The organism is Microbacterium sp. 1S1, from assembly GCF_008271365.1.
Taxonomy (GTDB): domain Bacteria; phylum Actinomycetota; class Actinomycetes; order Actinomycetales; family Microbacteriaceae; genus Microbacterium.
Window position 1 is genome coordinate 1,798,534 of the sequence record NZ_CP043430.1, and the last position, 113,417, is coordinate 1,911,950.

At 71.2% G+C, this 113,417-nt stretch carries 103 protein-coding genes, 1 tRNA gene, 4 pseudogenes and 1 riboswitch (2 of these 109 only partly in view); of the genes and pseudogenes, 56 read left to right on the top strand and 52 right to left on the bottom strand.

What is annotated here, in order from left to right; genetic code table 11:
• Window positions 1-131, top strand: a pseudogene (locus tag FY549_RS08755) (DEAD/DEAH box helicase) (it extends 1,995 nt beyond the left edge of the window).
• 30 nt (window positions 132-161) lie between these two features.
• Here the strand turns inward: FY549_RS08755 and FY549_RS08760 are convergent.
• Window positions 162-929 carry an IclR family transcriptional regulator gene (locus FY549_RS08760; protein WP_149084697.1) on the bottom strand — a complete coding sequence of 256 codons (768 nt, stop codon included), beginning with the start codon at window positions 927-929 and terminating at the stop codon, window positions 162-164.
• Window positions 930-1,078: 149 nt separating this feature from the next.
• On the opposite strand from FY549_RS08760, the gene dhaK reads away from it, so the two are divergent.
• From dhaK to FY549_RS08795, 7 genes are all read left to right on the top strand, one after another.
• A complete protein-coding gene (gene dhaK, locus FY549_RS08765) occupies window positions 1,079-2,071 on the top strand; it encodes a dihydroxyacetone kinase subunit DhaK (protein WP_149084698.1) in 993 nt (330 codons plus the stop codon).
• Complete coding sequence (dhaL, locus tag FY549_RS08770; protein ID WP_149084699.1) at window positions 2,071-2,712, top strand: dihydroxyacetone kinase subunit DhaL; 642 nt, start codon at window positions 2,071-2,073, stop codon at window positions 2,710-2,712. The genes dhaK and dhaL overlap by 1 nt, the downstream gene beginning before the upstream one ends.
• On the top strand, window positions 2,709-5,255 hold the full coding sequence (gene ptsP, locus FY549_RS08775; protein WP_149084700.1) for a phosphoenolpyruvate--protein phosphotransferase: 2,547 nt from the start codon (window positions 2,709-2,711) through the stop codon (window positions 5,253-5,255). The genes dhaL and ptsP overlap by 4 nt, the downstream gene beginning before the upstream one ends.
• Window positions 5,256-5,437: 182 nt before the next feature.
• Window positions 5,438-6,709, top strand: a complete 1,272-nt coding sequence (locus tag FY549_RS08780; protein WP_149084701.1) for a sensor domain-containing protein — start codon at window positions 5,438-5,440, stop codon at window positions 6,707-6,709.
• 102 nt (window positions 6,710-6,811) lie between these two features.
• Entirely contained in the window at window positions 6,812-7,240 is a 429-nt protein-coding gene (paaI, locus tag FY549_RS08785) for a hydroxyphenylacetyl-CoA thioesterase PaaI (RefSeq protein ID WP_259614043.1), read from the top strand.
• Between the two features lie 37 nt (window positions 7,241-7,277).
• Window positions 7,278-8,594 carry a phenylacetate--CoA ligase PaaK gene (gene paaK / locus FY549_RS08790; RefSeq protein WP_149086054.1) on the top strand — a complete coding sequence of 439 codons (1,317 nt, stop codon included), beginning with the start codon at window positions 7,278-7,280 and terminating at the stop codon, window positions 8,592-8,594.
• A 63-nt stretch (window positions 8,595-8,657) separates the two neighbouring features.
• Complete coding sequence (locus FY549_RS08795) at window positions 8,658-9,266, top strand: TetR/AcrR family transcriptional regulator (protein ID WP_149084702.1); 609 nt, start codon at window positions 8,658-8,660, stop codon at window positions 9,264-9,266.
• An 84-nt stretch (window positions 9,267-9,350) separates the two neighbouring features.
• Here FY549_RS08795 and paaZ read toward each other — a convergent pair whose 3' ends face one another.
• The 6 genes from paaZ to FY549_RS16855 form a co-directional block, all read right to left on the bottom strand.
• On the bottom strand, window positions 9,351-11,435 hold the full coding sequence (gene paaZ / locus FY549_RS08800; protein ID WP_149084703.1) for a phenylacetic acid degradation bifunctional protein PaaZ: 2,085 nt from the start codon (window positions 11,433-11,435) through the stop codon (window positions 9,351-9,353).
• Window positions 11,436-11,449: 14 nt separating this feature from the next.
• Window positions 11,450-12,277 (bottom strand): 3-hydroxyacyl-CoA dehydrogenase family protein, encoded by an 828-nt coding sequence (locus tag FY549_RS08805; protein ID WP_149084704.1) that lies wholly within the window; start codon window positions 12,275-12,277, stop codon window positions 11,450-11,452.
• Window positions 12,278-12,326: 49 nt separating this feature from the next.
• A complete protein-coding gene (locus tag FY549_RS08810) occupies window positions 12,327-13,073 on the bottom strand; it encodes an enoyl-CoA hydratase/isomerase family protein (protein ID WP_200838977.1) in 747 nt (248 codons plus the stop codon).
• Window positions 13,070-14,260 (bottom strand): acetyl-CoA C-acyltransferase, encoded by a 1,191-nt coding sequence (locus FY549_RS08815; RefSeq protein ID WP_149084705.1) that lies wholly within the window; start codon window positions 14,258-14,260, stop codon window positions 13,070-13,072. Before FY549_RS08815 ends, FY549_RS08810 begins: the two co-directional genes overlap by 4 nt.
• A gap of 118 nt (window positions 14,261-14,378) precedes the next feature.
• Entirely contained in the window at window positions 14,379-15,698 is a 1,320-nt protein-coding gene (locus FY549_RS08820; RefSeq protein WP_149084706.1) for an MFS transporter, read from the bottom strand.
• 132 nt (window positions 15,699-15,830) lie between these two features.
• A complete protein-coding gene (locus FY549_RS16855; RefSeq protein WP_316247070.1) occupies window positions 15,831-16,715 on the bottom strand; it encodes a dihydrolipoamide acetyltransferase family protein in 885 nt (294 codons plus the stop codon).
• A gap of 50 nt (window positions 16,716-16,765) precedes the next feature.
• Here FY549_RS16855 and FY549_RS16860 point away from each other — a divergent pair, with 50 nt between their 5' ends.
• Window positions 16,766-17,173, top strand: a complete 408-nt coding sequence (locus FY549_RS16860; RefSeq protein ID WP_316247071.1) for a hypothetical protein — start codon at window positions 16,766-16,768, stop codon at window positions 17,171-17,173.
• Here FY549_RS16860 and FY549_RS16865 read toward each other — a convergent pair.
• The 3 genes and pseudogenes from FY549_RS16865 to FY549_RS08835 form a co-directional block, all read right to left on the bottom strand.
• Window positions 17,107-17,292: pseudogene (locus tag FY549_RS16865) on the bottom strand (biotin/lipoyl-containing protein); the annotation flags it as partial. The gene FY549_RS16860 and the pseudogene FY549_RS16865 sit on opposite strands and share 67 nt — an antisense overlap.
• Window positions 17,289-18,320 (bottom strand): alpha-ketoacid dehydrogenase subunit beta, encoded by a 1,032-nt coding sequence (locus FY549_RS08830; protein ID WP_149084707.1) that lies wholly within the window; start codon window positions 18,318-18,320, stop codon window positions 17,289-17,291. The gene FY549_RS08830 and the pseudogene FY549_RS16865, both read right to left, overlap by 4 nt.
• Window positions 18,317-19,426 carry a thiamine pyrophosphate-dependent enzyme gene (locus tag FY549_RS08835; protein ID WP_149084708.1) on the bottom strand — a complete coding sequence of 370 codons (1,110 nt, stop codon included), beginning with the start codon at window positions 19,424-19,426 and terminating at the stop codon, window positions 18,317-18,319. Before FY549_RS08835 ends, FY549_RS08830 begins: the two co-directional genes overlap by 4 nt.
• 150 nt (window positions 19,427-19,576) lie before the next feature.
• Between FY549_RS08835 and FY549_RS08840 the strand changes: the two genes are divergently transcribed.
• The 7 genes from FY549_RS08840 (at window position 19,577) to FY549_RS08870 (ending at window position 27,962) form a co-directional block, all read left to right on the top strand.
• Window positions 19,577-20,014 (top strand): Lrp/AsnC family transcriptional regulator, encoded by a 438-nt coding sequence (locus FY549_RS08840; protein WP_187614837.1) that lies wholly within the window; start codon window positions 19,577-19,579, stop codon window positions 20,012-20,014.
• Between the two features lie 211 nt (window positions 20,015-20,225).
• Window positions 20,226-20,675: a peptidase inhibitor family I36 protein gene (locus tag FY549_RS08845; RefSeq protein ID WP_149084709.1), complete on the top strand. Its 450-nt coding sequence runs from the start codon at window positions 20,226-20,228 to the stop codon at window positions 20,673-20,675.
• Window positions 20,666-21,568: a hypothetical protein gene (locus FY549_RS08850; protein ID WP_149084710.1), complete on the top strand. Its 903-nt coding sequence runs from the start codon at window positions 20,666-20,668 to the stop codon at window positions 21,566-21,568. The genes FY549_RS08845 and FY549_RS08850 overlap by 10 nt, the downstream gene beginning before the upstream one ends.
• Window positions 21,569-21,927: 359 nt before the next feature.
• A complete protein-coding gene (locus tag FY549_RS08855) occupies window positions 21,928-22,878 on the top strand; it encodes a peptidoglycan-binding domain-containing protein (protein WP_259614213.1) in 951 nt (316 codons plus the stop codon).
• The gene (locus FY549_RS08860) at window positions 22,875-24,776 is read left to right on the top strand and encodes an ABC transporter ATP-binding protein/permease (protein WP_149084712.1); all 1,902 of its coding nucleotides are present in this window, start codon (window positions 22,875-22,877) and stop codon (window positions 24,774-24,776) included. The genes FY549_RS08855 and FY549_RS08860 overlap by 4 nt, the downstream gene beginning before the upstream one ends.
• Window positions 24,777-24,990: 214 nt before the next feature.
• Window positions 24,991-26,469 (top strand): aldehyde dehydrogenase family protein, encoded by a 1,479-nt coding sequence (locus tag FY549_RS08865; RefSeq protein WP_200838976.1) that lies wholly within the window; start codon window positions 24,991-24,993, stop codon window positions 26,467-26,469.
• A 2-nt stretch (window positions 26,470-26,471) separates the two neighbouring features.
• Window positions 26,472-27,962, top strand: coding sequence for a GMC family oxidoreductase (locus tag FY549_RS08870; protein ID WP_149084713.1), 1,491 nt, complete (start codon window positions 26,472-26,474; stop codon window positions 27,960-27,962).
• Window positions 27,963-28,026: 64 nt separating this feature from the next.
• On the opposite strand, the gene FY549_RS08875 is transcribed toward FY549_RS08870, so the two are convergent.
• From FY549_RS08875 to FY549_RS08895, 5 genes are read right to left on the bottom strand one after another with little or no spacing between them, the layout of a single operon-like run.
• Window positions 28,027-28,398 carry a DUF202 domain-containing protein gene (locus FY549_RS08875; protein WP_200838975.1) on the bottom strand — a complete coding sequence of 124 codons (372 nt, stop codon included), beginning with the start codon at window positions 28,396-28,398 and terminating at the stop codon, window positions 28,027-28,029.
• Between the two features lie 13 nt (window positions 28,399-28,411).
• Window positions 28,412-28,768 carry a YidH family protein gene (locus FY549_RS08880; protein ID WP_149084714.1) on the bottom strand — a complete coding sequence of 119 codons (357 nt, stop codon included), beginning with the start codon at window positions 28,766-28,768 and terminating at the stop codon, window positions 28,412-28,414.
• Window positions 28,769-28,793: 25 nt separating this feature from the next.
• A complete protein-coding gene (locus tag FY549_RS08885) occupies window positions 28,794-30,437 on the bottom strand; it encodes an amidohydrolase (RefSeq protein WP_149084715.1) in 1,644 nt (547 codons plus the stop codon).
• A 1-nt stretch (window position 30,438) separates the two neighbouring features.
• Complete coding sequence (locus tag FY549_RS08890; RefSeq protein WP_149084716.1) at window positions 30,439-31,278, bottom strand: molybdenum cofactor biosynthesis F family protein; 840 nt, start codon at window positions 31,276-31,278, stop codon at window positions 30,439-30,441.
• 35 nt (window positions 31,279-31,313) lie between these two features.
• Complete coding sequence (locus FY549_RS08895; RefSeq protein WP_149084717.1) at window positions 31,314-32,768, bottom strand: APC family permease; 1,455 nt, start codon at window positions 32,766-32,768, stop codon at window positions 31,314-31,316.
• 150 nt (window positions 32,769-32,918) lie between these two features.
• Here FY549_RS08895 and FY549_RS08900 point away from each other — a divergent pair, with 150 nt between their 5' ends.
• A complete protein-coding gene (locus FY549_RS08900) occupies window positions 32,919-33,761 on the top strand; it encodes an SDR family NAD(P)-dependent oxidoreductase (RefSeq protein WP_200838974.1) in 843 nt (280 codons plus the stop codon).
• Between the two features lie 53 nt (window positions 33,762-33,814).
• Window positions 33,815-34,630: an SDR family NAD(P)-dependent oxidoreductase gene (locus FY549_RS08905; RefSeq protein WP_102208183.1), complete on the top strand. Its 816-nt coding sequence runs from the start codon at window positions 33,815-33,817 to the stop codon at window positions 34,628-34,630.
• A 39-nt stretch (window positions 34,631-34,669) separates the two neighbouring features.
• Here the strand turns inward: FY549_RS08905 and FY549_RS08910 are convergent, their stop codons facing one another.
• The 9 genes and pseudogenes from FY549_RS08910 to FY549_RS08945 all read right to left on the bottom strand — a co-directional run bounded on the left by FY549_RS08910 (window position 34,670) and on the right by FY549_RS08945 (window position 43,259).
• Complete coding sequence (locus tag FY549_RS08910) at window positions 34,670-35,320, bottom strand: HAD-IA family hydrolase (protein ID WP_149084718.1); 651 nt, start codon at window positions 35,318-35,320, stop codon at window positions 34,670-34,672.
• Window positions 35,321-35,431: 111 nt separating this feature from the next.
• Window positions 35,432-36,124, bottom strand: coding sequence for an ABC transporter ATP-binding protein (locus FY549_RS08915; protein WP_149084719.1), 693 nt, complete (start codon window positions 36,122-36,124; stop codon window positions 35,432-35,434).
• The gene (locus FY549_RS16750; RefSeq protein WP_262380892.1) at window positions 36,121-36,549 is read right to left on the bottom strand and encodes a hypothetical protein; all 429 of its coding nucleotides are present in this window, start codon (window positions 36,547-36,549) and stop codon (window positions 36,121-36,123) included. Before FY549_RS16750 ends, FY549_RS08915 begins: the two co-directional genes overlap by 4 nt.
• 2 nt (window positions 36,550-36,551) lie before the next feature.
• Window positions 36,552-37,892 carry an ABC transporter permease subunit gene (locus FY549_RS08920; protein ID WP_262380893.1) on the bottom strand — a complete coding sequence of 447 codons (1,341 nt, stop codon included), beginning with the start codon at window positions 37,890-37,892 and terminating at the stop codon, window positions 36,552-36,554.
• Window positions 37,879-38,739, bottom strand: coding sequence for a branched-chain amino acid ABC transporter permease (locus FY549_RS08925; protein ID WP_149084720.1), 861 nt, complete (start codon window positions 38,737-38,739; stop codon window positions 37,879-37,881). The genes FY549_RS08920 and FY549_RS08925 overlap by 14 nt, the downstream gene beginning before the upstream one ends.
• Window positions 38,740-38,820: 81 nt before the next feature.
• Window positions 38,821-39,987 carry an ABC transporter substrate-binding protein gene (locus FY549_RS08930; protein WP_149084721.1) on the bottom strand — a complete coding sequence of 389 codons (1,167 nt, stop codon included), beginning with the start codon at window positions 39,985-39,987 and terminating at the stop codon, window positions 38,821-38,823.
• 33 nt (window positions 39,988-40,020) lie between these two features.
• A complete protein-coding gene (locus FY549_RS08935; RefSeq protein ID WP_149084722.1) occupies window positions 40,021-40,443 on the bottom strand; it encodes a nuclear transport factor 2 family protein in 423 nt (140 codons plus the stop codon).
• 77 nt (window positions 40,444-40,520) lie between these two features.
• The gene (locus FY549_RS08940) at window positions 40,521-41,309 is read right to left on the bottom strand and encodes a MoaF C-terminal domain-containing protein (RefSeq protein ID WP_149084723.1); all 789 of its coding nucleotides are present in this window, start codon (window positions 41,307-41,309) and stop codon (window positions 40,521-40,523) included.
• Window positions 41,310-42,303: 994 nt separating this feature from the next.
• Window positions 42,304-43,259, bottom strand: a pseudogene (locus FY549_RS08945) (helix-turn-helix domain-containing protein).
• A 105-nt stretch (window positions 43,260-43,364) separates the two neighbouring features.
• Between FY549_RS08945 and FY549_RS08950 the strand changes: the two are divergent.
• Entirely contained in the window at window positions 43,365-44,507 is a 1,143-nt protein-coding gene (locus FY549_RS08950; protein ID WP_200839071.1) for a DUF998 domain-containing protein, read from the top strand.
• A 21-nt stretch (window positions 44,508-44,528) separates the two neighbouring features.
• Here the strand turns inward: FY549_RS08950 and FY549_RS08955 are convergent, their stop codons facing one another.
• The gene (locus FY549_RS08955) at window positions 44,529-45,386 is read right to left on the bottom strand and encodes a MurR/RpiR family transcriptional regulator (RefSeq protein ID WP_149084725.1); all 858 of its coding nucleotides are present in this window, start codon (window positions 45,384-45,386) and stop codon (window positions 44,529-44,531) included.
• A 102-nt stretch (window positions 45,387-45,488) separates the two neighbouring features.
• Between FY549_RS08955 and FY549_RS08960 the strand changes: the two genes are divergently transcribed.
• The 3 genes from FY549_RS08960 to FY549_RS08970 all read left to right on the top strand — a co-directional run bounded on the left by FY549_RS08960 (window position 45,489) and on the right by FY549_RS08970 (window position 48,063).
• Window positions 45,489-46,379: a BadF/BadG/BcrA/BcrD ATPase family protein gene (locus tag FY549_RS08960; RefSeq protein WP_149084726.1), complete on the top strand. Its 891-nt coding sequence runs from the start codon at window positions 45,489-45,491 to the stop codon at window positions 46,377-46,379.
• Window positions 46,351-47,301, top strand: a complete 951-nt coding sequence (gene murQ, locus FY549_RS08965; RefSeq protein ID WP_262380894.1) for an N-acetylmuramic acid 6-phosphate etherase — start codon at window positions 46,351-46,353, stop codon at window positions 47,299-47,301. The genes FY549_RS08960 and murQ overlap by 29 nt, the downstream gene beginning before the upstream one ends.
• Before the next feature lie 99 nt (window positions 47,302-47,400).
• A complete protein-coding gene (locus FY549_RS08970) occupies window positions 47,401-48,063 on the top strand; it encodes an SDR family oxidoreductase (RefSeq protein ID WP_149084727.1) in 663 nt (220 codons plus the stop codon).
• 27 nt (window positions 48,064-48,090) lie between these two features.
• On the opposite strand, the gene FY549_RS08975 is transcribed toward FY549_RS08970, so the two are convergent.
• Both FY549_RS08975 and FY549_RS08980 read right to left on the bottom strand, forming a co-directional pair.
• On the bottom strand, window positions 48,091-50,082 hold the full coding sequence (locus FY549_RS08975; RefSeq protein ID WP_187614839.1) for a primary-amine oxidase: 1,992 nt from the start codon (window positions 50,080-50,082) through the stop codon (window positions 48,091-48,093).
• A 100-nt stretch (window positions 50,083-50,182) separates the two neighbouring features.
• Window positions 50,183-50,767 (bottom strand): TetR/AcrR family transcriptional regulator, encoded by a 585-nt coding sequence (locus FY549_RS08980; protein WP_149084728.1) that lies wholly within the window; start codon window positions 50,765-50,767, stop codon window positions 50,183-50,185.
• A gap of 66 nt (window positions 50,768-50,833) precedes the next feature.
• Between FY549_RS08980 and FY549_RS08985 the strand changes: the two genes are divergently transcribed.
• Entirely contained in the window at window positions 50,834-51,364 is a 531-nt protein-coding gene (locus FY549_RS08985; RefSeq protein ID WP_149084729.1) for a hypothetical protein, read from the top strand.
• A gap of 21 nt (window positions 51,365-51,385) precedes the next feature.
• On the opposite strand, the gene FY549_RS08990 is transcribed toward FY549_RS08985, so the two are convergent.
• From FY549_RS08990 to FY549_RS09015, 7 genes and pseudogenes are all read right to left on the bottom strand, one after another.
• Window positions 51,386-52,564 carry a multidrug effflux MFS transporter gene (locus FY549_RS08990; RefSeq protein WP_149084730.1) on the bottom strand — a complete coding sequence of 393 codons (1,179 nt, stop codon included), beginning with the start codon at window positions 52,562-52,564 and terminating at the stop codon, window positions 51,386-51,388.
• A 29-nt stretch (window positions 52,565-52,593) separates the two neighbouring features.
• Window positions 52,594-53,577 (bottom strand): alpha/beta hydrolase, encoded by a 984-nt coding sequence (locus FY549_RS08995; protein WP_149084731.1) that lies wholly within the window; start codon window positions 53,575-53,577, stop codon window positions 52,594-52,596.
• The gene (locus FY549_RS16755; protein WP_262381154.1) at window positions 53,574-54,107 is read right to left on the bottom strand and encodes an alpha/beta hydrolase; all 534 of its coding nucleotides are present in this window, start codon (window positions 54,105-54,107) and stop codon (window positions 53,574-53,576) included. The genes FY549_RS08995 and FY549_RS16755 overlap by 4 nt, the downstream gene beginning before the upstream one ends.
• A 10-nt stretch (window positions 54,108-54,117) precedes the next feature.
• A pseudogene (locus FY549_RS16760) lies at window positions 54,118-54,546 on the bottom strand (alpha/beta hydrolase); the annotation flags it as partial.
• 24 nt (window positions 54,547-54,570) lie between these two features.
• The gene (locus FY549_RS09005) at window positions 54,571-55,530 is read right to left on the bottom strand and encodes an aldo/keto reductase (RefSeq protein ID WP_149084732.1); all 960 of its coding nucleotides are present in this window, start codon (window positions 55,528-55,530) and stop codon (window positions 54,571-54,573) included.
• Between the two features lie 9 nt (window positions 55,531-55,539).
• A complete protein-coding gene (locus tag FY549_RS09010) occupies window positions 55,540-56,640 on the bottom strand; it encodes a zinc-binding dehydrogenase (protein ID WP_149084733.1) in 1,101 nt (366 codons plus the stop codon).
• 102 nt (window positions 56,641-56,742) lie between these two features.
• A complete protein-coding gene (locus FY549_RS09015) occupies window positions 56,743-57,477 on the bottom strand; it encodes an SDR family NAD(P)-dependent oxidoreductase (RefSeq protein ID WP_149084734.1) in 735 nt (244 codons plus the stop codon).
• A gap of 100 nt (window positions 57,478-57,577) precedes the next feature.
• Between FY549_RS09015 and FY549_RS09020 the strand changes: the two genes are divergently transcribed.
• From FY549_RS09020 to FY549_RS09055, 8 genes are all read left to right on the top strand, one after another.
• Window positions 57,578-58,540, top strand: coding sequence for an aldo/keto reductase (locus FY549_RS09020; protein ID WP_149084735.1), 963 nt, complete (start codon window positions 57,578-57,580; stop codon window positions 58,538-58,540).
• A gap of 834 nt (window positions 58,541-59,374) precedes the next feature.
• Window positions 59,375-60,901 carry an ABC transporter substrate-binding protein gene (locus FY549_RS09025; RefSeq protein ID WP_200839061.1) on the top strand — a complete coding sequence of 509 codons (1,527 nt, stop codon included), beginning with the start codon at window positions 59,375-59,377 and terminating at the stop codon, window positions 60,899-60,901.
• Between the two features lie 73 nt (window positions 60,902-60,974).
• On the top strand, window positions 60,975-61,916 hold the full coding sequence (locus FY549_RS09030) for an ABC transporter permease (protein WP_149084736.1): 942 nt from the start codon (window positions 60,975-60,977) through the stop codon (window positions 61,914-61,916).
• Window positions 61,913-63,709 carry a dipeptide/oligopeptide/nickel ABC transporter permease/ATP-binding protein gene (locus FY549_RS09035; RefSeq protein ID WP_149084737.1) on the top strand — a complete coding sequence of 599 codons (1,797 nt, stop codon included), beginning with the start codon at window positions 61,913-61,915 and terminating at the stop codon, window positions 63,707-63,709. Before FY549_RS09030 ends, FY549_RS09035 begins: the two co-directional genes overlap by 4 nt.
• Window positions 63,706-64,551 (top strand): ATP-binding cassette domain-containing protein, encoded by an 846-nt coding sequence (locus FY549_RS09040; RefSeq protein WP_149084738.1) that lies wholly within the window; start codon window positions 63,706-63,708, stop codon window positions 64,549-64,551. Before FY549_RS09035 ends, FY549_RS09040 begins: the two co-directional genes overlap by 4 nt.
• A gap of 47 nt (window positions 64,552-64,598) precedes the next feature.
• Window positions 64,599-65,186, top strand: coding sequence for a TetR/AcrR family transcriptional regulator (locus FY549_RS09045; RefSeq protein ID WP_149084739.1), 588 nt, complete (start codon window positions 64,599-64,601; stop codon window positions 65,184-65,186).
• Between the two features lie 34 nt (window positions 65,187-65,220).
• Window positions 65,221-65,895 carry an alpha/beta fold hydrolase gene (locus FY549_RS09050; RefSeq protein ID WP_149084740.1) on the top strand — a complete coding sequence of 225 codons (675 nt, stop codon included), beginning with the start codon at window positions 65,221-65,223 and terminating at the stop codon, window positions 65,893-65,895.
• A gap of 73 nt (window positions 65,896-65,968) precedes the next feature.
• Window positions 65,969-66,958 (top strand): methyltransferase dimerization domain-containing protein, encoded by a 990-nt coding sequence (locus FY549_RS09055; RefSeq protein WP_149084741.1) that lies wholly within the window; start codon window positions 65,969-65,971, stop codon window positions 66,956-66,958.
• An 87-nt stretch (window positions 66,959-67,045) separates the two neighbouring features.
• Here the strand turns inward: FY549_RS09055 and FY549_RS09060 are convergent, their stop codons facing one another.
• Window positions 67,046-68,386 carry an amidohydrolase gene (locus FY549_RS09060; protein WP_149084742.1) on the bottom strand — a complete coding sequence of 447 codons (1,341 nt, stop codon included), beginning with the start codon at window positions 68,384-68,386 and terminating at the stop codon, window positions 67,046-67,048.
• 163 nt (window positions 68,387-68,549) lie between these two features.
• On the opposite strand from FY549_RS09060, the gene FY549_RS09065 reads away from it, so the two are divergent.
• A complete protein-coding gene (locus tag FY549_RS09065; protein ID WP_149084743.1) occupies window positions 68,550-69,992 on the top strand; it encodes a glyceraldehyde-3-phosphate dehydrogenase in 1,443 nt (480 codons plus the stop codon).
• Between the two features lie 103 nt (window positions 69,993-70,095).
• Window positions 70,096-71,139, top strand: coding sequence for a winged helix DNA-binding domain-containing protein (locus tag FY549_RS09070; protein WP_149084744.1), 1,044 nt, complete (start codon window positions 70,096-70,098; stop codon window positions 71,137-71,139).
• 93 nt (window positions 71,140-71,232) lie between these two features.
• Here FY549_RS09070 and FY549_RS09075 read toward each other — a convergent pair whose 3' ends face one another.
• Entirely contained in the window at window positions 71,233-72,675 is a 1,443-nt protein-coding gene (locus tag FY549_RS09075; protein WP_149084745.1) for an XRE family transcriptional regulator, read from the bottom strand.
• Between the two features lie 109 nt (window positions 72,676-72,784).
• On the opposite strand from FY549_RS09075, the gene FY549_RS09080 reads away from it, so the two are divergent.
• Window positions 72,785-74,647 carry a phosphoenolpyruvate carboxykinase (GTP) gene (locus tag FY549_RS09080; protein WP_187614840.1) on the top strand — a complete coding sequence of 621 codons (1,863 nt, stop codon included), beginning with the start codon at window positions 72,785-72,787 and terminating at the stop codon, window positions 74,645-74,647.
• Window positions 74,648-74,787: 140 nt separating this feature from the next.
• Here FY549_RS09080 and FY549_RS09085 read toward each other — a convergent pair whose 3' ends face one another.
• Entirely contained in the window at window positions 74,788-76,674 is a 1,887-nt protein-coding gene (locus FY549_RS09085; protein ID WP_149084746.1) for an ABC transporter ATP-binding protein, read from the bottom strand.
• Window positions 76,675-76,749: 75 nt separating this feature from the next.
• Window positions 76,750-76,956 carry a transcriptional regulator gene (locus FY549_RS09090; RefSeq protein WP_101846886.1) on the bottom strand — a complete coding sequence of 69 codons (207 nt, stop codon included), beginning with the start codon at window positions 76,954-76,956 and terminating at the stop codon, window positions 76,750-76,752.
• Window positions 76,957-77,059: 103 nt separating this feature from the next.
• Here FY549_RS09090 and FY549_RS09095 point away from each other — a divergent pair, with 103 nt between their 5' ends.
• Window positions 77,060-77,239 (top strand): type II toxin-antitoxin system VapC family toxin, encoded by a 180-nt coding sequence (locus FY549_RS09095; protein WP_149084747.1) that lies wholly within the window; start codon window positions 77,060-77,062, stop codon window positions 77,237-77,239.
• Window positions 77,240-77,308: 69 nt separating this feature from the next.
• Here the strand turns inward: FY549_RS09095 and FY549_RS09100 are convergent, their stop codons facing one another.
• Complete coding sequence (locus FY549_RS09100; protein ID WP_149084748.1) at window positions 77,309-78,769, bottom strand: MFS transporter; 1,461 nt, start codon at window positions 78,767-78,769, stop codon at window positions 77,309-77,311.
• A 143-nt stretch (window positions 78,770-78,912) separates the two neighbouring features.
• Between FY549_RS09100 and FY549_RS09105 the strand changes: the two genes are divergently transcribed.
• Window positions 78,913-79,410, top strand: coding sequence for a metallophosphoesterase family protein (locus FY549_RS09105; protein WP_149084749.1), 498 nt, complete (start codon window positions 78,913-78,915; stop codon window positions 79,408-79,410).
• A 41-nt stretch (window positions 79,411-79,451) separates the two neighbouring features.
• On the top strand, window positions 79,452-79,913 hold the full coding sequence (locus tag FY549_RS09110; protein WP_200839049.1) for a hypothetical protein: 462 nt from the start codon (window positions 79,452-79,454) through the stop codon (window positions 79,911-79,913).
• A gap of 18 nt (window positions 79,914-79,931) precedes the next feature.
• Here FY549_RS09110 and FY549_RS09115 read toward each other — a convergent pair whose 3' ends face one another.
• The 7 genes from FY549_RS09115 to FY549_RS09145 form a co-directional block, all read right to left on the bottom strand.
• Complete coding sequence (locus tag FY549_RS09115; protein WP_149084751.1) at window positions 79,932-80,285, bottom strand: Fe-S protein; 354 nt, start codon at window positions 80,283-80,285, stop codon at window positions 79,932-79,934.
• Between the two features lie 85 nt (window positions 80,286-80,370).
• Window positions 80,371-80,844, bottom strand: a complete 474-nt coding sequence (gene ribH / locus FY549_RS09120) for a 6,7-dimethyl-8-ribityllumazine synthase (RefSeq protein ID WP_149084752.1) — start codon at window positions 80,842-80,844, stop codon at window positions 80,371-80,373.
• Window positions 80,841-82,109 (bottom strand): GTP cyclohydrolase II, encoded by a 1,269-nt coding sequence (gene ribA, locus FY549_RS09125; protein ID WP_149084753.1) that lies wholly within the window; start codon window positions 82,107-82,109, stop codon window positions 80,841-80,843. Before ribA ends, ribH begins: the two co-directional genes overlap by 4 nt.
• Window positions 82,106-82,756 (bottom strand): riboflavin synthase, encoded by a 651-nt coding sequence (locus FY549_RS09130; protein WP_149084754.1) that lies wholly within the window; start codon window positions 82,754-82,756, stop codon window positions 82,106-82,108. The genes ribA and FY549_RS09130 overlap by 4 nt, the downstream gene beginning before the upstream one ends.
• On the bottom strand, window positions 82,756-83,814 hold the full coding sequence (gene ribD, locus FY549_RS09135; protein WP_149084755.1) for a bifunctional diaminohydroxyphosphoribosylaminopyrimidine deaminase/5-amino-6-(5-phosphoribosylamino)uracil reductase RibD: 1,059 nt from the start codon (window positions 83,812-83,814) through the stop codon (window positions 82,756-82,758). Before ribD ends, FY549_RS09130 begins: the two co-directional genes overlap by 1 nt.
• 64 nt (window positions 83,815-83,878) lie before the next feature.
• Window positions 83,879-84,023: riboswitch (FMN riboswitch) on the bottom strand.
• A gap of 67 nt (window positions 84,024-84,090) precedes the next feature.
• A complete protein-coding gene (locus FY549_RS09140) occupies window positions 84,091-84,954 on the bottom strand; it encodes an Fpg/Nei family DNA glycosylase (RefSeq protein WP_149084756.1) in 864 nt (287 codons plus the stop codon).
• Between the two features lie 50 nt (window positions 84,955-85,004).
• Complete coding sequence (locus FY549_RS09145) at window positions 85,005-85,568, bottom strand: GNAT family N-acetyltransferase (RefSeq protein ID WP_149084757.1); 564 nt, start codon at window positions 85,566-85,568, stop codon at window positions 85,005-85,007.
• A 143-nt stretch (window positions 85,569-85,711) separates the two neighbouring features.
• Here FY549_RS09145 and mfd point away from each other — a divergent pair, with 143 nt between their 5' ends.
• Window positions 85,712-89,278, top strand: coding sequence for a transcription-repair coupling factor (gene mfd, locus FY549_RS09150; RefSeq protein WP_149084758.1), 3,567 nt, complete (start codon window positions 85,712-85,714; stop codon window positions 89,276-89,278).
• A 61-nt stretch (window positions 89,279-89,339) separates the two neighbouring features.
• Entirely contained in the window at window positions 89,340-89,936 is a 597-nt protein-coding gene (locus FY549_RS09155; protein ID WP_149084759.1) for a gamma carbonic anhydrase family protein, read from the top strand.
• Window positions 89,937-90,009: 73 nt separating this feature from the next.
• Here the strand turns inward: FY549_RS09155 and gdhA are convergent, their stop codons facing one another.
• Window positions 90,010-91,380: an NADP-specific glutamate dehydrogenase gene (gene gdhA, locus FY549_RS09160; protein WP_149084760.1), complete on the bottom strand. Its 1,371-nt coding sequence runs from the start codon at window positions 91,378-91,380 to the stop codon at window positions 90,010-90,012.
• 131 nt (window positions 91,381-91,511) lie between these two features.
• Window positions 91,512-94,142: a phosphoenolpyruvate carboxylase gene (locus FY549_RS09165; RefSeq protein ID WP_410428261.1), complete on the bottom strand. Its 2,631-nt coding sequence runs from the start codon at window positions 94,140-94,142 to the stop codon at window positions 91,512-91,514.
• A 174-nt stretch (window positions 94,143-94,316) separates the two neighbouring features.
• Between FY549_RS09165 and nhaA the strand changes: the two genes are divergently transcribed.
• From nhaA to FY549_RS09185, 4 genes are all read left to right on the top strand, one after another.
• On the top strand, window positions 94,317-95,483 hold the full coding sequence (nhaA, locus tag FY549_RS09170; RefSeq protein ID WP_149084762.1) for a Na+/H+ antiporter NhaA: 1,167 nt from the start codon (window positions 94,317-94,319) through the stop codon (window positions 95,481-95,483).
• 19 nt (window positions 95,484-95,502) lie between these two features.
• Window positions 95,503-96,165 carry a MazG nucleotide pyrophosphohydrolase domain-containing protein gene (locus tag FY549_RS09175; RefSeq protein WP_149084763.1) on the top strand — a complete coding sequence of 221 codons (663 nt, stop codon included), beginning with the start codon at window positions 95,503-95,505 and terminating at the stop codon, window positions 96,163-96,165.
• A gap of 67 nt (window positions 96,166-96,232) precedes the next feature.
• Window positions 96,233-97,483 carry a histidine--tRNA ligase gene (gene hisS / locus FY549_RS09180; protein WP_222930633.1) on the top strand — a complete coding sequence of 417 codons (1,251 nt, stop codon included), beginning with the start codon at window positions 96,233-96,235 and terminating at the stop codon, window positions 97,481-97,483.
• A 63-nt stretch (window positions 97,484-97,546) separates the two neighbouring features.
• Window positions 97,547-98,353, top strand: coding sequence for an SGNH/GDSL hydrolase family protein (locus tag FY549_RS09185; protein WP_149084764.1), 807 nt, complete (start codon window positions 97,547-97,549; stop codon window positions 98,351-98,353).
• Here the strand turns inward: FY549_RS09185 and FY549_RS09190 are convergent.
• Window positions 98,322-98,849 carry a VOC family protein gene (locus tag FY549_RS09190; protein ID WP_149084765.1) on the bottom strand — a complete coding sequence of 176 codons (528 nt, stop codon included), beginning with the start codon at window positions 98,847-98,849 and terminating at the stop codon, window positions 98,322-98,324. The genes FY549_RS09185 and FY549_RS09190 overlap by 32 nt on opposite strands.
• A gap of 85 nt (window positions 98,850-98,934) precedes the next feature.
• Here FY549_RS09190 and FY549_RS09195 point away from each other — a divergent pair, with 85 nt between their 5' ends.
• Window positions 98,935-99,735 (top strand): helix-turn-helix domain-containing protein, encoded by an 801-nt coding sequence (locus tag FY549_RS09195; RefSeq protein WP_149084766.1) that lies wholly within the window; start codon window positions 98,935-98,937, stop codon window positions 99,733-99,735.
• Here FY549_RS09195 and FY549_RS09200 read toward each other — a convergent pair.
• Both FY549_RS09200 and FY549_RS09205 read right to left on the bottom strand, forming a co-directional pair.
• A complete protein-coding gene (locus FY549_RS09200; RefSeq protein WP_149084767.1) occupies window positions 99,721-100,950 on the bottom strand; it encodes an APC family permease in 1,230 nt (409 codons plus the stop codon). The genes FY549_RS09195 and FY549_RS09200 overlap by 15 nt on opposite strands.
• 41 nt (window positions 100,951-100,991) lie before the next feature.
• Complete coding sequence (locus FY549_RS09205; protein WP_149084768.1) at window positions 100,992-101,462, bottom strand: PaaI family thioesterase; 471 nt, start codon at window positions 101,460-101,462, stop codon at window positions 100,992-100,994.
• 98 nt (window positions 101,463-101,560) lie between these two features.
• Between FY549_RS09205 and FY549_RS09210 the strand changes: the two genes are divergently transcribed.
• From FY549_RS09210 to FY549_RS09260, 11 genes are all read left to right on the top strand, one after another.
• A complete protein-coding gene (locus FY549_RS09210; protein WP_149084769.1) occupies window positions 101,561-101,968 on the top strand; it encodes a GntR family transcriptional regulator in 408 nt (135 codons plus the stop codon).
• A complete protein-coding gene (locus FY549_RS09215; RefSeq protein ID WP_149084770.1) occupies window positions 101,955-103,010 on the top strand; it encodes a DUF1648 domain-containing protein in 1,056 nt (351 codons plus the stop codon). Before FY549_RS09210 ends, FY549_RS09215 begins: the two co-directional genes overlap by 14 nt.
• Entirely contained in the window at window positions 103,007-103,951 is a 945-nt protein-coding gene (locus FY549_RS09220) for a CPBP family intramembrane glutamic endopeptidase (protein ID WP_149084771.1), read from the top strand. The genes FY549_RS09215 and FY549_RS09220 overlap by 4 nt, the downstream gene beginning before the upstream one ends.
• 32 nt (window positions 103,952-103,983) lie before the next feature.
• Entirely contained in the window at window positions 103,984-104,643 is a 660-nt protein-coding gene (locus FY549_RS09225) for an O-methyltransferase (protein WP_149084772.1), read from the top strand.
• A gap of 111 nt (window positions 104,644-104,754) precedes the next feature.
• Window positions 104,755-106,035, top strand: coding sequence for a phosphopyruvate hydratase (gene eno, locus FY549_RS09230; protein ID WP_149084773.1), 1,281 nt, complete (start codon window positions 104,755-104,757; stop codon window positions 106,033-106,035).
• Between the two features lie 220 nt (window positions 106,036-106,255).
• Window positions 106,256-106,657, top strand: a complete 402-nt coding sequence (locus tag FY549_RS09235; protein WP_149084774.1) for an FtsB family cell division protein — start codon at window positions 106,256-106,258, stop codon at window positions 106,655-106,657.
• Window positions 106,658-106,704: 47 nt separating this feature from the next.
• Complete coding sequence (locus FY549_RS09240; protein ID WP_187614842.1) at window positions 106,705-107,247, top strand: DUF501 domain-containing protein; 543 nt, start codon at window positions 106,705-106,707, stop codon at window positions 107,245-107,247.
• Window positions 107,244-108,563, top strand: a complete 1,320-nt coding sequence (locus FY549_RS09245) for a S8 family serine peptidase (RefSeq protein WP_149084775.1) — start codon at window positions 107,244-107,246, stop codon at window positions 108,561-108,563. The genes FY549_RS09240 and FY549_RS09245 overlap by 4 nt, the downstream gene beginning before the upstream one ends.
• 25 nt (window positions 108,564-108,588) lie before the next feature.
• Entirely contained in the window at window positions 108,589-110,085 is a 1,497-nt protein-coding gene (locus FY549_RS09250; RefSeq protein WP_149084776.1) for an NAD(P)/FAD-dependent oxidoreductase, read from the top strand.
• Window positions 110,086-110,249: 164 nt separating this feature from the next.
• On the top strand, window positions 110,250-111,335 hold the full coding sequence (locus tag FY549_RS09255; RefSeq protein ID WP_149084777.1) for a hypothetical protein: 1,086 nt from the start codon (window positions 110,250-110,252) through the stop codon (window positions 111,333-111,335).
• A 192-nt stretch (window positions 111,336-111,527) separates the two neighbouring features.
• Entirely contained in the window at window positions 111,528-112,409 is an 882-nt protein-coding gene (locus tag FY549_RS09260) for a cation-transporting ATPase (RefSeq protein WP_149084778.1), read from the top strand.
• A 2-nt stretch (window positions 112,410-112,411) separates the two neighbouring features.
• On the opposite strand, the gene FY549_RS09265 is transcribed toward FY549_RS09260, so the two are convergent.
• Window positions 112,412-112,484 (bottom strand) — tRNA-Leu (locus FY549_RS09265).
• 97 nt (window positions 112,485-112,581) lie between these two features.
• Between FY549_RS09265 and FY549_RS09270 the strand changes: the two genes are divergently transcribed.
• A protein-coding gene (locus FY549_RS09270; RefSeq protein WP_149084779.1) for an alanine racemase crosses the window boundary here: on the top strand, window positions 112,582-113,417 show its 5' portion. 409 nt of this gene lie beyond the right edge of the window; the window shows 836 of its 1,245 coding nt (coding positions 1-836); the start codon lies at window positions 112,582-112,584; its stop codon lies beyond the right edge, outside the window.

Sequence of the window (113,417 nt, forward strand, 5' to 3'; positions counted from 1 at the left end):
TTCCCGGCGGTCCGCTGCTGCTCGTTGACGATCTCATCGACAGCCGTTGGACCATGACGGTCGCAGCCCGTGCGCTGCGGCAGGCCGGAGCCACCGCGGTGTTGCCCTTCGCCCTCGGCGTGCGCGGCTGAGCGTCGGACCGTCGGGCCTGCGGCGGGCTCTCAGTCCTCCGCCGGGGCCACGGGCGGCGGCCAGGTCGTCGCGCCGAGTTCGCGGGAGATGTTCCGCGCCGTTTCCCGGAGCGCGTTCACGACCGCCTCGGAGGCCGGTGCCTCTGACGTCGGCAGCACGACGGCCACGGCGGCGACGATCGTGTTCGAGGCGTCGGCGATCGGGGCGGCGAGGGACGACTCGCCGAGAACGGCCTCGTCGGCCTCACCCGCCATACCGCGCTCCGCGATGACGGGCAGTTCGAGAGTCAGGCGGGCGACGTCGGTGACGGTATCGCCGGTGAGGCTGCGCAGCGGCTCGGCCAGCACGCTCCGCTGGAAACCCTGGTCGTACGCGAGGAGGACCTTCCCCATCGCGGAGGCGTGCGCGGGGACCGCCATCCCGGTCTCCAGCATCTGCGGGCTGTCGTCGGGCCGGAGGTTGTGATGGATGACGAGGACATCCGTGAGGTGGGGGGCGCCCAGGCGCACGGACAGTCCGGTGCGTCGCGCCAGCTCCTGAGTCCAGCGCATGGCGCGCGCCCGCACGTCCAGGGTGTCGAGGTACACGTTGCTGAGCCGCAGCAGGGTGGGGCCGAGCATGTAGCGCTGTCCGCCGCGTTCCTTCGCCACGAGACCGTGCGCGCGTAGGGACTTCACCAGGCCGTGCACCGTCGACGGGGGAAGGCTGAGGGCTTCGGAGAGGTCGGTGATGCCGAGGTGGCGGGCGCCCTGGAGCAGGTCGAGGATCTTCGCCGCGCGGTCGATCGCCTGGATCATGCGCGTCCTCCTTCCGGTCGTCGTCGAGCCGGGTGGTCCGGTCGCCGGATCGATCTTGACAACCCGGCAGGCCCCGAGCATATTCGACATTGACGAATCCTTTTCGGATTTTCGCTCGAGACTCACGCCGCATCAAAGGAGATCGCAGGATGAAGAAGCTCATCAACGCCCCGGAGGACGTCCTCGTCGAGTCCCTGAAGGGCGTCGCCGCCGCACACCCCGAACTCTCCGTCGACCTGGAGAACCACGTCATCACCCGGGCGACGCCCAAGGAGCAGGGCAAGGTGGCGGTCGTGTCGGGCGGCGGATCCGGCCATGAGCCGCTGCACGGCGGCTATGTCGGCACCGGCATGCTCGACGCGGCCGTCGCCGGCGAGGTCTTCACCTCACCCACCCCCGACCGCGTCCAAGTGGCCACACAGGCGGTCGACCGCGGCGCCGGCGTGCTGCACATCGTGAAGAACTACACGGGCGACGTGCTGAACTTCGAGATGGCGGCCGAGCTCGCCGCCATGGAGGGGATCGAAGTGGGCACGGTCGTCGTCGACGACGATGTGGCGGTCCAGGACTCGCTCTACACGGCGGGGCGCCGGGGCGTCGGTCTCACCGTGCTGCTGGAGAAGCTCGTGGGAGCGGCGGCGGAGGAAGGCCGCGACCTCGCCTCCGTCGTCGACCTCGCCACGCGCATCAACGGCCAGGGACGCTCCATGGGTATGGCGCTGACGAGCTGCACGGTCCCCGCCGCGGGCAAGCCCACCTTCGACCTCCCGGACGATCAGATGGAGATCGGCATCGGCATCCACGGTGAGCCGGGCCGGCACCGCGAACCCCTCGCCCCGGCCGCCGAGATCGCCTCGCAGCTCGTCGAGCCGATCCTCGCCGACCTCGACGCCGCGGGCCCCGCGATCGTCATGCTGAACGGGATGGGCGCCACGCCCCTGATCGAGCTCTACCTCATGTACGGCGAGGTCGCGTCGATCCTGGAGAAGTCCGGCGTGCAGATCGCGCGGAACCTGGTCGGCAACTACATCACCTCGCTCGACATGGCCGGGTGCTCGGTCACGGTGCTGAAGGCCGATGACGAGCTGCTCCGGCTGTGGGATGCCCCCGTGAACACCCCCGGTCTGCGGTGGGGCGCGTGATGGCGGCCGTCAGCACCGACGTCCTCGTCGATTGGGTCTCCCGGTACCGCGACGCAGTGACGGCGCAGCGGGAGTGGCTCACGGAACTGGACTCCGCGATCGGTGACGCCGACCACGGTGCGAACATGGCCCGAGGGTTCGCGGCCGTGGGGGAGAAGCTCTCCACCGCGACACCGACGACCGTCGACGAGCTCCTCAAGAGCGTGGGCATGACGCTCGTGAGCTCGGTCGGCGGCGCGAGCGGGCCCCTCTACGGAACGTTCTTCCTGCGCATGGGCATGTCCGCCGGCGCGGTGACGACGCTCGACGGCCCTGCGCTCGCAGCGTCCCTCCGGGCGGGACTCGAGGGCATCGTCGCGCGAGGCAAGCCCGAGGCGGGAGACAAGACGATGTTCGACGCGATGGCTCCCGGCGGTCGACGCGTTCGACGCGGCCCTCGCCGGGGAGCGGACCCGGCGGAGGCCGCACGAGCAGCCGCGGACGCGGCTGCGACGGGACGGGACGCCACGGTGCCGCTCGTCGCCCGCAAGGGACGGGCCAGCTACCTCGGCGAGCGCAGCGCGGGCCATCTCGACCCAGGGGCGGCGTCCACCGCGATCCTCTTCGAGACGCTCGCCGCGGCCCTCGCGGACGCCGGATGATCGGGATCGTCGCCGTCTCCCACAGCGCGCGACTCGGGGAGGCCGCCCTCGAACTCGCTCTGCAGATGGTGCCGGGTGGCGGCGTGCAGGTCCGCGTGGCGGCAGGGGCGGGGGAGGACGCGGAGGGCACGCCGATCCTCGGCACGGATGCTGTCGCGGTGGCCGCGGCGATCGATGCTCTCGCCGCGGACGTCGACGGCGTGCTCGTGCTCATGGACCTCGGATCCGCCGTGCTCAGCGCCGAACTGGCCGTGGAGCTGCGCAGCAGCGACGTGGCCGTGCGACTCGCACCTGCACCGTTCGTCGAGGGTCTGCTCGCGGCGGTCGTGGCCGCTGCGGCGGGAGCCGACCTCGACACGGTCGCCGCGGAAGCGACGTCGGCTCTTGCAGCGAAAGCCGGACAACTTCCCCCGCCCCACGCGCAGGTCGCCACGGGAGCATCGGCGCCGGTGTCCGCGGGGGACGCCCCCTCGGTCGCGCCGGACGGGGCCGAGGAGACCGTGTCCCGTCGCGTGCGGGTGCGCAACCCTCTCGGCATCCATGCCCGCCCCGCCGCGCTGATCGCGGAGTCGGCGGCGGGAGCGGATGTGCGTCTGCGGCGCCTGCCGGACGGGCCGGAAGCCGCGGCCGGAAGCCTCACCCGGCTGCTCGCGCTCGGGGCGCGCCAGGGGGTCGAGATCGAACTCACCGGTCGGGGCGTCGATGCGGAGGCCGCGATCGGTCGCCTGGCCGCGCTGTTCCACGGTGGCTTCGGGGAGGGCGTCGCGGCGGGCGAGGACACCGTCGAGAGCGCCACCGGGCCGGTGCCGGCGTCAGCGTCCCCTGTCGCCGCTGACGAAGCGGCCGGAGCGGCACCCGAGCCGACTCCCGCGGTCGTCCCGGGGGCGGTGCTGCAGGGGCGCGGCGTGAGTCCAGGGCGGGTCGCGGCGACGGCCGTGTCGCTCGCGCCCGCACTCCCGGAACCCGACGCCGAGACCGTCGTTCCCCCGGACGGGCGAGAGGCCGAGGCCTCCACGATCGAGTGGGCGGCGGTCGCCGTCGCCGATCAGTTGCGATCGCGTGCCGAACGGACGCACGGAGAGGCGAGGGCGATCCTGGACGCGTCCCGGCTCCTGGCCTCCGACCCGGAGCTCGTCGCCGAGGCCACCGCGCTCGTGCGCTCGCAGGGTCGCACGGCGGCGCGGGCGGTCTGGGAGACGTCCGCCACGCACGAGGCGGCGCTCGCAGCTCTCGGCGGGCGGATGGCGGAACGCGCCGCCGACATCCGTGACGTCCGCGACCGGATGATCGCCGAGATCCTCCGGGTGGACCTGCCGGGGATCCCCGAGCGCGACGAGCCGTTCGTGCTCGTCGCGGTCGACCTGGCTCCCGCCGACACGGTGGCGCTGGAAGGCGGAACCTGCGTCGCCCTGGTGACGGAGCACGGCGGGCCGACCTCGCACACCGCGATCATCGCGCGCTCGCTGGGGCTTCCCGCCGTCGTCGGCGTGGCCGGAGCCACCGGCATCCCGGAGGGGGCCGTGCTCCTCGTCGACGGTGACCACGGCACGATCCACGTCGACCCGGACGAGACCGAGATCGCCGAGGCGAGGGCCGCGGCCGCCGTCATCACCTTCGACGGGCGCGGGCGGCTCGCCGACGGGACGCGGGTGCCGCTCCTGGCCAACGTCGGAGGGCCCTCCGACGCCGAGAGCGCCGCCGCGGCGCACGCCGAGGGAATCGGGCTCTTCCGCACCGAGTTCTGCTTCCTCGACCGCGCGGAAGCGCCGGGCATCGACGAGCAGGTCGACGCGTACCGCGGGGTGCTCCGCGCGTTCCCCGGGCGGAAGGTGGTCGTCCGCACGCTGGACGCGGGGAGCGACAAGCCCCTGCCGTTCGCGAACGACGCGCACGAGGACAACCCGGCGCTCGGTGTCCGCGGCCTGCGACTCTCCCGTCGCCGGCCCGCACTGCTCGACGACCAGCTCCGCGCGCTCGCCAGGGCCGCCGATGCGGAGTCCGCCGACGTGGAGGTCATGGCGCCGATGGTCGCCACCGTCGACGAGGCCGCGGATTTCGCCGTGAGATGCCGTGCCGCGGGGCTCGACAGAGCGGGGGTCATGATCGAGACTCCGGCAGCGGCGCTCCTGGCGGCCGAGCTGTTCGAGGTCGTGGACTTCGTGAGCCTCGGAACCAACGATCTCGCGCAGTACACGCTGGCCGCCGACCGGCTGTCGAGTGCTCTCGCCGACCTCAACGACGCCTGGCAGCCGGCGGTCCTGAGACTGATCGGGGCGGTCGGCGCAGCGGGCAGGGCGGCGGGCAAGCCCGTCGGGATCTGCGGGGAGGCGGCCGGTGACCCCGCGCTGGCTCCGGTGCTCGTCGGACTCGGGGCGACCTCGTTGTCGATGACTCCGCGCGCTTTGGGGCGGGTCGCGGCCGCTCTCGACGCCGTGGAATCCGACGTCTGTCAGCGCGCTGCCGAGGCGGCAAGCGGTGCGGCGACCGCGGCGGAGGCACGGCGCAGTGCGGCTCTCGTGCTCGACGACGGAGCCGCGCGCTGAGCCGGGGAGGCACCGCACATGCCGTCAGCGGCATGGGTTCGGTCTCGTTCAGGTATCGACGTCGGCGGCGGCCGGTCCGCCGCTGCAGCTGACCGCTACTCTTCCGCTTGGGGGGCGCCTCGTTCGGGGCGCACACGACCACGGGAGGGTGCATGTCGGCGACGGTGCGGGACAGAAGAGGGATGCGAGGAGCGGGACTCCTCGCCGCGGTGATGGCGGGAGTGCTGGTTGTGCTCCCGGGATGCGCGGCGACGCCGGAGGCGACACCGACGGCCACCGCGACTCCGGCACCCGAGACGCCGACGCCGGAGCCCTACGCCGGGCCCCTCACCTTCGTCGGCGACGAACTCGACGCGTTCGCGCTCACCCCCGCCGAGGTCGCTGACCTTCTTCCCTCCGCGCCTCCGGCGACGGAGGTCGAGGATACGCTGCTGCAGTACTCCGACGGCGGCGGACCGGAGTTCACCCCGGCGGTCTGCGTGCTGCTGATCATGGAAGCCTCGATGGGCAGCATCGGCGCACGGACGGTGCCGTGGCTGGACGAGGACGACACGAGCGCGAGCGGGAAGCAGGAGATCCTGCAGTTCCCGTCTGAGGATATCGCCGCTGCACGCATGGACGAACTCCTCGCCACGGTCGAGCAGTGCGTGCAGTTCGACGCGCAGGGTGCGGGGACCTTCGACGCCGTCGCCGCGCCGGAGGCGGACGGCGTCCGGGCGTTCGCCGGAACCCTGGAGATGGGCTCGGGGCAGAGCGTCTGGCGCGCGCACCACGGCTTTGCCGCGGTCGGGAATGTCATCGTGCACCTGTGGCAGCCGGCCAGGGACGGGTCGGAGTTCGATGCCGAGCGGGCCGCGCTGCTCCTGAGCGATCGCGCGCGGGAAGCGAAGATCGCGTTCGTGGAGAAGCTGACCGCCACCCCGCCCGCGACGCCGACGCCGGAGACTGCAGACCCCGCCGCCCCGTGGAACGAATGGGAGATGACCGCGACGGGCGTCGGTCCGCTCCGACTGGGCATGACCCGCGAGGAGGCTCTGGCGGCGATCCCTGGGGCGACCGGACAGGCTGCCGGCGGCATGGACACCCTGGTGCGCCTCACGAGCGGGGACGACGCGAGCACGCTCCTGCTGCAGTTCACGGACGATGGCGCGACGCTCGCAGCGGTCACCGCCGGGATCGCGAACGTGCAGGGTGACGTCGAGCCCGACGGTGGCGTCCTCCCCGCGACGGGCGGTGTCCGCATCGGTGCACCGGTGACGGAGGCGACTGCCGCCTTCCCGGAGGGCACGTTCATTCGCATCGTCTCGTCGGGGGAGTACTTCTACCAGTCGGCGACGCGCGACGGGGGCGTCATCCGCTTCCGCGGCGATCGTGATGCGGCGGACCCCGCGGCCGTCATCACCGGGGTCACCGTGGAGGATGCGACCCTCTGGCCGCCGCTCGCGATCGAGTGAGTCGCCCGTCGTCCCGCCACCTTGCGTTACTGACCGATCGTTCAGTTACTATGGGCGGACGGGACGAGGTGGTCCCGTCCCTGCGCGACGAGGAGGTCGGCGATGACGGACACGACGATGGGCACGGCCGACGCCATGAGGCCGAACCGGGCCATGATGGCGCGCGACCAGGCATCGGCGATGCTCGGACTCGTTGTGGAGCGTGACGACCCCGGGCATGCGGTCGTGTCGATGCGCGTCCGTGAGGACATGACCAACGGCTTCCGCATCACGCACGGCGGCCTCGTGTTCGCGCTCGCCGACACGGCCTTCGCCATCGCCTGCAACGAAGACGACCGGGTGACCGTGGCCGCCGGCGCCGACATCTCGTTCCTCAAGTCCACCGTCGCGGGGCAGACCCTCACGGCGACCGCCGTTCGCCGCACCCGCAGCGGTCGCTCGGGCCTGTACGACGTGACGGTCGTAGACGACCAGGGCGACACCGTCGCCGAGTTCCGCGGGCGTTCCCGCATCACCTCCCGCACCTTCTGACCCCCACCACCCGCCCCGAGGAGTCCCCGTGTCGACGATGACCGCCCCCGCCTCCGCCCTCCGCCCGCCGACGGCCGACGAACTCGACCCCGAGGAGCGGATGAGCCGTGCCGAGATCGAGCGGCTCCAGCTCGAACGCCTCCGCTGGACCGTGGAGCACGCCTATCGGAACGTCCCTCTCTACACACGCAAGTTCGATGAGGCCGGGGTCCACCCGGACGACATCCGCACGCTCGACGACGTGCACCGGCTGCCGTTCACCACCAAGGACGACCTCCGCGAGACGTACCCGTTCGGGATGTTCGCGGTGCCGATGGCGGACGTCGCCCGCATTCACGCGTCCAGCGGCACGACCGGTCGCCCCACCGTCGTCGGGTACACGCGCGGCGACCTCGACCGCTGGGGCACTCTCGTCGCGCGCTCGCTCCGAGCGAGCGGCATCCGCCGCGGCATGAAGGTGCACAATGCCTACGGTTACGGCCTGTTCACGGGCGGCCTGGGTGCCCATGCCGGGATCGAGGCGCTGGGGGCGACCGTGATCCCCATGTCGGGCGGGCAGACCGCGCGGCAGGTGCAGCTCATCCGCGACTTCGAGCCGGACGCGATCCTGTGCACGCCGAGCTATCTGCTGACCATCGCGGACGCGATGGCGGCACAGGGCATCGACCCGCGGTCGACCTCGCTCAAGGTCGCGGTGCTGGGGGCGGAGCCGTGGACCAACGAGATGCGGCACGAGCTGGAACAGCGGCTCGCCCTCGACGCCCTCGACATCTTCGGGCTCAGCGAGGTCATGGGGCCGGGTGTCGGCAACGAGTGCCTGGAGACCAAGGACGGTCCGCATGTGTGGGAGGACCACTTCCTGCCGGAGGTCATCGACGGCGACACCCTGCAGGCGCTCCCGGATGGCGAGCGGGGGGAGCTCGTCTTCACCTCGCTCACCAAAGAGGCCTTCCCCGTCATCCGGTATCGCACGCGGGACATCACGCGTCTGCTCCCTGGCACCGCGCGTCCCGGGATGCGGCGGATGGAGAAGGTGACCGGCCGCAACGACGACATGATCATCCTGCGCGGCGTCAACCTCTTCCCGACGCAGATCGAGGAGCTGGTCCTCGGCATCGAGCAGCTCACGCCGCACTTCATCCTGGAGCTGACGAAGGAGGGCCGGATGGACGCGCTGACCGTGCGCATCGAGCGCCACCCCGACCTCTCCGTGGAGACCTGCGAGGCGGCGGCCCAGGTGCTGGTGCAGCGGATCAAGGTGTTCATCGGCTCGTCGGTCGCCGTGCGGCTGGAGGAACCGGGCACCTTGCCGCGCAGCGAGGGTAAGTACAAGCGCGTCTACGACCTCCGCTGACACGCGGGGATCTCGGCGGCGACCTCCGCGACGAGCGCGGCGGGCGGTGCGAGACTGAGGGGGATGTCCGAGATGCAGACCACGCGGCGCGGCCGCCCCGGGTACGACCAGCAGGGGATCCTCGCCGTCGCGGTGGCCGCCTTCAACGAGCACGGCTACGACGCGACCTCGATCGGGATGCTCGCCGAGCGTCTCGGGCTGTCGAAGTCGGCGATCTACCATCACTTCGGGTCCAAGGACGAGATCCTCGACCGGGCCCTCGACAGCGCCCTCAGCGGGCTGGAGGCCGTGGTCGACGCGCCCCTCCCGGACAGCGAAGGACCCGCCGACGCCGTCGCCCGCCTGGAGCACGTGCTCCGCGGTGCCGTGCACGTGCTGGTGGAGCAGCTCCCCGCCGTGACACTGCTGCTGCGCGTGCGCGGGAACACCGACGTGGAGCGCCGTGCCCTCACACGGCGGCGGGCGTTCGACCGTCGCATCACGGCCCTGGTCGCCGAGGCTCAGGCCGAGGGCGCCCTGCGCTCCGACATCGACGCGGCCGTCGTCGCCCGCCTGACGTTCGGCATGATCAACTCCATCGTCGAGTGGTACCGCCCCGGCGGTCGCGAGGGTGCCGATCGTCTCGCGGACGACGTCGTCGCGATCGCTCTCGACGGCCTCCGCCACCCCTGACCCGCGTCCCCGTCTTCGCGTCGAGGCCCCGCCGTATCCGCGTGGGAAGGGCGGGGCCTGGACGATAACCGGGGGCTCGGGGAACTAGGCGGCGGGAGTGAGCTCCTTCGCGACGAGGGTCAGCACGTCGTACGTCGCGACGAGCTCGTCGTCCTGGTTCTTCAGGACCGCGTCCCAGCGCACCTCGCCGTACTCGTCGGTCTCCCGCGGTGTGATCTGCTTGGCGGTGAGTTCGACGCGGATCTCGTCGCCGGGGGAGACCGGGGTCACGAAGCGCAGGTTCTCCAGCCCGGAGTTCGCGAGCACCGGACCGGGAGCTGGATCGACGAAGAGGCCGGCCGCCCACGACACGAGCAGGTAGCCGTGGGCCACGCGCCCGGGGAAGAACGGGTTCGCCGCCGCCGACGTCTCATCCATGTGCGCGTAGAAGGTGTCACCGGTGAACGCCGCGAACGTCTCGATATCGTCGAGGGTGACGGTGCGCGAGGGGCTGACGACCTGATCGCCGATCCGCAGCTCCGCCAGCGACTTGCGGAAGGGGTGCACGCCGTCGCCCGTGTCGAACGGACGGGCCGAGGCTCCCTGGTGCCAGACGCCCGTGAGTGCGGTCATCATCTCCGGGGAGCCCTGCACCGCCGTGCGCTGCATGTGATGCAGCACCGCGCGGATGCCGCCGAGCTCCTCGCCGCCGCCCGCGCGGCCGGGACCGCCGTGCACGAGGTTCGGGAGCGGGGAGCCGTGGCCTGTCGAGCTGCGGGCGTCGTCGCGGTCGAGGAAGAGCACGCGACCGTTGTACGCGGCGATCCCCGCGGCGAGCGTGGTCGCGACCTCCGGGTCGTGCGTCGCGACGCTCGTCACGAGGGAGCCGCCGCCGCGGGCCACGAGTGCCGCCGCCTCGTCGAGCGTGCGATAGCCGAGGATGCTGGACACGGGGCCGAACGCCTCGATCTCGTTCACGGCCGGGCTCGTCGCATCGGCGAAGCGCAGGAGCATCGGCGCCACGAACGCGCCGTCCTCCGCCGGGCCCTCGCTGCCGTCCGCACGGCGGACCGTCGGGGTCTCGGGGGAGCCGATCACGAGCTCGCCTCCGCCCTCCCGCAGACGTGCCACCTGCCGGAGCACCTCGTCGCGCTGGGCCATCGAGGCGAGCGGTCCCATCGTCACGCCCTCGGCGCGCGGGTCGCCCACGACGATCCGCGAGGCGAGCCGCTCGCGCACGGCGGCGATCACGTCGTCGACCGCCTCCTCCGGCACGATCGCCCGCCGGATCGCGGTGCACTTCTGACCGGCCTTCGATGTCATCTCCGCGACGAGCTGCTTCACGTAGGCGTCGAACTCCGGCGTGCCGGCGGCCGCATCCGTGCCGAGGACCGAGGCGTTGATCGAGTCGGTCTCGCTCGTGAACCGGACGCCGCCGGTCTGCACCGCGTCGTGCGCCCGCAGCCGCTCCGCGGTCGACGCGGACCCGGTGAACGCCACGAGGTCGCCGAGGCGGAGGTGCTCGAAGAGGTCGGGCACGCTGCCGGACACGAGTTGCAGCGACCCCTCGGGCAGCAGCCCCGACTCGACCATCACCCGCACCATGGCCTCGGTGAGGTAGCCGGTGGGGGTGGCGGGCTTCACGATCGTCGGGACGCCCGCGAGGAAGGCCGGCGCGAACTTCTCCAGCGACCCCCAGACGGGGAAGTTGAAGGCGTTGATCTGCACCGCCACGCCGGGCAGTCGCGTGTAGATGTGCCGGCCGAGGAAGGAGCCGTCGCGCGACAGGTTCTCCACGGCGCCGTCGACGTAGACCTTCGCGTTCGGCAGCTCCCGGCGGCCCTTGCTGGAGTAGGCGAAGAGCACGCCGATGCCGCCGTCGATGTCGACCCAGGAGTCCTGCGCCGTGGCGCCGGTGCGGCTGGAGAGCGCGTACAGCTCCTCCTTGCGGGCGGTGAGGGCGAGGGCGAGCTGCTTGAGCAGCACCGCGCGCTGATGGAACGTGAGCTCCCCGAGCGCCGCCTGGCCGGTGGTGCGGGCGTAGTCGAGCGCCGCGCCGAGGTCGAGGCCGGAGGTGGAGACGCGGGCGACCGTCTCCCCGGTCGAGGCGTCGCGCACCTCGGTGGCATCCGCGTCGGCGGTGGGCGTCCACCAGGAGCCCCGCACGTAGCTGGGGAGGATCTCGGTCATCGGGGTTCCCTTCATCAGTCGTCCCATTCGTAGAAGCCGCGCCCGCTCTTGCGTCCGAGGTGTCCCTCGGCGACGAGGCGGCGCAGCAATGCCGGAGGTTCGAAGCGCGGGCCGAGGTGCGCCGCGAGGTACTCGGCGATGCCGAGCCGGACGTCCAGCCCGACGATGTCGGTGAGCCGGAGCGGCCCGACCGGGTGCTTGTAGCCGAGAGTCATGGCCGCGTCGATGTCGTCGGCATCGGCCACGCCGTCCTCGAGCATCCGGATCGCCTCGAGTCCCAGGGCGACGCCCAGGCGTGACGACGCGAACCCGGGGGCGTCGGCGACGACGATGGGCGTCTTCCCCAGCGTGCGGACCCAGGAGGCAGCGTCCGCGACGAGGGGCTCTGCGGTTGCGGCGCCGCGCACGACCTCCACGAGGGTGGAGGCGGGCACGGGGTTGAAGAAGTGCATCCCGAGGAAGCGGGCGGGGCGGTCGAGCACGGCCGCGAGGTCGTCGATCGAGATGGACGAGGTGTTGGACGCCAGGGCGGCGTCCGGCGCGAGATGCCGCTCGACGCGGGTGAGCGCATCGATCTTCAGGGAGAGTTCCTCGGGCACGGCCTCGACGACGAGGGCGCAGTCGGCGAAGAGCGCGGCATCCGTCCCGGTCGCGAACCGTTCGCGGTACGCGTCGGCCGTCTCGGACGCCGTGCCCCGGGAGACCGATGCGTCGACCGACCGGTTCACGCGTCCCGCGGCTGCCGCGGCAGCGTCGTCGTCGCGCTCGACCACGGTGACATGGGAGCCGGCGAGGAGGAACGCGTGCGCGATGCCCGCGCCCATGCGACCGCCGCCGAGCACGCCGACGTGCGCGGGGGCGGAGGGATCGGGGGAGGGGAGGAGGGCGTGCTCATCGGTCTCTCCGTTCCAGGAAGGCGGTCATGCGCCGGTGCTTCTCCGGGCTCTCGAAGAGCGTGGCCTGCTCCTCGAGGTCGACCGCAGGGTGCTGGTCGCGCGGCGCCCGGAAGACCCGCTTGGTCGCGATGGTCGCTGCCGTGTCATTGCGGGCGATGCGGTCGGCGACGGCGTGCGCAGCGTCGAGGAGGTCGGCGACCTCGTGCAGCGACGAGACGAGTCCGATGCGGAGGGCTTCCTCGGCGTCCACGGTCCGGCCCGTGAGCAGCAGCTCAATGGCGCGAGCGTCGCCCACGATCTCCTTGAGCCGCCAGCTCGCTCCGGCGGCGGCGAGGATGCCGAGGCCGGTCTCCGGGTTGCCGATCTTCAGCGCCGGCGTCGCGAGGCGGATGTCGGCCGCGTAGGCGAGCTCCGCCCCGCCGCCGAGGGCGTAGCCGTCGATCGCGGCGATCACCGGCATCGGCAGCTCCGCGACGCGGACGAAGGCATGGGCGTTGATGCCGCGACGCGCGTCGTCGGCGCGACGGTCCCGCAGCTGGGCGATGTCGGCGCCCGCCGCGAACACGCCGTCGGCGCCGGTGAGGATGAGGGTGCGCGGCGTCTCCTCCAGCTCGGCGCACAGCGCGTGCAGGGCGTCGACGGTGGCCTGGTCGATCGCGTTGCGCTTGTGGGGGCGGTTCAGGGTCGCGACGACGCGATCCGCGGTGCGGGTGACGAGCAGCGGCTCGTCCGCCCCGCTCACACCTTCTCCAGGATCACGGCCGCGCCCTGGCCGACGCCGACGCACATGGTGGCGAGGCCGTAGCGGGAGTCCTCGCGCTCCATGCGTCCCATCAGCGTCACGAGCAGGCGGGAGCCGGACGAGCCGAGCGGGTGGCCGAGGGCGATGGCCCCGCCGTCGGCGTTCACGCGGGCCTCGTCGAGCCCGAGTCGCCGGATGCAGGCGAGCGACTGCGAGGCGAAGGCCTCGTTCAGCTCGATGGCACCGATGTCGTCCAGGGAGAGCCCCGAACGTCGCAGCGCCTTCTCCGTCGCCGGGACCGGCCCGAGCCCCATGATCTCGGGGGCCAGAGCGACGGAGGTGCCGACGACGATCCGGGCGCGGGGCGTCAGGCCGTGGCGCTCGACGGCTTCGGCGCTCGCCACGACCACCGCCGAGGCGCCGTCGTTGAGCGCGCTGGAGTTGCCGGCGGTGACGACCTCGCCTCCGGCGACGACGGGCCGCAGGCGTGCGAGGACCTCGAGGGTCGTGTCGGGACGCGGGCCCTCGTCGACGAGCATCTCGCCGTCGCGGACCGCCACGCCGACGATCTCAGCGGCGAAGCGGCCCGCGGCGATCGCGGCGGCGGCGCGCTGCTGTGAGCGCACGGCGAAGGCGTCGGCGTCGGCGCGCGTGATGCCGTCGACGCGGGCGACCTCCTCCGCGGTCTCGGGCATCGTGAAGGTGGCTTTGTCGCGGGCCGCCAGGCGCGGGTTCGGGAAGCGCCAGCCGATGGAGGTGTCATAGGCGGCGCCGGGCTTCGCCCACGCCTTCTCCGGCTTCGCCTGCACCCAGGGGGCGCGGGTCATGGACTCGACGCCTCCGGCGACGAGGAGATCGGCGTCGCCCGCACGGATCGCCTGTGCGGCCATCGTGACCGCCGACATCCCGGACGCGCAGAGGCGGTTGACCGTGATGCCGGGCACGGTGTCGGGGAGGCCGGCGAGGAGCACGGCCATCCGGGCGACGTTCCGATTGTCCTCACCCGCCTGGTTGGCGGCGCCGAGGATGACCTCGTCCAGCTCCGTACGCGCCGGGTCGAGGCCGGCGCGGCGCACAGCCTCGCCGACGACGAGAGCCGCGAGGTCGTCAGGACGGACGGCGGAGAGCGCGCCGCCGTAGCGGCCGACCGGGGTGCGGACCCCTCCGACGAGGTAGGCCTCTGGCATGCGGATCTCCTGACTTCGTCGTCCTGGTGTGGTCCGGGAGCGGCCGGTCGTGAATTACTGACCGATCGTAAGGTAATTATGGCACAGGCACACGGCCGGCCGCGATCCCGGAGACGCCTCAGACGCTGAGATCCACGCCCTTCGTCTCCTTCACCAGCGAGACGCCGATGAGCGAGATGATCGACGCGACCGCGATGTAGACGCCGATCGTCCACGCGGCGTGGAACTGGTTCAGCAGCGCCTCCGCGATCATCGGCGCGAAGGCCCCGCCGAGGATGGCGCCGAGCGCATAGCCGATCGAGACGCCCGAGTAGCGCACGTTCGCGGGGAACATCTCGGCATACAGCGCCGCCTGCGGGCCGTAGGACAGCCCGAGCGCGAAGGTCATGACGAACAGGGCGACGAAGTACCAGACGATGTTCGCGGTGTCGATGAGGAACCACATCGGGATCGCCCAGACCGCCAGGGCGACGTAGCCGATCTGGAACGTGCGGATGCGGCCGAGGCGATCGGACAGTGCTCCGCCCCACAGGGTGAAGATCAGCCAGCCGAACGAGGCGAGCGTGGTCGCGAGCAGCACGGGCGGGCGCTCCATTCCGAGGGCCGTCACCGCGTAGGTCGCGAAGAAGGCGATCAGGAGGTAGCCCGCGGCGTTGTTGGCGATGAAGATCACCGCCGTGAGCACGACCTGCTTGGTGTGGGAGCGGAAGAGCTGTCCGAGCGGGGCCGAGGCCTCCTTGCGGCGGCGACGGAGGTCCTCGAACACGGGGCTCTCGTCGACGGCGCGGCGGATGACGTAACCGACGGCGATCAGCACGATGGAGAGCAGGAAGGGGATGCGCCAGCCCCACTCCAGGAAGGCCTCGGGTGACATCGAGCTGGTGAGGGCCCAGAGCGTGAACGTGGCGAGGATCATGCCGACCGGCACGCCGATCTGCGGGAACGCGCCGAACAGTCCGCGGCGCGCCGACGGGGCGTGCTCGACGGCCATCAGGGCGGCACCGCCCCACTCGCCGCCGGCCGAGAAGCCCTGCAGGATGCGCAGGAGGATGAGCAGGATGGGCGCGGCGACGCCGATGGCGGCGTACGTCGGCAGCACGCCGATGAGGGAGGTGGACAGCCCCATCATCACGAGAGTGAAGACGAGCATCTTCTTCCGGCCGAGCTTGTCACCGAGGTGGCCGGCGATGATCGCCCCGAGCGGGCGGAACAGGAACGAGATGCCGATGGTCGCGAAGGAGAGCACCTGAGCGAGCCCGGGGCTCGACTCCGCGATGGGGGCGAGGAAGAGCGGGGCGAGCACGAGGCCCGCCGCCTGGGCGTAGATGAAGAAGTCGTACCATTCGATCGACGTCCCCACGAGGGTGCCGGCGAGGACGCGCCGCTCCTCGGCGGGCATCCTTCCGGTCGACGATGCGGCTGCGGTGGCTGAGGTCATGCGAACTCCGTTGTTCTGCGAGGGGGCGTCGACGCGGGTACGTCGGCGATGACTTACCGAATGATCGGTCAGTAATCGCCGAGCGTAGCGCATCGACGCCCCGCTCACGAGGGTTCGCCGCGCACGTGGTGCTCAGACCCGCCCGAAGGCGCGCAGTGGGTGCTCGATGAGCTCCACCACGCGGCGCAGGAATCCCGCCGCGTATCCGCCGTCGCAGACACGGTGGTCGAACACGAGCGAGAGCTGGACGATGCGCCGCGGCACGATCGCTCCCTCCACGACCCACGGCCGCTCGATGATCCGGCCGATGCCGAGGATCGCGACATCCGGGTGGTTGATGATCGCCGCAGAGCCGTCGACCCCGAGCCCGCCGTAGTTGTTGAGGGTGAAGGTCGATCCCCGGAGCCGCTCGGGCGGCAGTGTGCCGGCGCGCGCAGTGCCGGCGAGCTCGCGCAGGGTCGCGTCGAGGTCGTTGACCGTGAGTCGGTGCGCGTGCGCGACGACCGGGACGAGGAGGCCGCGTTCGGTGTCGGTCGCGACGCCGAGGTTGACGCCGTCGAACGAGATCAGCTCGGAGCCGTCGTCGCTGAGCCGCGACGCGAGCACGGGGTAGTCCTCGAGCGCGAGGAGAACGAACCGCGCGAGCAGCGCGGTGATCGACGGGGCCGTCCCGCCGTCGGGAGCCATCCGACCGCGGAGGTTCCAGAGGTCGGTGGCGTCGACGTCGACCCACACCGTGGCCTCCGGGATCTCTGATCGGCTGCGGGCGAGACGGGCACTCACCGTGCGGCGCAGGGGGGACAGGCGCTCCCTGCTGCGGACCGGGAGGCCGTCGATGTCGGTGCCTGGGGTCGGGTCCGGCACCGGAGCGGCCGTCGCGGACGGATGCGCGCTGACGCCGTCGACGGCGTGGTCCACGGCGGCGCGGAGCACGTCGGCACGGGTGATCGCGCCGTCCGCGCCGCTCGGGGTGATGGCGTGCACGTCGAGGCCGAGGTCGCGGGCGAGGCGGCGCACGAGCGGGGAGCGGACGGCGACCGGAGCGGGCTTCGCTCCGTCGGCGCGGGGTGTCGAAGGCTGGAGCGCCGGTGCCGGTGCCGGTGGAGTTGCGGGGCCGCGAGACGCGAGCGCGGCCGAAGAAGCGGGCGCCGGGACGGAAGGCGCCGCCGCAGTGGGGGCGCGCCGCCGGACGACGGCGGCGCCCGGTCGAGGCTGATGCGGAGGTGCCGTACCCGATGAGGACGTTGCCCGATCCCGCGCGTTCCTCCTGCCGGTACGCCTCGTGCTCGGCCTGCGCGCCGGGGGTCTGCGGCGCGGACGCGGTCTCCTCGCCGCCCGGGTCGGCGACCTCGAGCACCGGGGCGCCGACGTCGATGGTGTCGCCGGGCGTGCCGTGCAGCGCGGTCACGACCCCCGCGAACGGCGAGGGCAGTTCGACGACGCTCTTCGCGGTCTCGACCTCGGCGATCGCCTGATCGGTCGTGATCGTGTCGCCGACGGCCACCAGCCACTGCACGAGGCCCGCCTCGGTCAGCCCCTCACCGAGATCGGGAAGGTGGAACACGCGGGTCGCGGTCTTCACAGGCGTGCTCATGCGTCGTCCTCCCAGTGCAGCGTGTCGATCGCGTCGAGCACGCGGTCGACGTCGGGCAAGTACCAGTGCTCGAACTTCGGGGGCGCGTAGGGGGTGTCGAATCCGGTCACGCGTCGCACCGGTGCCTCCAGGTACTCGAAGCAGCGCTCGAACACCCGGGCCTGGATCTCGGACGCGACGCTGGCGAAGCCGGGCGCCTCGGCGATCACGACGGCCCGGCCCGTGGAACGCACGGCTGCGGTCACGGTCTCGTCGTCGAAGGGGGACAGGGAGCGCACGTCGACCACCTGCACGCTGCGGCCTTCGCCCGCGGCGACCTCCGCCGCCTCGAGGGCGAGCGGAACGGAGGCGCCGTAGGCGAGGAGGGTCACGTCGGTGCCGTCCCTGGCGATGCGCGCGGAGCCGATCTCCGCCGTCACCGCGGTATCGACCTCGCCCTTCGACCAGTAGAGCTTCTTGGGCTCCAGGAAGACCACCGGATCGGGGGAGTCGATGGCCGCGCGGAGCAGGGAGTATGCGTCCTGGGGCGTGGACGGGCTCACGACCGTGAGTCCGGGGGTGTGCGCGTAGTACGCCTCGGAGGAGTCGCAGTGGTGCTCGACTCCGCCGATGCCGCCGCCGAAGGGAATGCGGATCACGAGCGGCATGCGCATGCCGCCGCGGGTGCGGTTGCCGAGCTTGGCGACGTGGCTGACGATCTGCTCGAACGCGGGGAGGGCGAAGGCGTCGAACTGCATCTCGACCACGGGGCGCATCCCGTTCATCGCCATGCCGACAGCGGTGCCGATGATGCCGGACTCCGCGAGCGGGGTGTCGAAACAGCGGTCCTCGCCGAAGCGGGCGGTGAGCCCGTCGGTGATCCGGAAGACCCCGCCCAGGGCCCCGACATCCTCTCCGAACACGACCACGTCGGCGTCGGCCGCGAGGGCGTCGGCGAGGGCCCGATTGAGGGCCGCGGCCATGGTCATGGTCGTCGCGGTGTCGGCGCCCGTGGCAGCGACGGGGGTCTCGTGCTCGGCGATGGTCATCGGGGGCCTCCGGTCGTCGTCTCCGCGGGGAGAGAGCGGGCGAGCTCGTCGCGGAGGAGATGCCACTGCTGCTCACGCTGCGGTGAGGGGGTCGCTGTCACGAAGCGGAACAGGTCTTCCGGGTCGAGCTGCGCGTCGGTGTTGAGAGCGGTGCGCATGGCGGCGGCGATCTCCTCCGCGCCGGTCGCGAAACGCTTCTCGGCCTCGTCGTCCAGAGCGCCGGTCGCGGTGAGGTGCGCGCGCAGGCGGAGCAGCGGATCGCGGGCGAGCCAGGCCTGCACCTCTTCGCGTTCGCGGTATCTGGTGTCATCGTCGGCGTTGGTGTGCGCCTGCATGCGGTACGTGTGCGCCTCGACGAGGGAGGGGCCGCCCCCGGCGCGGGCCCGGTCGACGGCCTCCGTGAGCACCGCGAGGACCGCGGCGACGTCGTTCCCGTCCACACGCTGGCCCGGCATGCCGTAGCCGATCGCCTTGTGGGCCAGGGAAGGGGCGGCGGTCTGGCGGGAGAGGGGGACGGAGATCGCGAACTCGTTGTTCTGCACGAAGAACACGACGGGGACGTGGAAGACGGCGGCGAAGTTCATCGCCTCGTGGAAGTCGCCCTCGCTCGTCGCGCCGTCGCCGCAGAGCGCGAGCACGACGGTGTCCTCCCCGCGATGTTTAGCCGCCTGCGCGAAGCCGACCGCGTGCAGGAGCTGGGTCGCGAGCGGAGTGGCCTGCGGGGCGACACGGTGCGCGCGGACGTCGTAGCCGGAGTGCCAGTCGCCCTTGAGGAGCACCATCGCCTCCGCGGGCGCGACACCGCGGGCGATCACGGCGACCGAATCGCGGTAGGTGGGGAAGAGCCAGTCGGCGTCGCCGAGCACCATCGCCGCGGCGACCTGACAGGCCTCCTGCCCGTGCGACGACGGGTACACCGCGAGACGGCCCTGGCGCACGAGGGCGCCAGCCTGATCGTTGATGCGGCGGCCTTCGACGAGGCCGCGGTAAGCCGCGAGCAGCACGTCCTCCGCGGGGAGCGAGTAGGTGTCGTCGGGGAGGGTGGTCCCGTCCTCGGCGATCAGTCGTACCGCGGTGTCCCGCGGGAGCATGTCGTGGGGGAGCATCCGTCCGCCTTCCTTGCCGAACTCGATGAGGACAGCATGCCGCTCGTGCGACAGTCATCCAAGATCCCTCATGCAATCGTGGACGATTGCTCTTTGCATGCCACAATTGCCTCCGAAGTGTCAGGATTTCCCGGAAGCGAGAGGGGTGCCATGGCAGCGCTGGACGAAACGGATCGCGCAATACTCACGGAGCTGCGGCGGGATGCGCGCGCGTCCATGACCGCGATCGCCGAGGCGGTGCACATCTCCCGTGCCGGAGCGCACGCGCGCATCAAGCGGCTCACCGATACCGGGGTGATCACGGGGTACACGGTGCGCACCGACCCCGTGCTGCTCGGGCATCACGCGAGTGCCTACGTCACGCTCGCGATCGAGCAGGCCACGTGGCAAGAGGTGAGCGCGAGGCTTCGCGCGATCCCGGAGATCGAGCACATGGCTCTCGTCGGCGGCGACTTCGACGTGCTGCTGCTCGTGCGCGCCAACGACGCCCGCGACCTGCGCCGGATCGTGCTGGAGGACATCCAGGCGATTCCGTCGATCCGCTCGACCCGGACGATTCTGATCTTCGAGGACTACGACCGGGCGTGACGGTGCCGCAGGCCAGTCTGGGCTGGTGGGCGGTGGCCTGTCGGCGAAGGACATCGACGGATATCTGGCCCACAAAGCTCGCCAATATGTTGCACAGCGATCTGACCAATATATTCCGTACGGCCTGTTTGAAGAAGTGCGAGATCCTCGCCTAGCCTGATGCTCGCGGCCTATTCGTAGGCCGCGAGCATCGACAATTGGGGGGAATCGCATGGTTCGGAAAAGCGGCCGAAAGAATTGTCCGTTCAGAAACGCCATTGTCGGCATCGCTGCCGCTCTGCTCGCGGTGACCGGCGCTCTCGCGCCCGCTCCGCCGGCTCGTGCCTCCCTCGGTGAATGCGGCGCCGGGAGCACCTGTGTGTGGTCCGGCGCCAACTACGCGACCGACTGGGGAACGGTCGGTGGTTTCATCAATTTCACGTGGTGTATCGACGACCTCGGGAATTACTTCAATATCAACAACAAGGCGACCTCTGTGTTCAACAGAGGAAACACGGACACCGCTTATCTCTACGACTATCCGAATAAAGCCGGTTCGCGCATTACCATTCTCCGCGGCACCGGAAAGTCGGACCTGAGAGCCGTCGGCTTCAATGATCGTGCGTCCTCGGGATACTTCACTTCCGGCTTGACCAAGGCGGGGACCGCCACGTGCAACTGAGCAGAGGAGAGGGCCGCGGCCGGGCGGTCAGTTCGGTGGCGGCGCTTGCCTGTGTCGTGGTCTTGACGACGGGCTGTCAGGCGCCCGAGCCCGAGCGGAAGGTCGTGCCGAGTCAATCGATGTGGACGATGCCCCTGGACGAATTCAAGGTCTTCAACCCGTCACTGAGCAACTACGCGGAGCAACTGCTGATCTCGAAGTGTCTCGAGGGCCGGGGGTACGACTGGCCGGTTCCCTGGCAAGATGCCGATTTCCCTCAGCCGGAGACTGTCAATAGCGGCGCCGTCAAGATCTTCAACGTCGACGTGGCGCGCCGATACGGTTACCACGATGCCCCCGCGCCGAACCCCGCCGACGCCCTTGCGTGGACCGAGTTCACCGCCTGGACAAATGCGTACGACCCGGACGATGGGTTTCGTTCCCGTTTCGACGCCTGCGGTGAAGATGCACGCAGCGAGAAGACAGAGGCCGGAGCCGAAGGACTGAACTACATCGCGAGCCTCGAGATTCAGGCGCGCGATGAGATCTCGACCGACGATGCCGTCCGCGACGCAGCTCGAGCCTGGCGAACGTGTCTCTCGGACATCGTCACGTTCGAACTGCCGAAAGATCCGTGGAGCGAGATGCCCACCGCGGAGATGGCGCAGGAGTTCGGGGTCTATGGCTCGAATCCGACCGAGGTGGCGTCGTCGGAGGAGATCGCCGTCGCCGAGGCCGACGCTCGATGCCGTGACTCCAGCGGTTACGCGGACGCCCGCTATCGCGCCGAATGGTCGGCTCAGGAAACTCTCGTGGCGAACAATCGCGACAAGCTCGACCGGATTCGAAATGACGCTGTCGCGCATGTCGACGAACTGAAGACGACGATCGCGGAGAACGCGCCATCGAGATGAGATCCGTTCCGAGGGGCGACGGCCTGGACCATCCGGCAGAGAATGACGACGCAGCTGCTTCGCCACCAGATGTCGGCGCTGCCGACGCCGACAGCGGGACAGGGACCGCCCTGCTTCCGCGCAGACCAGGTGGGAGACGGGTCAAGCCGCTCGCCATCCTCCTCCTTTCGGCTGCCGTCGCGCTGGCGGCCGGGTGGACGCTCGCAACCGTCTTCCAATCGTCAGCGCAGCGTGATGCTGCGACCGCCCCGCCTGCGTCGAGGCCGATCCTCGCCACCGTCTCCACGGGAAACCTCGTTCGGGAGAGAACCTTCTCGGGGAGCGTCGTTGCGGAGAACCAGGAATCCCTGAGCTTGGCGGTGCCGGCCGGCGCGCTGCGCTCCGTCGTGACAGGTCGCCCGGTGGCGCAGGGCACCGCCGTGGACGCGGGCGAAGTGCTGACCGAGGTCAACGGACGACCCGTGTTCGTCGTGCGATCGGGATTCGCCTTCTACCGTGATGTCGGAGTCGGCGATCGGGGCCCTGACGTCGTCGCCCTTCAGAAGACGCTCACGCGCCTGGGGCTCTCGGTCGCCGTCGACGGCGAGTTCGGCGCACAGACCGAGAGAGCCGTTCGGGACTGGTACACCAAGAATGGTTACACTCCGGCCACACGGGAGGACGACGACAGCGACAGCCCCGGCGCGTCGGACTCTGAATCCGAACGGGAAGCCACGGCGTTCGTTCCTCACTCGGAGATCCTCGGCGTCAAGACGCTTCCGTCTGCTTCCCTGAGCGCGTTGGCGGTGGGCAGCGCGGTCGGGGCGGAGGGCGAGACGGACATCGTCCTCGGTTCGGCGACGACGACAGTGACCTTCGAAGCTGCACCCGCGGACCTGACAGACATCGCTCAAGGAAGCGAGGTGTCCATCGAAACGGAGGCCGGGGCCTTTCCGGGGAGCGTCTCGAGCATCGCGCCGGTCGAGTCGACCTCCGAACGAGAAGCTGCGCGCGGTCAGCCCCAGGACGAGGAACCGCAGAACATGTCGATCGTCACGGTGGTCCCGGCGAAACCGCTCCGGGCCGCAGACGCGAAGGTGCGCGTCGTCTCTTCGCAGATCATCGTGGACCAGGAGGCGCTCCTCGTCCCCACCATTGCCGTCGTCGAGCGAGGTGATACCAATCACGTCGTCGTCGTCAGGCGGCCGGGAGGAAGATTCGAGGAGGTCGAGGTGACCGTCCTCGGTGCTCTCGATGGCAGAGCGGCGATCGTGCCGTCGTCCCCCTCGGCCATTCGGAACGGCGACCAGGTTCGGGTGGGGTCCTCGTGACGTTGATCCACCTGCGAAACGTCTCACGGATCTACACGCCAGCGCACGGGCCGGAAGTCCACGCGCTCCGCGATGTCTCGTTGGAGATCGACGAGGGCGAGTTCATCGCCATCGTCGGCCCTTCCGGTGGCGGCAAGAGCACACTGCTGAATCTCCTCGGGCTGCTCGACGACCCGTCGTCCGGCGAATACCTCCTCGCCGGACGACGCGCGGGGCGAGTCAACCGCAGCGCGGCGGCGAGGTTGAGGTCCCGGCACATCGCCTTCATCTTCCAGGCTTTTCATCTGCTGGAGCGGCGTCCCGCCATCGACAGCGTCGGACTGAATCTCCTGTACCGCGGAGTCGCCCTCCGTCAGCGACAGGAGGAGTCGGTTCGCGCCCTCGCGGCCGTGGGTTTGAAGGACGCAGCCTGGCAGAATGCGTCCACTCTTTCCGGCGGCCAGCGCCAGAGGATCGCGATCGCGCGCGCGATGGCCGGTGACGCTCGGCTCGTCCTCGCCGACGAACCGACGGGCAACCTCGATTCCGTCAACACGGAGCTGGTTCTCGACGAGCTGGAACGAGTGAACCGAAGGGGTGCCGCGGTCGTGATCGTGACCCATTCTCCCGAGGTCGCGGCTCGCGCGGGCCGGGTCATCAGGATCTCGGATGGCGCCGTGGTCTCGGATACGCGATCCTCGGTTCCGAGAGAGGCCTCCGAGAGCATGCAGCCGCGTCACATCGCCGCGACGCCCGGCGATGCGAGGACCTTCCTTCGCGTCACGGACATGGTGGCCGATGCCTGGGCGTCGATCGCGTCGCGGAAGACCCAGACGCTCGCGCAGTGTGTGGCCGTGGTGATCGCGGTCGCCCTGTCCATCATCACCCTCGGTCTGTCGGCGTCCGCCGATGCCCAGGTGTCGGAGACATTCGATGCTCATCTCAACCGCGAAGTGACCGCCCGGTGGGCCACGGGACTGCCGTCCTCGAACCCGCTCGCCGACGCACCCTCGGCGGCACGAGCGGTCGCGGGGGTCGAAGCCGCCGCGGTCGTCGTGGATCTGGCTGCCACGGCGGTTTCGACGGACTCGGTGACGGCGCAGGTCCAACCCCACATGGTGGTCGGGGACCTGGAGGAGGCAGCGAGGGTCGACATCGACGAGGCGCCGTGGCACCGTGGTGCTCTCCAGCCCGGCGAGGCTTACATCGGAGATCTGCTCGCCAGGGATCTCGAGCTCGGCGACATCGCGTTGGCGCCCACCGTGCAGGTGGCCGGTGAACGATACGTGGTCGCGGGTCTCATCACGGAGTCCGCACGACTCCCGCTCTTACGGGGCGAGCTGCTGCTCGGTGCGGATGCTCCCGGCTTGGACAGTCTCGCGCCGGAGGCGACATTGCTCGTCACGACGTTGGCCGGAGCGGCCCCTCAGGTCGCGTCGCAGCTCGCTCGTGCGATCAACCCCTTCGCTCCGGATGAGATCTCGGTCGTCGCGCCTTCGGATGACAGCCGACTGCGGGTCCAGATCGAGGCCGGCGTGCAAGCGACTCTCATCGCCTTCACCCTTCTCGCGCTCCTCGTCGCCATCGCGGCTCTGGTCAACACGACGCTCATGGCGGTCAACGCACGCCGAGCCGAGATCGGCATGCGGAAAGCGCTCGGCGCGAAGGAGCGCGACATCGGGATTCTGATCGCAGTCGAGTCCGTGTACATCGGTGTCCTCGGTGGAATCGGTGGCCTCTTCGTCGGGATGATGGCGATCATCGCGGTCACGATCAGCCAGCGGTGGGCGCCGGTGTTCGATGTCATGCTGATGCCGCTCGCCGTCCTGCTCGGCGTCGTGGTCTCGAGCGCCGGCGGCGCCCTCGCCTCGGTCCGTGCAGCCAGGCTGCGTCCCGCCGAGAACCTCCGTGCATCGTGACCTCCGCCGTGCCAGGAGCACAAGCGCGGGCGTGGCCGTGAGGTCCGCGTCGACGCTCGCGCACCCCGCGGCTCGGGCCCGGGGGTCTCTCGGGCGCATCCTTCGCGGGGGGACATCTCCGGCGCACTCCTCGACAAGTACGGTGCCGCGGGGCGGCCGAGAATGAGAAGAAGACCGGCGTCCGCGCCGTGACCCGCTCGAAGGAGAGACACCGATGTCCGATTCCGCCGTTCCCGTAGCCGTCGACTCCGGATCCACCGATTCCGCGGCGTCCGCCGCCGCTGCGCTGCTCGCCCGCATCCAGGCCCCGCACGGCGAGGGTCGCGAGATCCCCGACGCCGCGACGCGGGAGATCATCGGACGCGCGCCCGTGGCCACGGTCGAGGACCTCGACGAGGCCATCGCCCGCGCGAAGGCCGCACAGCCCGCGTGGGAGGCGCTCGGACACGAGAAGCGGAGCGATCTCCTCCTGGCCGCGGCCGACGCCATCGACGCGAACGCCGAAGGACTCGCCTACCTCCTCTCGCGTGAGCAGGGGAAGCCGCTCAACGGTCCCAACGCGCGGTTCGAGCTCGGCGCGTGCTCGGCCTGGCTGCGCACCAACGCGACCACCGTCCTGGAGCCGCAGGTGCTCGTCGATGACGAGACGCTGCACGCGGAGCTCGTCTACAAGGCGGCCGGTGTGGTCGGGGCCATCGGGCCCTGGAACTGGCCGCTCATGATCACGATCTGGCAGATCGGGCCGTCGCTGCGCATGGGCAACACGGTCGTCGCGAAGCCCAGCGAGTACACGCCGCTGAGCGTGCTGGCGCTGCTCGCCGTGATGAACGACGTGCTGCCCGCCGATGTCCTCATCGGCGTCTCCGGCGACCGCGAGGTGGGCGCCCGCCTCGCCTCTCACCCTGACATCGCCAAGATCATGTTCACCGGTTCGACGGCCACCGGTCGCCGCATCATCGAGAGCTCCGCGGGCAACCTCGCCCGCCTCACGCTGGAGCTGGGCGGCAACGACGCCGGCATCGTGCTTCCCGGGACGGACCCCGCCGCGATCGCGGAAGACCTCTTCTGGGGCGCGTTCATCAACACCGGTCAGACCTGCGCCGCCATGAAGCGCCTCTACGTGCACGACTCCGTGTACGACGGGGTCGTGGACGCGCTCGCCGCGATCGCCGAGCAGGTGCCGATGGGCAACGGCCTCGACGAAGGCAACGTCCTCGGTCCGCTGCAGAACCGCCCGCAGTTCGACATCGTCAGCCGCCTCGTCGACGACGCGAGGAGCCGCGGCGCCCGGATCGTCACCGGCGGCGAGCCGGCCTCCGACCTGGGCGAACTGTTCTATCGGCCCACCATCGTCGCCGACATCGACAATGACGCCGCGCTCGTCCAGGAGGAGCAGTTCGGTCCCGCGCTCCCGGTCATCCGCTACAGCGACGTCGACGAAGCGTTCGCCCTCGCGAACGCCCTCGACGTCGGCCTCGGAGCCTCGGTCTGGGCGAGCGACCCGGAGGAGGCGCGCGCGGTCGCCGCGCGCATGCAGTCCGGCACCGTGTGGATCAACTCGCACGGCGGTCTGCATCCCATGGTGCCGTTCGGCGGCGTGAAGAGCTCGGGCTACGGGCTGGAGTTCGGCGTCGAGGGGCTCAAGTCCGTCGCCGTCACCCAGGTCGTCTCTGGCCCCGGCCGGAAGGCCTGAGGGTGGCCGGCACGAACAACGGCGCGGTGCGTTCGGCCGTCGTCGTCGGTGCCGGGACGTCCGGGGCAATCGTGGCTCGGCGCCTCGTGGACGCGGGTGTCGCGGTGACGCTCGTCGAGGCGGGCGGCTATGACACGAACCCGGCCATCCACGACCCGTCGCGCGCGGGCGAACTCTGGCACTCGACCGAGGACTGGGACTTCTTCACCGTGCCGCAGCCGCACGCCGGCGATCGCCGACTCCATCTGCCGCGCGGGAAGGTCACGGGTGGATCGCACGCGCTGAACGCCATGATCTGGGTGCGGGGCGCGGCCTCGGACTACGACGCGTGGGAGTCGGCGGGCGCGACCGGCTGGGGCTGGGCCGATGTCGAGCCGGTCTTCGACGCCATCGAGAACGACCTCCTGCCCGTGACGGACGCCTACGCGCTCTCACCCATCCAGGCCTCGATCATCGACGCGGCGGTGGAGGAGGGCCTGCCACGCAACCCGAACTACAACGGGGGCACGCTCGACGGCGTGTCGCAGGAGCAGGTGACGATCAGGGACGGCCGCCGCGTCAACACGTGGACGGCCTACGCGCAGCCCGTGGCCGATCGCATGACGATCCTCACCGGTCGTGCCGTTCACTCCGTCATCGTGCGTGACGGCCGCGCGGTCGGCATCCGGCTGGGGGAGGGGGACGAAACGGAAGAGGTGTTCGCTGACGAGGTCATCCTCTCTGCGGGAGCCCTCGGCACGCCCGTCATCCTGCTCCGTTCGGGGATCGGCCCGGCCGACGAGCTGACGGCGCTGGGCATCGAGGTCGTGCACGACGCCCCCGGCGTCGGCAAGAACCTGCATGACCATCTTCTCTCGCCCGTGATCTTCGCGACCGAGAAGCAGCCCGTCGGCCCGCCGCAGCCGGGAGTCTCCGTCACACAGAGCCACCTGTTCTGGCGCAGCCGCGAGGGGCTCGCCCAACCGGACACGCAGCCCATCCACTTCTCCGTGCCGATGTGGGGGGAGTTGGAGCCCCGCGGCACGGACGGGTTCACTCTCATGGCGGGTCTGGTCACGCCCTACAGCCGCGGGGAGCTGCGTCTCACCGGTCCCGGGCTCGACGACCTGCCGCACATCGACCTGGCGGCGCTGGAGGACCAGCGCGACGCCGACGCCCTCGCCGCCTCCGTGCGCCAGTGCCGTCGCATCGGCAGGCAGCCCGCGCTGGCCGAGGAGTGGGGTGCCGTTGAGGTCTACCCCGGTCTCGAGGTCGCGGACGACGACGTGGAGGAGTGGGTGCGGCGGACCGCCATCACCTACCACCACCAGGTCGGTACCTGCCGCATGGGAGCCGACCCCGGATCCGTGGTGGATCCGCAGCTCCGGGTGCGCGGGATCGCCGGTCTCCGGGTGATCGACGCCTCGGTCATGCCGACCGTGCCCACCGGCAACACCAACGCGCCCGCTGCCATGATCGGCGAACGCGGCGCGCGGTTCCTCCTCGCCGGCTGAGGGGAGGACGGCGAGGGGACGCGGGGCGATCACGGCTGTCGCGATCGCCCCGCGCTCCTGCGTGTCAGCGGGTGAGCAGCGTCACGGCCACGAGCGCGAGGGCGACGAGACCGAAGCCGGTCGCGAACACCGTCAGCGCGAGCGGGAGGCCGCCGCCCGGCAGCGGCCCGCGCGCCCGGGCGGTGAGCACCGCGGTCGCCCGGCGCTGCCGCCGCCGCGCGGCGATCCAGAGCAGCGCCGCCGTGCCGACACCCAGCACGCCAGGCACGAGGCCCCACCCCTCGGCGCCGGTCGGGAGCACGAGGGGGAAGACCCGCAGCGACAGCAGCGAGCCGACCGCGATCGCGAGGGCCGTGCGCCGCCACGCCAGCTCCGTGCGCTCCGGCTGCAGTCCCGGGTCGAACAGATCGGGTGCGGGGGTGCCGGGAGTGGTCATGGTCAGGGCTCCGTCAGCGCCACAGCACGCCGGCGAGGACGAGCAGCCCCGTCGTGACGACGACCACCGCGAGCACCACTGCCGACAGGGCGCCGGGCAGCGGGCGTCCCTGCCGGAGCGCACGCTCCGCCCGCATCCACTCGAACCATGCGATCGGCGCCACCGCCGTGCCGGCGATCATCAGCAGCAGCGAAGCGGCCAGCCGGAACCCCGGGTGCAGGTCGAGGCCGAGGACCTCGAGCGCGACGCCGCCCGCGATCAGCGCCAGGCCGGTCCGGGTCCACGCCAGGAACGTGCGTTCGTTGGCGAGGGAGAAGCGCGGATCGGGCTCGTCCCCGACCCGGTAGACGGAGGCGGGGAAGCGGCGCATGCGCCCATCGTACGGCGCGGCCCGCTCAGCGCTCGTACACCGTGCGCCCGGCGAACCACGTCGAGAGGACCGCGGTGTGCACGATCTCCTCCGCCGGTCCGCCGATCGCGTCCCGTTCCAGGATCACGAAGTCGGCCGACTTCCCGGGGGTCAGCGAACCGGTCTCGGCGCCGAGCCCCATCGCGGTCGCGGCGTTGATCGTGAAGACCTCCAGGGCTTCTTGCGCGGAGATCGCCTGCTCGGGCCACAGCGCGCCCGCGGCCCGGCCGAGGGGATCGGCGCGCGTCACGAGCCCCTGCAGCCCCTCGAGCGTGTTCGGCGACTCGCTCACCGGCCAGTCCGAGCCGCCGGCCACGAGGGCTCCGGCATCGAGGAGGGCACGGTTGGGCTGGGAGTGTTCGGCCCGGTCGCCCAGCACGTCCGCCAGCGCCTGGGGGATCACGCCCGGGTACCAGATGAACGGAGAGATGTCGGCGGAGACGCCCAGCGCCGCGAGGCGGGGGATGTCGCTCTCCGCCAGGAACTGCCCGTGCGCGATCTGCACCGGCGTCGCGACGCCCTCCGCGCGCACGCGCTCGGTGGCGTCGAGCACGAGCCGTGCGGACCCGTCACCGGTGCAGTGGACCTTGGCCCCCAGACCGCGTGCGGCGACAGCCCGGAGCCAGTCGGTGAGCTCGTCGAGGGTCATGGTCGTCTCGCCATGGAAGTGCGCGCCGTGCACCGGGTCGGCCGGATACGGGTCGAGGAACGAGGCCGTCCGGGCGGGCGGCACGCCGTCGAGGAAGATCTTCACGAAGTCCGGGCGATGGTGCGGAGTGCGGAACTCCTCGCCGCGGTCGAGCAGAGGAGCTCCGATCGGGTCGAATCCGAAGATCTCGTCGTTGATGAGGAGCGAGGAGACCACCCAGGCGTGCAGCTCGCCGGCCCGGTCGAGCCCGGCGAGCGCGGCGAGGATGTCGACGGAGACGCCCGCGTCCTGGAACGCCGTGATCCCGAAGGAGTTCAGCAGCTCGATGCCGCGACGGGAGGCCGCGGCGTGCTGCTGCGGGGTGAGTCCGCCGCTGCGGTCGTACGCTTCCTGCACCGGGATGCCGGCGGCCTCCAGGAGCACGCCGGTGGGGGTGCCGTCGTCGGGGTCGAGCAGCGTCACCCCGGAGGTCGGGATGCTGTCCGCCGTGATCCCGGCGAGCTCCAGGGCCCGGGTGCTGGCCCAGCGGTTGTGGCGGGAGTCCTCCATGAGCGCCACGGGTCGTCCGCCCGCCGCCTCGTCCAGCCGCCGCCGCGTGGCGGTGTTCGCCAGCGTCGGGAGCAGGGTCGTGGCCACGGCGCCGCCGACGATCCAGGCGTCCTCCGGCAGGGTCTGCGCCTTCTCGCGCACCCGGTCGAGGATCTCGTCGAGCGTCAGGGACGGGGCGAGCGACAGCTCGAAGAGCTCGGTCCGTCCGGCGAGCGCGTGGTGGTTGTGCACGTCCACGAAGCCCGGGTAGACGGCCGCGTCGCCGACCTCGACGACCTGCGTGCGGCGGCCCCGGAACGCCTCCACGTCGGCGCGGTCGCCGACGGCGAGGATCCGTCCATCGCGCACGGCGAAGGCCTCGGCGCGCGGGCGGGCCCGGTCGGACGTACGGATCACCGAGCCGGTGACGAGGAGGTCGGCGACGTCGGTCATGTCAGGCGTCTCCGAAGGTCGCGGGCTCGAGCGCGGGCGTGTGGTGGGTGGTCGACAGCAGGCGGCCGTGTGCGCCGAACGTGAAGTGCGTCGGCACCTCACCCGTCTCGTCCAGGCCGAACAGCACGCCGTGGGAGCGGATCGCGTTCACGTCGCGGTGGTCCGCGATCGTCACCGAGGCGCAGGGGATCACCTTCTCGCGCCACGCGAAGATGTAGATCCCGGGGCGCACCTCCCACACGCTGTTCTCGTCCGTGTCGGCGAGCCCGCGCTCGGGACCGGCGAGGCACTGCCACGAGTACCAGCGGGGCGAGAGGTACACGTGCTCGTAGGCGTGCTCCTCGCTGTAGATCCACTCCACGCGGCGGCCGATCAGGGTGGTCGTGGGGGCGGCCTCGGTGCCGGTGACGTCGGTGCCCTCGATGGTGCCCGGGGCGAAGTGATGCTGCATCCGGGTGCGGCCCTGCTCCGGCGCGGGGAGGATCTCGGAGATCACCGCGAGGGAGCGCCCGTGACGCAGGTCGAGCACGAGCGAGACGGCCTCGTTCGGGAGGTAGCGGTGATGGAACTGGACGAAGTAGAGCTCGTCGTCGACCTCGAAAGCCTCGTAGTCGTCGGTATCGGACGCCGCCTCGGTGGGATCTTCCGCGCCGGGCCGGTACTCCCAGGCGACCGTCGACTCCTCGAAGCGGTGGACGATGCGGGTGCCGCGGGCGTCGACGACGGAGATCTCACGCCCGCTCAGAGCGGTGCTGTGCGGAGCCTTGTTGGCATCGAAGCCGGGGGCGAGCCCTTCGAGCGGGAGCCAGGTGGAGGTGTCGGCGGGATTCAGGGTCGTCATGGGGTTTCCTTCCTTCGGAGAACGGGATGGGAGCGTCAGCGGGTGCTGAACTGCTCCAGATCGGTGGCGAGGCCGTCGTAGACGGCGGGCTTCGCGCGGCGGAGATACGCGGCATAGACGATGCCGCCGATCAGGGCGAGCACGAGCAGCAGCGGCATCAGGCGGATGGCGAGCTCCTCGGAGCCGGCGACGATGTTGAAGTTCACGATCGCCAGGATCGAGATGGCCGCGATACCGAGGAAGCCGATGCCCGGTGCGACGAACGTGCTCCACCAGCGCGGGTCGTTCCGACGCCGGAAGTACACGACGATCGAGATCGCCGCGAGTCCCTGCAGGATGAGCACACTGAGGGTGCCGAAGCCGAGCATGGCGGGCACGAGCGTGACGATGGGGTCGGCGCCGGCGAGGGCGAACAGGATCGCCACGATCGCCGCGAAGCCCGCCTGCACGATGCCCGCGAGCTGCGGGGCGCCGTTCGGGCGGGTGCGGGCGAGGGCCTGCGGGAGGATCCTCGCGCGACCCAGCGAGTACAGGTAGCGGGTCGCCGAGTTGTGGAATGCGAGCATCGCCGCGAACAGGCTCACCAGGAGCAGCACCATCATCACGGTCGTGAGCGGTCCACCCAGGTACTGCTGCGAGAGCGAGAAGATGAGGTCGCCGGTGGGCAGATGCTCGAGCGCGGTGGCCTGCGCCTGCGCGACGCCCGTCGCGCTCACCACGGCCCAGGTCGTGACGCCGAGGATCACACCGATCGCGATGATCGAGGTGTACGTCGCCCGCGGGATGGTGCGCAGCGGCTGCTTGGCCTCTTCGCTGAACAGCGCCGTGGCCTCGAACCCGAGGAAGCCGGTCGCCGCGAGGAGCAGCCCGATGGGCAGCGAGCCGGAGAACACCGCCTCCGGGCTGAACGCCGCGACGTCGTAGCCGGTCTGCACGAGCACGGAGACGTCGAACACGACGAGCATGAGCACCTCGAGCACGAGGCATACGCCGAGGACCTTCGAGCTGAAGTCGACGCCGATCCGCGCGAGGACGAAGCACACGACGATCGACAGCAGCCCCCAGACGAGCCAGTGCACGTCGAGCCCGGTGAGGTCGCGGATGATCGTCTGCATGAAGAAGCCGCTGGTGCCGATCGTGCCGACGACGAAGAAGTTGTAGCCGAGCGTCGCGATCAGGCCCGCGACGAGTCCGCCGGTGCGGCCGAGACCTTTTACGACGAACGCGTAGAAGCCCCCAGCGTTCACGAGCTGCTTCGACATCTGGGCATAGCCGACCGCGAACAGCAGCAGGATGGCCGCGACGAGGAAGAACGACATCGGCGTGCCGCCGCCGTTGCCCAGCGCGATGGCGAGGGAGGCGACGACGACGATCCCGGTCAGCGGCGCGACGGCGGCCAGGACGAGGAAGACGATGCCGGCGACGCCGAGGGCGCCGGGGCGGAGGGAGGTGTGGTGCGGCGTCGTGGGTGCGGAGGTCTGCTCTGCCACGTCGGCTCCTTTGCTCGGGTGACGGCCGTGCGGACACGGCATCGACGACGAGGGGAATCGTCGATAGAGCGAGTCTGCTCGTCGCTCCGCGCCGGCGTTTGACCGTGAGCGAAGGACGATGGTGCCAGCGCGCACACCCCGGCGGCGGACGTGCGACCTCTCCGCGGCGCAGAGCAGGATGACCGGGACGACACCGCTGTCTCGTCGGCGCCGCTCGGCGCCGGACCGCGGTCGGAGGACGCGATGGACCTGCAGCTCGGCGGCACGACGGCCCTCGTCACGGGAGCCGCCAGCGGCATCGGCCGTGCCGTCGCCGGAGCGCTCGGGGCCGAGGGGGCGCGGGTCGCGTTGCTCGACCGGGATGCCGCCGCTCTCCGGGACGCGGCCCAGGAGGCCGGTGTCGATCCGGTGCTGCTCGCCGCCGACGTCACGGACGAGCAGCAGGTGGCCGCCGCTGTCGACGCCGGTGTCCGCGCGCTGGGCGGTCTCGATGCCGTGGTCTGCTGCGCCGGGATTTCCGGCCCCGTGGGGACACCGATCGAGGAGACCGCGCTCGCGGCGTGGAACCGCGTCCTCGCCGTCAACGTCACCGGGGCGTTCCTCGTCCTCAAGCACGCGCTGCCTTCGCTCCGGGCCTCGGCGGCGGCCTCCGTCGTACTGCTGGCCAGTGACTCGGCCGTCGTGGCTTCACCGGGCATGGCCCCGTACGCCGCGTCGAAGGCCGCGCTCGTCCAATTCGGGAGGGCGCTGTCCGTCGACCTCGCCGGCACCGGGGTCCGGGTGAACGCGGTCGCGCCGTCCATCGTCGACACCCCGATGAGCCGTGGAGACCTCGGTGCGGCCGCTTTCGACGCGCCCGCCTTCCCGGTGCAGAGCGCCGACGACGTCGCAGCCCACGTGGCCTACCTCGTCTCCCCGCGGAGCCGGGCGATCAACGGAACCACCCTCCTCAGCGACTTCGGGTACACCGCCCGGTCAGGATTCCCCGCCTGACGCGACCGCGTCCGGCCTCACCGCGCACGCGCGCAGAACACACAGGAGCACACATGGCAACCGTGGTCGGATCGAGCGTCTCCGGACGTGTCGTCGTCATCACCGGAGGAGGCACGGGCATCGGCGCGGCGGTCGCGGAACGGTTCGCGGCCGAAGGAGCGCACGTCGTCGTGGTGGGCCGCCGCCCCGAGCCGCTGCACGAGGTGGAGCGGGCCGTCGGGGCCTTCCCCGTCGTCGCGGACGCGGCGGACACCGCGTCGGCGCAGGCCGCCATCGCCGAGATCCTCGCGCGGTTCGGCCGCATCGACGTGCTCGTCGCGAACGCCGGGGGACACGGCTTCTCCCCGGTCGCCGAGACGGACGATGCGAGCTGGGATGCCGCGATCCGCGCCAACCTCACCACCGCGTTCGTGATGGCGCGGGAGGCGCTGCCGGCGCTGATCGAGGCCAAGGGGCAGGTGGTGGTCGTCTCATCGCTGGCCGGGCTCTTCGCGGGACCGTCGGTGGCCGGGTACACGGTCGGCAAGCACGCCCTGATCGGTCTCACCCGGACGCTCGCGCGCGACTACGGTCGCCACGGCGTGCGCGTGAACGCGATCTGCCCCGGGTGGGTGCAGACGCCCATGGCCGACGAGGAGATGGACGAGTTCGCCGCGCACGCGGGCCTCGGCTCCCGGGAGGAGGGCTACGCCACGGTCACCGCCGACGTGCCGCTGCGCCGCCCGGCGCGGCCCGCCGAGATCGCCTCCGTCGTGCGGTTCCTCGGGTCGGGGGAGTCGTCGTACGTCACCGGCGCCGTGATCGTGGCGGACGGCGGGTCCCACGTGGTCGACGTGCCGACCATCGCCTTCGACCACGCCGGGATGTAGCGCAGGGTCAGGGCCCGGGCTGCCGTCCCGGGCCCGGCGTCAGTCGATCCGGAGCTCGAAGCCGTCGTCGGTCGCGACGACCGCCACCTGGGTGAGGTCGTCGACGTGCGCGGTCGGGGCGTGGGCTCCGGCGTGCGGGCCGATGCCGATCACTCGCATCCCCGCGGCGTGGGCGGCCTGGATCCCGGCGCCGGAGTCCTCGAACACGACGCAGTCCGCGGGGTCGATGCCGAGGGTGCGCGCGGCGAGGAGGAAACCCTCCGGGTCCGGCTTCGACGCGGACACGTTCTCCGCGGTGACCGCGAGCTCGGGGACCGTGAGCCCGGCCTGACCCATCCGCGCGGTCATGAGGGCGACGTTGGCCGAGGTGACCACCGCGTGTGGGAACGGCTGCAGCGCGGCGAGCAGGTCCTCGGCGCCGGGGATGCCGATCACGCCGTCCACGTCGGAGGCCTCGGTCGCGAGCATGACCTCGTTCTCTCGGAGGTTGATCGCGTGGTCGCGCTCGGGGAGCAGGATCGCCATGCTCTGATGCCCCTGCCGCCCGTGGATGGTGCGCAGCACGGTCTCCGGGTCGATCCCGTGCGGCTCCGCCCAGGCCAGCCAGAGGCGTTCCACGACGGCGGTCGAGTCGACGAGGGTGCCGTCCATGTCGAGGAGGGCGGCGCGGGCGCGAAGGATCTCGGTCACGCCTTCAGGCTAACCCCCACGCCGTCGACCCACCCCTTTTCGCGCGCCCCGGCCCTTTGCGCACGCACGCACGGGGCCGGGAGGAACGCAACGGGGTGGGTCGATGGGGAGTCAGCCGCCGAGGTACGCGCGGTGGAGGAGGGCGGGGTCGGCCTGGAGAGCGTGGGGAGAGCCCTGGAACGACACGCGGCCGCCGGCGACGACGACCGCCTCCTGCGCGAGACCGAGCGCGAGCTGCGTGAACTGCTCGACCAGGAGCACCGCCACGCCGGACTCGGCGATCGAGGACACGATCGGCATCAGCCGCAGGAACACCACGGGCGCGAGGCCCAGTGACATCTCGTCGATCAGCAGCACCCGGGGCTTCGCCGCGAACGCCCGCGCCAGCACCACCATCTGCTGCTCCCCGCCCGACAGCAGTGCCGTGGGGGAGTCGATCCGCTTCTCGAGCTCCGGGAAAGGCGCCAGCGCGGCGTCGACCTCCCCGGCGCTCCGTGCCGTGAGGGACAGGTTCTCGCGCACGGTCAGCGACGGGAACACGGCACGGCCCTGTTCGATGTGGACGATCCCCCGACGGGCACGGGCCACCCGCGACAGCTTGTCGATCGGCTCCCCGTCGAGGAGGATCGACCCCGCCGAGTGCGGCGTCACGCCGGACACCGCCTCGATCAGGCTCGTCTTGCCCGCGCCGTTCGGCCCCACCAGCGCCAGGACCTCGCCGCCGGAGACCCGCAGCGAGACGTCGGAGATGACCGGTCCGGCGCCGCGGCTCACCGTCACGCCGTCGAGCACGAGTTCGCTCATTTCAGCAGCTCCGTCTCTCCCATGTACGCCTTGACGACGTCGGGGTTCGCGAGGACCTCGGCCTGCGGACCGCTCGCGAGGACGCGGCCGAAGTCGAGGACCGTGAGGGTCGGGCACACCGAGCGGACGAGATCCAGGTCGTGCTCGATGATGACGAGCGCGACGCCGTAGCGTCCGGGGAGCTCACGCAGCCGTGCTGCGAGCGCCAGATGCTCTTCGTGCGAGAGGCCCGCGGCGGGCTCGTCGAGGATGAGCAGCCGGGGGCGGGCGGCGACGTTCGCGGCGACCTCCACGAGGCGGCGCGTACCGACGTCGACGCTCGAGAGGCGTGCCCGGGCGGGCGGGCAGCCGAAGAACGCGAGGACCTCGTCGATGTCCGCCGCGGCGAGCCTCCGTCGGGCCACGAAGCGCACGTAGGCGCCCACGGTCAGCGCCGGGGAACACGGTCCTGCTGGAACGTCCGCCGGAGTCCGAGCCGGGCGCGGCGGGTGGGGGAGAGCCGCGCGAGGTCGCGGTCGCCGAGGACCACCCGGCCCTCGTGCTGGGGGAGGAAGCCGCTGATGGCGTCGACGAAGGTCGACTTCCCCGCGCCGTTCGGGCCGATGAGTCCCATGATCGAGGCGGCGGGCACCTGCAGCGAGACGGCGTCGAGGGCGGTGAGCGCCCCGAAGCGCACGGTGAGCCCGTCGACCGTCAGCACGGGCGCGCCGTCGACGGCCGCCTCGTCGACGGTCGCCGTCGTGGTCGTGGTGATCGCGGTCGCATCGGTCCCCGCGTCCGATGGGAGGGCCGTGAGTGCCGCGTTCTTCGTGCGCCGGTCGGCTCGTCGATACAGGAGGTTGCGGATGCCTTGGCCGAGGTTCGTGCCGCTCGTGAGTGCCTGCACTCCCAGCACACCGAACACGACGAATCCCCAGTCCTGCGGCACGCCCCACCGCTTGAGCAACTCGGGCACGAGCACCCAGAGCAAGCCGCCGAAGATGGCCATGTCGATGAGGTGGGCGCCGGACATGATGGCGAGCACGTACAGCGCGAGGGACTGCAGCGGCGTGAAGCTCGACGCGAACGGGAGTTGCGCCTGCCCGGCGAGCAGCCCACCGGAGATGCCGCCGAGGGCCGCCGAGACGGCGAAGGCCGTGAGCTTCGCGGCCCGCACGCTCTGTCCTGCCGCGGCCGTGCCGCGCTCGGAGAACGCGACCGCCTTCCAACTCGCCCCCCAGCGTCCGCGCTGCAGGAAGAACACCGCCAGGCCGCAGACCGCGAGCACGACGATGGAGAGGAAGAAGTACTCCCGGTCGCTCCCGAACAGCGCGGGGCGCTCGATCGCGATGCCGTCCGCGGAACCGGGGAACTGGATCTGCACGAGCGTGACGTCCGCGGCCGCCGCGAAGCCCAGCGTCACGACGGCGAGGTTGACGCCGCGCAGCCGCAGGGCCGGGAGCCCGACGAGGATTCCGACGAGACCGGCGGCGAGGCCGCCGAGCACGAGCCAGACGAGGAAGCCGCCCGGCGCCTGCATCACGTTCAGCAGCGAGAGGATCCACGCCCCGACGGCGGCGAACGTGAGCTGGCAGAGGGCGATCATCCCGGCCGAGCCGGTGACGATGCCGAGACCGAGGATCGCGATCGCGGCCGTGACGGCACTGATCGCGAGGAAGACGAAGTACCCGGGAAGGGCAGCGCTGAGGAGCGCGCCCACACCGATGCCGACGACGGCGACGGCGAACGGCCAGGCGACCCGGAACCAAGGGCGGTCAGCGAGCGGCATCCCACACCTCCTTGCGTTGCGTCCAGAGCAGCAGGACGACGATGAACAGGAACGGCAGGAAGTTGCGCACGAGCGCCACTTCGTCGATCTGCGCGACGAGTCCGCCGAGGACGCCGAGGAGCAGCCCGCCGAGCACGGCGAGGTCGAGCCGCCGGAAGCCACCCAGGAGGGCGGCCGCCGCGGCCGGGACGATCAGCATCGACAAGCTCGTGGCGTCGTTCGACTGCGAGGGCGCGACGATGATGATCGCGATGGCGCTGATGACCCCGGTGACGAACCACACGGCGATCGACAGCGGCCGGGACCGGATGCCGAGGAGCTCCGCCGTGGTGGGTCGCTCCGACAGTGCGCGCAGCTGGGTGCCGACCCGCGTGCGGCGCAGCACGATGCGGACGGCCACGGCGGTGATGACGGCCATCGCCACCGTCGCGACGGTGACCTGGCTGATGACGACGCCGCCGAACGAGAACGCCGGTCCGGCGATGATGGGGGTGAACGGCTGCGGCTTGTTGCCGAACAGGATGAACGACAGGGAGATGAGCAGCAGGAGCGGGCCGACCGTCATGGCCGAGCGGGTCGTCGTCGAGGCCTCCGCCAGCCAGGTCGCGGCGATGAAACCGATCGCGGCGGCGAGCAGCCCTGCGACGAGGACTCCGAGGATCGAGCCGAGCCAGATGGGCAGTCCGATCTCGCGCACGAACCACACGGCGGTGAACGCGCCGAACATGCCGGTCGCAGCCTGGGCGAAGTTCACCACGCGGACGAGTCGCGACATGAGGGTGAGGCAGACGCCGAGGACGGCGTAGAGGCCGCCGGCGGCGAGTCCGGCGATGGCGCCTTGCAGCATGAGGCGTCCTTTCTGGTGAGGGGCCTTCGACAGGCTCAGGGACCGGGTGTGTGATCGCTGAGCCTGTCGAAGCGCGGTCGACTATTCGCCGATCCGGAGCCAGTCGTCGGCGACCTTCTCCCAGGCGTTCGTGCCCGACTTCAGGATGATCGGCCAGCCGGCGGTGTTCTGCGTCCCGAAGGCGTACGGCGTGCCCACCATCGGGTTCTCGATCGGCTCCATGCTCTTCAGCGCCTCGGAGACGCTCTCCCGCGTGATGTCGCCATCGATGCCCTTCAGCACCTCGATGAAGTACGTCGCCGCGAGATAACCGCCCTGACTGAACGAGGTGAGAGGGATGTCGTTCTCCTCCATCAGCTCCCGCCAGTCCGCGTTGATCTCGTCGTCGTCCGTGAAGGGGTAGAACTCTGCGGGCACATAGATCCCGGCGCCTGCGTCGTCGATCGCGTCGGCGAAGTTCTCGCTGTAGACGCTCGTGAGGTAGAGCCAGGTGACGTCGTCCCAGCCCTGGGCGTTCGCGGCCTTGACCTGTCCGATGGCATCGGGCTCGACAGGGTTGATCGCGAGAGCCTTGCAGCCCTGATCCCGCGCCTTGACGATGTAGGGCGTGTAGTCCGATGCGCCGTAGGGCACCGTGTCGTCGACGTACTTCGGCTCCTTGCCCGTGATCTCGGTCCACTTGTCGATCGCGGCCTGGTAGGTCGGACGAGTGGAGCCGGCGATCTCGAGCAGGATGCAGATGTCGTCGAGGCCGAGCACCTCGGAGCCGTACTGCAGTGTGAGGGTCATGTCGTTGAACGGTCCGACATTGGCCGGCGAGATGTTCTCGCTGTCGAAGCAACCCGTGTCGACGCCGATTCCGGGCATCGAGAGGATGCCCTCCTGCTCGTAGTACTTCGCGTTGATCTCGCACTCGATGAGGCTGGCGGAGCCCACGAGCGCGACCGCCCCGTCGCTGCCGACGATCTCCCGCGCCGAGGCGGTCGCCGTGGCGGGGTCGCCCTTGTCATCGAGCATCTTGTACTCGATGGTGCGGCCGTCGAGACCCCCTTCCTCGTTGAATGCGTCGAAGACGGCGGCAGCCGCCTGCGAGGCTTCGGGGAACGTCGCCGGTCCGCTGATCGTGTTGACCGAGCCGACGACGATGGGGGCTCCGTCGCCCCCGGCTCCTTCGCCGCCGGCGCAGCCGGCGAGAGCGAGGGCGGCCACGGCGATGAGCGCCGCGGTGCCGGATGCTCGTCTGTTCATCTGCTTCCTGCCTCTCCTGTTCGGGTCGTGCTGTCAGCTCGAAGGCTGGGTCTCTGCGCTCGTCGACGACTCGCGCAGGGCGCGGTTCACGAGTTCGGTGTCGGTGAACTGCTCGAAGGCGACGATCTCGCCGCCCGCCACACGCCAGACGTGGGCGACGCGGGCGGCGAAGAATCGTCCCGTGCTCTTGTAGGTGCCGGAGTAGGTGCCGATGCCGACCACGACGTCGCCGCCGTCGACGACCTCATCGATCGCGACGGTGTAGTCGTCCCACTCCTCCTGGATGCGGCCGAAGACGTTCTCGGCGACCGCGTCCGGCCCGATGTAGGTGCCGGCGTAGGGGAACCCGGCGGCCTCCGTCCACTCGATGTCGGCGGCGAAGGGCGCGAGCATGCCGTCGAGGTCACCACGGTCGTTGGCGGCGTAGTGCTCGCGGACCAGGTCTGCGTTGCTCATGTGCTCTCTTTCCGTTCCGGCTCCCCGAGCCTGTCGTTGCGTGGGTCCCTGCGCCTGTCGAAGGGCCCGTGGATGGGTCAGACGGGCTGTGCGTCGGGGTAGGCGACGGCGCCCAGGGGATAGATGTGTCCGCCCGCGCGGGAGTGCTCGGACTCGCCGTCGCCGTTGAGTCCGAGGAAGATCCCCGTCGTCATGAGCTGGTAGCCGAGGTCGTGCAGCCAGACGCTCGCCACCGCGATCCGGAACTCCCGGAAGCAGAACAGGTAGAGGCCGTCTGCGAACTTCCACACCGTGGAGAGGTCCATGTCGCCGTGACCGCGCTGGACGCCCTCGAGGCACTGCCACGCGTAGCGCTGGCTGGAGACGTACACGTGCTCGTACAGGTGGTGGGGGCTGTAGCGGTAGATGTTCCGCTTGCCGATGAGGTCGCGGCTCGGACCGGGGACCTCTCCGGTCGCGGGGCCGACGTCGGTGGTCGCGGCCCAGAAGTCCTGTCCGACCTGCGGGGTGCCCTCGACGGCTTCCGCGGCGATACGGGAGCGGATGACCGTGGCACGGTGTGTCGTGGCGGAGAAGACGACCGTGAGGGCCTCGCGCTCGCGGGACTCGAAGGGGACGTTCACGAACACGACGTCGTCGCGCACGCGGACCGCGTCGTAGGGGTCGCGGCCCGAGGAGCCCAACCCCTCCCAGGCCACGGAGTCCTCGTCGAAGCGGAGGGCGAGGGTGGTGCCGTCGTCGAGGGTGAGCGTGAGGGCGGTTCCGGCGAGCATCGTGCTCGGCAGGCGGAACGTGTCGATGCCTGCGGCGAACTCGTCGTACGTGCGCCATTCGTCCAGCGCGGGATCGGCGGAGATGTCGGTCATGGGAGTCCTGACGTCGCACTCGGCGGGGCTTCGTCGCCCCGGGCACCGCGTCGTCGCGATGCGCTTGCCTCATGCTCCGGCGCGGTCGGGCGCGTGCTCAAGCGCGCGGAGTCCATCCCGCGCCGACAGTCAACCGGCGTGCCCTCCCGGGCAAGTCCGTCCCCGTCTCGTCCCGCCCCCGTCACGTCCCGCCCCCCGTCTCGTCCCGCCCCCGTCCCGTCCCGCTCCCCGTCTCGTCCCGCTCCCCGTCTCGTCCCGCTCCCGTCTCGTCCCGCTCCCGTCGCTCGCGGGATCGAAATCGCCCCCGTCCCGCCCGACGGCGGCCCGTTCCTGATCCCGCACGGCCATCCGGCGCGCGCCGGCGTCTGTGCAGGATGCAAATCGTCCCCGCCGGTCGGAGATGGGGTGCGTTCCTGATCCCGCGCGGAGGGCTGATGCGCGCACAGGGCCCGATGCCGGTACCGGGTCGCCGGCGCCATCGCGTCGGTGCGGGGCGGAGAATGTCCCCACCAGACGCGCGTCGGGTCCGTTCTTGATCCCGCAGGCGGGCTGCCTCCCCCCTCACCACACCTCGTGCGCGGCTCGTCGGTGCGGGATCGACAGTGCTCGTGCCGGACGGGGGTGTGGTTCGTGTGCGACCCCGTACGGGCCCTGCGCTGTCACGTCAGTGCGGGATGCAAACCGTCCCCGTCAGACGCGTGCGGGGAGCGTTCTTGATCCCGCACGCGGGCGCAGTGCCCTCTCGCGCCTCGTGCGGCTCGTCGGTGCGGGATGCAAACCGACCCTTCCCGACGCGGGCGGGGTGCGTTTCTGATCTCGCACGGGGGTGCGGAGGGCGGGGGAGAAGTGTGCGGGATCAGGAACGTGCGCGGGGCGGGCGCTGGCGGGACGGTTTTGATCCGGCGCGCGGCGATGGGGAGAACGGGGCGAACGGGCGGGGCGAACGGGCGGGGCGAACGGGCGGGGCGAACGGGCGGGGGAGAACGGGGCGGGGTCAGTGGGTGGTGCGGTATTCGCTGGGGAGACGCCGAACGCCGTCTTGAATGCGCGGCTGAAGTGAGCGGCGTCGACGAAGCCCCAGCGGGCGGCGATCGCGGCGACGGGACGGTCGGCGAGCATGGGGTCGAGCAGGTCGCGGCGGCACTGTTCGAGGCGACGGGTGCGGATCCACGTCGACACGGTGACCCCCTGCTCCTGGAACAGTCCGTGCAGGTGCCGAGTGGAGATGAAGTGGGCGGCCGCGATCGAGGCCGGACCGAGGTCCGTGGACGCGAGGTTCCGGTCGATGTGGGAGCGAATCCGCTGCATGAGGGCCCGGTGGGGGTCGGCCGACACCCGGTCGAGTCCGAGCTCCCGCGTGAACACGGTCGTCACGAGGTCGAGGGCGCTGTGCGCGAGTCGGGCTCCCGTCGTGCCGGCCAGCTCGTCGAGGTTGCCGGCGAGTTGCGTGAGGTACGGCACGACCATCCCGCCCAGCCCCTCCTGCCCGGAGATGCGGACGGCGGTGAGCTGCCCGATCATGTCTGCCGGGAGGCTGATGAGGTGCTTGGGGAACATGACCACCATGGTGCGGAAGTCCTGGTCGAAGACGAGGGAGTACGGCCGATCGGTGTCGTAGACGGCCAGGTCGCCCGGCTGCAGTACGGCCTCGCGGTCGTCCTGGATGAGCAGACCAGTGCCGGCGAGCATCAGGCTGACCTTGAAGTACGAGCGGTCTCCGCGCGCGATGAGCTCGGTGGTGCGCTCGACGACGTGCGACGTCGCCCGGATGTCGTTGACGTGGACCTCGTCGACGGCGGCTCCGCGGATCACCCCGCGGAACTGGTCGGCGCCCGCACTCGACACCTGCAGGGGAACGAAGGACTCCGAGACGGCAGCGCGGAACTCGCTGATGTTGCGCGCGACGAGGGTCGACACCGACTCGGCGGGGGTGGTGAGGGCACCGTTCATGACTGATCACCTCGGGCTGGTGGGAACGACGACGTTGTATACGATCCGTTCCGTGATGCTACCACCGGCGACGATCCTGCGGGGATGCCTTCTAGGATGTGAGCCGTGACGGACGGGATGATGTCGACGCTGCTGCAGCGGGTCCTTCGGGTGCTCCGGCAGGTGCGGGGGCCCGCCACCTCGGACGCGGTGTTCGAGGCGACGGCGCTGATCGTCGGCGCCGCCTTCCTCGTGACCGGGTTCGCCGTCGCCCTGCCGGTGTTCTGGGGGCGGGAGCTCTCCATCAGCGGCTCCGGCTCGATCGGCATGTTCGCCGCGTACGGCGGCGCGGTGACCGCCGCCCTCGCGTTCGCCCTGGGGCGGCTCGCCGTACGGCCTCCGCGGCCCGATCCCACCGTCGCGCGTGACGGATTCGCCGTGCCCGGCGACCGGCTCCGCTGGTACGACCTCGCCGCGATCGCCTTCGCCCACGCCGCGATCGCCGCTCTCGGCTGGCTCGGTGTCGCGGAACTGCTGGAGCGGAGTTTCGTGGACGCTCCGGTGTTCCCGTTCCCCGGGGCGATCCTCGTCGCCGTGGCGTTCGCGCTCACGGGCTACGTCGCGTTCCTCAGCGCCGTCGCGTTGACGCCGATGGTGCTGTCGCTGGTGCTGGCGGTGTTCCTCGTGGTCGGCGCGTTCGCCGCGATGCTGGCGTCGAGCGACGTGCACTGGTGGCGGGACAACCTGTCCGCGCTGGGCATGAGCAGCAACAGCGCCTCGGTCGCCTTCAACCTGACCCTCATCATCGCGGGGATCATGGTGACGACCATCTCGCGCTATGCGACCGCGGGGCTGCCCGTCGACGATCCCGTCGACCGTCGCGGCCGGACGATCGTGCGCGGCGGCCTGATCCTCATGGGCATCTTCCTCGCGTGCGTGGGCATCTTCCCGGTGGACGAGTTCTTCCTGGTGCACAACACCGTCGCGACCGGTATGGCCGTCGTGTTCGCGGTGGTGGTCGTCGGGTTGCCGTGGTTCGTCAGGAGCGTCCCGCGGGTGTTCGTCGGCCTCGGCTGGGCGTATGTGCTCGTCATCGTGCTGCTCGGCGCGTTCTTCGCCGTCGGCTACTACAACCTCACCGCGGTCGAGCTCATCGCGGCGGTGCTGATCTTCAGCTGGATCATCGTGTTCCTGCGCACCGTGGGGTCGCTCGGCAGCCCGGCGACCCACCCCGACGGCCTCGCCGTTCCGCGCGCTGAATCCGGCTGAAGGGTGCCGACCCCGCGGGCCTCAGTCGCGCAGGAGGTGCGTCGCCTGGCGGGTGCGCTGCAGCGCGTCGACCGTCTCGGCGTATCGCTGCTTGGCGACCCCGATGAACAGGCAGTCGACGAGGGCGAGCTGCGCGATCCTGCTCACCATCGCGCCGGCGCGGAACGCCGACTCGCGCACCTCCGTGAACAGAGCGTGGTCGGCGACCTGGGCGAGCGGGGAGTCCTTCGCGGATGTGACCGCGACGGTCGTGGCTCCGGTCGCTCCGGCGGCTTCGAGGAAGCGCACGGTCTCGATCGTGGACCCGGCGTGCGAGAAGCCGATCGCGACGGTCGTGCCGACGGGGAGCACCGCGGCGGCGATCGCCTCGTGCGGATCGGCGAGAACATGGGCGTTGCGGCCGACGCGGAGGAGTTTGTGCGCCAGGTCCTCGGCGACGAACTGGCTCGCGCCGATGCCGTAGAGGAGGATGCGGTCGGCCCGGTCGATCGCCGCGACGGTGGCGGACAGCACGGCGAAGTCGAGGTTCCCGACCGTCTCCTCGATCGCGAGGAGCTCCAGACCGGCGAGTTTGGACACTGCTTCCTCGAGCGTGTCCTCGTCCGAGATCTCCGAGCCGAAGGCGCCGCGAGCGGAGAACTGCGCCGCCTCCTTGCCGAGCTCCGTGGCCAGGGCCATGCGCAGCGGGGCGTACCCGCTGAAGCCGATCGCGCGACAGAACCGGACGACGGACGCGACCGACGTGTGGCACTCGGTCGCCAGCTCGCTGATGGTGCTGTCGACAACGAGGCTCGGATTCTCCCTGACGGTGGTCGCCACGCGCGCGAGCGACGGGGGCAGAGTCGCCGCGGCGGCTTCGATCGTCGACTGGATGCTCACGCGATCCTCCGGGGACGGCGGGACAGGGTGGTAAATTCTTTTCAGCAAGTCTACGTGTTGTGTAGCTGCTTTTCTTCCTGATCGCCGATCCGAGGAGCCCCGATGAGCGCGACGACCGTCACGGTCGATCTCGGTAAGTCCCGCTGCCGCCTCGTCGTGCACGGGTCGACCGCCGAGGAGCGCGCCGGCATCGGAGCGCCAGGACTCGCTGCGGCGGGCGGTGTGGACGCGGCGCTCGCCGCGATCCTGCCGCTGCTCGCCGGTGTCGAGGGCATCGGCACGCTCGGAGTGGGCGCGGCGGGAGCATGGTTCGCTCCGGAGGCCGCGTCGGCGCTGGCGACGGCGCTCGCGGCGCGGACGGGCGCCCGCGTGGCGGTCGCCTCGGACGTCGTCACCGCCCATGCCGGAGCCCTCGGCGGCGGAGCGGGCGTCCTGCTCATCGCCGGCACGGGAGCCGTGGCGCTCGGCGTCGACGACAACGGCGCCCGTCTCGTCGACGGCTGGGGACCGGAACTCGGCGACTTCGGCAGCGGTTCCTGGCTCGGTCGCGAAGCCCTCCGCGCTGTGCTCCGCGCCCACGACGGTCTCGCTCGACCGACGGCTCTCACCCGCGCGGTCGCCGGGCCCGTCGGAGCTCCCGGCACCGTGCAGGCCTGGCTCGCCGCCGACGGTCCGCTCGCCCGCCGCCTCGCGACCCTCGCGCCTCTCGTGCTCGCGGCCGCCGACGACGGCGACGACGTCGCCGTCGCGATCGTCGAGGAGGCCGTCCGTCTCCTCGCGGCGACCGCGGCCGCGGCCTCCGGGGCGACCGCCGACGTCGCGCTCCACGGCGGCCTCACCGAACACGACGGTTTCCGCGCCGCGCTCACCCGCGCCCTCGAGGGGCGCGGGCGCCGGGTCGTCCCCCCGGAGGGCGACGCCATGGACGGCGCGCTGCTGTTGACCCGCCGCTTCGATCTCCCCCATGAAAGGTCCGTGCACCGTGCCGAATGACGCCCGCCTCACCACCCTCCTCGCCGAACTCTCGAGTCTCGACACCGAGGCCTCGACGACCGAGCGGGGAGATCTCGATCTGCTCAGCACGACCGAGCTCGTGCAGCGCATGAACGCCGAGGATCGTCGCGTGCCCGAGGCCGTGGCGGGGCGGACGGCGGAGATCGCCGCGGCAGTGGACGGCATCACCGCGCGGTTCCGTCGCGGGGGCCGCCTCATCTACCTCGGCGCGGGAACGGCAGGGCGCATCGGCGTCCTCGATGCGAGCGAATGCCCGCCCACGTTCGGCACCGACCCGTCGATGGTCGTGGGACTCATCGCGGGCGGCGAGACGGCGATCCGTTCGGCGGTGGAGAACGCGGAGGACGACGACGAGGCCGCGGCCACGGCGCTGCGCGAGCTGGAGCTCACCGAACGGGATACCGTCGTCGGCATCTCGGCGTCCGGGCGCACGCCCTACGTCGTCGGCGGTCTGCGGTACGCCCGCGGCGTCGGCGCCCTCACCGTGGCGATCGCGTCGAACGCGGGGTCGGCGATCGGGGCGGAGGCCGAGATCGCGATCGAGGTGGTCACAGGGCCGGAGTTCATCTCGGGGTCGACGCGACTGAAGTCCGGCACGGCGCAGAAGCTCGTCGTCAACATGCTGACCACGCTCTCGATGATCAAGCTGGGCAAGACGTACCGCGGGGTGATGGTCGATCTTCTCGCGACGAACGAGAAGCTGCACGCCCGCTCGATCCGTACGGTGTCGCAACTCGCGGGGGTGGACGTCGACGCGGCGGCCGAAGCCCTGCGGGCCGCGGACGGCTCCGTGAAGCTCGCCCTGCTCCTGCTCGCGACCGGTGCCTCCGCCGAGACGGCGACGGCGGCGCTGGGCGCCGCCGACGGCATCCTCCGCGACGCCATCTCCGCCCTCACCTGAGTCGGTCTCCTCCCGCGACCGAAGATGCGAAACGCTCCGGGCGGGAGCGATCGGGGGCCCTTTCCGCACCCGATCCGGTGTGCCCGCTAGCGTGAGGGTATGCCCCTCGCTCTCGTCACCGGCGCCGCGCGCGCGAACAGCATCGCCGCCGGCATCGTGCCGCGGCTCCGTGTCGACGGCTGGACCGTCGTCACCAGCGACCTCGACGACGCCGACCACCCTGCCGACCTCTCCACAGCGGACGGCCCGGAGCGCCTGATCGCCGAGGTCGTGGAGGCGCACGGCCCCCTCTCCGCGCTCATCCTCAGCCACGCGCACGACGTGGAGTCCGGCGTGCTCGACACCACGGCGGAGAGCTTCGACCGGCACGTCGCCGTGAATGCGCGGGCGAGCCTTCTCCTCATCGCGGCCTTCGCCCGGCAGGCCGAAGAAGGAGGCGCCATCGTGGCCCTGACGAGCGATCACGTCACCGGGAACCTGCCGTACGGGGCGTCCAAGGGCGCGCTGGACCGGCTGGTCATCTCCGCCGCGCGCGAGCTCGGTCCGCGCGGCATCTCCGCCAACGTCCTGAACCCCGGACCCATCGACACCGGATGGATGGACGACGAGACGCGCGCCGGCCTCGCCGGGATGACGCCGCTCGGGCGACTCGGCACCCCGAGCGACATCGCCGCCGTCGTCTCGTTCCTCGTCTCGGACGAGGGACGCTGGATCTCGGGGCAGCTCCTCCAGGCGGACGGGGCCTTCTCCGCGCGCTACTGATCGCTCCGCGGAGGGCCCGGTGCGCTGTCAGTGGCCGCAGGCGCAGGAGGCGCCGCCGCCGCAGCAGGCCGTCGTCGTCGCGCCGCCGTGCGCCTGGGAGGACTCCGGCACGTCCATCGCCGGGTTCTGGTCGAGGAATCCGTAGGGCTTGAACCAGAAGCCGGCGTAGTCCACAGGCATGATCGGCCAGTCCTCCGGGCGCGGGAAGTGGGTGAGCCCGAAGGTGTGCCACAGCACGATGTCCTCGCCGTCTATCCGGCGGTCGCCTTCGGTGTACTCCGGGAGACCGCCGCCCCCCTGGTGCGCGTTGGGGTAGCGTCCCGCGGGCCAGAGCTGGCCGTGTTCGTACCGCGTCGCCCAGAGGTGCTTGGTGGCGAAGGTGGCGCGCGCGGCGACGGAGGAGGCCGGGTCGGCCATCAGCAGGGCGGTGGGCTCCGGCACGAGGTGGTAGGCGGTGGGGCGGCCGACGTGGTTCGTCCGTGAGGCGCTCTGCACCTCCCACACTCGGGCGGCGGAGGAGTCGGCCTCGCGCCGTGCGGCGTGCTCGGTCTCCAGCACCGTCTCCGACCAGGTGAAGGCGTTGCCGAACGGGTTGTCCGGCCCCATCGGCACGCGCTGCGCGTCGACCTCCACGAGACGGTTGTCCTGGCCGTCGATCGCGACGTCGAGTCGGGCGCAGAACAGATGCTGGTGGACCGGGGCGAAGACGCCGGGGGCGAGCTCGGTGGCATGCTTCTGGCGGATGCCGGGCTCCCCGGCGCCGGCGAACACGATGCCCGTGGCCTTGGCGACGACCTCGATCGAGCCGTCCAGGCCGAAGTTCCAGTAGAAGCCGTAGTCGTAGTTGCCGATCGTGGAGAAGTACGACACCACGAAGCGCCGCGACCGCCGCACGTCGGAGCGTCCGGAGAGGTCGGTGTGCTTCCAGAGGATGCCGAAGTCCTCCTCGTGCATGCAGATCACGTTCGGGATGCGCACCGGGTGGCCGTGGTCGTCGGCGACGTAGCCGTCGAGATACCGGATCACGCCGAGACAGTCGCAGCCGAGCTCCAGGTGGTTGGCGTTCTTGCCGAGGAGGTACTCGCCCGCGTCGAAGTAGCTGATCCAGAAGCGCCCGGGAGCGGTGTCGCCGTACGGCACGACCATCTCGGGCACGCTCGCCCGGTGCAGCACGGAGCGCCCCTGGAACGACACGTCGTGAAGCACCAGGCCCTCGCGGGCGTTGAAGCCCACGCGCATCGACCAGCCCTCCCACTCGACGAGCGATCCGGACACGGCGAAGCTCGGCCCCTCCGGCTGGGTGATCTCGATGGGCTTCAGCGTCGTCCGCGCCGCGCCCTGCACCTCCGGGTAGTAGTTGCCGTGCCCGGCGGGGACCGGCACGTCGCCCTCGTCCTCGACGCGGATCACGCTGTTCGTCGTCAGGTCGATGTGCACGATCAGCCCCTCGACGGGGTGTGCCCACGGCGAATCCTGCTCGTCGTACCGGAGGAAGGTGAGGGAGCGGATCACACGGCGACCGACCTCGTCGGCTCGCCCGGTGTACCCCGGCGCCAGGGGAGAGCAGAAGGCGAGGGCCATGTGGTCCTCCAGTCCTCGACGCTGCATGGCAGCCTGCCAGTCGGGGGACGCCTTGGCGATGGCCTCCGCCCGCTCGTACTCCTCGAAGAGGTACTGGGGCTGGCCGTACGGCGGGGCGTCGTTCGGGACCCGCTCCTGGTGCACGACCTCGCCGCGGGTGATCGAGACGATCGCCTCGGTCGCGGTGCCGGTCGCGGTGTCGAGGAGCGTCACGTCGACGCGGCGATCGATGGGGGAGCCGGGGCGCCAGGCGGCGAGCTCCTCCTTCGTCGCCTCGTCGGGAAGCAGCATCGGCACGCGGGTGGTCGCCGTGAGCAGGCCCGCGGCGTCGAGCACCGCGCGGGCGGCCGCGATCTCGGCGCCGGTGAGCGGGTCGAGCGGGTGCGGGACGGCGATCGGCTCGAGGGAGACGGGCTGGGGGGAGTGCGCGGACATCATCGACCTCACTATTTTCGAGCGAACGCTCAATAAACGGGTTGGCACGATGATACGACGGCGCGCGCGGGGGCACAACCGTCGAGCCCGTGGGGAGCCGAGGTCAGCGACGCCAGGGGGCGAGGATGCTGTCGAGCACCGCGAAGTGCCTGGCCGGGGTCTGCGGTTCGGTGACCTCGACGACCTGCTGGCCGTATGTGATGGACCGCAGGAGGGCCAGAAGATCGCGGGTGGGGGTCTCGGGGTGCAACTCCCCGTCGGCCACCGCCTCGTCCAGGGCCTCCCGAATGCTGCCCTGCCAGGTTGCAAGGGTCGGTGCCCCGGCGTCCGGGGTCGGGGCGAGAGTGGCCAGGCGGCCCCAGAAGCCGACGACGACGTGCGCCTCGGTGCGGGTGCCCTCGTCGACGGGGAGCACCTCGCCCATCAGGGCGCGCAGGCGGGCGAGGCCGCGGAGTCCGTCCGTCGCTGCGGCGATGCGCTCGCCAGTGCGGCGGGTGACCTCGGCCGCCGCGGCGCGGACGACGTCGTCGAAACCGTCGAAGTAGTGCCAGAGGGCACCGGTGGCGACGCCGAGCTCCTTGGCGACCGCCCGCGACGACACGCTCTCGTGGCCGTCCCTGGCGGCGACGACGAGCAGCGCCTCGGCGATCTGCCGACGGCGCTCGTCATGGTCGACGATGCGGGGCACGTGCTCATTGTGTCGCATCGCGGAGGGGTCTCGCTTTTTTGAGCGATCGATCAATATACTTCGGCCGTGGACCTTCTGCTCCCGACAGCGCCGTGGCTGATGGCGGCGGCGGCACTCGTGTCGGCCGGCGCGTGCCTTGCTGCGCGGCGCGCTGTGCCGTGGCAGGGGCGGCAGGCCGCGGTGGCGATGGCGGTGGGGATGCTGGTGGTGGCGACGGGCAGGACGGGACCGCTGGGTGCCCTGCTGGTCGGGGCCCTGCTGCTCGTGTCCGGCATGATCGGCACGATGGGCGTCCGCGGAGCGGCGTCTGCGGCCACCTGCTGCCACCGCGCGCTCGGATCGCTCGTGATGGCGCTGTGCGCCATCCACGGTGCCGGGGGATCGACCGGTCCTGGTTCGGCGCCCGCGGGGCACGCGGGGCACGGCTTCGCGGGAGCGCTCGGCGCGCTGGTGCTCCTCGGCACCCTCGGCATCGTCGCCTGGACGGTCGTCACGACCCTGCGGCCGGCGGCGCACCTCGGCCGCGCGGCCCGGCCGCTGGCGGTGGAATCCTGGGCGATGGCGATCGGGGTCCTCGCGATGAGCGTCGCGGGCTGATCGCCGCGGCGGTCCCCGTCCTCAGTCCCGTGCGGCGGGACGGACGAAGGCCCAGGCGGCGACCGCCGCGACGGCGGCGGCCAGGGCCATGGTGACCGCCATCGTGACGGCGTTCGTGCCTCCGATCCCGGCGGCCACCGGGGCGAGCACCGGGCCGAACAGGAACGACGACATACCGAGCAGGGCCGATGCCGTCCCGGCTCTGGCACCGTGATGTGCGAGGGCGAGCGTCTGCCCGTTCGGGCCGCCGAGGCCTGCGCACAGCATGAAGCCGACGAGCGCCGCCACGACGCCGCCCACGCCGGTCCCGGCCACCGCCAACACGAGGAACGTCGTGCTCGCGACGAGCGTCGCCGTGACGCCGCCCAGGTAGACGCGGAGCGGGCCGAAGCGGCGCACGACCAAGCGGCTCGACTGACTTCCGACGATGCTCGCGAGGGCGCCGGTGGCGAAAGCGAGACTGAAGCTCTGCGGGCTGAGGTCGAAGTCATCCTGGAGAACGAACGACGACATCGACAGATAGGTGAAGAACGCGACGCCCGCGCCGGCGGAGGCGCACAAGACAGCGGCGAAGAGCCGGTCGCCCAGCACCGCGCCTGCATGCGTCCGCAGTACCCCCATGCCTCCGCCGTGTCGCGCCTCCGGGCGCAAAGTCTCCGGCAGGAAGAAGATGACGACGAGCAGCAGGGCGACTCCGATCCCGGCCAGCACACCGAAGATCCCGCGCCAGTCCATGACCCTGGCGAGCTGTCCGCCCACGACAGGGGCGATGATCGGCGCGGTTCCCGAGACGAGGAACAGGAGCGAGAGCATTCGCGAGAGTTCGACGCCCTCGAACTGGTCGCGGGCGATCGCCAGACAGATCACGATGCCCGCCGACCCCGCGAGCCCCTGCAGGAATCGCGCGAGGAGCAGCAGCTCGATGGTCGGGGCGACGGCACACGCCGCGGAGAGCACCGTGAACGCCGCGACGCCGATCAGCAGCGGCAGGCGCCTGCCCAGCCGGTCGCTGAGCGGCCCCGCCACGAGCTGTCCCAGGCCGAGACCGATCATGCACGCCGACATCGTCACCTGCGCGAGAGCCTCGGTCGTGCCGAGCGATGCGGCGAGCTGGGGCAGCTGCGGGAGATACAGGTCCATCGACAGGGGCCCGAACGCCTCCAGCATGCCGAGCACCAACATCGCCCGGAGTGTCCCCATGCGCGCGGGCTCCCCCCGCGCCGGCGCATTCATCCCGCCAGGCGCAGGACACGGCGCAGCCAGCTCTCCCGCGCGGCCACGGCAGCGCGGGAGACCTCGGCGTCGGGGGAGAACCCGGCGAAGCCGTGGTAACCGCCGGCCCAGACATGCAGCTCCGCCTGCCCGCCGGTGGCCCAGATCCGCAGCGCATAGTCGACGGCCTCGTCGCGGAAGGTCTCCGCCGCTCCCACCTCGATGAACGCCGGCGCGAGTCCCGACAGGTCCGCCGCCCGCGCGGGCGCCGCATACGGCGAGACGTGGTCGGTGAACCGGTCGGCCCCGGCGATCGCGTCCCACGCCGTGTCGTTGTTGTTCCGGTCCCAGGCGCCGAAGCCGTCGTACTGGCGGCTCGACGGGGTCTCGTTGCGGTCGTCGAGCATCGGGCAGCCGAGAAGCTGTCCGGCCAGATGCGGTCCGCCGCGGTCACGGGAGAGCAGGGCGACCGCTGCCGAGAGTCCGCCGCCGGCGCTCTGTCCGGAGGCGATGACACGGCCGGTGTCGATCCCGAGCTCCTCCGCGTGGGCGACCATCCACTCCAGCGCGGCATAGCAGTCCTCCGCTTGCGCCGGTCCGGGGTGTTCGGGGGCGAGGCGGTACTCGACCGCGACGCCGACCACGCCGTGTCGCTCGGCGAGGTCGATGAGCTCGCCGGTGCCGAAGAAGCGGGTGCCGAGCACCATGCCGCCGCCGTGGATCGAGAGCACCGCCGGGGCCGGTGCTGCTGCGGCCTGCGCCGGGCGCACGATCGTGATCTCGATGTCCGGCGCGCCGACCGGACCGGGGATCACCCGGTCCTCCCACAGGACGGCTCGACCCTCCGCCTGCACCGCCATCGGCGGGATGATCGTGGCGAAGTGCTCGCGATTGGCGTGGATGGTGTCGGCGCGGAGCGGGATGATCTCGACGAGGTCGACGAAGGCGTCCAGCCCCGCCACGAGCTCCGGGTCGTAGGGCACCGGCTCGAGCGCGCTCATGCGGCGGCCCGCCAGACGCGGCGGAGCCACGAGGCCCGCGCGGCCAGAGCGGCACGGGTGATCTGGGCCTCCGGCATGTACATGTCGAAGCCGTGGGCGCCACCGCCCCAGACATGCAGCTCGGCCTGCCCGCCCGTCTCCCAGAGTCGCAGGGCGTAGGCGGTGTCCTCGTCGCGGAACATCTCCGCCGCGCCGACCTCGATGTAGGCCGGCGGGAGGCCGGAGACGTCCGTCGCGCGGCTCGGAGCGGCGTAGGCAGGGGCCTCGGCGCTGAAGGCGAGGTCGTCGCCGAGGACGCACGACCAGGCGAGGAGGTTCATGTCGCGCTGCCAGGTTCCGATGCCGTCGTACTGACGGCTGGCGACCGTGGTGTTGGTGTTGTCGATCATGGGGCACAGCAGCAGCTGCCCTGCCATCACGGGGCCCCGCCGATCGCGTGCCAGGAGGGCGACGGCCGCGGTGAGGCCCCCGCCCGCGCTGCCCCCCGCCCACGACGATGCGCGCGGGGTCGATGCCGAGGTCTGCGGCATGGGCGTGCGTCCACACGAAGGCGGCGTAGCAGTCCTCCACGCCCGCGGGGTACGGGTTCTCCGGCGCGAGGCGGTACTCGACGTTCACGGCCACGACGCCGTGCTCCGCGACGATGTCGACCACCCGAGCCGTCTCCCACGAGCGGTGGCCGACGATCATGCCGCCGCCATGGATGTTCACGAAGCCGGGGAGCGTCGACGTCCCGGAACCGGCGGGGCGGAAGATCGTGACCTCGATGTCCGGCGCTCCGGGCGGGCCGGGGATGACGCGATCCTCCCAGGTGATGTCCCGGCCGGCGATCACGGCGTCATTGTCCGGGAACATCCGGTCGACGCCGTCGCGCGGCAGGGTCTCGCGGGTGAGGGCGGGCTGCGGGTTCTTCGCGATCTCGTCGAGCACGGCCTGCACGTCGGGATCGAAGGGGACGGGGATGGTCATGGTTCTCCCTCGGGTGGGACGGCGTCAGGGGCCCTCGGGGTCGACGACCCCGCGGTCGGCCCAGAAGGGCTCGGCGAGACGGCGCAGCTCGGCGGCCCCGATGCGGTCGACCAGCGCGACCGCATCGAGGTTCGCCCGCAGCTGCACGACGCTGGAGGCGCCGAACAGGGTCGTCGTCAGGGCGGGGTGGGTGAGGGTGAACGCGATGCCGAGCTGGGCAGGGGTCACGCCGAGGTCCTCCGCGACCGCCGTGAACGCGGGGACGTCGGCGATGATCCGTTCCCGGATCCCGCCGGGGTCCCGCCCGATCTGGCGGTCGCCGTTCAGCTTGCCGGCGAGGATGCCGCCCTCCAGGCAGTCCGAGGCCTGGAGGGTGAGGCCCTGCTCCCAGAGCCGCGCGAAGGGCGCGCCGTCCGGAATCGACCGCCGCGAGACGCTGTACTTGAGCTGCGCGATCTGCGGACCGGGCACGCCCTCCGCGGCGGCGAGGTCGATCAGGGCCTGGATGCTCTCGGCCGACCAGTTGTTCACGCCCCAGGCACGGATGAGCCCGGCCTCCGTGAGCGCGGCGAGGTCGAGCACGAGGTCGCGCAGCTCGAGGTCGTCGCGGCGGAGGTCGCCGAGGATGACGAGGTCGGCGTGCTCGGTGCCCACCCGCATCAGGGCGTTCTCGAGTTGCGGGCGGAAACCGTCGGCTCCGAAGGCCTCGAGCCACAGCTTCGACGACAGCAGCCACTCGTCTCGGTGCAGGCCGGCCGCGCGCACCATGGCCGAGAAGATCACGTCGGTGAACACGGGCGGCGAGTCGGGCGCGGAGTACACGCCCACGTCGAAGAGGTTCACACCGCGGTCGGTGGCCTCGCGCAGCAGAGCCACCGCGTCCGCGAAGTCCATCCGGTCGTAGGTGTGCCACGAGCCGAGGGAGAACAGGGACGCCTGCAGGCCGCTGCGGCCGATCTCACGGAGGGGGAGGGAACGGGTCATGGGTGCTCCTCAGAGGCTCGGGTCGATGACGGCCTTGACCTCATCGAGGTGGTGCATGTGGGCGATCTTCGCGGAGGCGTCGGCGAGTCCGACCGGTGCGCTGAACAGGTCGTCCCAGGGGAAGCGGTCGGCGAACGCCGTGAAGAACTCGACGGCGCGGGCGTAGTCCGAGATGTCGCCGTTGAGCGAGCCGACCACCGTGAGCTCTTTGCCCATGATCGTGCTGAGGGCGAAGGGGTCTCCGGCCGGGCCGGTCGAGCCGACGATCGCCACCGTGCCGCGCTGGGCGGCCATTCCGACGGCGTCCGGACCGACGCTCGGGGCTCCGGCGAAGTCGAACACATGATCCGCCCCCGCACCCCCGGTGAGCGCCAGCACCTGGTCGATGACGGGGCCGTCGCGGAAGTCCACGACGGCGTCGGCCCCGAAGCGCCCGGCGAGCTCCAGACGGGCAGCGGGAGCGCCGACGGTGATGACCTGCCCTGCGCCCGCGATGGTCGCGACCGCGGTCGCGAAGATGCCCAGCGCTCCGGAGCCCTGCACCACCACGCGGGAGCCGGGACGGATGCGGCCCGCGCGCTCGAACGCCCGGAGGACGGTCTTCGCGGCGCAGCCCGCCATCGAGGCCCAGGTGTCCTTGACCGCCGCGGGCAGCAGGAGCTTCGCCGCACCCGGGGTCACGTACGCGTACTCGGAGAGCCCGGCCGTCGCGAACGGCGGCACGTCGGCGCGCTGGAGGAAGCCGTAGCCGCGGCGCGAGCACGCGACCGGTTCGCGCAGCACGACGCAGCCGTGGCACTCGCCGCAGGTGGACTCCGACCAGCCGATCCGGTCGCCCGGGGAGAGGGAGCGGCCGAGGGCGTCCCGGGTGTCGGGGCCGGTCGCCACGATCTCGCCGACCATCTCGTGACCGAGGACCATGGGCAGCATGCCGGGGAACGTCATCTTCCCCTCCCAGATCTCGATGTCCGTGCCGCAGAGCGTCGTACAGGCGATGCGCACGAGGGCGGCGCCCGGTTCGATCTCGTCGGGGAGCGGGAGGTCCTGCAGGGTGAGGGGCTCGCCGTGCGCGGTGAGCACCGCCGCGCGGGTGGTGGTGGGGAGGGTCATGGGCTTCTCCAGTCGCAGGGGCGGGTGGCGGGACGGGAAACGGTCCTCCCGAGTGGCTGGAAGGAGCGGAAGTGATCCCGCGCGGAGGCGGGGGGCGGGGGGTCAGACGAGGAGCTGGCCGCCGTCGACGGGGACCGAGACCCCGGTGATGTGACTGGCGGCCTCGCTCGCGAGGAACAGCACGAGCGGCGTGACCTGGTCGACCTCGGCAATCGTGCCGAGCGGGATGCGGGACTCCCAGGCGGCCCTCGCCTCCGGGTCCGAGGCGAAGCCGGCGGTCAGCGGGGTCAGCACGGGGCCGGGGGCGACGGCGTTGACCCGCACACCGACGCCGGCGAGCTCGACGGCGGCGGTACGGGTAAGCGCGTCGACAGCGGCCTTCGTGGCCTCGTAGTGCCCGAGGCCCGGGGTGGGCTGCCGGGCGCCGATCGAGGAGATGTTGACGATGGCCCCGCGACCGGCGGTGGCGAGCAGGCCGCCGAAGACCCGGAGCATGAGGAACGTGCCGCGGACGTTGACCCGCAGGGCGGCGTCGACCGCGTCCACCGAGACCTCCTGAAGCGTCCCGCCGCCCGCGACGACGCCGGCGTTGTTGACGAGGACGTCGAGCCCGCCGGTCTCGCGGATCCGTTCCGCCGCCGCCTGCACCGATGCTTCGTCGCCGATGTCGAGAGAGAGGGCGGTGGCGCCGATCTCGGCGGCGACGGCCGCGGCAGCGGCGTCGTCGACATCGCCGATGAACACCTCGTCGCCCGCCGCGCGGAAGGCGGCCGCGATCCCGCGGCCGAGTCCTGAGGCGCCTCCGGTGACCAGGATGCGACGGGGGGAAGCGGTCATGTTCGTCCTCACTGACGGGTGCTCTGACGGGGTGAGTCCGTTATATTCTACAAACATAGAAAAACACAACCCCGAGTCCCGAGACGGCGAAGGAGCCCTCATGTCCGATGCGACCTCCCCCCGCAAGCCGCTGTCCCCGGGGGGTGCGACGGTGCCGCCGCTCGCCCTCGGCTCCTGGAACACCTGGGATCGCATGCGCTTCGACGAGGCCGTGCGCCTCATCCACCGGGCGGTCGAGCTCGACGCCGGGTTCTTCGACGTCGCGTACTACAACATGGGACCGCACGCCGAGAACTCCCGGACGGACATCCTTTTCGGCGAGGCCTTCCGGGAGAGCGGTGTGGACCGTGCCGAGGTCGTGCTGTGCGGCAAGCTCTGGCTCTGGGACTGGCCGAACCAGGGCTTCCGCGCGCAGATCGAAGAGTCACTGGACCGGGCCGGCCTCGACCGGTTCGACACCCTCGTGGTGGGGGACTACCGCCATGCCCCGGACATGCCGCGGCTCGTCGCCGACGTGAACGCCCTCATCGCGGACGGCCTCGTCGACTCCTGGGGGATCAACAACTGGCGGATCGCGGACACCGGGGCGGCGCTCGCCGAGGCGGACGCTCAGGGGCTGATCGGCCCCTCGTTCGCACAGCTCAAGTACGGCATTGCTCGACGGGCCATGGCGGAGGGTGATGCGTACGGGCCGCTGTTCGCCGACGGGACTCTCACGCTGCAGGCCTCCGACGTGTTCGAGGGCGGGATTCTCGCCACGGGCCGGATGCCGGAGCGGAAGATCGGCGCCGACGTCGGAGGTGTCCGTGAGCGGATCGTCGCCCTGTATCCCGAGGTCGCTCGGGTCGCCGGCGAGTTCGGGGTGACCCCGGCGGCCCTCGGTATCGCCTTCTGTCTGACGAACCCCGCGACGGCCAACGTGCTGTTCGGTGCCTCCCGGGTCGCGCAGCTCGAGGAGAACCACGCCGCCCTCGCCCTCGCCCGTCACCGTGGAGCCGAGGTCCGCGCCGCCCTCGTCGGCTGCCGCGTCGACCAGTCCGTTCGCCCCGACGGCACCTGGTGACTCCCGCCTCCCCGTGGTCGCATTCCCCGCCGCGGCCGACTCCGCGTGCGGGATCACTTCCGCACCTCGCGGGCACTCCGCGGGCCCGTTCGTGATCCCGCGTCCTCCGCTCCCGCGTCCCACTCCGCGTGCGGGATAGGTTCCGCACCTCGAGGGTGCCTCCCGGGCATGTTTCTGATCCCGCACGGCGTGGCGTTCTGTGCGCCGATTCGAAAACGCGCCGCGTAGGGAGGGCGAGTGGCCGATTCTGATCCCGCGTCTGGTGGTGGCTGTGCCCGTCGCCGAGCGCCGTTCCGGTGCGACCGAACCGCTCTTCTGCGCCCCGGATCAGAAGTGCTCCTCCAGTCCGGGCGGGAGGTGCGTTCTTGATCCCGGCGGGCGGGGTCGGCGGTGCTCCGGGGCCAGCGACGTAGCCCGTCCGCGCCGTCACTCCGGTGCGGGATGGAAACGGTGCCTTGAAGGCGTAGCCGAGGGGTCGTTTCTGAGCCCGGCGAGGGGAGCGGGCGCCGTGCGGGATCAGAAACGGACCTCGCGGGAAGGGGAGGGGTGCGGGATTGATCCCGCGCGGGCACGGGAGCGGGAGCCGGCACGGGAGCGGGGAGCCGGCACGGGCGCGGAGCTGCACGGGCGCAGGCACGGGATGTGCGCGGGGGAGCAAGGTGCGTGCGCGCTGAGGCATCGGTCCTCGCGAGCGGGGGGAGAAAGGCGCTTGCGCTCTTTTTCCACGCATGTAGACTAACCAGCACGACACATCGAAGTGGCGTCGGTCCCGGGTCTCCGGTCAGCGGCTCTTCGAACCTTCTTCACCACCCCCTGCACCCGAGAGAAGGAACCATGAAACGAATGCCCCTCGCGCTGACCGCCGCTGTCGCCGCGACCCTCGCGCTGGCCGGCTGCAGCGGCGGCGGAACGCCCTCGCCCTCGGAGGGCGGCGCAGAAGGCCCTGACGCCCTCAACATCGGCAACTTCCTCGATGTCACGTCGTGGGACCCGTCCCTGGCCGACATCGGCTTCGACGGCCCCTACCTCTCCGCGGTCTACGACGCCCTCATCGCCCTCGATGCCGACGGGACCCCGATCCCGTCGCTCGCGACGGAGTGGACCGTGGCCGAGGACGACCTCAGCATCGATCTCGACATCCGCACCGACGCCGTGTTCAGCGACGGCACTCCGGTGGATGCGGAGGCCGTCGTCGCCAGCCTCGAGTACCTCAAGGCCGGCGCCCGGTCCGGCGAGGCCTACGTCAACGCCGAGGGCTTCGAGAAGGTCGACGACGACACCGTCCGCATCACGCTCACGCAGCGCGACGACACGATCCTCTACCTGATGGGGCTGGGCCGCAGCTACGTGATGTCCCCGGCGTCCATCGAGGCCGGGACCCTCGGCAGCGACCCCGTCGGCTCCGGACCCTACGTGCTCGACGGCGAGACGAGCGTCGCCGGTGCGGAATACCACTTCACGAAGACCGAGGACCACTGGGACGCGGAGACCTATCCGTTCTCCGAGCTCGCGATCTACCCGATCACCGACGCGACGGCACGCCACAACGCGATGCTCAGCGGTCAGATCAACGTGCAGTACGGCGACGTGGCGAACCTCGACCAGGCCGAGCAGCAGGGGTGGAACACCGCCCAGCGAGTCTCAGGGTGGGCCGGACTCGTCATCACCGATCACACCGGCGCGAAGAGCGAGCCCCTCGGCAAGCTCGAAGTGCGACAGGCGCTGAACTACGCGTTCGACGGTGCAGCCGTCCTCGCGGCGGTCGGCAGCGGTGCCGGCGTGGCCACCAACCAGGTCTTCCCGGACGGCGGCGATGTCAACGACCCCGAGCTCAACGACGCCTATGCGTTCAACATGGACAAGGCGAAGGAGCTGCTGGCCGACGCCGGCTACCCGGACGGTTTCGACATCTCGATGCCGATGTCCCCGATCTTCGAAATGTGGAAGCCGTCGGCCGAGCAGGCACTGAACGAGCTCGGCATCACGGTCACCTGGGACAACATGCAGATGCCGGACTACCAGCTCAACGCACCGAACTACCCGATGTTCATCTCCTTCCTCGCGATGGACGGCAACGACGTGGCCACCGTCTCCCGGCAGCTGACGAGCGTGCAGTGGTTCAACCCGGAGCCCGACTACGCGCAGAACGAGGTCATCGCCCCGCTCGTCGAGAAGGTGCAGACGGAGCGCGGCGACGCGCAGACCGCGGCGATCAAGGAGCTCAACGAGGCCCTCGTCGACCAGGCCTGGTGGTCGGTCTGGTACCAGGCGAACAACATCTACTACACGGCGCCCGGCATCCAGCTGCAGCCCGTCGTGGGGATGATGTTCCCGACGCTGCGGTACATCACGCAGGGCTGAATGCCCGCCGGGGCGGTCGCCACGCGGCCGCCCCGGCACCCCTTCCCCTCCTCCTCACTCTCGAGAGGCTCCCATGCTCCTCTTCACGGCGAAGCGCGTGCTGTCCGGCATCCTGCTGCTCGTCGCGGTCTCGATCGGCACGTTCTTCCTCGCCCACCTCGCGATCAGCGATCCGACCGCCTCGCTTCTCGGAACCACGGCGAGCCCCGCGCAGCAGGAGGCGCTGGCGGCGAAGATCGGCCTCGACCGCCCCCTGATCGTCCAGTTCTGGGACTGGTTCTCGCACGCGGCCCTGCTCGACTTCGGCGTCTCGTGGCGGAACTTCCAGCCGGTGGGTGCCCAGCTCGCGACCAAGGTGCCCGTCACGCTCTCCGTCGTGACCCTCGCGACCCTCATCACCGCCGTCATCGGCGTGGCGTTCGGAATGATCACCGGGCTCCGTCCGGGCACCTGGTTCGACCGGATCATCAAGGGGATCTCCGTCGTCCTCTTCGCCCTCCCCGGATTCTGGGTGAGTCTGGTCCTCGTCATGTGGCTGGCCGTGCAGCTCAAGTGGTTCCCGGCGGTGGGGTACGTGCCCCCGACGCAGTCCGTCGAGGGCTGGCTGCGCTCGATCACCCTCCCGGCGATCTCCCTCGCCCTGGGCGGCATCGTCGCCGTGTCGGAACAGCTGCGCAACGCGGTGATCGCCCAGAGCCGCCAGGACTGGGTGCGTACCCTCCGCAGCCGCGGGCTGTCCGCCGCCCGCGTGAACCTCCACATCCTCCGCAATGCGTCGCCCGCCGCGCTCACCGTCATCGCCCTGATGTTCGTGGGCCTGCTCTCCGGTGCGATCGTGGTGGAGCAGATCTTCAGCCTCCCCGGCCTGGGGCAGCTCACGAACCAGTCGTCGCAGAACGGCGACATCCCGATGCTGCTCGGGATCACCGTCGTCTCCATCGTCTTCGTCGTCCTTATCAACCTCCTGCTCGACCTCGTGCTGGGCTGGATCAATCCGAAGGTGCGCGTCGCATGACCACGACAGACATCCGCGTCGCCTTCGACCGGGCCGCCCAGAAGCGCCGGTCGAGTCTGTTCCGACGCTTCCTCCGTCACCCCGGCGGCTACCTCCCCCTCGCGATCTTCGTCCTCATCGTGCTCGTCGGGGTGTTCGCACCGCTTCTCGCCCCGATGGATCCGAACCTCGTCGACCTCGCGGCGGCGAAGGCCCCGCCGTCTCCGGAGCACCTCCTCGGCGGCGATTCCACCGGGCGCGACATCCTCAGCCGCCTCATCTACGGCACCAGGACGACGCTGTGGGGTGCCCTCGTCACGATCGTCACCGCACTCGTCATCGGAGTGCCGTCCGGCGTCGCCGCAGGCTACTTCGGCGGGGCGTTCGACCGTGTCGCCACCTGGATCAGCGACGCGCTCCAGTCGATCCCCGGGATGATCATCCTCCTCGTGGTCGCCGCCGGCAGCCGCAACAACTTCGAGCTCCTGATGGTCACGGTCGGTGTGTTCATGGTCCCGGGCTACTTCCGCATCGCGCGGTCGCAGACCCTCGCCGTCCGCGAGGAGCCCTACATCGATGCGGCCCGCGTCTCCGGCCTCTCGGACGCGCGGATCATCTTCCGCCACGTCATCCCGGCGGTGTACCCGCCGGTCATCATCCAGACGGCGCTCACGGCCGGCATCGCGATGGGCATGCAGGCCGGACTCCAGTTCCTCGGCATCGGCGACTCGAACGTGCCGAGCTGGGGGGCGATGATGCTCGAGGGCTTCCGGCTCATGCTCACCTATCCGCTCATGCTCCTGTGGCCCTCCGCGGCCCTCGGGCTCACGATCGCCGTGCTCGCGATCATGGGCTCCACGCTCGCCGAGCTGGTCCAGGTGCGCACGCCCCGTGCCGCGCGGCGACGTCGGCGGGGCGTGCTCGAGGCGGCCGACGAGGCCGAAACCTCCGCCGCCACCGGCTCCGTCCGTCATGACGCCCCGGCGTCCGCCCTCCGGGTGGAGAACCTGCGTGTCGCTCACGCGACTCCGAACGGCGAGACGGAGGTCGTGCACGGCGTGACCCTGGACGTCGCGCCCGGGGAGGTCGTCGGGATCGTCGGCGAGTCCGGATCGGGGAAGTCCCAGACCGTCTTCTCGGTACTCGACCTGCTGCCCGCGACCGGACGGGCCACCGCTGACGCGATCTGGGTCGGCGGCGCGGAGGTGACCCACGCGACGCGGAGGGAGCGCCAGGCGCTGCTCGGCCGCACGATCGGCTACGTGCCGCAGGAGCCGATGAGCAATCTCGATCCCTCGTACACGATCGGGCATCAGCTCATCGAACCGCTGCGCCGGACGCACGGGCTCGGGAAGGACGCGGCCCGGCAGCGGGCACGCGACGTGCTCCTCCGGGTCGGGTTGTCCGACCCCGAGCGGGTCATGCGCAGCTACCCGCATCAGGTGTCCGGTGGCATGGCGCAGCGCGTGCTCATCGCCGGCGCGATCGCCGGGCGTCCGTCGCTCCTCGTCGCGGATGAGCCGACGACCGCCCTCGACGTCACCGTTCAGGCCGAGGTGTTGGAACTGCTGCGCGAGTTGCAGGCCGAGTACGGGATGGCGCTGCTCATCGTGACGCACAACTTCGGCGTCGTCGCCGACATCTGCGACCGCGTGATCGTGATGCGCGGAGGCGACATCGTCGAGTCGGGCGCCGTGGACGACCTGTTCACCGCGCCGACCCAGGAGTACACGCGGGAACTCATCGCCGCCTCGCTCGACGGGGCCGAAGGGCGGGCCGCACTCGACAGCCACCGGACGGAGGTCCCCGCGTGAACGCCTCGGCGAACCCCCTGCTCCAGGTCGACGATCTCGTGGTCGAATACGGTCGTGGCCGGCACGCCTTCCGCGCGCTGCACGGCGTCTCCCTCGACATCGCCCCCGGGGAGTGCCTCGGTCTCGTCGGCGAGTCCGGGTCCGGCAAGTCGACGCTCGGCAAGGCCATCCTCGGCCTCGCCCCGGTGACCGCCGGGCGCATCCGCTTCGACGGCCGCGACATCGGCCGCCTCGGTGGTCGCGCGCGACGGGCGCTTGCCGACGATGTGCAGGTCGTGTTCCAGGATCCGTACGGCTCCCTCAACCCGGCCCTGACCATCGGCGACATCCTCGCCGAACCGCTGCTGACGACGGGGATCGGAGCGAAGGCCGCGGAGAAGCGCGTGCGCGAGATGCTCGATCGCGTGCGGCTGCCGGGGACGAGCATGGACCGGTACCCGAGCGAGTTCTCGGGCGGGCAGCGGCAGCGCATCGCGATCGCCCGTGCCCTGGTCCGCGGTCCCCGGCTGATCGTGTGCGACGAGCCCGTCAGCGCGCTCGACCTCACGACGCAGGCGACCGTCCTCGACCTCTTCATCGAGTTGCAGCGCGACACCGGCGTCGCCTACCTGTTCGTCTCGCACGACCTCGGCGTCGTCCGGCGGGTCTGCCACCGGGTCGCCGTGATGTACCGGGGCGAGATCGTCGAGATCGGCGACGGCGAGCAGGTCACGCGCGCGCCGCGTCACCCGTACGCCGAGCGCCTCCGGTTGGCGTCGCCGGTCGCCGACCCCGTGGCCCAACGGGAGCGCCGTGCCCAGTGGCTGGCTCTGCGGGAGGTGCCCGATGCGGCGGTACGGTAGCTCCAGGCCGGAACTCTCCACACCCCGGACTCGGCCGGAAGGACGCCATGCCGAAGATCATCGACCACGACCAGCGGCGACGGGACATCGTCGAGGTGGCCAAGAGCATCATCCTGAAGGGTGGGTTCGAGGCGGCGACCATGCGCAGCATCGCCGCGGAGGCCGGCTTCGCGAACGGCGCGCTGAAGCACTACTTCCCCGGGAAGGAGAGCATCGTCGCGGCGACCTTCGAGACGATCCTGCAGCAGATGTCGGAGGGTGTGGAGGCCGCGGGGCAGGAGCCGGTGGCGGCAGACGACGCGCTGCGCGGCTTCCTGCAGGCGACGGTGCCCCGCGACTCGGAGCAGATCGCGGCAGGGCGGGTGCTGCTGGCCCTCTGGGAGTACGCGATGGCGAACGAGTCGCTGGCGGAGCTCTATCGGGGACACCTCGCCTCCTGGCGCTCTTCGCTCATCGCACGGATGGAGGCGGCCCGCGACGAGGGGTCGATCCGCGACCAGGACTACGGGCCGCTGGCGGACGAGTACATCTCCGCCGCGGTCGGGGCGACGGTCATCAACCTCATGTACCCGGACGGCGACCGTATCGCCGACTACGAGAACTACATCGACCGGTTCCTCGAGCGGCTGCGCTGAGGCTGAGGGGCCGGTCCCGAGAGGACGGCCCGTCATGACCCTTCGCCCCGAACGACCCGTGGTCTTCCTGCACGGCCTCGCCTCGCGCGGCACGCAGGACTGGCCGGAGAACGAGTGGGCGGCGGTGCTCGGCGGTCGCCCGCGTCGCGTCCTCGATCTGCCTGCGCACGGCGACGCCCCTGCCCTCGGCGCCGTTCCGACCTCCGTGGTGCTCGACGCGCTCGCCGCCGAGATCGGTCCGGACGAGGTCGACCTCGTCGGATACTCGCTCGGTGCCCGGCTCGCGTGGGACCTCGCTCGGCACCCCCGCGTCGCGGTGCGGCGTCTCGTGCTCGGTGGCCTCAGCGCGGGGGAGCCCTTCGCGCTCGTCGATCTCGCCGCCGCACGGTCCGCGGTCACCGGCGGACCGGCTCCCGTCGATCCGCTGACCGGGATGATCGTGCACATGGCGAGCCTGCCCGGCAACCGTGCGGACGATCTGCTCGACCTCATCGAGGGGCTCGCGCGAGAGCCGTTCGCGCCCCAGGTCGCCGCGCCGGCGATGCCGGTGCTGCTCCTGGGTGGCGAGGACGACCCGATGGCCGCGGGCATCGACGAGCTCGCCGCGCGGCTGCCCGACGTCCGGGTGCGGCGTGTCCCGGGGGACCACCTCGCGGCGCTGCACACCGCCGAGTTCCGCGACGCCGTGTGCGGTTTCCTCGCGGGCTGATCCGGTGGCCGCCGCCCGGTCTCTTCCTGCCCTTTATTTCCAACGTTCGTCGACAAACCGAAAGGCATCTGCCATGACCGACACCCCCACTCCCGACGCGGCGCGCATCGTCGACATCGCTACCGGCTACATGGCCGCGAAGCAGCTCTTCCAGGCCAGTCGCATCGGCTTGTTCGCGGCCGTCGCCGCCGGCGCCGACACCGCTGCGGCGATCGCCGAGCGCTGCGGAGTGAGCGAGCGGATCTCCCGCCTCCTCGCCGACGCCCTCGCCGCGAAGGGTCTCCTCGTCCGAACGCGGGGGCGCTACGCGCTGGCCCCCGACGCGTCGGCCTACCTCACGGGGGAGGATGCGATCATCGACCTCGCTCCCTTCCTCACGTTCCTCGACGAGATCAGCTACCCGCACTGGCTGCAGTTCGCGCACACGGTCGACACGACCGAGCCCGGCGAGCTGCAGATGGACGACGCCCGATGGGGGACGTTCATGGCCGGTGTCATGACGTACAACCGCCTGCACGCCCAGGAGTTCGGCCGGCTCGTCGACCTCGTCGGCGCGACGAAGGCCCTGGACTTCGGAGGACTGTCGGCCGAGTTCGCCCTCGCGGTCATGGCGCGCAACCCCCAGCTGCACACGACGTTCGTCTACGCGCCGGGATTCGAGGACGGGGTGGCCCAGGCGGTCGAGGCGGCCGGCCTCGCTCACCGGGCCTCCGTCGAGGTGGGGGACACGGCGACCGCGACCCCCGAAGGCGCGTACGATGCGGTGTTCGCCAACCACGTCATCCACCGCTTCTCCGCGGAGGAGAACGCCCAGATCTTCCGCCGGCTCCGTGCGGCGGCGGTCGACGGGGCGACACTGACGGTGCTCGACTTCTTCCTCGACGACGATGAGGAGCAGCGGGCCCTGGATGCCCTGCACGCGGGGGAGTACCTCGTGATCGACGGCACGGTCGTGTACCCCGAGTCCGAGGTGCGCGGTTGGCTGTCGGACGCCGGATGGGCGGTGCGCGACACCGTCGCCCTGCCGGGGAGCCCGCGCGTGCTCCTGGCCACCGCGGTCTGACGGCCGCGGTTCGAGACTGGTCCGAGGGGGATCAGAGGCGGGCGGCATGCGTGAACATGCCGCCCGCCGTTTTCGTGCCGCGCGTGGTCAGCCGCGTGCGAACACCGTGCGGCCGTCGACGATCGTGCGCTCGACCGCGAGGTCGGCGAACGCGCGTCCCGGCGCGCAGGGGTCCTCGTCGAGGACGGTGACGTCGGCGACCTTGCCCGCCTCGAGAGTGCCTTTCCAGGCCGAGGCGCCATCCTGGACCGCGGCGTCCGCCGTCATCGCGCGGAGGAGCCGGCGCCGGATCTCGGCGTCGTCCGCACGGCCGTCCGCGGCGAGGAGGGCGAGGGACGCGTCGAGGCTCGGCCGCCAGTCCGGTGTCGCGATCGGGGCATCGCTGGTGAGGGTGGTCGTGGCGCCGGAGGAGAGCATCGCCGAGAGCGGCCAGGCTGCGGCGACGCGGGCCTCGCCCAGCTGCACGGCGGCCCAGGAGTGCGTGTGTGCGGCGATGAGCGGCTGCACGGCGAATCCGACGCCGAGGCGTTCCGCGCGACGGATCTGATCCGGGGTGGCAAGGTCGCCGTGCACGATGTAGTGGGGCCCGCGCGGGGTCGTCTCGCCCGACTGTTCCAGTGCAATGAGGAACTCGTCGATCGAGCGGTCGCCGGTGGCATGTACCGCGATCTGGAGGCCCCGACCGCCGGCCAGGGCGATCATCTGCCGGAAGGCGCTGAGGGGATCGGCGTCGCCGCGCGTGAGGAGGTGCCCGGTCGTCCCGTCCGGGTAGGGGTCAGACGTCCAGGCGGTGGCCATCGGAGGGATCCCGTCGGCGAAGATCTTCACGCCGGGGATCGCGAGCCAGCGGGGGTCGGTCGACGGAGGCGGTACGGGGAGTCCGGCGCGGAAGTCGTCCAGGGAGCTCTCGCCGTCGATCGTCCCGAACAGTCGGAGCAGCGTGACGCGCGCGGTCTGCGCTCCCTCTCGGTGCAGCTCCGCATACGACTCGAGCATGTCGGTGCCGAAGCAGCCGGTCTCGCCGTCGTCCTCGCCCGGGCCGATCCCGGGCTCCGTGTAGCTCGTGATGCCGAGCTCCGCGAGCAGTCGCCAGGCGCGGCGCAGCGCGCTCCGTCGCTCGCCCGCGGTGGTCACGAGGCGCCCGGTCGGCTGCTCCTCCGGCGGGGTGTCCGAGAAGAAGAGGTGGTGCCAGCGGGCCCCGAGCCAGGCGGCGTGCAGGTGCGCGTCGTTGATGCCGGGGATCGCGGTGCGGCCGTCGAGCTCCAGGGTCTCCCGCGCGGACAGGGCTTCGGCGGCGGCATCGGTGGCCACGATCACCCCGTCGCGGACGGCGATCGCGGTGGCGACGGATCCGGCCTCGTCGAAGGTGTGGATGCGGCCGCCGCGGACGAGGAGGTCGGCGTCGTCGCCGAGGAATGTGCTGCTCATTATTCCACCAGTGTAGACGTAAAACGGGGAGGCCCGGCCCCTCCATGCCGGTCGATTCGGAGTGCGGTGGCGCGACTTGTAACCTGGAGGCATCCCCCGAACACCCCGGCAACCTCGCGCGCGCCGGCGACCTCGGCGCGCGCTCACACATGCAAGGACGCAGATGAACGATTCCGCGGCACACCGCGACGAATGGACGGCGAGCGAAGAGCTGGCGGAGCGGATGATCCCGCTCATCGGGGCTCTCAAGCGCGAGCGCGACGTGGTCACCTCGCTGCACGGCCACCGCCTGCTCGGGCTCTCGGCCACCGGCCTCGTCGAGGTCCACGAGCGCGTGGCACAGCTCGGGCACGAGCGGCTCGACGTCCAGGACAGCCTCGCGGTGCTCGAAGCGATCCACGCCCTGGCCCCCGGTGCCTCGTCGATCGACGTCGCTCGGCTCGTGGAGGGGCACGCGACGAGCGGCCGCCCGCTCACGGAGTACGTCGCCGAGGTCCTCGCCCCGGCCGTGGGCGCCGTCGCCGCTCCGCCGACCGACGTCGTGCTCTACGGCTTCGGGCGCATCGGCCGGCTGCTGGCCCGTATCCTCATCGCGCACACGGGAGGCGGCAGCGGACTCCGGCTCCGTGCCATCGTCGTGCGCCGCGGCTCCGAGAACGACCTCGTCAAGCGGGCATCGCTGCTGCTGCGGGACTCGGTGCACGGGCGCTTCGCGGGCTCCGTCACGGTGGACGAGGAGGCGGAGCAGATCATCGCCAACGGCACCCGCATCCAGGTCATCTACTCCGATGACCCGGCGGCCGTCGACTACACCGCGTACGGCATCGACCGCGCGATCGTCGTCGACAACACCGGCCGGTGGCGCGACGAGGCGGGACTCTCCCAGCACCTCCGCGCGAAGGGCGTGGCCCGGGTGCTGCTCACGGCCCCCGGCAAGGGCCCGCTCAAGAACATCGTGCAGGGCATCAACGACGACACGATCACCGCCGAGGACCGCATCGTCTCCGCGGCATCCTGCACGACCAACGCCATCACCCCGGTGCTCGCCGCGATCGACGAGGCCTACGGCGTCGTGAAGGGCCACGTCGAGACCGTGCACTCGTTCACGAACGATCAGAACCTCATCGACAACTTCCACAAGGGAGACCGTCGCGGCCGCTCCGCCGTGCTGAACATGGTCATCACCGAGACGGGGGCGGCGAAGGCCGTGGCCAAGGCCCTGCCCCAGCTCGAGGGGCGCCTCACGGGCAGTGCGATCCGCGTCCCCACGCCGGACGTCTCCCTCGCGGTGCTGCACCTCACGCTGGAGCGACCCGCCACGAAGGACCAGGTCAACGACTACCTGCGCCGGGTCTCGTTGCACTCGAAGCTCCGTCAGCAGATCGACTACGTGGAGAGCCCGGAGGTCGTCTCCACCGACTTCGTGGGCTCCCACCGTGCGGGCATCGTCGACGGTCTGGCCACGATCGCCGACGAGGACACCCTGATCCTCTACGTCTGGTACGACAACGAGTTCGGCTACTCGTGCCAGGTGATCCGCGTGCTGGAGACCATGGCTGGTTCCCACCCCGTCGTCCTCCCCGCCCGCCGCGAAGTCACGCTCTGACCCTTCCGTCGACCCACCCCCTTCCGCTCGACCCGGCCCCCTGCGTCCGCACGTAGCGGGCCGGGACGCGCGAAAGGGGGTGGGTCGCGGCATGATGAGGGGCATGAAGACCTCACGATGGCGGGAGGAGCGCCTGCGGTGGCACGGGCTCACGGCGCCGGCGGCGGACGTCGCGGGGGCGGCAGGGCGGCTGCTCGCGGTGCAGAGTCAGGACTTCACGGCCGGACGGTGGGCGCTGGCCGTGCGGACGAAGGGCGATGTGCACCTTCGCGACGTCGACGCCGCGTTCGACCGCGGCGAGCTCGTGCGGGCCTGGACCATGCGGGGGACGCTGCACACCATCCCCGCGCGTGACCTCGGCTGGGTGCTGGAGGTCACCTCCGGACGACAGCAGCAGCAGGCCGCCTCTCGACAGCGGCAGCTCGGCATCGACGACGACATGATTGACGCGGTCGTCCGGGAGCTCACGCCGCGGCTCCGTGACGGCGGCCTCACCCGGGGCGAGGTCTTCACGACGCTCGAGAGCATCGGCATCGACCCCTCCGGCCAGCGCGGCATCCACCTGCTGTTCGCGCTGACCGTCTCCGGCGTACTCGTGCAGGGGCCGGTCGTGCCGCGGGAGGGCATCACGAGGGAGCAGCGGTTCGTACTCGCGGCCGAGCACATCCACGATCATGCCCGCCCCGAGGATCCGCTGGCCGAGCTGTTCGTCCGCTACGTCGAGGGACACGGACCCGCCGGGGTCGCGGACTTCGCGTGGTGGTCGGGCCTCACGCTCGGACAGTCCCGCGAGGTGGCCGAGCGGGCGGCGACCAGGGTGACCGAGGTCGAGGACGGCGTCTTCGGCGGCCGCACCCCACCCCGGCGCGCGGCGGGCCGGCCGGCCGTCTTCGCCCTCGGAGCCTTCGACGAGTACTACATCTCCTACGCGGATCGCAGCGTCACCTGCGCCCCGGAGCACCTCGCCGCCGTCGGGCCGGGGAAGAACGGGATGGTCCGGGCGACGGTCGTGGAGCACGGCCGCGTGATCGGCTGCTGGACCCACGCCGCCGCCGCGCACACCACTCCTCCGGACCTCTTCGAGTCCCCCGAGGACCCCGCCGCCGTGACCGCCGCTCTCGACCGCTTCGCCGCGTTCATCGCCTGAACCCTCGCCCACCCACCCCTTTTCGTTCCTCCCGGCCCCCTGCGACCGTCCGCAACGGGGTGGGGCGCACGCAAGGGGGTGGGTCGGCAGAGGTCACTCGCTCGCGTGGCGACCCAGGAAGTTGTAGACCTCGTTGTCGTCGACCCCGGGGAACATGCCGCGGGGGAGTGGCGAGAACATGTGCGTGTGCACCCGCGCGCTCGGCCATGCCCGGCCCTTCCAGCGCTCCGTGAGCTCGGGCGACGGACGCCGGCAGCACGCCTCGTCGGGACAGGTCGACACGGCCCGGTCGTTCGTCTCCCGCCCTCGCCACCACCGCGCGTCGTCGAACGGCACGCCCACGGTGACCGAGAACTCGCCCTCGGTGGACGAACCGGTCTGGGTGGAGCACCAGAACGTGCCGGAGGGCGTGTCCGTGTACTGGTGATGCTCAACGGTGCGGTTCTGCTGGGTGAAGGCGGAACGGGCCTGGAACTTCCGGCACACCCGCTGCCCCTCCACCGCGCCGGTGACGTCCATCGGCAACGGCAGGTCGTCGTTCTCGTAGACCCGCGTGATGGCCCCGGTCGAGTCGACGCGCAGGAAGTGCAGCGACATGCCGAGGTGCTGCGTGAGCAGGTTCGTCATCCGCATGCCGGCGGCCTCGTGCGTCACGCCGAATCCGTCGCGGAAGTCCTCCACCGCGAGGTTGCGGTCCTTCTTCGCCTGCTGCAGGAAGGCGACCGCGGCGGTCTCCGGCATCAGGCAGCAGGCCGCGAAGTAGTTGATCTCCAGGCGCTGCTGCAGGAAGTCGGCATAGTCCGTCGGCGGCGTGTGCCCGAGCAGGCGGTGAGCCATCGCCTGCAGAGCCATCGACCGCAGACCGTGGCCGCCGGGGATCGATGCCGGTGGCAGGTAGATGCGGCCGTTCTCCAGGTCGGTCACCGAGCGAGTGGAGTGCGGGAGGTCGTTGACGTAGATGAGCTCGAACCCGAGCTTCTCGGCCATGATGCTCACCGTGCGGTGGGTGAGAGCGCCCTGCACGTGCCCCGCGGCCTTGAGCTGCTTCTCCGCGAGCTTCTCGATGTCGGGAAGGTAGTTGTTCTGGGCGCGCATCCGCAGGCGCAGCTCGGTGTTCGCGCGGCGGGCCTCCTCCGGGGTGGCGATGGCCTCGCGCTCGCGGCGCTGGAGTTCGCGGTGGAGCCCGAGGATGGACTCGATGGTCTCGTCGCTCATGCCCTTGGTCACCCGCACCGGGGAGACGCCGAGCTGACGGAACACCGGGCTCTCCTGCGCCCGCTCCAACTCGATCTCCAACGCAGCCCGGCGGTTCGGGGGCTCCCCGGAGATCAGGTCGGTGACCTCGGTCCCGGTGGCCTGCGCGATGGCCTGGAGGAGGGAGAGCTTGGGCTCGCGCTTGCCGTTCTCGATGAGGCTGAGCTGGGACCCGGCGACACCGACCAGGGCACCGAGCTCATCGAGTGTGTAGCCCTTCTCCAGGCGACGGTGCCGGATGCGGTGGCCGAGGGTCGTGAGGTGGATGCCGGAGGACGCCATTGTTTGAGTCTAGCGAAAGAACTGCGATTCTTATCGCCCAACATGGCCGAAAGTCCGCGTCAAGGGCGAAGAAGATGGAAGCAACGCCCCACACTTCGAAGGAGCAGTCATGGCCATGGCCGAAGTCCTCACCCCTCGCACGTCCCCTGTCGCCCCGACGCGCACGTTCGGCACCGCCCCCGCCTATGACACTCCTGCGATGGCGGAGCTCGTCGCCTGGGTCGAGGAGATCCGCGCGCTCACACAGCCGGACGCCGTGCACTGGGTGGACGGCTCGCGCGCCGAGAACGACTGGCTGCTGCGCGGACTCGTCGACGAGGGCAAGCTCATCAAGCTGAACCCGGAGTGGCGCCCGGGCTCCTACCTGGCGCGCTCGCACCCCAGCGACGTCGCCCGCACGGAAGCCCGAACCTTCATCGCCTCGGAGCGTGAGGAAGACGCCGGCCCCACGAACAACTGGGCCGATCCGGCCGAGATGCACGCGAAGATGGACGAGATCTTCGAGGGATCGATGCGCGGCCGCACGATGTACGTCGTGCCGTTCTCGATGGGTCGCGTCGGCGGCCCGCTGTCGCACATCGGCGTGCAGATCACCGACAGCGCCTACGCCGTCGCCTCGATCGGCATCATGACGCGCGTGGGCGACGAGGTCACCCGTCAGATCGCCGAGGGCGCACCGTGGGTCAAGACCGTGCACTCCGTCGGCGCTCCCCTGGAGGCGGGCGAGCCGGACGTCGAGTGGCCCTGCAACGACGACAAGTACATCGTCCACTTCCCCGAGACGCTCGAGGTCTACTCGTACGGCTCGGGCTACGGCGGCAACGCGATCCTGGCGAAGAAGTGCTTCGCGCTGCGCATCGCGTCGGTCATCGCGCGTGACGAGGGCTGGCTCGCCGAGCACATGCTCCTCATCCGCGTGATCGACCCGCAGGGCAAGGCGTACCACGTGGCCGCCGCTTTCCCCTCGGCCTGTGGCAAGACGAACCTCGCGATGCTCCGCCCGACGATCCCGGGCTGGAAGGTCGAGACCCTCGGCGACGACATCGCCTGGATCCGTCCCGGCGAGGACGGACGCCTCTGGGCGATCAACCCCGAGGCCGGCTTCTTCGGCGTCGCGCCCGGTACGGGTGAGTCGACCAACGTGACCGCCGTCGAGACCCTGTGGGGGAACACCATCTTCACGAACGTCGCGCTCCGCCCGGACGGGGACGTGTGGTGGGAGGGCCTGACCGACGAGGCCCCCGCCCACCTCGTCGACTGGGAGGGCAACGACTGGACCCCCGACTCCGGTCGGCCCGCCGCGCACCCGAATTCGCGCTTCACCGTGTCGGCCGCGCAGTGCCCGCAGATCTCGGAGGACTGGGAGGAGGCCGTGCCGCTCGACGTCATCCTCTTCGGCGGTCGTCGCGCGAGCAACGTCCCGCTCGTGGTCGAGGCCACCGACTGGACGCACGGCGTCTTCCTCGGCTCGAACATCTCCTCCGAGCGCACGGCCGCGGCCGAGGGCACCGTCGGCGAGCTGCGCCGCGACCCCTTCGCGATGCTGCCGTTCTGTGGCTACAACATGGCCGACTACTTCGGTCACTGGCTGAAGGTCGGCCGTGGCCTGCGCTTCGACCGCGCGCCGCGCATCTTCCAGGTCAACTGGTTCCGTCGCGGAGCCGACGGCCGGTTCCTTTGGCCCGGGTTCGGTGACAACTCCCGCGTCGTCGACTGGATCATCCGCCGGGTGGCCGGCGACGTCCCCGCGGTGGACAGTCCCATCGGCCGCCTGCCGCGCGTGGAGGACCTCAACCTCGACGGGCTCGACATCCCCGCGGAAGACCTCGATGAGCTCTTCTCCGTCGACCCCGAGGCGTGGAAGGCGGAGGCCGACCTCACGGAGGAGTTCTACGACACCTTCGGCGACCGGGTGCCCGCGGCCCTGCGCACCGAACTCGCGTCGCTGCGCTACCGCCTCGCGAAGGCGTAGCCCCCAGACCGGTGCCGGTTCGGGGGAGCCGGCACCCTCGGCCTCCGGGTCGAGTCATACCCGCGAAGGCGGGGCATCAGAGACGAACCCATGGCTGAGTGGTCTCCGACGCCCCGCCTTCGTGGTGCCCGCTCCCGCGGCTACGCGAGGAGCTGGTGACGGGCGAGGTCGCGGTAGAGCGGGGTCGACTCCACCAGTTCCGCATGCGTGCCCTGTCCGACAACCACGCCGTCCTGCAGCACCACGATGAGGTCGCTGTCGACGACGGTGGACAGGCGGTGCGCGATCACGACGAGGGTGCGATCGGTGGCGACCGCGTCGATGGCCTCGCGCATGCGCTGCTCGTTCACGCCGTCGAGCGACGAGGTCGACTCGTCCAGCAACAGGATCGGGGCGTCGGTGAGGAGAGCGCGGGCGATCGCGAGCCGCTGCCGCTCGCCGCCGGAGAGCATCACCCCGTCCTCTCCGACCGGGGCGTCGACCCCGAGCGGGTTCCGCTCGAGCACGTCGCCGAGGTTCACGGCGCGGAGCACGCGCTCGCAGTCCGCGTCTGTGGCGTCGGGGGAGGCGAGCCGGAGGTTCTCGGCGAGGGTGCCGGCGAGCGTCGGGGCGTCCTGCTCGACGTAGCCGAAGTGGGCGCGGAGTTCGCCGCGCGGATAGGTGCGGGTGTCGTGACCCTTCAACCGGATGGAACCGCCCGTGGGGTCGTAGAAGCGCTCGATGAGGGAGAGGATCGTGCTCTTGCCGGCCCCGCTCGGACCGACCAGCGCCACGCGGGCTCCGCGCGGGACCGCGAAGGACACCCCGCGGAGCACTTCGTGGTCCTGGGGGTCGGGGGTGGTCTCGGCCTGCTCCAGGTGTGCGTCGGCGAGCAGGGTCTGCGCCTCCCGTGCGGCGGCGCGACGGGCGGCCACGACATTCTCCGGGTACCGGAAGCGCACGTCGCGGAACTCGAGTGCCGGAGCGTCGGGCGCGGGCGCCTGGTCGCGGGGCAGCGCGGCGGCGGTGGCCGCATCGTCCTGGGTCTCGGTGGGAAGGTCGAGGACCTCCTGGATGCGGCCGAGCGCGCCGAGGGCCTGGTTGACGGACGTGATCGCGCCGAACGTCGAGGCGAGGGGCATCACCAGGAGGAAGAGGAACATCACGAACGAGATGAGAGCCGCGATCGAGATGGCACCGGCCGCGACGCGGAAACCACCGACCCCGAGCACGACGAGCAGCGAGAGCTGCAGGGCGATGCCGGCGACCGGCACCACGAGCGAGGAGATCTTCGCGATGCGGACGCCGATGCCGTACGCCTCGGAGGCCCGTTCCGTCACCGCGGCCGTCTCCCGCTCAGTCGCGCCGGAGGCTCGGATGGTGCGGATGGAGCCGACGGCTCGCTCGACGCCCGAGGCCAGTTCGCCCACCTTCTCCTGCTGTGCGGTCGACGCCGTGCGGATCCGGCCGCTGAGGGCGACGACGACCACGACCGAGATGCCGATCACCAGGACGATCAGCAGCAGCAGCACGGGGTCGATGAGCAGCATCGCGACGAGCGCTCCCACGAACAGCACGGCGTTGCCGACCGCGTCGGCGAGGCCTTGGGTGAGCACGGCGTAGAGGAGTGTGGTGTCTGTGCCGACGCGGGAGACGAGATCGCCCGTGCGCCGCGCGTCGAACTCCGCCGTCGGAAGGTGCAGGATGCGGGCGATGAGCTTGCGGCGGCTGGAGTACACGACCGCGGTGCCGGTGCGCTGCAGCAGGTAGTGCTGGAACCCGGAGATGATCGACGAGACGATCACGAAGCCGACGAGCAGCCAGACGAGCACACCGATGGTGCCGTCGGACTGCACGGCCTCGATGACCTGCCCGACGAGGAGCGGCTGCACGAGCGAGGTCGCCGCGCCGAAGACGCTGAGCACCGCGACGACGATGAGGGTGCGCTTGTGCTCGAAGAGGAAGGGGAGGAGCTGGCGGAAGGTGGCGCGCGGGCCGTCGGCCGGTGCGCCCCGTCCGCGTCGGCGTGCTGTCGCCGTGCGGGACATGAGGACCTCGATCTGGAGATGGTACTTCGACCGTACTCGGGAGATGGTCGCTTCCTATGGGGCCGCTGTATGGGCTCAGGTGCGGCCGAAGCGGCGATGCGCCGCCTGTTTGGTGACGCCGAGGGCACTTGCGATCGCCTGCCAGGAGTAACCGCTCGTGCGGGCTCTGCGGACCTGGGCCTCCTCGGCGCGGGCGAGTTCCTTGCGCAGGGCGGCGAGGCGATGGAGTTCGGCGAGCGGCTCGCCGCCCTCGGCCGCGGCGATGGTGGTGGGGAGAGACATGGGAACCTCCTTCGCGTCAATACTCGTTGACGCAGGGGCGGGTGTCAAGAAGTGTTGACGATCGCGTTGTCTACAGGTTTCGCCTTGTCCGCATGTGTAGCGCATGCAAAGCTGCCATCCGCTCCGTCGACTCGTCCCTCGGATCTGGTCGTTGCGGGAGGACATCTCCGCGTACGACGCCGGATACGTCGCGCTCGCGGAGGCCCTCGACGTCCCTCTTCTCACGGCCGATCGCCGGCTGGCGAAGACGGGCGCCCGGTACTGCGACGTCGTGGTGCTGTGAGCGTCTGGCGATGAAGACGAGAACGGCTGCACCCCGAGGGAGTGCAGCCGTTCGTCGTCCTTCCGGCCTCTAGAGCTCGACGGCGGAGGCGAGACCGAGGTCGTCCTCGTAGTCGTGGTCCTTCGTCTCGGGGGTGAAGATCAGTGCCACGAAGGTCAGCACCGCCATCGACGAGAGGTACAGCCCCACGAGCCATGGCTCGCCGCCGACGGCCGCCCACAGAGCCACCGCGATGAACGGTGCCACGGCGGCACCGAGGATCGACGACACGTTGTAGGCGATCGCCGAGCCGGAGTAGCGCACGTTCGTCGGGAACAGCTCCGGCAGGAGTGCACCCATCGGGCCGAACGTGGTTCCCATGAGCATGAAGCCGAACACGAGGAAGGCCTGGGTGAGGGCTCCGGTGAACTTCGGGTCTGCCTGCGGCAGCAGGAAGAGGTTGAACGACAGGCCGAAGACGACGATGAGTCCGGTGACCCAGAGCAGCAGCTTGCGGCGGCCGATCGCGTCGGCGATCGGCCCGGACAGCAGCGTGAAGATGCCGAAGAACACGACGCCGATGATCTGCATGAGCACGAAGTCCGTGTAGCCGAAGCCGAGCCCGGGGTAGAACTGCGCGGCGAAGGCGCTCGGGTCGAAGTCCTTGCCCGTCGCCTCCGCGGCGGCGCGGGCGGCGGCCGATGCGGTCTCCAGGTCGGCGGCCTTCGTGCCGTAGGTGAGCGTGAAGTTCGTCATCAGGTAGAACAGCACATACGTCGCCAGCATGATGAACGTGCCGAGGATGAGCTGCTTCCAGTGGTGACGGAAAACGGTCGCGAGCGGCAGCTTGCGGATCGCGCCGGTCTTCTCCGCCTTCTTGAACGTGTCGGACTCGACGAGACGGAGCCGCACCCACAGGCCGATGATGACCATGACGGCCGAGAACAGGAACGGCACGCGCCAACCCCAGGAGAGGAAGGCCTCCGACTTCAGCGCCGGGTCTTCGGGGTGGGGGAGGGCGAAGTTGATGGCGAGGAAGATGCCGTTCGCGATGATGAAGCCGAGCGGCGCGCCCAGCTGCGGGAACGAGCCGTACCAGGCGCGCTTGCCCTTCGGCGCGTTCTCGGTCGCGACGAGCGCGGCGCCCGACCATTCGCCGCCGAGGGCGAAGCCCTGAGCGAGACGCAGCACGAGGAGCAGCAGCGGCGCCACCCAGTTGATCTGCTGGAAGGTCGGCAGGAGGCCGATCACAAAGGTCGCGATGCCCATGGTGAGGAGCGATGCGACGAGCGTCGCCTTCCGGCCGAACCTGTCGCCGAAGTGTCCGAAGACGACGGCGCCGATCGGGCGGGCGACCATCGCGGCGCCGAAGACGGCGAACGACGACAGCAGCGAGGCAGTGTCATTGGTGCTGGGGAAGAAGAGCGTCGGGAAGACGAGCACGGCCGCCGTCGCGTAGACGTAGAAGTCGTAGAACTCGATGGTGGTGCCGACGAGGCTCGCGGTGATGACACGCGAACGGGGATTCGCGGGGGTGGTGGCGGTGCTCAAGGGGTCTCCGATCCTCCGCCGGTATACCAGCGGACTCGGGCGAGTCTACGCCTTCCTGGGAGTTCGCTGGACGTTCATGACGTGCATCGCTGGGCGCTTGCGAACCGCCCCGTAGAGTCGGGGGACACGGCGGAAGGGGAATCATGACGACGCGGATGCTGCTCCTCGCCGACACCCACGTCCCGAAGCGGGCGAAGCGGCTGCCGGATGCGGTACTGCAGGCGATCGATGAGGCGGACCTCGTCGTTCATGCGGGGGACTGGGTCGACCTCGCGACGGTCGAGCTGCTGCAGGCTCGCGCGCGCATGCTCCAGGGCGTGCACGGCAACAACGACGGCCCCGAGATCCGCCGTGTGCTGCCGGAGGTCGCCCGGTTCACCGTGGAGGGCACCGCCGTCGCCGTCATCCACGAGACGGGTGCAGCGGCTGGGCGCGAGAGGCGGATGGACCTCGCGTTCCCCGATGCCGACCTGCTGATCTTCGGGCACTCCCACATCCCCTGGGACACGGTGACGGCGAACGGCTTGCGGCTGCTCAACCCGGGCTCGCCCACCGACCGCCGCCGACAGCCCGTGCACACGATGATGTGGGTCGCGGTCGACGGGCGCGACGTCGAGGCGACGCTGGTGCCGCTTTCATGACGGTCGAGGGAACCGCCGCACCGATCGCCTACCGGGCTCCCATGCGCTCGCGTGACGACGCCGTGGCCGCGGGGATCGCCGTCGAGCGAGCGCTCGCCATCGGTGTCTGCGGGATGGGGGGACGCCTCGACGAGAGACCGCCCTCTCTGGACGCGGCTCTCGCGGCCGTCGACGCCCGCCATGGCGAGCGTGCCGCCCGGCGGTTGGAGCGGTTCTCCGTGCTGCCCGACGGGACCTTCGTATGGACGCGAGACGTCGACGGGCTGCTGTGGCTCGGACGGCTGGCGGGGGAGTGGTGGTACGACGATGCTCCGCCCGCGGCCGAGGCAGACCTCGTGCACGTGCGCGACTGCACGTGGCTGGAGCGCCCGGTCGCGGCCTCCGACGTCCCGCCGGGCGTCCGGGCGACGTTCGCCCGGGGAGGGCGCAACGGCCAGCGAATCCATGCTGCCGGCGCAGGTCCGCTCAGCGCGCGGCTCTGGGACCTCCTGGGCGGGCGCTGAGGAGGTGCGCCTGCCGGCTCAGCGCCAGAGGACCGCCATCCCGGCGTTGGCCAGGGTGAGGATACCGATGAGCCAGAACACGGCGGACGGCACACCCTCGCCACGCTTCTGCCGCGCCGATCCGATGCCGAGCAGAGCCCCGATGATGACCAGCACGACGAGCTTGGCGCCGATCTTGACGTAGTTGAGGTCGTACTCGATGCCCCAGGGGGCTGCGAGGGCGAGGCCGGCGACGCCGGCGATCAGCAGACCGTAGTCCATGAGACGAGTGATCTGCCGCTTGCCGCCGAAGGCCTGAGCGGCCCACGCCCCGAACAGGACGGCGAAGCCGATGAGGTGAACGAAGAGCACGATGTGGCGCAGGGTCTCCATGCCCTCACCGTACGAGAGCGCGGCGTTCCGCGCCACCAAGGCGCACCTGACCTCGCGCCCGCGATCGGGCGCGGATCGCGGGTGCTCAGCCGCGCAGTTCGCGGATCACGAGGGCCGTCCGCAGGGCCGCATCCGCGGCCTCCGCGCCCTTGTCCTCCTTCGAACCCTCCAGGCCCGCACGGTCCAGCCCCTGCTTCTCGTCGTCGAGGGTGAGCAGCCCGAACCCGACCGGCTTGCCCGCATCGAGCGAGACGCGGGTGAGGCCGTCCGTGGCGGCGGCGGACACGTACTCGAAGTGCGGCGTGCCGCCACGGATGATCACGCCGAGCGCGACCACCGCGTCCGCTCCGCCCGCGAAGGCGGCCTGCGCGGCGACGGCGAGTTCGAACGAACCGGGCACCCGCACCAGGCGATGCGTGGCGCCGGCTTCATCGAGCACCCGTTGAGCCCCCGCGATCAGCCCGTTCGAGATGGCCTCGTGCCAGGTGCCGGCGATCACGACGACCTCCAGCCCCCGTCCGTCGATGTTCCCCGTCTTCGGTGCTCCGGCGCCGCTCATTCCTCGTCCTTTCCTGCCGCGAGGGCCTCGGCGAGTTCTGCCTCGCCGATGATGTGGCCCATGCGGTCGCGCTTGGTCTCCAGGTACTGGTGGTTGTTCGGGCCCACGCCCACGATCAGCGGCACCTGCTCGACGACGTCCAAGCCCAGCTCACGCAGCTTGTTCACCTTGTCGGTGTTGTTGGTCAGAAGCCGCACCTTCGAGACCCCGAGGTCGGTGAGGATTCCGGCCGCTGCGGCGTAGTCGCGGGCGTCCGCGGGCAGGCCCAGTGCGAGGTTCGCGTCGACCGTGTCGAGGCCGTCCTCCTGCAGGGCGTAGGCACGCAGCTTGTTGATGAGGCCGATACCGCGACCCTCGTGCCCGCGCATGTAGATGACGATGCCGCCTTCCCGGTCGATCGCCTCCAGGGCTGCGTCGAGCTGCGGCCCGCACTCGCACTTCTGGGAGCCGAACGCCTCGCCGGTCAGACACTCGGAGTGCACGCGGACGAGAGCCGTCTCGGTGGGCTCGCCCGACACGACCGCGATGTGATCGGTGCCGGTGACGCGGTCCTTGTAGGCCAGGAAGCGGAAGGTCCCGTGATCGGTGGGCACGGTCGCATCGGCGCGCAGGCTCACGCGGCGGCCGCGGTGGGCGGCGGGCGTGGCCCCCTCCGGGTCGATCTCGTTGAGGTGCGCGATGAGCTGCTCGATCGTGATGACCGGCACGCCGTCGCGGGCGCCGAGCTCCAGCAGGCCGGGGAGCCGCATCATGCTGCCGTCCTCGGCGACGACCTCGGCGATGGCACCGACCGGGCGCAGACCGGCGAGCTTCATGAGCTCGACCGCGGCCTCGGTGTGGCCGCTGCGCTCACGGACTCCGCCGTCGACGGCGCGCAGCGGCAGGACGTGCCCAGGGCGGATGATGCTCCGGGGGGTCGATTCCGGGTTCGCGAGCACGTTGAGGGTGCGGGCGCGATCGCTCGCGCTGATCCCCGTCGTCACTCCTTCCGCGGCGTCGACGCTCACGGTGTAGGCCGTGGACCGGGCGTCTTCGCTGGCCGCGACCATCGGGGGCAGGTTGAGGCTGTCCGCGAGGTCGGTCGGCATCGGTGCGCAGATGAAGCCGGACGACCAGCGGACCGTCCACGCGACCCACTCGGGGGTGGCGAGCTCGGCGGAGAGGACGACGTCGCCCTCGTTCTCGCGGTTCTCGTCGTCGGCCACGAGCACGGGGCGCCCGGCGCGCAGCGCCTCCAGCGCTTCGGGGATGGTTGACAGGCTCATCGGGAGCCCCCTTCCGATGCGGCGCGGAACGCGAGCAGTCGCTCGACGTGACGCGCGAGGATGTCGGTCTCCAGGTTCACGCGGTCGCCGACCGTGCGACTGCCGAGGGTGGTCGCCGTCAGGGTCTCCGGAATCAGCGAAACCTCGAACCAGTGCCCGCCCTGGGTCCCTGAGCTTGTGGGAGGGGCCGAAGGGCTCACCGCACTGACGGTCAGTGACGTGCCGTCAACCGAGATGGAGCCCTTGTCGACGACGAGCGGCGCGAGGTCGTCGGGGAGGCTGACACGGAGGACGCTCCACTGTGCGCCCGGGCGGACCTCGAGCACGGTGCCGGTGCCGTCGACGTGGCCCTGCACGATGTGCCCGCCGAGCCGCGCACCCACGGGCATGGCCTTCTCGATGTTGACCCTGGTGCCGACGTTCGCCGTGCCGAGAGCCGCGACGTCGAGCGTCTGCTTCATGACGTCGGCGTCGAAGGTCTCGGACGTGGCGCCGACAACGGTCAGGCACACGCCGGAGACCGCGATCGATTCGCCGTGCACGGCGTCGGCGGCGGCCTTCGGCGCGCGCACCGTGATCCGCCAGCCGTCTCCCGCCTCGGCGATGGCGGTGATCTCGCCGATCTCCTCGATGATTCCAGTGAACATCAGAGGCTTCCCTCCTTCTCCGGACCCGTGCGGTCCGGGTCGTCCGCATCCGCGGGATGCGCGATCGCAAGCAGGTCTGCGCCCAACGGCAGCCACTCGTCCACGACGAGGCGGCGCGCCTGGTCGATCGAACGGGCGCCGATGTCGGTCAGGGCGACACGTCGTCCACCCAGCAGGACCGGGGCGACGTATGCGAGGACGCGGTCGGCGAGCCCGGCGGCGAGGAACGCGCTGGCGAGCGTCGGGCCGCCCTCCACGAACAGCGTCTGGATCCCCCGGGCGTGCAGGTCGCCGAGGACGGCCGCGAGATCGTGCGTGTCGAAGAACACCGGTGTGTGCGGATGACGGCGCACCGCCGCGTCCGCAGGGATGGGCCGGGCGCCGATCACGACCGGGACGGGCTGGTGCGGAAGGAGCTCATCGCCGGCGCGGGCGGTGAGTGCGGGGTCGTCCGTGAGGATCGTGCCGGTGCCCACGGCGATCGCGTCGGCCTGGGCGCGCCGTCGGTGCACGTCGGCGCGGGCCTCGGGGCCGGTGATCCACTGGCTGGAGCCGTCGTCCGCCGCAGCCCTGCCGTCCAGGCTCTGCGCCCACTTGACGGTGACGTGCGGACGGCCGAGCCGTGCCGCGGTGAGCCAGTCGCCGATCAGGGCGCGCGCTTCTGCAGCCCGTTCGCCGGACTCCACGCTCACGCCCGCGGCGCGCAGCCGTTCCGCCCCACCGCCGGAGACCTCGCCCGGGTCGTCGAGCGCGTAGACGACGCGCGCGACGCCGGCCTCGATGAGCGCGAGCGCGCACGGACCCGTGCGACCGGTGTGGTTGCAGGGTTCGAGCGTCACGACGGCTGTCGCACCCGTGGCGGCACCGGGGGCGAGCTTCGAGAGCGCGTCGACCTCCGCGTGCGGGGTACCGGAGCCGCGGTGCCAGCCCTCGGCGAGCACCTCGCCGTCGGGGGAGAGGAGCACGGCGCCCACCTGCGGGTTCACCCCGCGCGGGCCGCGGGTCGCGAGGGCGAGCGCGCGATCCATCGCGCGGCGCTCTGTCGCGGTCACTGCCATCCGTCGTCCTCTCTGCGGCCTCGGGGGCGCTGCAGGGTGGCGGAACGGACGCACACGCGTGCGACTCGTGCTGCCTCCCTTCCGGACTAGCGAGGTGTCTCTCGCATCACCGTCGGTTCCGGAATTCCACCGGATCGGCATCCCGATCACTCGGAACGCTCGCGGACTGTCACCGCCGGTTCGGATTCCCACCGACCCCGGAGCACGTTGCTGCTCTGAGTGTACTCAACGCGTCTGCGCCCGTTTCATTCCGTGGCAGGGGCCGTGCTCGGCCCGTCACTTGAGCAGGCGGGACAATCGGCGGTCGGCGAGGATCTTGCCGCCGGTCTGGCAGGTGGGACAGTACTCCAGCGAGCGGTCGGCGAAGAAGACGCTGCGCACCTCATCGCCGCAGACCGGGCAGGCTTCCCCGCGCCGGGCATGCACGCGCATCCCGCGACGCTTGGCGTCCTTGAGGTCGGCCGGAGGTTTGCCCGACGCGGTCGCGACCGCCTCGGCGAGGGTCTCCTGCATCGCCGCGAACAGACGGTCGACCTCCGCGTCGTCGAGCGTGCCGGCGATCGCGTAGGGCGACATGCGGGCGGCGTGGAGGATCTCGTCGGAGTAGGCGTTGCCGATGCCCGCGATGACGCCCTGGTCGCGCAGCAGACCCTTGATCTGCATCCGCCGGTCATCCAGCAGCGCGGCGAAGGCGTCGCGCGTGAAGGAGGGATCGAGCGGATCGGGGCCGAGGCGGGCGATGCCGGGCACCTCGTCGGGGTCGCGGACGACGTACACGGCCAGCGACTTCTTCGTCCCGGCCTCCGTCAGATCGAAGCCGCTGCCGTCGTCGAGGGCGATCCGCAGCGCGATGGGCGACTTGCCCGGCTTGAGGAGCGTGATCGGCAGCGTGTCGTACCAGCGCAGCCATCCGGCCTTCGCCAGGTGGAAGACGAGGTGCAGGTCGGGCCCGCAGGACAGCACGACGAATTTGCCCCGGCGCTCCGCCCCCGTGATCTCCGCGCCCTGGAGCGCGGAGATCGGCGGGTCGTAGGTCTTCAGTGCGGCGATCGCGGCCACGGAGGCACGGGTGATCGTGCGTCCGGTCGTGCGCTCGCCGAGGAACGCGACGAGTCCTTCGACCTCCGGCATCTCAGGCATGCAGCCATCCTGTCACCGGGGTCCGACGCTGTCACGCGGCGGTCATTGGTTCAGAGCACCGGCCAGTCCACGGGGGTCCGGTCGTCGTCGCGCAGCAGCGCCGCGGTCCAGCCGTCGTCCCGTCCGCGCGGGCTGGTGAGCCCCTGTCGCGTGGTGCCCTCGAAGCGGAAACCCAGGGCGCGCGCGGCGCGGGCGGAGGGGATGTTGCCCACGACGGCCTGCCAGCGGATGCGGGCGAGACCGAGTTCTGCGAAGCCCCAGTCCAGCACCGCGCGGGCGGCCTCGACGAGGTAGCCGCGGCCTCGGGCATCGGCAACGACCCAGTAGCCGAGCTCCGCGTGACCGCCGGCCGCGTGCTCGACGATGTGGTGGAGCCCCACCATGCCCACGAGGGCGCCGTCGGCGTAGACGCCCCAGACGGTCTGCGAGCCGTCCTCCCACCACTGCGCCACGAGCGCGACGAAGTCCTCCGCGTCCTGGCGGAAGTAGGGGGAGGGCACCGTCGTCCACCGGGTGATCTCGGAGTCCTGGCAGGCGTCGGTGATCGCGTCGACATCCGCCTCCGTCGGAGCGCGGAGGACGAGACGTTCGGTGGTGAGGGTGACGGCGAGCATCCTTCCAGCCTAGATCGCGCGACCCGGCCCCTTCCGTGCGCCCCGGCCCCTTCCGGGCGCCCGCAGAGGGGTGGGAGGCACGGAAAGGGGTGGGATGTGAGGAAGCCGACCGCGGTGTCCGTGGGCACGATTAGGCTTGTTCGGTGACTGTTCCGGGGATTCTGCGCGCCTTGGAAGAGGCGTCTCTGTATCGTGACGCTCTCGCCTGGGCGCACACCGACGCCGACCTCGGACTGGTCGACGGGCTCGACGCGCCCGTGCTCGCGGGGCTGCTCGCCAAGCGCGCGGCGGCCGGTCACCCGGCGGCGCTGCTGGCCGTGGTCCCGACGGGTCGACGGGCGGAGTCGGTGGCTCAGGCGCTGACCACCTACCTCCCGGACGCCGAGGTGCTCACGTTCCCCGCCTGGGAGACGCTTCCGCACGAGCGTCTCAGCCCCAGCCCCGACACGGTCGGCCTCCGCCTGCAGACCCTGCGCCGCGTCGCCGAATGGTCCGGGGAGCGCCCGCTCGTCGTCGTGGCCTCGGTGCGCGCCGCGCTGCAGCCCATCGCCGGGAACCTCGGCGCCATCGCCCCGCTGGAGTTGGCCGTCGGCAGCCGCGGCAACGAGCTCGACCACGTCGCCGAGCAGCTCGTCGAGCGGGCCTACTCCCGCGTCGACATGGTGTCGCGCCGCGGGGAGTTCGCGGTGCGCGGGGGCATCCTCGACGTCTTCCCTCCCACGTCCGAACACCCGTACCGCGTGGAGTTCTTCGGTGACGAGATCGACCAGATCCGTGCGTTCTCCGTCGCGGACCAGCGCTCGCTCCCCGGTGACGTGCCGCGCGTCGACCTCCCACCCAGCCGCGAGCTCCTGCTGACCGCGGAGGTGCGGGAGCGGGCACGGGCCCTCATCGGCGGTTTCCCTGCCATCAGCGGCATGCTCGAGAAGATGGCCGAGGGCATCCCGGTCGAGGGCATGGAGTCGCTGCTGCCGGCGGTCGCCGGCCCGCTGAAATCCCTCGCAGAGTACCTGCCCGAGGGCAGCGCCACCGCCGTCATCGACCCGGAGCGGTCGACCGCGCGGGCCCTCACCCTCGGCGAGACCAACCGCGAATTCCTCGACGCGGCCTGGAGCGCGGCGACCTCCGGAGCCTCCGCCCCCATCGACCTCGGCGCCGGCGACTTCCTCACGATCGCCGAACTGCGCGAGGTCGTGCGCGACCGGGGCGGGGTCTGGTGGCGCCTGAGCCCGTTCGGGATCGGCGATGCGACAGCGGAGAGCGTCGAGGCGGCCACCGTGATCCCCTCCTTCCACGGCAACGTCGACGGCGCGATCGCCTTCGTCGACGCGAAGGTCGCCGACGGCTGGCGCGTGGTCGTGCTCGCGACCGGACACGGCCTCGTCGACCGCGCCCGGGACGTGCTGTCCGACCGCGGCATCGCGGCGCGGGTCGTCGAGACCATCGCAGACTCGCCGGACCCAGGGGTCGCGACCCTCACGGTGGGCGGCGTCGAAGCCGGGTTCCAGGTGCCGGAGGCGAAGCTCGCCGTCCTCACCGACAACGAGTTCTACGGTCGGACGATCGGCGGCGACCAGCGCGTCGTCAAGAAGCTCGCCTCCCGCCGGAAGAACGTCGTCGACCCCCTGCAGCTCAAGCAGGGCGACTTCGTCGTACACGCCACGCACGGCATCGGCCGGTTCGTCGAGATGACCCAGCGGGAAGTCTCCACCGGCGGCCGCAATGCCGCGAAGTCCGTCCGGGACTACCTCGTGCTGGAGTACGCTCCGTCCAAGCGCGGCTACCCCGGCGACAAGCTGTTCGTGCCGACCGACCAGCTCGACCTCCTGTCGAAGTACGTCGGCGGCGAGGCGCCGACCCTATCGAAGATGGGGGGCAGCGACTGGGCGCAGGCCAAGGGCAAGGCGCGCAAAGCGGTCAGGGACATCGCGGTCGAGCTCGTCAAGCTGTACTCGGCACGCATGAGCGCCAAGGGCCATGCGTTCGGTCCGGATACCCCGTGGCAGCGCGAGCTGGAGGAGGCATTCCCGTTCGCCGAGACCCAGGATCAGCTGCAGACCATCGATGAGATCAAGGCCGACATGGAGCGGCCCATCCCGATGGACCGGCTGCTGTCGGGCGACGTGGGCTTCGGCAAGACCGAGGTCGCCGTGCGGGCGGCGTTCAAGGCCATCCAGGACGGCAAGCAGGTCGCGATGCTCGTGCCGACGACGCTGCTCGTCAAGCAGCACCTGGAGACGTTCACGGAGCGCTTCGCCGGGTTCCCGGTCAAGGTGCGGCCGCTGTCACGCTTCCAGACCGACAAGGAGGCGCGGCTCACGCTCCAGGGCCTCCTCGACGGCTCCGTGGACATGGTGATCGGGACGCACCGGATCCTCACGGATCAGGTCATGTTCAAGGACCTCGGCCTGATGATCATCGACGAGGAGCAGCGGTTCGGTGTCGAGCACAAGGACGCGCTGAAGAAGCTGAAGACCAACGTCGACATCCTCGCCATGAGCGCCACGCCGATTCCGCGCACCCTGGAGATGGCCGTCACCGGTATCCGGGAGATGTCCACGCTCGCCACGCCCCCGGAGGACCGCCATCCGATCCTCTCGTTCGTCGGCCCCCGCAGCGACAAGCAGATCGCGGCGGCTATCCGGCGCGAGATCCTCCGCGAGGGTCAGGTCTTCTTCGTGCACAACCGCGTGCAGTCGATCCAGCGGGTCGCCGCCGAGCTCGCCGAGCTGGTCCCGGAGGCGCGGATCGCCGTGGCGCACGGTCAGATGGGGGAGCACGCGCTCGAGCAGGTCGTCGACGACTTCTGGGAACGCAAGTTCGACGTCCTCGTCTCGACCACGATCATCGAGACCGGCCTCGACATCTCCAACGCGAACACGATCATCATCGACCGCGCCGACAAGTACGGGCTGAGCCAGCTCCACCAGCTGCGCGGGCGGGTCGGCCGCGGACGGGAACGTGCGTACGCGTACTTCCTGTACGACGACATGAAGCCGCTCAGCGAGACCGCCGCCGACCGGCTGCAGACCATCGCGGTGAACAACGATCTCGGCTCCGGTATGCAGGTCGCCCTCAAGGACCTGGAGCTCCGCGGGGCGGGCAACCTCCTGGGCGCCGAGCAGGCCGGACACATCGCGGGAGTCGGCTTCGACCTCTACCTGCGCATGATCGGAGAGGCCGTCGCGACCTTCCGCGGCGAGGAGGTCGAGACCGGGCAGGAGCTGCGGCTCGAGCTGCCGCTGGACGCCCGCATCCCCGAGGACTACATCGACAGCGAGCGCCTGCGGCTCGAGGCGTATCAGAAGCTCTCCGCGGCCTCGGCCGCGACCGCGAAGGACGACGCCATCGATCTCGTGGTGGAGGAGCTCGTCGACCGGTACGGCACGCCGCCCGAGGAGGTCACCGGACTCGTGTCCATCGCACGACTCCGGCGGAGGGCGGCGAGGGCCGGGCTCACGGACGTCGTGGCCATGGGGTCGAATCTGCGCCTCGCGCCCGCGCGGCTCGAGGACTCCATCAAGGTCCGGCTGCAGCGGCTGTATCCGAAGGCGAAGCTCGTCTCGGGCGGGGAGGCCCTCGTCGTGCCGATGCCCACGGTGCCCGCGGCGGTCGGGGTCGGCGTGGAGCCGCTGCCCGACGCCGAACTCCTCACCTGGGTCGACCAGCTGTTCACCGCCATCTTCCCGGAGCCGCCCAAGCCCGAGTGACCCGGTGGTGATGATCTCCGAAGCCGTGCACGCCGAGGACGCCCGGGGCTAGTCTGGCCGCATGTTGTACGAGCACCTCGGGGCTCGGCCCCGCATCCATGACACCGCCGTCGTCGCTCCCACCGCCGTGGTCTCCGGCGACGTGGAGATCGGGCCGGGTTGCCAGGTGCTGCACGGCGCCGTCATCACGGCGGAGGGCGGTCCCATCACCCTCGGCGCTCACGTCATCGTGATGGAGAACGCGCTGATCCGGGCGACCGCTGCCAACGCCGTGCACATCGGAGCCCACACCCTCCTCGGAACGCTGGCCAGCATCGCGGGGGCGACCGTGGGCGAGGAGGTGTTCTTCGCGTCCGGGGCCCGGGTCTTCAACGGGGCCCTCGTCGGGGACGGGTGCGAGGTCCGCGTCAATGCCATCGTGCATCGCCGCGCCGTGCTGCCCGCGGGAACGGTGGTGCCGATCGGGTGGGTCGCGGTGGGCGATCCGGTGCAACTGCTCTCACCCGACCGGGACGCCGAGATCGCGGCGGCACAGCCCGAGCTCGACTTCCCCGGACACGTCTTCGGCGTCGATCGGGACACCCCCGACCTCATGGTCCAGCTCACGGAGCGGTACGGCAGCTCCCTGGCACGGCACGCCGACGACCGTCAGGTCTGACTCTCACCCTTCGAATCGTGCGATCGGTCCCGAATCCGGCCGGAATCAGACCATTCGCGCGATTCGAACCGGGTCAGATGACGCCCTGAGCGAGCATCGCAGCGGCGACGCGCTCGAAGCCCGCGATGTTGGCACCCGCGACGTAGTCGCCGGGAACGCCGTGGCGCTCGGCGGCCTCGAAGGCGGCGCGATGGATGTCGCCCATGATCTCGCGAAGCTTGTTCTCGCTGTCGCCGAAGCTCCAGCGCTGCCGCGACGCGTTCTGGCTCATCTCGAGCGCCGAGGTCGCGACACCGCCGGCGTTGGCGGCCTTGCCCGGCGCGAACAGCACACCGGCCTTCTGGAACGCCTCGACGGCGTCGGGCACGCACGGCATGTTGGCACCCTCGGACACGGCACGGACGCCGTTCGCGATCAGGGTCTCGGCGTCGGCGAGGCTGACCTCGTTCTGCGTCGCCGAGGGGACCGCGATGTCCACCGGCACCTCCCATACGCTGCCCCCTTCGACGAAGCGGGCGCTCGGGCGACGGTTGGCGTACTCGACGATGCGGGCGCGCTCGACCTCCTTGAGCTGCCGCAGCAGGTCGAGGTCGATGCCGGCATCGTCGACGACGTACCCGGAGGAGTCGGAGGCCGTCACCGCGGTCGCCCCGAGCTGGGTGGCCTTCTGGATGGCGTAGATCGCGACGTTGCCCGAGCCCGAGATGCCCACGCGCTTGCCGGAGAGGGAGTCGCCGTGCACACCGAGCATCTCCTGGGCGAAGAACACCGCGCCGTACCCGGTGGCCTCGGTCCGCACCTCGGCGCCGCCCCACCCGGTGCCCTTGCCCGTGAACATGCCGGATTCATGACGGTTGGTGACCTTGCGGTACTGGCCGAAGAGGTAGCCGATCTCGCGGCCGCCGACACCGATGTCGCCGGCGGGGACGTCGGTGTGCTCGCCGAGGTGGCGGTAGAGCTCGTTCATGAACGACTGGCAGAACCGCATGACCTCGGCATCGGACTTGCCGTGCGGGTCGAAGTCGGAGCCACCCTTGCCGCCGCCGATGCCCTGACCGGTGAGGGCGTTCTTGAAGATCTGCTCGAACCCGAGGAACTTGATGATCGACAGGTTCACCGACGGATGGAACCGCAGGCCGCCCTTGTACGGGCCGAGCACGGACGAGAACTGGATGCGGTAGCCGCGGTTGACCTGCAGCTTCCCGGCGTCGTCGACCCACGGCACCCGGAACATGATCTGCCGCTCCGGCTCGACCAGGCGCTCCAGGATCCCCCCGTCGACGTACTCCGGACGCTGCTCCAGGACCGGGGCGATGGAGTGCAGCACCTCGTGGACGGCCTGGTGGAACTCCGGCTCGTGCGGGCTGCGGGCGAGCACCGTATCGAAGACGGGCTGCACGGCGTCGGCGAGCGGGTGGAAGTCGGTGGGGGTGGTGACGGTCACGCGGGAGGGCTTTCTGATGGGGGATGGGGTGCGGCGATCGTGTCGCGCGCGAAAGCAGAGCCGGGTGAGGCGGAGGTTTCACTCTAGCGTCGGCGACAACCGCGTCCGCGCACCCGGCGGGAGGGCTCGGATCACCCGGTGTTCTGCAGACCGGCGGCGACTCCGCTGACGGAGAGGAGGAGCAGTCGCTGCTGTTCGGCGTCCGCCCCCGAGCCTCCGGGCTGCTCGGGCGCCGACCGGAGCGCGCGCAGGGCCCGCAGCTGCAGGAGCGAGAGGGCGTCGACATAGGGGCTGCGCAACTGCACGGCCCGCTGCAGGATCGGCTTGTTCTCCAGCAGATCGTCGCCGCCGGTGAGACGGATCACCCAGCGACGCGTGAGGGCCAGCTCCTCCAGCACCAGGGCGGCGAGGTCGTCGCGGTCGCCCAGGGCCAGGTACTGCCGGGCGATGCGCTCGTCGGTCTTCGCGAGGCTCATGGCGACGTTGTCGACCATGGTGTGCAGCAGCGGCCACTCGCGGTAGGCCTCGGCGAGCAACTCCTCATCGCCCACGGCCTCGAGCGCGGTGCCGAGTCCGAACCAGCCGGCGAGGTTGATGCGGGCCTGCGTCCACGCGAACACCCACGGGATGGCCCGGAGGTCCTCCAGAGACTCCACCGAGAGGCCGCGCCGCGCGGGGCGGGAGCCGAGAGCCAGCAGACCGATCTCCTCCATCGGCGTCACGGTCGCGAACCACGGGGCGAAGCCCTCGGCCTTGACGAGTGCGAAGAACCGCTCGCGGGAGGCGGAGTCCATGGTCGCGGCGACGTCGGCGTAGCGGGCGGCCGCGCGGCTGGTGCGCTCCTCGACCGTGGGGGACGACGCGAGCAGCGTCGCGGCGGCGACCTGGTCGATGTGCCGCATCGCGATGGCGGGCTCGCCGTAGCGGGCGAAGATGACCTCCCCCTGCTCGGTGAGCTTGAACCGCCCGTCGACGGAGTGCGGGGGCTGCGCGAGGATCGCCGAGTTCGCGGGACCGCCGCCTCGGCCCAGCGCACCGCCGCGACCGTGGAAGAGGGTCAGCTCGATGCCGTTCTCCTGCGCCCAGCGCGCGATCTTCTCCTGCGCCGTGTACAGCGCGAGGTTCGCGGCAACGGGCCCGACGTCCTTGGAGGAGTCGGAGTAGCCGAGCATGACCTCCAGCCGGTTGCCGGTCGCGGCCATGCGCTCGCGGAACTCCGGGAACGCGACGGCCTCGGCGAGGATGCCGGGGGCGGCCTGGAGATCGGCGAAGGTCTCGAACAACGGCACGACGTCGAGCACCGGGGCGTCGTCGCCGAGCGCGTGGCGGGCGAGCCGGTGCACGTTCGCGAGGTCGGAGGCCGCCTGCGTGAAGGAGACGACGTAGCGACCTGCGGCGCGCAAGCCCCGGTCGCGCTGGATGTCCGCGATCGCCCGGAAGACCTCCAGCACCTCCTCGGTCTGCGTGCTGATCGCCCCGCCGGCCTCGAGCTCGGCCAGGGCCTTGGCATGGACCTGGGAGTGCTGGCGCACCTCGAGCTCCGTGAGGTGGAAGCCGTAGGTCTCGACCTGCCAGATCAGGTGCTGCACGCCGCCGAACGCGTGGCGGCGTGCCCCCGCCGCGACGAGGGAGGACTGCACGGCCCGCAGCTCCGCGAGCAACTCCTCGGGACGGGCGTACCCCTCGTCGTCTCCGCGGCGTGTGGCCGCGACCCGGCGGGCCATGACGAGGAGCACACGGCGGTGGGGTTCGTTGGGCGACCGTGCCGCGAGCTCGTCGGCGACGGCCGGCTCCGCGGACGCGAAGCGCTCCCAGAGCGCGGTGACCTCGGCGCTCGGCGGGGTGTCGTCCGCGGCGAGCGTCAGCGTGCGGCCGATCCGGTCCAGCGCCCGCTCGAGTCCTCGGAGCACATGCTCGGAGGCGATCTGAGACGCCTCGCGGGTCACCGCCGCGGTGACGAACGGGTTGCCGTCGCGGTCGCCGCCGACCCAGGAGCCCACGCGTACGAACGCCGGGACGACCGGGGCGCTGGCGCCGGACTCCTCGCCGCGGAGCGCATCGTCGATACGCCGGTACACGTGGGGCACCGTCGTGAACAGCGTCTCGTCGAAGACGCCCATGACCGTGCGGACTTCGTCGGTCGGGGAGGGCTTCTGTGCGCGCAGCGGCGCCGTCCGCCACAGGGTGTCGATCTCCTCGAGCATCCGGCGGCGGGCGCGGTGCTCCTCGGAGCCGCCTGCGCTCGCCGTGTCGTGCTGGGTGAGCAGTTCGGAGAGGCGGCGGATGCTCGACGAGACGGCGCGCCGGCGGGCCTCGGTCGGGTGCGCCGTGAACACGGGGTGGAAGCGCAGCCCGTCCAGCCGCCGTCGAGCCTCCTCGTCGCCGACCTCCTCCCGCAGCAGCGCATACGCCCCGGCGACGGTGTCGGCTGCCTGCGTCCCCGACGTCGCCTGGGTCCCTGAGCCTGTCGAAGGCCCCGGCTGGCCCGCCCGCTCGCGGAGAACGCGGACGCGCTGGTGCTCCTCGGCGAGGTTCACGAGGTGGAAGTAACAGGTGAATGCGCGGGCGACCTCGTCGGCGCGGGCGATCGTGAAGGACTCGGCGATGGCCGCCGCCCGGTCGAACGCGTCGGAGCTGTGGTCCTCGTAGGCCTGGATCGTCGCGAGGCGCAGCCGCTCGACGTCCTCGAAGAGGTCGTCGCCACCGGCTTCGCGCAGCACCTGGCCGAGGAGCTGGCCCAGCATCCGCACATCGGAGCGCATGGCATCGGGAATGCCGCGACCGGCTTCGAAACGACCGATCACGCGGATGGCCTCGGTGGGCGTCGGCTCGGAGAAAGCGGGGGATTCGGGGGTCACCCTCCGAGAGTAGCCCGGGGGATCGGGGTGTCCTGCACGCATGACGACCGTATGACGCCGCGGCCTACGATGGAGGGGATGCGCATCACAGCGAACCCCCTCCGCGGGCAGCAGTTCCCGGCCGTCCTCCTCCTCGTGGCTGCCGGTCTCGGTCTCCTCCTCGCGAACCTGCCGACCCACGACGCCATCGCGGGGCTGCTGGAGACGCACCTCGCGGTGCCGGCAACCGTCCTCGACCTGTCCATCGCGCACTGGGTCTCGGACGGACTCCTCGCGATCTTCTTCCTCGTCGTCGCGATCGAGCTGCGGCACGAGCTCACGCACGGAGAGCTCGACTCCCCGCGGAAGGCGGTGCAGCCCGCCATCGCCGCGACCGGCGGGGTGCTGGTGCCGATCCTCGTGTACCTGCTGATCGCGGGAGGGCCGGAGACGGCGTCCGGCTGGCCGATCCCGACCGCCACCGACATCGCCTTCGCGCTCGGTGTGCTGGCGATGTTCGGCCGCGGACTGCCCTCCCGGGTGCGGGTTTTCCTCTTGGCGCTCGCCATCCTCGACGACATCATCGGCATCATCTTCATCGCGGTGCTGTTCGCGCACGACGTCCAGTGGCTCCTCTTCGGCCTGGCGATCGTCGGGGTGGCCGTGTTCTGGCTGTTGAGCCGACTGCTGCACGCGACCGGCCACACCGCGGTCGCGGTCGCAATGGCCGTCGTCGGGGTCGTCACGTGGGGTCTGGTCGCCTCGTCCGGCATCCACGCGACGATCGCGGGCGTGATGCTCGGCCTCGTCATGGCACCCGTGCCCGCCGGACGCACCCGGCACGCCCTGGAGCCGACGGTCAACGGCGCCATCCTGCCGCTGTTCGCCTTCGTCGCGGCCTTCGTCGTGATCCCCGCCGTCTCGCCGACGGCGCTCTCCCCGGCGTTCTGGGCGATCGTCGTCGCGCTGCCGGTCGGCAAGATCATCGGCATCTCGCTTTTCGGCTGGCTGGCCATGCGCATCCGTCCGAAGGGGGCCGATCCCGCACTGCCGTTCGCGGACATCCTCGCGGCCGGTGCCCTGGGCGGCATCGGGTTCACCGTCTCCCTCCTGCTCGCGAACCTCGCGTTCGAGGGCGACGCAGTGATCCGCGACCAGGCCATCCTCGGCGTCCTCGTGGGTTCGCTGCTCGCGTTGATCCTCTCCGGGATCGTCGTGAGCCTGCGCGCCCGGTGGTACCGTCGCGCTGCGCCCATCCCCGCCTGAGCCGGATCCCGGAGGAAGCATGACCAGCGAGCCGCCCACTTCCCAGGACGTCGGTGATCCGCTGCGTGCGGCTGCCGAGACCATGCGCGCGGTGCGGGAGCGGTGCGTGTGGTCGCAGCGCATCACGCACCGCGATCTCGTGCCGTACCTCATCGAGGAGTCGCACGAGGTCATCGACGCAGTCGAGGAGGGCTCGCGCGCCGACCTCCGCGAGGAGCTCGGCGATCTGCTGTGGCAGGTGCTGTTCCATGCCGCCATCGCGGCGCAGGATCCGGACGACCCGTTCGACATCGACGACGTCGCCCGCACGCTGACGGAGAAGATGGTCCGGCGGCACCCGCACGTGTTCGCCGGCGAGGTGGCTGAGACGCCCGACGAGGTGCTCGTGCATTGGAACGCCGCGAAGGCAGCGGAGAAACGCACCCGCCGCAGCGTGCTCGACGGGATCCCGCGCGGGATGCCGGCTCTCGCCCTGGCCCAGAAGATGTCGGGACGTGCCGTCGGGGCGGGGGTGGCCGCGGCGAAGGCTCCGGTGGTGAGCCCGTCGTCGGAGGAGGAACTCGGCGACGCCCTCCTCGCGCTCGTGGCGATCGCACGGACCGAGGGCTGGGACGCCGAGCGAGCTCTGCGGGAGCGGCTGCGACGCCTGGAGGACGAGGTCCGCACCGCCGAAGCCGACTGAGCCGACACGGACACCGCCGTCGACCTGGGAAGATGGACGCGTGGCTACCGTGAACGCGCCGCGCGGCATGCGCGACTTCCTCCCCGCCGACAAGGCTCGCCGTGAGCGGGTCCTCTCCGTGATCCGCGATCGCTATCGCGCCCACGGATTCGACGAGATCGAGACCCCTGTCGTCGAGGAGTACGACCGGCTGCACGCCGGCATCGGCGGCGACAACGAGAAGCTGTCGTTCAACATTCTGCGCCGGGGCCTCGACGCCGACGGCATCCGTGCTGCGGCCGACGACCCCGCGGAACTGTCCGACCTCGGCCTGCGTTACGACCTCACCGTGCCGCTCGCCCGCTTCTATGCGAGCAATCGCGGGCAGCTCCCCGGCGTGTTCCGCTCCATCCAGATCGGGCCCGTCTGGCGGGCCGAGCGTCCCCAGAAGGGGCGTTACCGCCAGTTCGTCCAGTGCGACATCGACATCATCGGCGACGCGACCGCGCGCGCGGAGGCCGAACTGTTGGCCGCCTCCCTCGACGCCGTCGACGCCCTCGGCCTGGAGGGGGCGAGCGTCCGCATCAACGACCGTCGCGTCCTGGAGTGGATGCTGGGCCACTTCGGCTTCACCGAGGACGAGCGCCCGCAGGTGCTCATCACGATCGACAAGCTCGACAAGATCGGCCCGGAGGGCGTGGCCGCGGAGCTCCGCGAGCGCGGGGCGACGTCGACGGCCGTCGACGCCTTCCAGGCGTTCCTGGGCCGTCCGCAGACCCTCGAGTACCACCCGTTCGGCGACAGTCAGATCCGGAAGGCGCTCCCGGAGGGCGCCCCGGACGAGCTCGTCGTCCACCTCGTCGGCATCGGCGAGGCGGTCGCGGCCGGACGCGGGCAGGAGGACATCCCCCTCGTCTTCGACCCGTTCCTCGTGCGGGGCATGGGCTACTACACGGGGACGATCTTCGAGCTCGCCCACCCTTCCGTGACGTATTCGCTCGGCGGCGGCGGTCGCTACGACGGCATGATCGGACGATTCCTGCAGCAGGACGTTCCCGCGGTGGGGTTCTCCCTCGGGTTCGAGCGGCTGGTCGACCTCGTCTCGACCGACCCCGCCACGGCTCCGCAGGCGATCGTGCTCGTCCACGACGCCGCCGTGCCCGTGGCGGAACTCGTGACGCACAAGACGGCGCTGGTCGCGAAGGGCGCGCGCGTGCGCCTCGAGCAGCGCACGAAGAACCTCAAGGCGCTGCTGGAGCGGTCTGCGGCGGACGGATACACGCACTTCGCGAGCGTTCGTCCGGGCGAGGTCGAGCTCGAGGTGAAGACGCTGGCCTGACACGTATCGTCCCCACGACGACGCGTTCACCGGACGTTCACGGCCGTCGGCTCGAATCGGGGCGTGCGCCGCCTCCGCCTCCTCACCGCCGTCGCGCTCGCCGTGCTCCTCGTCGCCGTGCTGGCCCGTGCCGTCCTCGACCGGCAGGCCGCGGTCGCCCGGCGTCGGATCGGGAAGCCTCTCGGGGAGCAGTCCCTGGACGCGGATCGCATCTGGCGTCCCCGCCTCGACGGCGCGCCCCTCGATCTCCTGCTGCTGGGCGACTCGCTCGCGGCGGGTCTGGGCGCCGCGCGGCGGAAGGAGACACTGGGGGCCCGCCTCGCCAAGGCCGTCGCACGCCGCCTGCACCGCCCTGTCCGGCTGCACACCGCCGCCGTCGTGGGCGCGGAGTCGCCGGATCTTGCCGGGCAGCTCGACGGACTGGCCACCGGCTACCGTCCCCACGTCGCGGTGATCGTCGTGGGCGGCAACGACGTCACGCATCGTCTCCCCGTCGCGGCCTCGGCGCGACACCTGCGCGACGCGATCGCACGGCTGCACGCGCGGGGCGCCCGCGTGGTCGTGGGGACGTGTCCCGACCTCGGCGCGCTCCGGGCCGTGCCACAGCCCCTGCGCCGCATCGCAGCGGCACTCTCGCGGCGGCTCGCCGAGGTGCAGGCGGAGACCGCGCGTCGGCATGGTGCGGAGCCGGTGGACCTGCGACGGGCGGTCGGTCCGATGTTCTTCGACGAGCCGGAGGAGATGTTCAGCCTGGACCGCTTCCATCCGAGCGCGCTCGGCTACCGGCGCACCGCGGAGGCGCTGCTGCCGGCCGTGGAGCGCGCGGCACGGGCGGGGCTCAGGTCCCGGCGTCCACCGGAGCAGCGCTGAACGAGGCCGCCCACTCCGCGACCCGCCGTGCGCTCTCCTCGTCGGAGAGGTCTTCCACGCGCGTCATGATCGACCACCGCACGCCGAACGGGTCCCGGATGCTGGCGTAGCGGTCGCCCGAGACGAACAAGGACGGTGCTTCCCGGATCGTCGCGCCGTCCGCGACGGCGCGCGCGACCACGGCGTCCACGTCCGGCACGTAGAGGCCCATGGAGTAGCAGTCGTCGTCGCCGGCGGGCGCGGGCACGAGGTGGTATCCAGGGTTCGGTTCCCCCAGCTGGAGCCGCCCGAGCCCGAAGTCCAGGTCCGCGTGTGCGACGACCCCGCCGAACTCCGTGACGTCGACCACGCGGGCCCCGAACACATCACGGTAGAACTCGATCGCCCGCGCGGCGTCGGAGACGGCGAGGAACGGGGTGAGCGAGGTCGCGCTGTGCGGGCGGCCGTCGGTCGTGTGCGCGCCGGTCGCGCCGGCGGGAGGTGTCTGATCGGTCATGTCGCCACGGTAGGGCGCGGGGCGCAGGGGGCGCTTGAAGATCCGCGACACGTCCACGTCGGTCCGCCGCTCTACGCTGGGGCACATGGTCGACCGGACGCGGGGGGTGCTCTACCCCTCGCGGCTGCCCTCGTTCCACCGGCTGCCCCCGACCACCGAGGCGACGGAGCTGGCAGCCTGGTTCTGGATCCCGGAGTGGAGCCTTCCGGACGGCGAGGTATCGCGGCAGGAGATCGTCTCGTATCCGGCCGTCAACCTCGTCGTCGCGCCTGACGGCGTCTCGATCTCGGGGGCCACCACCCGGGCGTCGACCAGGAAGCTCCGCGGCGCCGGGTGGGCCGTGGGGGCCCTGCTCCGTCCCGCCGCGGTCGCGTCGCTCACCGATGACGCGGTGGGACTCGTCGACGCGGAGCAGGCGTTCGCCGCGCCCGAGCTCCACGCGGCCGTGACGGCGGCGATGCGGTTCGGCGACGGGCGACGGGAGCGCGCGGTGGCGGCCTTCTCCACATGGCTGTCCCGGCGCGTCGGTCCGGTCGGGGCTGCGGGAACGCAGGCCAATGCGATGCTCGACGTGCTGCTCGGGGAGCAGGCGGCGCTGACGCCGGAGGAAGCCGCGACGCGCCTGGCCCTCTCGGTGCGCACGCTCCAGCGGCTCACGCACCGCACTGTGGGGCTCTCGCCGGGCGCGATCATCCGGCGCCGCCGCTTGCAGGAGGCAGCTCAGCGTCTCCGCGAGGATCCGGCGACCGATCTGGCGTCGTTGGCCGCGATGCTGGGGTACGCCGACCATGCGCACCTGACCCGCGACTTCGCGACCGTCCTCGGTCTCCCGCCGCGGGACTATCGCGAGCGCGCCGCGGATCGACTCCGCTCAGCGCCGTTGTGATCGCAGTCGCAGCATCCGTCCCGCGACGCCGAGCACCACCACGCCTGTCCCGATGAGCGACGCGAGGGCGGGAAGCGTGCTCACCAGCGCGAGGCAGCCGAGCGCTCCGATCACCTGCAGAGCCCGCGGGTAGCGTCGGACGGTCGCGCGCTGGCGGAAAGCGGCGGCGTTCGCGATCAAGTAGTACAGGAGCACGCCGAAGGAGGAGAACCCGATCGCGTCACGAAGGTCCGCGACGAGCACGATCAGGATCACGATCGCGGCGATGGCGATCTCGGCACGGCGCGGCACGTGGTGTCGGTCGTCGACACGGGCGAGGAAACGCGGCAGGTCGGCTTCCCTGGCCATGGCGAGCGTCGTGCGGCCGATGCCGGTGAGGAGGGCGAGCAGTGCGCCGAGAGAGGCGGCGGCCGCGGCGATGCGAACGACCGGCGCGGCCGCCGACCACCCGGACGCGGTGAGCACGTCGGCGAGTGGTGCGGTGGTCGCCGACACATCCCCGCCGAGGACGACAACCACCACGACAGCCACGAGCGTGTAGATGACGACGGCGCCCCCGAGCGCGAGGACGATCGCGCGCGGGATCGTGCGCGCGGGATCGACGACCTCCTCGCCCATGGTGGCGATCCGGGCGTAGCCGGCGAAGGCGAAGAACAGCAGCCCCGCACCCTGGAGCACGCCATAGACGGTCGCGTCGGGCAGCGCTGCGGGTGTCGCGGTCGGCGCTGCGCCGATGCCGGCCGCCACGACGACCGCGAGTCCGAGCAGGGCGCCGGCGACGAGGATGCGAGTGGCCAGGGCCGTCCGCGTCACCCCGAGGCAGTTCACGGTCGCGAGGGCGGCGACCGCCAGTGCGGCGATCGGCGCCTCCCACCCGGGCGGAGCAGCGTAGGCGGCGAACGTCATCGCCATGGCGGCGCAGCTCGCGATCTTGCCGACGACGAAGCTCCACCCCGCGATGAAGCCCCACCACGGCCCGATCTCGGCCCGTGCGTAGGCGTACGTCCCCCCGGCGACCGGGTGGACGGCGGCGAGCTGCGCAGACGCGGTGGCGTTGGCGTAGGCGACGACCGCGGCGATCGCGAGCGCCACCAGGATCCCGCTGCCGGCGACGCCGATGGCCGGTGCCCACACCGCGAAGACCCCGGCGCCGATCATCGAGCCGAGGCCGATCGCGACGGCGTCGGGCAGCGTCAGGCGACGAGCGAGGGGCATCGCGCCATCGTCCCACGCCGTGGTGAACGGCGGGTGACGCGTCAGGTGCGCGCGGCCGTGACGCGCTTCTTCTCGCGGATGTAGACCTCGCGGCGCACCTTCGCCACGACGTCCCCGTCGCGATCGGTGATGACGGTCTCGAACCACTCGAGCACCTTCGCCCCACCGTGGGCGCGCTGGCGCAGTTCCTCCGCCTTCTCGCGCGTCACCTCGAACTCCGCGGTGAGCACGCCCCGTCCCGGCTTGAGGAACTCGATCTCGCCGCGCGTGTCCCACACCACATAGTCCCGCCCGAGCTGATGCATCACGAGCATGAAGAAGTACGGGTCGGTCATCGCCGACATCGACCCGCCGAACGCGGTCTTGACGTAGTTGCGGGTGAGGAGGTTCACGTGCAGCTCCACCGTCGCGTGGGTCCAGTCGTCGCTGAACCGGCGGACGCGGATGCCGCTGCACAGGTTGGGGATCCAGAGGCTCATGCCGATGGCGAGGCGGCGGGGTGTGATGCGCATGGGGTCAGTGTGGAGCAAGCGCCGGGCACCGGCGAAGACGTCTGGAGGGTTGATACATTTGTTCTACTTCACATAGAATAATTAGCGAAGGAGGCGCCGTGCTCATTCGCATCGATGTCGACAGTCCTCACGCGCTGTACGACCAGGTGGCTGCTTCCGTGCGCGCGGACATCCTCTCGGGAGCGCTCGCCCCGGGGGACCGGCTGCCGGCCGCGCGGGATGTGGCCGCGGCGCTCGACATCAACCAGCACACGGTCTTGCACGCCTACCAGCGTCTCCGCGACGAAGGTCTCGTCGATCTGCGGCGGGGAAGGGGCGCCGTGATCGCCGCCTCCGCCGCGCCGCTCGCCGAGCTCTCGCACGAGATCGACGGCCTCGTCCGACGCGCGGCCGCCCTTGGTGTCTCCGTCGACACCCTCGCCGGCATCGTCCGCACGCACCGCGCAGAAGCCGAACCTCCCACCCCCGCCGCGACTCACCAGGAGGCCGCCCATGACGACGCCTGACCCCACTCGCACCCCTCCGGCCACCCTGCGCCGTGCGCGACGGGCCTTCATCCTCGTGGCGCTCGTCCTCCCGGTGCTGATCGTCGCGATCTCCGCTCTCGTGCTGACAGCCTGGCTCCCGTCGTTCCCCGCCGACGTCGCGATCCACTGGGGCGTCGACGGGGCGGACGGGTTCGGCCCGGCCGCCACGTACCTCTGGGTGCTCCTCGGGGTCGGTCTCGGCATCCCGGTGCTCCTGACCGTCACGACGCTGGTCGCGGTCGGAGCGCACTGGGGCGCGACCGCCCGTCTCCTCGGGGCGCTCTCGGCCGGGATGTCGGCTTTCGCGGGCGTGATCTGCCTGGGGTCCCTCGCGATCCAGCGCGACCTCCCGCCCTCGGGCGACGTCCCGGGCGTCGCCGGGGTGATGGGGCTGGCCTTCGCGGCCCTCCTCGGCGTGGGCGCGATGGCGTGGTTCGTGCAGCCGCGCGTGCTGGCGGTGCCCGGTGCCGCTCTCGAACCGCGGCACGACGTGCGGGTCGGTGACGGCGAGCGGGTCGTCTGGGTGGGCACCACGACCATGCCCACCGGCGCCCTCGTCTTCCTCCTGCTCGTGCTGCTCGGGCTCGTGGCGCTCGCCGTGGCGATGCTCGTCACGGGCACCCCGCTGGCCTGGGTCTCGGGTCTGGTGGCGCTCGTCGTCGGGTTCGCGCTGGCGGCGACCGCATCGTTCCGCGTGCGCATCACACCGGACGGCATCGACGCCCGCGCCGTGGTCGGCTGGCCGCGGAAGACCATCCCTGTGGCGGAGATCGTGTCGGCCCGCGCCGTGCGGATCTCTCCGTTCGGGGAGTTCGGCGGGTGGGGATGGCGTCTGGCCCCGGACGGCCGCAGCGGGATCGTGATGCGGCAGGGGCCCGCGATCGAGGTGCATCGCCGCGACCACGGTGCCTTCGTCGTCACGATCGACGGTGCGGAGGAGGCGGCGGCGCTTCTGCAGACGTATGTGGACCGATCCGCGGGGGCGGTCTCCGCCGGGGAGACCGGACCGGTGGCGCCATGAGTGAGGTCACCACGACGCCGACACGGGTGCCCTGGCGTGCCGTCCTCATCTTCGCCCTCACGGCCTGCGGGCTCGCCGCTCTCGTCTGCCTTCCGCTCTGGCTTGGCGACGGACTCGCCGAGCCGTTCGCGGGGGCCCTCCTTCCGGTCATGATGTTCACCCCGGCGGCCGCGGTGCTCATCGTGATGCTCACCACGGGCGTGCCGGAGAAGGGCGGCCGCGCGCGTTTCCTCGGGCTCTGGCCCCTGCGGCCTGCGAAACGCGTCGTCGGACTGCTCGTCGCGGCGTGGCTCGTGCCGCCGGTGCTCGTCGCTCTCGGAGTTCTCGTCGCCGCGGCGCTCGGATGGGTGCGGCTCGACCTGACCTTCTCGGCCTTCGCGGATCAGCTCGCCCAGGCGCTTCCCCCGGGGACGCCGCAGCCGCCGGTCGGTGTGATCGCCTTCGCGCAGTTCGCCATGATCCCGGTCGGCACGCTCGTCAATAGCGTGCTGGCCTTCGGTGAGGAGCTCGGGTGGCGGGGCTGGCTGCTTCCGGCGCTGCACCCGCTGGGTACGTGGCCGGCCCTGGTGCTCAGCGGGGCGATCTGGGGCGTGTGGCACAGCCCCGTCATCCTCCTCGGCTACAACTTCGGCCGAACGGACATCACCGGTGTCCTGTTCATGATCGGCGGCTGCGTGGCATGGGGCGTGCTGTTCGGCTGGCTCCGGCTGCGCTCCGGTTCGCTGTGGCCGTCGGTCGTCGCGCACGGGGCCCTCAACGCCGCCGGCGGCATGGTCATGATCGTCGCGGCCGCGCAGCCGGACCTCGCACTGGCGGGGCCTCTCGGCGTGGCCGGATGGGTCGTGTCCGCCGCCGTGGCGCTCGTCCTCGCGCTCACCGGGCAGTTCCGCCGACAGCCCGAGCTCGCCCCGTCACACCCCGCCCGCGGTACCGCTGCTTGACGCCCGCCCGGGGTCAGCGGTTGGCTGAGGGGATGGATTCCACTCCCGCCGCCTGGGCCCGCGCCGACGCCTTCCTCGCCGACACACTCGTGGGCCGGGATGACGCGTTGGAGGCAGCGCTGGAGGCGCAGCGCGCGGCGGGACTGCCCGAGATCGAGGTCGCGCCGGTGGCGGGGAAGCTCCTGAACCTCCTCGTGCGCGTGAGCGGTGCCCGGCGGGTCTTGGAGATCGGCACGCTCGGCGGCTACTCCACGATCTGGATGGCGCGCGCCGTCGGGCCGGACGGCCGCGTCATCACGATCGAGGCGGAGGCCGACAACGCCGCGATCGCCCGGGCGAGCATCGACGCGGCAGGCGTGGGGGAGCGGGTCGAGATCCTGGTCGGCCGCGGAGCCGAGGTGCTCCCGACTCTCGCCGGCGGCTTCGACCTCGTGTTCATCGATGCCGACAAGGAGTCCAACACCGTGTATCTGGACTGGGCGGCGAAGCTCGGTCACCCGGGGACCGTGATCGTCCTCGACAACATCGGCCGCGACGGCGAGATCGTCCGTGACGATTCCACGGATCCCAAGGTCAACGGCACCCGCGAGGGTCTGCGGATGCTGGGCGAGGACCCGCGCTTCGATGCCACGGCGCTGCAGACCGTCGGTCTCAAGGGGTGGGACGGCATCGCGCTCGCGCTCGTCGTCTGACCCGGGCGGCCCGTCGACCCGGGCTCCGGGGACCGGGGGACGCCGGGGATAGACTGGGCGCGGATCGACGACGCTCCACACCCCCTTCCATCCTGAGCAAGGAGCACATCAGTGGCACTGATCGAGGCTGTAGGCGCACGCGAGATTCTCGACTCGCGCGGAAACCCGACCGTCGAGGTGGAGGTGCTCCTCGACGACGGCATCGTTCAGCGCGCTGCCGTCCCCTCTGGTGCCTCGACCGGCGCCTTCGAGGCGTACGAGCTGCGGGATGGCGACAAGGGCCGGTACGGCGGCAAGGGCGTGCTCAAGGCCGTGGAGGCCGTGATCGACGAGCTCGGCCCGGCCATCGAGGGTGTGGAGGCGAGCGAGCAGCGCATCGTCGACGAGATCCTCATCGAGGTCGACGGCACCGAGAACAAGAAGCGCGTGGGCGCCAACGCGATCCTCGGCGTGAGCCTCGCGGTCGCCAAGGCCGCCGCCGACTCGGCCGACCTGCCGCTGTTCCGCTACCTCGGTGGCCCGAACGCGCACGTGCTCCCCGTCCCGCTCTTCAACGTCATCAACGGCGGAGAGCACGCCGACAACGGCATCGACATGCAGGAGTTCTTCCTCGCCCCGATCGGCGCGGACACGTACTCCGAGGCGCTCCGCTGGGGCGTCGAGACGTACCACGTGCTGCGCGCCGAGCTGAAGGCCGCAGGCTACGCGACCGGCCTCGGCGACGAGGGCGGCTTCGCTCCCGACCTGCCCAGCAACCGCGAGGGCCTCGACTTCCTGGTGAAGGCCATCGAGAAGGCCGGATTCACGCCGGGCACCGACATCGCCCTGGGCCTCGACGTCGCCGCGACCGAGTTCTTCAAGGACGGCGTCTACCGTCTCGACAACAAGGACTGGGACGCCGCGGCCCTCACCGAGTACTACGTCGGACTCGTCAACGACTTCCCCATCGTCACGATCGAGGACGCGCTGGCAGAGGACGACTGGGACAACTGGAAGCACCTCACGGAGGCGCTGGGCTCGAAGGTGCAGCTCGTCGGCGACGACCTATTCGTCACCAACCCGCAGCGCCTCGCCGACGGCATCGCACGCGGTGTCGCCAACTCGCTCCTGGTCAAGGTGAACCAGATCGGCACGCTGACCGAGACGTTCGATGCGGTGAGCCTCGCGCAGCGTTCCGGCTACACCGCGATGCTGTCGCACCGTTCCGGGGAGACCGAAGACACGACGATCGCCGACCTGGTGGTCGCCACCAACTCGGGCCAGATCAAGGCGGGTGCCCCCGCACGCAGCGAGCGCGTCGCGAAGTACAACCAGCTCCTGCGCATCGAGGAAGAGCTGGGCGACGCGGCGGTCTTCGCCGGCCGTTCCGCCTTCCCGCGCTACCAGGCCTGATCCCGCGACAGCGACGACGCCGCACCGGCGGACCGAACCGCGCCGCCCGGGTGGTGGCAGAGACAGAGACGAAGGAGGAGCCGTGGCACGACGACCGGCTCCTCCTTCGCCGCCGTCCCGGGGTGGCGCGGCCCGGTCGGCCGACTCCGGGGCGAGACGCTCCCCGCGCGGCAGCACGAAGCCGGCCCCCCGTGTCGACGTGCGCGAGTGGGCTTCGGGAATGCGTCTGTCCGCGTTCTCGGTGATCATGCTGTCCCTCGTCGTGTTGGGGGCCTGGGTCCTCGTGCCGACCCTCGGCACCTTCATCGACCAGCGGCAGAAGATCGCGGCGCTGGAGCAGTCCGTGCAGGTGAGCGAGGACGAGATCGCGGCCCTGACCGCGGAACGCGAGCGGTGGGACGATCCCGCGTACATCACGACGCAGGCACGCGAACGGCTGTATTACGTCAAGCCGGGGGAGGTCGTGTACCTCATCGACAACGACCTCGATCCCGCCGCGCTCCCGCGGGAGCAGGAGCCGGTGAGCGCGACGCTCGAGGAGAAGCCGGCGGACTGGATGCCGCAGCTCTTGCGCACCCTCGTCTCCGCGGGGCTGAGCGACACGGCCGTCACGGCCCCCTGACCGCGCGCTCCGAGCATCCTCCCGGACGGCTCCCCTACGCTGGAGGAGTGACCACTCCGCCGTTCCCCGCGCCCACTTCCGCCGAGCTCGCCGTCGTGTCCGCACAGCTCGGACGCCCCGCCCGCGGTGTGGTCGGCATCGCCGCGCGCTGCCGTTGCGGGAACCCCACGGTGGTGGCCACTACTCCTCGACTGCCGGACGGCACGCCGTTCCCCACGTTCTACTACCTCACGCATCCGGCGGCGACCGCCGCGATGTCGACGCTCGAGGCGAACCAGCTCATGCCTGAGCTCGCCGCACTGCTCGCGGATGACGACGCGGTGGCCGCTGCCTATCGGTCTGCCCACGAGGCCTACCTCTCCGACCGCGCCCAGTTCGGCGACGTCCCGGAGATCGACGGGATCTCCGCTGGAGGCATGCCCACGCGAGTCAAGTGTCTGCACGCTCTCGCCGGACATGCTCTGGCGGCAGGCGCCGGCGTGAATCCGATCGGCGATGCCGCCCTCGCCCGCAGCGCCTGGTCTCCCGAGGTCTGCCGCTGCGAGGACCCGGGGGCCGCCCTCCGCGACGACCCGGCACGCTCGGCATGAGCCGCCGGCGGATGCTGCGCGGCGCCGTCGCCCTGGTGGCGGTGGCGGCATCCGTCCTGCTCCTCGGGTCCACCGCCACGCCGACGCCGACCCCGCCTCCGGTCGCGGACGACCCCGCCGACCCCGTCCGCGCCGCCGAGTACTGGTTGGACGGCGCGCGCATCAGGGAAGCCTGGCAGACCACGCGCGGGGAGGGGGTGACCATCGCCGTCATCGACACGGGCATCGGCAAGGTGCCGGAGGTGTTCGGCGACGCGGTCGTCGGCGGGACGGACGTATCGGGTGCGGGCACGCCGGACGGCCGCACCCCCTTGGGAGCGGTCGACGGTGACCACGGATCCTGGGTGGCCTCGCTCGCCGCCGGGCGAGGCAAGGCCGACGGGACCGGGATGATCGGCGTCGCGCCGGAAGCGGATCTGCTGTCGATCTCCGTGGGCTTCGGTGCGGCGGCGGCCGTGCCGTTCACCGAGCAGGTGGCCAAGGGCATGCGGTGGGCGGTGGACAACGGCGCCGACATCATCAACCTCTCGTTCACCACGAACACCCTCGACTGGGACGAGAGTTGGGACGACGCGTTCCTCTACGCTTTCGAACACGACGTGGTGGTCGTCGTCGCGGCGGGAAACCGGGGGAGCGGTACGAACATCATCGGTGCCCCGGCGACGATCCCGGGGGTGCTCACCGTCGGCGGGGTCGACCAGACCGGGACCGCGAGCGTCGAGGCGTCCACTCAGGGGATCACGATCGGGATCTCGGCGCCCAGCGAGGGTCTGCTCGGGGTCTCCGCCGACGGCGAGGTCGTCTCGTGGAGGGGCACGAGCGGTGCCGCCCCCATCGTGGCGGGGATCGCGGCGCTCATCCGCTCGGCGCATCCCGACATCTCGGCGAACGACGTGATCAACCGCATCATCAAAACCGCGATGCCCGTGGCGGACGCGCAGAAGCCGCGGGACCCCCTCTACGGCTTCGGGCTCGTGGACGCGCAGGCGGCGATCTCCGCGAACATCCCCTCGGTGAGTGAGAATCCGATGGGTGACCTGGCCGAATGGGTGCGCCTGTTCCGGCGCGCGGACAGCGAGCCCACGCCCGAGCCGACCATGGCACCCGTGGAGGTGCCCCCGTTGCCGGACGCGGACGCCCCGACGGAAGCCGGCTCACCGCTGCTTCCCAGCGCGGACTCCCTGCGCTACGGTACCCTGCCGCTCATCGCCCTCACCGTCCCTGGTATCCTGGTAGCGCTTGGCGTCACCGCAGCTGCCCGGCGCATCCGATCGGCGCGCGTTCCCGTACGCCACAATCCCGACTCCGAGGAGTAGTTCTTCTGTGCCTCAGAACAGCACTGTGCCCAAGATCCTGATCGTCGGCGGAGGCTACGCAGGTTTCTACACCGCGTGGAAGCTCGAGAAGCACCTGCGCAAGGGTGAGGCCGACGTGACCATGGTCGACCCGCTGCCGTACATGACGTACCAGCCCTTCCTCCCCGAGGTCGCCGCCGGATCGATCGAAGCACGCCACTCGGTCGTCGCGCACCGTCGTCACCTGAAGCGCACGCATGTCCTCACCGCCAAGGTGACGAACATCAACCACGCGCAGAAGGTCGCCACCATCACTCCGCCGGTCGGCGACCCGTACGAGTTCGCGTACGACCAGATCGTCGTCACCGCGGGCGCCGTCTCGCGGACGTTCCCGATCCCGGGCATCGCCGACAACGCCATCGGGCTCAAGACGATCGAAGAGGCCGTCGCCATCCGTGACAAGGTCATGTCCAACTTCGACAAGGCCGCTTCCCTCCCCGCCGGCCCCGAGCGCGACCGGCTGCTGACCGTGGTCGTCGTCGGCGGCGGGTTCGCCGGCATCGAGGTCTTCGCGGAGCTGCGCTCCCTCGCCTCGTCCCTGGTGAGCAAGTACCCGCAGCTGAGCTTCGAGGACACGCACTTCCACCTCATCGAGGCGATGGGCCGCATCATGCCGGAAGTCTCGCTGAAGACGAGTGAATGGGTGCTCAAGGACCTCGCCAAGCGCGGCGCGAACGTCCACCTCGACACGCAGGTCACCGGGGCGGTCGACGGCAACGTCGAGCTCTCGACGGGCGAGGTCATCCCCACGGACGTGATCGTGTGGACCGCCGGCGTCATGGCCAACCCGACCGTCGTGCGCGGTGGCGACCTGCCCGTGGAGGAGCGCGGTCGCATCCAGACCCGTGCCGACCTCCGCGTCGGCACCCCCGAGGCGTTCGTGGAGGGCGCCTGGGCAGCGGGCGACGTCTCCGCGGTTCCCGACCTCTCGGGCGGCGGTGTCGGCGGCTTCTGCGTCCCGAACGCCCAGCACGCGGTGCGTCAGGCGAAGCTCCTGGCGAAGAACATCGTCGCCGTGCTCCGCGGCGAGAGCCCGAAGGAGTACTTCCACAAGAACCTCGGCGCCGTCGCGGGCCTCGGCCTGTACAACGGCGTCTTCCAGTCGGGCAAGATCGCGCTGAAGGGTTTCATCGCGTGGCTCGCGCACCGCGGCTACCACGGTCTGGCGATGCCGACGTGGGAGCGCAAGTGGCGCGTGCTCTGGGGCTGGTGGAACAACCTGTGGCTGGGCCGCGACCTGGTGAACCTCCAGACGGTGCAGAACCCGCGGTACGTCTTCGAGGAGTTCGCCGCACGACCCCGGCCGGCGGCGCCCGCGGATGCGGCTCCGGCGGCCAAGGCTCCGGCGGCGAAGGCGGCTGCCGAGGTGCCAGCGGCGGAGAAGCCGGCCGACATCAAGAAGGCGCCGGCGAAGAAGCCTGCGGCGAAGAAGCCCGTCGCTTCCGCCGCGAAGGATGCCGTCGAGACTGCCGCGACGAAGTGATCGTCCCGTCCTGAGAAGAAGGCCCTGTGCGCACGAGCGCCGGGGCCTTCTTTCGTTTGCGCCTCGGTGTCGAGTTGGCAGACTAACATGTCACATTGTACGCTCGGCGAGTGCTCGCAACGAGCGTGCATGGCGCAGTCCGTCCGATGCCGCGAGGAGGTCCGGTGAGCGCCCACGGGGGAGAGCCGCCGTCCGTCAGCGTGTCGATCTTCGCTCGCGCCCAGGACGCAGAGTGCGGCGCGGAGCTTGCGGCTCAGCTCGAGGGGGCGCCGGTCCGTGTCTGCCGCATGGAGGATGCCGGGGTGGACGGACTCGGTGCCGCCGACGTCTGGCGACCGTGGACCCGTCGCGCGACGCACCATCTGGTGCTCGACGCGGCAGTGCGGCCGCATCCGCAGCTCCTCCGGCAGGTTCGCGACGCCGTGGCCGCCCAGCCCTCCGCATTGCTCTCGTTCTTCACTCCCGGGGACGACCACGGCTCGCACGTCGTGCGCGTGGCGGCGTTCGCCGGTCGTCCCTGGGTCGTGCCCCCGGGTGCGGGGCCGTCCCCCGTCGCGACCATTCTCCCGTCCCGGGAGGCGGCGGTCTTCGCCCGTTCGCTCGAGACGAGGAGCGGGAGCGGCGACGGGGAAGGACTCCGTCGATTCGCGAGGGCGCGAGGGCTCGCCCGATTCGCGAGCAACCCCGCGCTCGTCCGGCTCGGCCCGGCGGACCCGCACCCCGGGGCGACGGCGTTCCTGCCCGCAGAGGAGGCGCCGGCGGCCTGGTGGCGCGGCGAGCCGCTCACGACCCCGGCGAGCATTCCCTCCGTGCACCTCCGTGACGGCGAGCCGGTCTCCTGGGAGGTCGTCGAGGGAGCCGCGGAGACGTGGCGCGTTCGGGCCCGTCGAGAGATGCCCGCACCGCATGCCCGCCGTCTCGCGCGCCTGATCCGCGAGCGTCTGCTGAGCGCCGACGTCGCCCGCAGCGATGTCCGTGCGGCCGCGGCGCTCCTCGGCGTCGGTGGAGTGCTCCGCGACCAACTGGTCCTGGCTGCCCGCGTGGGGCGGCCATCCGACGGTTTCGGGGAGGCGGTCGCGCGGGAGTCGGCCGCGACCCTTCCGGTGGCCACGCTGTGGCACGCCATCCCCGCGGCGGTTCGGCCGGGGGGCGCCGCGGAGGTCCGCGATGTCTTCCAGGCGCTGCACGACGAGATGGCGGTGATCCTCCGTCGATCGCTGCCTGCGCCGCCGCGTGGAGCCGATCCATAGGCCGCGGCGCTAGCGTGGCTTCCGCAAGGGGAGTACTCCCGTCTGCAGCGACGTCGTCATGACGGGCATGTCATCGTGCCCCGGCCCGCTGGCCCGTGAGGGTGGAGGAGACCTTGGCACCCCACTCACGGGCTGCCCGGAACCCTTGTCGTCCGACATGAAGAGCGGCTGCCCGTCCCACGAAGGGACCCCATGTCGAAGCTCTCCCGCCTGATCCGCCTTGCCACCGACGCCCTCGACGCGAAGGGCAGTACGGCTGGCTCCTCCTCCGCTGGGGCCTCCCGCTCCTCCGCCGACTGGAGTGGGATGCTCCGCGGAGCGGTCGACGCCGTGCGCGGCACCGATCCGCAGAGTCCCCGCTCAGCCGCCTCGCCGACGCCGCCGCCCGGGGCAGTGCCCCCCGCAGCTGCGGCTCGACCGTCCGCGCCGGGCGGGTATGCCCCGCCGCCCGCCCCGGGAGCAGGCGCGGTGCCGCAGGCCGAGGCGGCGGACCGCGCGGCCATCGCCCGGTACGACTATCTGCTCCAGACGGCCGACCCACACCGGATCGAGCAGATCCATCGCGAGGCGTTCGCCCGGCTCACGCCGCAGCAGCGCGAACTGGTCGAAGCGCGAATGCGGGCCGAACTGCCGGTGGGGGAGCGCCCACGGTCGTCCACCCCTGAGGATCTGGCTCGTGCGGCGGGACGAGCCGAGGCGATGCAGCCGGGTCGCCTGCGGGGTCTCCTCTCCCGCGCCCGCGGTGCCGGTGCCGGCGGGGCAGCGGTGGCCGCCGGCGGTGCGGCTGTGGGCCTGCTGGGTGTGGTCGCGGGTGGGGCCGTGATGAGTGCGGTGGCCGGGCCGCTCCTGGAACAGGCCGCGGGGCTGGGCGTGGACTTCGGTGCACTGGCGGAGGGCGTGAACCTCGAAGCCCTCGCCGCCGGGGTCGACGTCGATGCGCTGGCCGGCGGTGCCGGGGAGGCGCTGGGCTCGGCCGGGGAGGCCGTGTCGGGTCTCGGAGAGTCGGCGACGGGCTGGGGAGAGCGGCTCGGCGACCTGGGGATCCCCGGGATCGGCGACATCTTCGGCCGCTGAGGTGCCCCCGCTGGGACTCGAACCCAGACTGAGGCGATTTTAAGTCGCCTGCCTCTGCCATTGGGCTACGGGGGCCGCGTCGCTCAGCCTATCGCCGGATGCGACGGCGGCTCGGTCGCCCGGGACCGGATCGGAGGGTGAATCGGCGGGGCCCAGGCCATAAGGTGGGGGGGTGCTCGACCTCACCGAAGAACGGAGCCCCGCCCCGGGTGGATCTGCGGTCGCCCCCGAATGGGAGGATCCGGGTCGCTACTGGCCTCGTCTGTCGGCAGCGACCGGCCATTTGCCTGCCCCGGTGGCCGCGATCGACCGCGAGGCGCTGCGCTACAACGCCATGGACCTCCTCGTGCGGGCGGGCGGCCTGCCGATCAGAGTGGCGTCGAAGTCGGTGCGGGTGCGGGCGATCCTCGACGCCGTCCTGAAGCTCCCCGGGTTCCGCGGCATCCTCGCGTTCACGCTGGCGGAAGCGCTCTGGCTGTCGGACACCCATGACGACATCGTGCTCGGCTATCCGACCGTGGACCGCGCCGGTCTCGAGCGGCTGTGCACCGATGAGAGGGCGGCCCGGCGGATCACCCTGATGATCGACGACCCCGTCCACCTCGATCTCGTCGACAGCGTCGTCGGTCCCTCGGCCCGGCCCGAGATCCGGGTGGCGATCGATGTGGACGCGTCCTGGCGGTCCGCGATGCTCGGACACATCGGCGTGCGCCGCTCGTCGCTCTTCACCGCGGGTGAGGTCGCGGCGTTCGCCCGGAGGGTCGTGGCCCGTCCGGGATTCCGACTGGTGGGACTGCAGATGTACGACGCGCAGATCGCGGGGCAGGGCGACGCGGGACCGGACGCGCCCCTCATCCGGCTGGTCCAGGCTCGCTCGCGTGACGAATTGCGCGAGCGGCGGGCGGCCATCGTGGCGGCGGTCGGGGCGGTCGCCCCTCTCGAGTTCCTCAACGGCGGCGGTACGGGCTCTCTCGAGTTCAGCGGTAGCGACGAATCACTCACCGAGGC

Excerpts from the sequence above, each read along its gene's own strand:
- FY549_RS08760 (WP_149084697.1), bottom strand. The coding sequence starts at position 929 with ATGATCCAGGCGATCGACCGCGCGGCGAAGATCCTCGACCTGCTCCAG.
- dhaK (WP_149084698.1), top strand. The coding sequence starts at position 1,079 with ATGAAGAAGCTCATCAACGCCCCGGAGGACGTCCTCGTCGAGTCCCTG.
- dhaL (WP_149084699.1), top strand. The coding sequence starts at position 2,071 with ATGGCGGCCGTCAGCACCGACGTCCTCGTCGATTGGGTCTCCCGGTAC.
- ptsP (WP_149084700.1), top strand. The coding sequence starts at position 2,709 with ATGATCGGGATCGTCGCCGTCTCCCACAGCGCGCGACTCGGGGAGGCC.
- FY549_RS08780 (WP_149084701.1), top strand. The coding sequence starts at position 5,438 with ATGCGAGGAGCGGGACTCCTCGCCGCGGTGATGGCGGGAGTGCTGGTT.
- paaI (WP_259614043.1), top strand. The coding sequence starts at position 6,812 with ATGACGGACACGACGATGGGCACGGCCGACGCCATGAGGCCGAACCGG.
- paaK (WP_149086054.1), top strand. The coding sequence starts at position 7,278 with ATGACCGCCCCCGCCTCCGCCCTCCGCCCGCCGACGGCCGACGAACTC.
- FY549_RS08795 (WP_149084702.1), top strand. The coding sequence starts at position 8,658 with ATGTCCGAGATGCAGACCACGCGGCGCGGCCGCCCCGGGTACGACCAG.
- paaZ (WP_149084703.1), bottom strand. The coding sequence starts at position 11,435 with ATGACCGAGATCCTCCCCAGCTACGTGCGGGGCTCCTGGTGGACGCCC.
- FY549_RS08815 (WP_149084705.1), bottom strand. The coding sequence starts at position 14,260 with ATGCCAGAGGCCTACCTCGTCGGAGGGGTCCGCACCCCGGTCGGCCGC.
- FY549_RS08820 (WP_149084706.1), bottom strand. The coding sequence starts at position 15,698 with ATGACCTCAGCCACCGCAGCCGCATCGTCGACCGGAAGGATGCCCGCC.
- FY549_RS08830 (WP_149084707.1), bottom strand. The coding sequence starts at position 18,320 with ATGACCATCGCCGAGCACGAGACCCCCGTCGCTGCCACGGGCGCCGAC.
- FY549_RS08835 (WP_149084708.1), bottom strand. The coding sequence starts at position 19,426 with ATGCTCCCCCACGACATGCTCCCGCGGGACACCGCGGTACGACTGATC.
- FY549_RS08840 (WP_187614837.1), top strand. The coding sequence starts at position 19,577 with ATGGCAGCGCTGGACGAAACGGATCGCGCAATACTCACGGAGCTGCGG.
- FY549_RS08845 (WP_149084709.1), top strand. The coding sequence starts at position 20,226 with ATGGTTCGGAAAAGCGGCCGAAAGAATTGTCCGTTCAGAAACGCCATT.
- FY549_RS08865 (WP_200838976.1), top strand. The coding sequence starts at position 24,991 with ATGTCCGATTCCGCCGTTCCCGTAGCCGTCGACTCCGGATCCACCGAT.
- FY549_RS08875 (WP_200838975.1), bottom strand. The coding sequence starts at position 28,398 with ATGACCACTCCCGGCACCCCCGCACCCGATCTGTTCGACCCGGGACTG.
- FY549_RS08880 (WP_149084714.1), bottom strand. The coding sequence starts at position 28,768 with ATGCGCCGCTTCCCCGCCTCCGTCTACCGGGTCGGGGACGAGCCCGAT.
- FY549_RS08885 (WP_149084715.1), bottom strand. The coding sequence starts at position 30,437 with ATGACCGACGTCGCCGACCTCCTCGTCACCGGCTCGGTGATCCGTACG.
- FY549_RS08890 (WP_149084716.1), bottom strand. The coding sequence starts at position 31,278 with ATGACGACCCTGAATCCCGCCGACACCTCCACCTGGCTCCCGCTCGAA.
- FY549_RS08905 (WP_102208183.1), top strand. The coding sequence starts at position 33,815 with ATGGCAACCGTGGTCGGATCGAGCGTCTCCGGACGTGTCGTCGTCATC.
- FY549_RS08915 (WP_149084719.1), bottom strand. The coding sequence starts at position 36,124 with ATGAGCGAACTCGTGCTCGACGGCGTGACGGTGAGCCGCGGCGCCGGA.
- FY549_RS08920 (WP_262380893.1), bottom strand. The coding sequence starts at position 37,892 with ATGCCGCTCGCTGACCGCCCTTGGTTCCGGGTCGCCTGGCCGTTCGCC.
- FY549_RS08925 (WP_149084720.1), bottom strand. The coding sequence starts at position 38,739 with ATGCTGCAAGGCGCCATCGCCGGACTCGCCGCCGGCGGCCTCTACGCC.
- FY549_RS08930 (WP_149084721.1), bottom strand. The coding sequence starts at position 39,987 with ATGAACAGACGAGCATCCGGCACCGCGGCGCTCATCGCCGTGGCCGCC.
- FY549_RS08935 (WP_149084722.1), bottom strand. The coding sequence starts at position 40,443 with ATGAGCAACGCAGACCTGGTCCGCGAGCACTACGCCGCCAACGACCGT.
- FY549_RS08940 (WP_149084723.1), bottom strand. The coding sequence starts at position 41,309 with ATGACCGACATCTCCGCCGATCCCGCGCTGGACGAATGGCGCACGTAC.
- FY549_RS08960 (WP_149084726.1), top strand. The coding sequence starts at position 45,489 with ATGAGCGCGACGACCGTCACGGTCGATCTCGGTAAGTCCCGCTGCCGC.
- murQ (WP_262380894.1), top strand. The coding sequence starts at position 46,351 with ATGAAAGGTCCGTGCACCGTGCCGAATGACGCCCGCCTCACCACCCTC.
- FY549_RS08970 (WP_149084727.1), top strand. The coding sequence starts at position 47,401 with ATGCCCCTCGCTCTCGTCACCGGCGCCGCGCGCGCGAACAGCATCGCC.
- FY549_RS08975 (WP_187614839.1), bottom strand. The coding sequence starts at position 50,082 with ATGATGTCCGCGCACTCCCCCCAGCCCGTCTCCCTCGAGCCGATCGCC.
- FY549_RS08990 (WP_149084730.1), bottom strand. The coding sequence starts at position 52,564 with ATGGGGACACTCCGGGCGATGTTGGTGCTCGGCATGCTGGAGGCGTTC.
- FY549_RS08995 (WP_149084731.1), bottom strand. The coding sequence starts at position 53,577 with ATGAGCGCGCTCGAGCCGGTGCCCTACGACCCGGAGCTCGTGGCGGGG.
- FY549_RS16755 (WP_262381154.1), bottom strand. The coding sequence starts at position 54,107 with ATGCCGCAGACCTCGGCATCGACCCCGCGCGCATCGTCGTGGGCGGGG.
- FY549_RS09005 (WP_149084732.1), bottom strand. The coding sequence starts at position 55,530 with ATGACCCGTTCCCTCCCCCTCCGTGAGATCGGCCGCAGCGGCCTGCAG.
- FY549_RS09010 (WP_149084733.1), bottom strand. The coding sequence starts at position 56,640 with ATGACCCTCCCCACCACCACCCGCGCGGCGGTGCTCACCGCGCACGGC.
- FY549_RS09015 (WP_149084734.1), bottom strand. The coding sequence starts at position 57,477 with ATGACCGCTTCCCCCCGTCGCATCCTGGTCACCGGAGGCGCCTCAGGA.
- FY549_RS09020 (WP_149084735.1), top strand. The coding sequence starts at position 57,578 with ATGTCCGATGCGACCTCCCCCCGCAAGCCGCTGTCCCCGGGGGGTGCG.
- FY549_RS09025 (WP_200839061.1), top strand. The coding sequence starts at position 59,375 with ATGAAACGAATGCCCCTCGCGCTGACCGCCGCTGTCGCCGCGACCCTC.
- FY549_RS09030 (WP_149084736.1), top strand. The coding sequence starts at position 60,975 with ATGCTCCTCTTCACGGCGAAGCGCGTGCTGTCCGGCATCCTGCTGCTC.
- FY549_RS09035 (WP_149084737.1), top strand. The coding sequence starts at position 61,913 with ATGACCACGACAGACATCCGCGTCGCCTTCGACCGGGCCGCCCAGAAG.
- FY549_RS09045 (WP_149084739.1), top strand. The coding sequence starts at position 64,599 with ATGCCGAAGATCATCGACCACGACCAGCGGCGACGGGACATCGTCGAG.
- FY549_RS09050 (WP_149084740.1), top strand. The coding sequence starts at position 65,221 with ATGACCCTTCGCCCCGAACGACCCGTGGTCTTCCTGCACGGCCTCGCC.
- FY549_RS09055 (WP_149084741.1), top strand. The coding sequence starts at position 65,969 with ATGACCGACACCCCCACTCCCGACGCGGCGCGCATCGTCGACATCGCT.
- FY549_RS09060 (WP_149084742.1), bottom strand. The coding sequence starts at position 68,386 with ATGAGCAGCACATTCCTCGGCGACGACGCCGACCTCCTCGTCCGCGGC.
- FY549_RS09065 (WP_149084743.1), top strand. The coding sequence starts at position 68,550 with ATGAACGATTCCGCGGCACACCGCGACGAATGGACGGCGAGCGAAGAG.
- FY549_RS09070 (WP_149084744.1), top strand. The coding sequence starts at position 70,096 with ATGAAGACCTCACGATGGCGGGAGGAGCGCCTGCGGTGGCACGGGCTC.
- FY549_RS09075 (WP_149084745.1), bottom strand. The coding sequence starts at position 72,675 with ATGGCGTCCTCCGGCATCCACCTCACGACCCTCGGCCACCGCATCCGG.
- FY549_RS09080 (WP_187614840.1), top strand. The coding sequence starts at position 72,785 with ATGGCCATGGCCGAAGTCCTCACCCCTCGCACGTCCCCTGTCGCCCCG.
- FY549_RS09085 (WP_149084746.1), bottom strand. The coding sequence starts at position 76,674 with ATGTCCCGCACGGCGACAGCACGCCGACGCGGACGGGGCGCACCGGCC.
- FY549_RS09090 (WP_101846886.1), bottom strand. The coding sequence starts at position 76,956 with ATGTCTCTCCCCACCACCATCGCCGCGGCCGAGGGCGGCGAGCCGCTC.
- FY549_RS09095 (WP_149084747.1), top strand. The coding sequence starts at position 77,060 with ATGCAAAGCTGCCATCCGCTCCGTCGACTCGTCCCTCGGATCTGGTCG.
- FY549_RS09105 (WP_149084749.1), top strand. The coding sequence starts at position 78,913 with ATGACGACGCGGATGCTGCTCCTCGCCGACACCCACGTCCCGAAGCGG.
- FY549_RS09110 (WP_200839049.1), top strand. The coding sequence starts at position 79,452 with ATGCGCTCGCGTGACGACGCCGTGGCCGCGGGGATCGCCGTCGAGCGA.
- FY549_RS09115 (WP_149084751.1), bottom strand. The coding sequence starts at position 80,285 with ATGGAGACCCTGCGCCACATCGTGCTCTTCGTTCACCTCATCGGCTTC.
- ribH (WP_149084752.1), bottom strand. The coding sequence starts at position 80,844 with ATGAGCGGCGCCGGAGCACCGAAGACGGGGAACATCGACGGACGGGGG.
- ribA (WP_149084753.1), bottom strand. The coding sequence starts at position 82,109 with ATGAGCCTGTCAACCATCCCCGAAGCGCTGGAGGCGCTGCGCGCCGGG.
- FY549_RS09130 (WP_149084754.1), bottom strand. The coding sequence starts at position 82,756 with ATGTTCACTGGAATCATCGAGGAGATCGGCGAGATCACCGCCATCGCC.
- ribD (WP_149084755.1), bottom strand. The coding sequence starts at position 83,814 with ATGGCAGTGACCGCGACAGAGCGCCGCGCGATGGATCGCGCGCTCGCC.
- FY549_RS09140 (WP_149084756.1), bottom strand. The coding sequence starts at position 84,954 with ATGCCTGAGATGCCGGAGGTCGAAGGACTCGTCGCGTTCCTCGGCGAG.
- FY549_RS09145 (WP_149084757.1), bottom strand. The coding sequence starts at position 85,568 with ATGCTCGCCGTCACCCTCACCACCGAACGTCTCGTCCTCCGCGCTCCG.
- FY549_RS09155 (WP_149084759.1), top strand. The coding sequence starts at position 89,340 with ATGTTGTACGAGCACCTCGGGGCTCGGCCCCGCATCCATGACACCGCC.
- FY549_RS09165 (WP_410428261.1), bottom strand. The coding sequence starts at position 94,142 with ATGCGCTCCGATGTGCGGATGCTGGGCCAGCTCCTCGGCCAGGTGCTG.
- nhaA (WP_149084762.1), top strand. The coding sequence starts at position 94,317 with ATGCGCATCACAGCGAACCCCCTCCGCGGGCAGCAGTTCCCGGCCGTC.
- FY549_RS09175 (WP_149084763.1), top strand. The coding sequence starts at position 95,503 with ATGACCAGCGAGCCGCCCACTTCCCAGGACGTCGGTGATCCGCTGCGT.
- hisS (WP_222930633.1), top strand. The coding sequence starts at position 96,233 with ATGCGCGACTTCCTCCCCGCCGACAAGGCTCGCCGTGAGCGGGTCCTC.
- FY549_RS09190 (WP_149084765.1), bottom strand. The coding sequence starts at position 98,849 with ATGACCGATCAGACACCTCCCGCCGGCGCGACCGGCGCGCACACGACC.
- FY549_RS09195 (WP_149084766.1), top strand. The coding sequence starts at position 98,935 with ATGGTCGACCGGACGCGGGGGGTGCTCTACCCCTCGCGGCTGCCCTCG.
- FY549_RS09200 (WP_149084767.1), bottom strand. The coding sequence starts at position 100,950 with ATGCCCCTCGCTCGTCGCCTGACGCTGCCCGACGCCGTCGCGATCGGC.
- FY549_RS09205 (WP_149084768.1), bottom strand. The coding sequence starts at position 101,462 with ATGCGCATCACACCCCGCCGCCTCGCCATCGGCATGAGCCTCTGGATC.
- FY549_RS09215 (WP_149084770.1), top strand. The coding sequence starts at position 101,955 with ATGACGACGCCTGACCCCACTCGCACCCCTCCGGCCACCCTGCGCCGT.
- FY549_RS09220 (WP_149084771.1), top strand. The coding sequence starts at position 103,007 with ATGAGTGAGGTCACCACGACGCCGACACGGGTGCCCTGGCGTGCCGTC.
- FY549_RS09225 (WP_149084772.1), top strand. The coding sequence starts at position 103,984 with ATGGATTCCACTCCCGCCGCCTGGGCCCGCGCCGACGCCTTCCTCGCC.
- FY549_RS09235 (WP_149084774.1), top strand. The coding sequence starts at position 106,256 with ATGCGTCTGTCCGCGTTCTCGGTGATCATGCTGTCCCTCGTCGTGTTG.
- FY549_RS09245 (WP_149084775.1), top strand. The coding sequence starts at position 107,244 with ATGAGCCGCCGGCGGATGCTGCGCGGCGCCGTCGCCCTGGTGGCGGTG.
- FY549_RS09260 (WP_149084778.1), top strand. The coding sequence starts at position 111,528 with ATGTCGAAGCTCTCCCGCCTGATCCGCCTTGCCACCGACGCCCTCGAC.